A 111,292-nucleotide genomic window follows, 5' to 3' on the forward strand; every position below is an offset into this window, starting at 1 on the left:
CACCCCGATCGACCGGCTCTTCCTGGCGTCGGCGTCGGCGCATCCCGGTGGCGCGGTGCACGGCGCACCCGGATCGAACGCCGCCAGGGCGGCCCTCGCCCGGGACGGCTGGGCCGGTTCCGTCTACCGCGCGACAGTGCGTGCCGCGCACCGCGCCGTCTATCGATGAAGATCGTCGTCACCGGCGCGAGCGGGAACATCGGGACCGCCCTGCTCCGGGCGCTGGCCGGAGACGAGCCCGACGTGCTCGGAGTGGCACGCCGCCGCCCCGACACGACGGCCGCGCCCTACTCGTCGGCCCGCTGGGTCCAGCAGGACATCGGCGCGAACGACGCCTGGCCGCGGTTGACCGAGATCTTCGACGGCGCCGACGCCGTGGTGCACCTCGCCTGGGCGATCCATCCGCGCGCCGACGATCCGGCGATGCGCCGGACCAACATCGCGGGCAGCGCGAACGTCCTGCGCGCGGCCGCCGACGCCGGCGTGAACCACATCGTGTGCGCGTCGTCGGTCGCCGCCTACACACCGGCCGACCGGTGGGACGAGGTGGATGAGGAATGGCCCTGCGGCGGGCTCCCCGAAAGCGCCTACAGCGCCGGAAAAGCGGCCTTCGAGTCCAAATTGGACGAATTCTGCCGTGATCACCCGGGGATCGGGGTGGCGCGGATCCGTCCGTGCGGTGTCGTGCAGCCGGACGCCGCGGCCGAGTTCTCGGGGTGGCTGCTCGGCCCGCTGGCGCCACCGTTACCGCTGGGCGGCAAAGGGCTGCCGGTGCCGTTGTGGCCGGGGCTGCGGATGCAGGTGGTGCACTCCGACGATGTGGCACAAGCGATCCGGGCGATCCTCGACCGCCGTGCGACCGGTGCGTTCAACCTCGCCGGCGAGCCCGTCCTCGACAGCCGCGACCTCGCGGCGCTGGCAGGCGGGTTCCGGGTTCCCGTACCGTTGAGGCTGCTGACCGGACTGGCCTGGCCGAGCTGGCGGCTGGGCCTGCAACCACTGCATCCGTCCTGGCTGCGGCTCGCCGACCGAGCGTCCCTTGTGAACACTCGGCGCGCACGGGAGGAACTCGGCTGGCGGCCTCGGCACGACGCGGCGGCCACGATCAGCGAACTGCTCGCCGCCATCCGCGCCGGGCGACGGGGCGACAGCCACCCCCTCGACCCGCCGCGCGACCGGGTACGGCTCGGGCGGCCGAGCCATCAGGATCAGTCCGGCGGTTGAGCGGCTGAACGTCCGTCTCAATCGGCGGCTTCGCGCCCCTTGGCGAGATCCGCGAGACGTCGCAGGGATTCCCGGTTCCTCGGCACCAGGAAGAGCGCCTGCGCGGCCTCCGGCAGCACGCGGCCAGGCCCGCGGGTCGCCTGCTCGGACATCAGGATCTCCGTGGTCGCCGACGCGGTTTCCCGCAGTTCCAACCGGATCCGCGCGGTACCGAAAGGCCAGGCCCGCGCCTCGAGTTCGAGCAGCCTCGGCGGGTCGACGGCGTGCACCTTGGTGACGTCGTCGAGCAGGAGGGGCCAAGAGCCGACGCAGTGGTGGATCCGCGTTCCCCGCGCCGGCCAGCCCTTGTCGACGTCACGGATGTGGGAGGCCCCCACGACCCAGGCCGCGTAGGTCCAGCCGTCGGCGAGCACCTCGAACACGCGCTCGGGAGAAGTGTCTACCGTCATCTTCACGTCGACCATGAACCCATCCGCCCTGAATACCCGGCCGGCTCGTTCCGGCTCGCCTCACCCGAACCGGATACCCTGCGGCGACAAGGGCAAACCCGCACGCCGCTATCCCACCCACGCACTGGAGTGTTCCTCGACCGTCCACGACCGGGTCCGGGATCGATCGAGGAACCGGGCTTCGTCCTCGGCGACCCCGGAATCCTCGGCGAGCACGAGAGCCAGCCAGGCGCGACGGGTGGCCTCATCGGCGAACTTCATGTGTGTGATCACGTCGAAGTCGGCGGGAAACCCGCGTGCTCCGGCCTCCGGCAGGTAATTGCGGGCATAGAGGGCCGGCGCGGGTGCGAGGCCGAGGACGAGCGGGACGTGATGGTTCTCGTAGTACTCGACGAACTCGGACCGGCTGAGGCCATCACGGGCCTTGAGCAGGGCGATGGTGGTGATCACTGCAGGCACTCCCTTCATCGGTGCCGATCAGTTCACCACACCGCCCACCCGGTCCAGCACCGCACGCGTGTATCCGGCGGTGTCGGCCGCTCACCGAGATCGACGGTACTGGCCGTTCAGCGGCTCTCCGCTCGCTTCGGGGTGTCCCACGTGGTCGAGCATCATCGCAGCGGACCACGAGGTGCCGAGCGGGTTGACCTCGCCCCGCCCGGCGATGTCGGGCGCCCAGCCGCGCACCGGCTGGAACATCGACGGGAATTCCCTGTCCAGGTGGAGGTTCGCCGCCGGAGCGACACTGATGCTCGCGGCCGCGCTCACAGGACCAGTCGAAGGAGTCGTAGGGAATTATTGAGGGGTAAGTCAAATGTGGCGTGTCGCGAAAGCCACTTTCGCGACGTCAGCTGAAGTGATCGACCCAGGCGGCGGTGAAGGCCTCCTTGCCTACCCTGAAGGTAGGGAAGGGGCCCTTCGCTACGCCGTCGACGTGGCTTTCGCGGCACGATCGAAGGCGGCCATGAGCGGGCCGCCCACCGCACCCGACACGTTTGCCCTACCCCTCAAATAACCCGATGTCACGTAGCTTAAGTTGATCTTGGGCGAGGTTGACGGGTGGGGTGAAGGTCGTGAGTGGCGTTTCGGGTTCTAACCCGAAACGCCACTCACGACCCCCTCGTGAAATCGCCCACCCGGGCATCAATCAGAGACAGCGAAAAGTGTCCTTTGTGGACACCCAGGGGCGCGGTCGGCTCCTGTCGGCCAGGGCAACCGAGCGCGTGACCTGCGGCAATCCTCACCGCTTACGATCAAGGCCCCCATCCAAGATCAACTCAAGCTACGTGGCATTGGGTTCGAACCCTCATTGCCACTCACGACCCCTCGCCACACCACACAAATCGCTCAACTCGGACAATGACACCGGAAACGTCCCTTATGGACAATCAGAAAGGTATCTCTTCGGCGAGTCCGCTCCTGCCGCCAACTCCGGCACACCACGTTTGCCTTACCCCTCTACAGATCCGTTCCGTCTGCCGACGGCGGCGAGCACTGCCCAGGCGGGCGGCAGCACCTCGGCGCCGATGCCGTCGCCAAGGTGAGCGCGATGCGGTAGCCGGTCATGACTCCAGTGGACCCCGGGCCTGGCCGGTACGGCCACGACCCGGTCGCCACCGCGTTGAGAGGCTGCGCCTATCAGCCGGTTCTGTGGTCATCCCCGGGTCGGGTCTCGCCGAGCCGGTACGACCGTGGGGTGAGCGGCGTTTTGGGCCCACGGTCCGATTCGCCGGTCGTGCCGCCGGGCCAGCATTAGCGTCATGATCGAGCTCAGGAAATTGACCAAGCGCTACGGCCCGACGGTCGCCGTGGACGACCTGTCGTTCCGGGTCGAACCAGGGTACGTGACCGGTTTCCTCGGCCCCAACGGCGCGGGCAAGTCCACCACCATGCGGGCCGTTCTCGGCCTGGACACTCCTACGTCCGGCGAAGCGTTGATCAACGGCAGGAGATACGCCGCCATCGATCGCCCACTGCATCACGTCGGCGCGCTGCTCGACGCGGGCGCCGTCCACGGCGGGCGCGGCGCCTTCGACCACCTTCACTGTCTGGCCCGCAGCAACGGCATCCGCAGGACCCGAGTGCACACGGTGCTGGACCAGGTCGGTCTCACCGCCGTGGCGCGTAAACGGATCGGCGGGTTCTCGCTCGGCATGAAGCAGCGGCTCGGGATCGCCGCGGCCCTGCTCGGTGATCCCGGGATCCTCCTTTTCGACGAACCGGGCAACGGTCTCGACCCGGAAGGCATCCGGTGGATCCGCGATCTCATGCGCTCGCTGGCGGCCGAAGGCAGGACCGTTCTCGTCTCCAGTCACCTCATGAGCGAGATGGAGCTGACCGCGGACCGCATCGTGGTCATCGGGCGGGGCAGGCTGATCGCGGAGTGCTCGATCGTCGAGCTCGCCGAAAGGTTTCAGCGCGACGTGCTGGTGCGCACGCCGAACGAAACCGAACTGGCGGGCCTGCTGCGGTCCGCGGGCGCGACCGTCACTCGCCGACCCGACGGAAGCCTTACCGCACAAGGCATCGATGCCGTGACCATCGGCGACATCGCCGTGCGGCACCGCATCGCCGTGCACGAGCTCACGCCGCGCAGCGACTCCCTCGAAGACGCCTACCTCAAGCTCACCGACGACAGCACCGAATACCGCGCCGGAACGACGATCTCGTGATCGACGTCATCGCTTCGTCGGCGGCCTGATGGCCTTGATCTCCGCGGGCGCCTGGGATTCGGCCACCCCGGACCAACGCGCGCATTTTGGCGGTCTCGGTGACGGGACATCCGTCCTCACCGTCGTGCGACTGTGCCTGATGGCGTTCGGAATTCTCACCGCGACATCCGAGTACGCCACCGGGATGATCCGCACCAGTCTGGTCGCGGTGCCCGTGCGACGGAAACTTCTGCTGGCCAAGGGCGCGGTCGTCGCCGTGGCGACATTCTTCGTGAGCAGGATGGTGATCGGCGACCGGCCGATCGGCTCACTGACCACTGTGGACACCGGACTTCCGGTGGTGCTGGCCGATGGCCTGCTCATGATGGTGATCACCCTGATCGCGCTCGGCCTGGCCACGATGATCAGATCGACCGCCGGAACACTGGTCACCATGGCCGTCCTGCTCTTCGCTCTCCCGATGGCACCACGGATGCTGGTACCCGCGCCCTGGGACGAGAGGATCGCCGCGGTCATGCCTTCAGAACTCGCGGGCCAGCTCGCCGGCACGGAATCCCAGTTGTCCGCGGTGGGCGCGCTGTTCGTGATGGCCTTGTGGGTGACAGCGGCGATCTGGGCCGGGCTGGCCGTCATCGGACGGTGAGACGCCTGAATCAGCCGGATTCCCGCAGGCCGAGCGCTGCGGGGGCGCTCGGCCTGGTCGTCTGACGGGAAGTTCAGTCGCGCCAGCGGTTGTTGAGGAAGGCGTCGTCCTCGTCGTCCGCCGGTGCCGGGCGTGCGCGGGGAGCGCGCCGGGGCGTGTCCCGCCCCGTGCGGGCAGGCGGCTCCGAAGCGAACGGAGCCGCCATGTCCACAGGGTCGTCTTCGAACGGTGACGCCGCCCCCGGCTGCGCGTGCGACCGGTCGGTGCTCCAACCGGACTTCGTCTTGCGCTGCCCCAGCTCCCGCCGGTGCTCGACGTAACGCTGAGCGGTCTGGACCTGCTTGGTCATGAACTCCTGCGAGCTCGCCTTGATCTCGTCGGCGCGTTTGTCCCGCAGCGCCCGGCGCTCCGACTGCTCGCGGACCAGACCGTCCAGGGTCGCCTTCATGGTGGCGGTGTCATCGGCGCTCATCTGTTCTCCCCTGCCCCGGCTCACCGCTTGCGGGTGACCGACTGATCCTCATCGTCCAGCAACGAACCGGTGATCCGGCCGGTGGGTTCGTTGACCTGGTCGAACACCTCGCCCTCGATCCGGTACGCGCGGTTGGTCCGTTCCTGGTCTCCGCCCTGGCCGCCACCTCCGCCGGCGCCCATGCCCATCGGCGGCATCGCGCCGCCGCCGAACGACTGCCCCGACGGGCTGCCCATCGGAGCGGACGGGGCACCCGAAGCCACGGGCTGCGGCTGCTGTGTCCCACCGCCGCCGGTGTGCAGGCCTTCGCTGAGCGACTGGCCTGTCGCGGGGCTCGCGGTTTCGAAGGGCATCGACGGCGCCGAGGCACCACCACCGCCACCGAAACCACCACCGCCACCGCCGCTGATGTCACCGGCGGGGACGCCGATCCCGTCGGGGACGGTTCCGCCGCCACCGTGGTGCGGGGTGAACGCCGGCTTGGAGTCGGGCTGCGCCGTCCCGGTGACGGGCGTCGCGGGGTGCGCTGCCTTGTCCGTGGCGGGCTTGTCCTCGCCGAGGGTGTACGTGGTCGGCTTGCCGGTGCCGTCGTCGACGGTGACGACCGTCGGCCCGGACGGACCGTCGGGGCGTTCGGCGGTGATCTTCACATCGCCGTCCTGGATGTGGATCTTGCCGTCCGGCCCGGGACGATGGACGCCGTCCTTGTCCGGTTTCCCGTCGTCCGAATCCGGCGTGGACCCCAGCTTGGACTCGTCACCCTCGCCGGTCCAGTCGAGCTTGAAGTCCTTGGCGGGCCCGGAACCGTCCCCGACCTTGATCTCCATCTCGCCGTCTTTGTCCGGCTCGGTCATCTCGAAGGTCGTGTCGCCCTGCTTGACCTTGAGAGTCTCGCGTTCGCCGTCTTCGGCCTTGTCGCCGTCCTCACCGGGTTTGTCACCGGTCAGCTTGTCTTCGCCGGAAAGCTCGTCACCGAGCTTGTCCAAGGCGTCCGACGCCTTCTTCTTCGCCTCGTCGGCGGCCTTCTCGCCGTCCTTCGAGTCGCCGTCCTTCGCGTCGGTGTCGCCCATGCCGCCGGGGGCGTCGCCGAGCTTGTTCAGCGCGTCGGAAGCCTGCTTCTTCGCCTCTTCACCGGCCTTTTCGGCCGCCGCCTTGGCTTCGGCCGCGGCGTCCGTGTTGCCACTGCCACCGGGGCCGCCGCCCGGGCCCGAACCGCCCGGCCCAGAGCCCCCGGAACCGCCGAGGTCGGACCCGGCCGGACCGTCGCCCAGCTTGCCCAACGCTTCGGACGCCTGCTTCTTCGCGTTCTCCGCCGCCGCGGCGGCCTGTTTCTTCGCCTCTTCGGCCGCGGCCTTCTGCTCGTCGCCGTTCGACGGCGGCGGAGTCGAACCCGAGGGTGACGTCTGGTCCTTGTTCGCGTCCGGACCACCGCCGAGGCCGCCACCGGGGCCACCGCCGGAACCACCCTGCGATCCGGAACCGCTCTCGGGAATCTTCACGTCCGGGACCGGCGGGGGTTTGACATCGCCCGTCGGACCGGTACCACCGCCGCCCGGACCCGGACCACCCGCGCCGGGACCGCCACCGGGACCGCCGCCAGAGCCGCCCTCGGGACCGCCGCCCGGCCCACCGCCGGTGCCGCCGGTGAAGTCGGGGCCCTTGCCCGAACCACCCGGTCCATCGCCGGGGCCGCCACCGGGTCCGCCGGTTCCCGAGCCGCCAGGGCCGCCACCCGGACCGCCCTGGCCACCGGTGAAGTCCGGGCCCTGACCGCCGCCGGGCCCGCCGCCCGTACCGCCGGCTCCACCCGCGCCGCCCTTGTCACCGGCGCCCTCGAACTCGTTCTTGACCTTGCCCATGACCTTGTCGAGCTCGTCGTAGGCCTGGTTGACGAAATCCTTGGTTTCCTTGCAGGACTTGGCGAATCCCTCGTAGATGATGGTCCACATCTCGGGGATGAACTGGTTCTGGATCCACTGCTTGGCGAGGTCCTGGCCCGCCTTCTTGAACTCGTCGTCGTCGCAGCAGCCGTCGTTGTTCAGCTGCTGGACCAGGTTGGAGCCGAAGTTGACGTCCATCCAGCCCGCGATCGCGCCGAGGTCCTCCTTGCCGCTCTTCTCGCCGGCGGCGATGGCGATGACCTTCTGCGCCATCGCGAAGTCCGCTTTGCCGACGACCTCCTTGTAGAGGTCGACGACCGTGTCGGCCTTGCCCTTGCACAGTTTGAACACCGTGGCGGTGGTGTGCAGTGTCGCTTCGCTCGCGTTGTTCAGCGTCTCGGAGAGCTTTTTGGCCTTGGGGAGGATCTTCTCGTTGTAGTTCTCCGACGAGGCGTCCGCGGCCTTCCCGGTCCAGGTCCCGTAGAGGGTGTTCAGCTGGGAGCCGGTGTCGTCGATGGCCTTCTGCACGGTCTTCGAACCGGTCTTGAAGTGGGCGGCGTCGTCGACGAAGTTCTTGAAACTGATCCCGCGCTGCTCGTCGAACGGCTTCTTGATGTCCTTCTCGAAATCGAGCGCGCGAGAGGTTCCACGGCAGTCTTCCGGGACCTTCGCCAGCAGCGAGCCGAAGGTCTGGAAGACCTTGAGCGCGGGCGCGGCGGCGTCGAAGATCTCGTCCGACGTCTTGGTCCCGGCGCCCTCCGCGGTGGGTTCCTTTGCGCCGTCCAGCTTCTTGCCGCCCTCGTCGACGGCCTTCGTCTCTTCGTTCTGGGTGAAGCTGGCCTGATCTCCGGCCTTCTTCGCTTCGCCGTAGATCTTGTCGACGTCGTCCGAGGCCAGAAACGGGATGGCGTTGTAGGACTCCGCGTACTTCTCGGCTTCCTTGCGCTTCTGCTTGATCTCCTCCGGCTCCTGGTCCGCCGACCACGGCGGGGGCGCCGGATGCGTCCGCATCCACGAGCCGATGAGCTTGGTCTTCTGCTCGGAGGGAACGGCCGGGTCGTCGAGAACGGCTTTGACGTCGGTCCAGGTGGTTTTGTCGGCCACTAGCGCATCCCCGTCTTGGTGATCTTGTCCTTCTGCTCGTCCTCGTTGGTGCCGTAGGCGGTGGCGGCGGTACCGAGGTTCGTGCCGAACGAGCCGAGCGTGGTGCTGTACCCCTGGACCGACGCCCACAACGCCGCCACCCCGTCGGTGTACTTCTTCGCGTGGTCGCCGTGCGCCTGGCCGAAGCCTGCCGCGTTCACCGGTGTGCTCGACAGATCCGGGTTGTCTTCGAGCAACTGTTCCGTCAGCTTTCCGATGTTCTTCGATGCCGATGAAAGCGCATCGGTCGCCGCGGTGAAGCCCCCGCTCATTCTTTTCAGCGCCTTTCGTCGGAACCGTCGGCCTTACCGCCGAGTGCCTCTGCGAGCACTTCGGCCACCGACCCGATGTCGGTGAACCGGTCCAGCTGGTCCAGATCAATCCTCACGTCGTGGTAGACCTCCAGCGCCGACAGGAGTCTTATCCGTCCCCTGGAGTCGATACCCAGCTCTTCGAGCGGCGCGTCGGACTCGATTTCGGCGGGATCAAGCCGAAAAGTCTCACTGACGACCTTCACGACCTCCGCGCGGTGATCACCCACGGGGCCGACTATAACGCGCCCTCGCCGCGGCCCGCGCGACCTTGCCACTGGAAGTGCGCGGAAGGTCACCGGAAGGAACCAGACGTACCGATCGCAACGTCAGATCATGTTCGCGGGAAACCGCGCGCAATACCACTCTCGTCACTTCTTTGACATCCGCTTCGGCGTTCTTTGCCCATTCGGCCACCAACATCGCCCCTTCTCCCCTTTCGTCCGTGACACCGAACGCGGCGACGCGGTCGCGGCGGATCGCCGGATGCGCCTCGCCCGCCACCGCCTCGATGTCCTGCGGGTGGAAGTTGCGGCCGTCGATGACGATGAGATCCTTGAGCCTTCCGGTGATGTAGAGGTCTCCGCGATGGACCACGCCGAGGTCGCCGGTGCGCAGCCAGCCGCCGACGCCGTCGAGTTCGCCGCCGAACGCGGCGGCGTCGCCACGGCCCCAGTACCCCGCCGCGACGTTCGGCCCGTGGATCCAGATCTCCCCGGCCAGGCCGTCGGGCCGCACCACTCCGTCCCGGACGATCCGGACCCGTTGGCCGAGCGGACGGCCGACCGAGACGAGTTCCTGACCTTCCGGCACCTCGATCGCCTGGCCCTGCGCGAGGGCTTCGCGGTCGAACACCGCGCTACGCGGTCCTTCCGCGCCCGCGCTCGCGACGTACACGGTGGCCTCGGCAAGGCCATACGACGGACGGTGTGCCTCGGCACGGAATCCACGCGGGCCGAAGGTCGCCAGGAAGCGCGCGACCGTGTCCGGCCGCACCGGCTCGGCGCCGTTCAGCGCGACCCGGACATCGGAGAGGTCGAGGTCGTCTCCCACTTCTCCGGCCGCATCGACGGCCAGGTCGAACGCGAAGTTCGGCGCTGCGGTGAACACGGCCGGGTGATCGGCGAGCTGACGCAGCCATCTCACCGGACGGTGCACGAATTCGGCGGGCGACATGAACACCGATCGCGCCCCCGCGTGGACCGGCAGGCACAGCAGCTGGATCAGGCCCATGTCGTGGAAGAACGGGATCCAGCCGGCGCAGGTCGTGCCCTCGTCGACGGCGTAGGCCCGGCTCGCCTGCCAGCAGGCGGCGGCGACCGCCCGGTGCGGGATCACGGCGCCGGCGGGCTCCCGTGTCGACCCGGACGTGTACTGCAGATAGGCGGGGCTTTCCGGTGCGACCGGAACCGGATCGGCCGGAGGTCCGGAAAGTTCGTCGACCACGATCAGGTGGTCCGGCGTGCCCGCTTCGCGTACTTTCGCGGCGGCGGCCGACGAGGTCAGCCACACCCGTGCGCCACTGTCCTCCAGCACGCCGGTGAGCCTGGCTCGCTGGGAAGGACTGCCCGGTGCCATCAACGGCACGGCGACGAGCCCGGCGGCGAGCGCTCCGAAGAACGCCAAGGGGTAATTCAGGTCCTGGCCGGTGAGCACGGCGACGCGATCACCCGGCCGGGCGACCAGGCGCAGCGCGCCCGCGACCACTCGCACGCGTGAGACGAACTCCGTCCAGGTGACGGTGCTGTCCACACCGGCACTGTGGTCCTGGTGCGTGAACAGCGGGCGCGAGTCGGCTTCACGAGCGAACAACCGCTCCACGATCGAGGTGCGCAGCACCTGCTCCGGCACTTCCTCCGGCGACGCGGTCATATCCGGCAACGTACTGGAACGCATGCGAGGGCGCTCGGAGGGCCCGTGCCGCTGTTCGTCCTAAGTAGACGATTCCCGACCCGGTCCGCCGGAATTCGCTCTTGTGAATTCCGGACAGAAGACCGGACATTCCTCGCTCTTTCCCGGACCACGGCCGCACACTCGGCGGGCAGTGTGTTTCTTTCCCCCGGCCTTGGAGGACTAGACCATGCGTCGAAGAATCGCCCTGGCAGTCGGTGGCGCCGCCGTACTGACCGCGAGTCTCACATCCGCCGCCCTCGCCCCGGTCGCGCAGGCTTCCCCCGGATTGCTCGCCGCCATGCAGCGGGATCTGGGGCTCACCGCCGCGCAGGCCTCGACCAGGCTCACCCAGGAGATGACCGCGTCGCGGGTGATGCCCGTCGCCCAGCAGGCCGCCGGTGCGGCGTTCGGCGGCGCCTGGTTCGATCCGGCGCGCGGCAAACTCGTCGTCGGCGTGACCGACCCCGCCGCCGCTTCCGCCGTCCGGCAGGCAGGCGCCGAGCCCACCGCGGTCGCGATCAGCGCGGCCCGGCTCGACGCGGCCAAGGCCGAAATCGACATGTCGGCCAAGACCAAGCCCGCTCCCGCCGCCGTCAGCGGCTGGCGCGCCGACCCGCGCAGCGGCAGCGTCATGGTCGCGGTGCGGCCGGGCGGGCACGGTTCCGACGTCGACGACTTCCTCGCCAGGGCGAGGAAATCCGGTCCGGTCACGGTGGTCACCGCGCCCAAGGCCGAGCCGTTCGCGGCGGGCACCGTCGGCGGCGACCCGTACTACATCAACGGGAACACCCGCTGCTCCATCGGATTCTCCGTCCACGGCGGTTTCGTCAGCGCCGGCCACTGTGGCGGCACCGGCAGCTCCGTCGTCGGCTGGGACGGCTCGGCGATGGGCAACTTCGCCGGTTCTTCCTTCCCCGGCAACGACTACGCCTTCATCCGGATCGGCAACGGCTGGTGGACCGCGCCGGTCGTCCTCGGCTGGGGCACCGTCAGCGACGCGCTCGTCCGCGGCTCGTGGGTCGCGCCGGTCGGCACCTCGGTGTGCCGGTCCGGTTCGACGACGCACTGGCACTGCGGCACCGTGCTGGGGCACAACGAGACGGTCAACTACTCGCAGGGCGCGGTGCACCAGATGACCCGCACCAACGTCTGCGCGGAACCCGGCGACTCCGGCGGCTCCTTCATCACCGGTGACCAAGCGCAGGGAGTCACCTCCGGCGGCTGGGGCAACTGCGGCTCCGGCGGTGAGACCTGGTTCCAGCCGGTGAACGAGATCCTGCAGAACTACGGCTTGTCCCTCGTCACCGCCTGACACGATCGTGAGCGGCGATCCGGGGCCGCCCCGGATCGCCGCTCACCACCATCCGGGGCTAGCGCCAAGGCCTCGGCGGTAGTTCCACTTCGAGTCCCATGATCCTCGCGGTCGGCTTGCGTCGAAGCCACCGGCCCGCGGTCGTCACATCGATCAAATCGACGGCGAAAGCCTTGCGCTGCGCGGGTGTCACCGCGTGCCAGCGCATCTTGAACGCGGGACGGACGGGGGCGATGAACGGCCTGACCGGACCATGGGCTCGCGCGAACACGGCCTCGAAATCCCGGTCCGGCACATAGTCCAGCTCCAGGTCGATCAGTGGTTCCGGTCCGCCGGCCCGATGGCGGCACCGGGCGAGGATCCGCGCGATCTCGTCCATCGCGAGCCGCACGGATCCGGGAACCTGATGCTGCCAGCACCCGAGATACGGTGCGTTGAGTGACCCGGCCGTAAGCTCGTCCGGCAGCACGATCACCGCCCGCACCGCGAGTCCGGTGAGCTCCACGTGCAACCGCGTCCACCTGTTGGTGGTGTCGAGAAAGAACCGCGGTGGCGGTATGCCGGTGCCGGCACTGAGCCGGATCCGCTCCTTCACCGCGACGAACGGATGGTCCGACGGTGCGGAATCCGTGGCGTGGCGGTCGGTGCCGCCGCCCGGCAGGGCGAGCACCAATTCGAGCCGATCGCCGATGAGCTTCAACCCCGCCGGGAACAACGGACCGAGACCGCCCATGAGCGCCGAGCCGGCGACGAGCACGTGGTGACTGGACGCGACTCCGGTCATCGCCGGCTTCCTCCGTTCCTGTTCAGACCTGCAGTTCCGCCTCGATACGCTTGAGGTAGTGCCGAGCCAGCGCGAGATTCGCCTGATCCCGGTCCAGCACCAGGTACAGGAAAAGGGAGCTCCTGGCGTTCATGGAATCCAGCAGCCGGATCAGATGGTATTGGCGATGCAACGTGATGAGGATGTCCTCGATGCTGTCGTTGAGCGACAGCGCGGACATGACCCGCATCTTCGACCTGACGACATCGGTGTTGCCCGCGGCCGCGACCTCCAGGTTGAGCCAATCACCGCCCCCGCTCGTGCCGAGCGACATCCCGCTCTCGTAATCGACCAGCGCGACACCGACCGCTCCGGCGATCGACATGGATTCCTTCAGCGCGTTTTCGATGTTCATCGAACTCACTTTCTTCGTCTGGCTGCTATGCGGCCAATATCGAGCTGATCCGGTCGATGACAGGGCGGCATTCGAAAAGAAGCCGGCCGACATTCAGCTGCCGGTCTCCCATGATCACCATGAGCGCCATCCGGTCGATGGCGTAGACGGCCATGTAGCCGTCGCTGCTGAACACCACGGTCTGCCGGAGTGTCCCCTTCCCGGTCACCTCGGCCGCCTGGCGCGCGATCCCGAGATTCGCGGCGGCCAGCGCGGAGACCTCCGCGGGGTCGATGTTCTTCGCCGCGTCGGCGACTATCGGTATTCCGTCGACCGCGGCTATCACCGTGTCGGTCACCCCGGTGACGTTGTCCCGCAGGTTTCGCAATTCGGCGATCAGTGCGTCGAAATCCACTACTCATACTCTCTTTTTCCGAAGGCCCATCACTGAATGACACGAGGCAATGATCACTCGACGAGGTTCTCGACCGCGATGGACCGTACCACCGAAGTCCGCCGCGACCTACGCGTCCAAGAAACTGGGTATCGGCATCACGCGATCGGCTCAAGCACTTTCCGTGTACGCAGCAGGTCGCCGGAACATTCGCACCGGCGACACCTGATACCGGCACGGTCCGCGACTACCCGACGACTTCGAAATGGGCGATCAGCGACAACGGGCGGACTTCAGTCGACGGAGCTGCGGCGTTCCAGGAAAACGGTGTCGCACCAGACGCCGTCACGCTCGACGATGCGTTCGCGGATGCCGACCGTGCGATAGCCGGCGCTGCGATGCAACGCGATCCCGGCACGGTCGTCGGTGAGGACCGAGGTCTGCAAAGTCCGGATCCCGGCGGCATCGGCCTCCGTGACCTGTTTGTGGATCAGGGCCTTGCCCACCCCGCGACCGCGGTGACCTTCGACGACGTGGACAGAGGTTTCGGCGACGCCTCGATGACCATCGCGACCCGAGACCGGGGTCGCCGCGCTCCAGCCGACGACTTCGCCATCGACCTCGGCGACCCAGCAGTGCCCCGGCAGCCAGTCCGCGTCGAGCCTTTCGCCGCCGACCGCCGGCCGGACGACGACGTCATCGGGCACGTTGTCCGGACAGCAGGGCCGTGGGGCGAGCAGGCCCATGACGGCGTCGGCCGCGTGCGGGAGCCCGCTGCAGCAGGCCTGGTTGATCGTGACGACCGTGGCGGTGCCCTCTTTCCGCAGGTGCAGGAAACCGACTTCGGCGAGTTTCCGGACGTGGTGCGAGCACGTGGATTGACTCGTTCCGAGGATTTCGGTCAGGGCGCCGACGGTGAGGCCGCCGGACGACGTCGCGACCGCGTGCAGCAGTTTCACCCGCATCGGCTCAGCCAGGCAGGCGAACCAGCCGGCGTACGTCGCGGCTTCGCTTTCGGGCAGGACGCCAGTGGTCATGCACCCAGTATCGACCAACATCGATGGTTGCGTCAATCGATGTCTGTCGATACAGTCCTCCGCGTCGGTTCAATCGAGCCAGATCGATGAAAGGTGCGGGGATGAACGAGTTGCCTGTGGTGGTCGTCGGAGCTGGGCCGGTCGGGTTGGCGGCGGCCGCCGAACTCGCCGAACGGGGCCTCGAGCCGTTGGTGCTGGAACGCGGCACGCACGCGGGTGCCGCGGTGGCGGAGTGGAATCATGTCCGGCTTTTCTCGCCTTGGTCCGAGCTCGTCGCTCCGGCGGCCGGGCGGCTTCTGGCGGCGATCGGCTGGTCCGGCCCTGCCGCCGACACGTACCCGACAGGTTCGGAATGGGCGGAGTCCTACCTGCGCCCGCTGGCGTCCGCACTCGGCGACCGGGTCCGGTTCGGCGCCGAGGTGGTCGGCGTGGCGCGCCGCGGCCGGGACCGTGTCGTGGACAGCGGCCGCGACGACGAGCCGTTCACCGTGCACGTCCGTACCGCCGACGGCACGGAGGAACGGATCGCGGCACAGGCGGTGATCGACGCCTCCGGAACATGGCCGACCCCGAATCCTCTTGGCGGGGAAGGACTTCCCGCCATCGGCGAACGAGCGGCGGTAGACCGGATCGGCTACCGCGTCCCGGATCTGGGCGACCCGGCGGTGCGGGCACGGTACGCGGGCAAGCACGTGGTGGTCGCGGGAAGCGGACACTCCGCGCTGACCGCGCTGGTCGCGTTGTCCGGTCTGGCGAAGGAGTCCGCGGACACGCGGATCAGCTGGGTGCTGCGCCGCGGTTCGGTCGGCAACACCTTCGGCGGCGGCGACGCGGACCAGCTCCCCGCTCGGGGTGCTCTCGGCCTGCGTGCGCGGGCGGCGGTGGAATCCGGGCTGATCACCGTCCTGACCGGATTCCGCACCGAGACGGTCGAACGCGACGGAGACGGGCGATTGAGCCTGATCTCCTCCGCCGGGCAGCGCCTCGACCGGGTCGACGAAGTGGTGACGCTGTCGGGATTCCGCCCCGATCTGGGCCTGCTCTCGGAAATCCGCCTGGACCTGGACCCGACCCTGCAGGCGCCGGTCGCGCTCGCGCCGCTGATCGATCCGAACGTGCATTCCTGCGGGACCGTGTACCCGCATGGCGCGAAGGAACTCGCTCACCCGGAGAAGGACTTCTTCCTGGCGGGCATGAAGAGCTACGGCCGTGCGCCGACGTTCCTGGCCATGACCGGGTACGAACAGGTGCGCAGCATCGCCGCGGAGCTCGCCGGGGACCACGAGGCGGCCGCTCGCGTCGAACTCCGGATGGCCGAAACGGGTGTGTGCGGTGGCGCCGGTCTGTTCGACGAGCCCGAAGACACGGCATCGGCCGGCTGCTGCGCGGAAGTCCTGCCCCTGGCGGCGGCACCTCAACGGGGAAGGACCTCATGACCGCGCACGACGCGATCATCGTGGGCGGCGGCCAGGCCGGTCTCGCCGCCGCCCACGCCCTGCGCACCCGCGGCTCGAAACCGGTGATCCTCGAGGCCGGCACCGAACCGGTCGGCTCATGGCCCCGCTACTACGACTCGCTGACCCTCTTCTCCCCCGCCCGCTACAGCAGCCTCCCCGGCCTGCCCTTCCCCGGCGATCCCGAGCACTACCCGCACCGCGACGAAGTCGTCGGTTATCTCCGCCGCTACGCCGACCGCCTCGGCACCGACATCCGCACCGGACACCGCGTCTCCGCCGTCACCCACGAGGGCGGCGTGTTCACCGTGCACACGGCCGGAGGAGCCGCCCTGTCCGCGCCCGTGGTCATCGCCGCGTCCGGCGGCTTCTCGCGGCCCCGTCTTCCCGCTCTGCCGGGGCTGGACGGCTTCACCGGCCAAGTCCTGCACAGCAGCGACTACCGCGATCCCGCCCCGTTCGCCGGGCAGCGTGTCATCGTGGTCGGCGCGGGCAACTCCGCCGTCCAGATCGCCACCGAGCTCGCCGGCCACGCCAGGGTCACCCTCGCCACCCGGGCACCGATCAAGTTCGCGCCGCAGCGCCCCTTCGGGAAGGACGTGCACTTCTGGTCCGCCGCCGTCGGGTTCGACCGCCTGCCGATCGGCCATGTGCTGAAAGAACCACTCACCTCACCTGTCAACGACCCCGGCGGCTACAAAGCCGCGATTCTCGACGGAGAACCGGATCAGAGGCGCATGTTCACCACCATCGACGGCGACGGTGTGCGCTGGCCGGACGGAACCCGCGAAAACGTCGACACCATCCTGCTCGCCACCGGATTCCGACCCGGACTGTCCTATCTGGACGGATTCGGCGCGCTGGACTCCGATGGACGGCCGCTGCACGATCGCGGCCTGTCCACCACCCACCACGGGTTGGCCTTCGTCGGCCTGGAATGGCAGCGCAGCTTCGCCTCCGCCACCCTGCGCGGTGTCGGACGCGACGCGCGGTACGTGACCAAACGCCTTCTGGTCAGGCCTACGGGTCGCCGCCGGTCACCAACCTGGCTGTGAGGTCGGCGACCGCGGCCCGGGCGGTCATGCCGACGCCGATGAGCGTGGCCGAGGCGGGACCGGCCCAGTCGCCGTACCCGAGAAGGTGCAACCGTGGCTCGGCCACCACGCGGGTGCCTTCGGTGGGGATGCGACCGCGGGTGGTACGCAACCGCAACGACGCGAGATGGATTTCACGACGCCGGTCGAGGAGATCCTACGCGGGATGGACGATCTGGTCCGGCAGGGCAAGCTCCTGTACGTGGCGATCTCCAACGCGCCGGCCTGGGAGGTTTCGCGGATGCAGGCGATCGCCGACCTGCGCGGCTGGTCACCGCTGGTCGCGCTGCAGATCGAGTACAACCTGATCGAGCGCACCGGGGAACGCGACCTGATCCCCATGGCACGCGAGATGGGGCTGGGCGTGGTCCCCTGGTCACCGCTGGCGGGCGGCCTGCTCACCGGGAAGTACAACAGGGACGACGTGACCGCGGTGCCGTCCGAAGACGGCACCCGCAAGAACCTCAACTTCGCCTTGGGCACGCTCACCGAACGCAATCTCGCGATCGTGGACGTGGTGAAGGAGGTCGCCGCGGAGCTCGGCCGCAGCCCCGCCCAGATCAGGCTGGCCTGGACCCTGCTGAACCCGGGCGTGACGGCACCGATCATCGGCGCCCGCACACCCGCCCAGCTGGAGGACAACCTCGGCGCGCTGGAGGTCGAATTCACCGGCTCGCAACTGGCCCGCCTCGACGAGGCCAGCGCGATCGATCTCGGATTCCCGCACGAGATGCTGTCCCGCGAAACGACCCTCGCGCTGACCCGTGGCGACATGACGATCGAACCGCGCCGCTGACCCTCACCGTGGTCGTGAGTGACAAGTGACGTTCTAACGACACTTTCCACTCACGACCCCCTGTACCGATGCCCTGCCAGCCGGAAAGGTCCGAACCAGACCGCGGGTTCGAGCCGATTTGCGCCGGCCTTTCGGACGCGAACCCGGAGCGACGCCTTCAGTTGCGGATGATCCTCCGTTCCGTGGCGACGGCCACCGCACCGGCACGGCTGTCGACGCCGAGTTTGTCGTAGATGTGGACCAGGTGTGTCTTCACCGTGGCTTCGGAGATGAACAGCCGCGCGGCGATCTGCCGGTTGATCAACCCTTCCGCCACCAACTGCACGATCTCGGTCTCACGGGGGCTCAACGCGGGCGCCGGTGCCCGCATGTGCCCGAAGAGCCGGGCCGCGACCTGAGGTGCCAGCACGGTCTCACCGCGCGCGGCCGCGTGGATGCCCTTGAAGAGGTCCTCGGGCGGCCCCGCCTTGAGCAGGTAGCCGGTGGCGCCGGCGGCCACCGCCCTGGTGATGTCCAGCTCGGCGTCGTAGGTGGTGAGCACCAGTACCTTCGGCGGCTCCGGCAGCGCGGTCAGGCGTTCGGTGGCGTTCACGCCGTCCGGGCCGTCGCCGAGCTGCAGGTCCATCAGCACGACGTCCGGCTTCTCCGCGCTGGCGAACAGCACGGCCTCATCGGCCCCCGCGCATTCGCCGATCACCTCGAAGCCGGGCTCGCCGGCCAGCAGCGCGGCTATTCCCGCCCGCACCACCGGATGATCGTCGACGATCAGTACCCGGACGGTCATCGAACCTCCCTGGTGGGCACGGCGACGGCGAGCGCGGTGCCCTCTCCCGGCGCGCTCTCGACGACCATCTCACCACCGAGTTCGGCGAGCCGCTCGCTGATCATCCGCAGCCCGTTCCCCCGGTCGCCGGTCGCGCGAGTCGAAGCCGGATCGAAGCCGACACCGTCGTCACGGATGTCGAGGACGACCTTGTCCACCAAGTAAGTCAGCGTGACGGCGGCCTTCGTCGCCCTGGCGTGCTCGCTGACGTTCGCCAGCGCGCCCTGCGCGACCCGGAGCAGACCTGCCTCCACCTCGGGCGACAGCGGATAGGGGTCTCCGCTGGTCTCGAAGCGCACAGCGTGCATGGCGGCGAACATGACCTGCTCGGCGAGATCCTTCAACGTCTCGACGAGATCCCCGGCGTCGAGCCGCGGTGACCCGAGGCCTTTGACGAACCGGCGCGCCTCGGCGAGGTTGTCCCCCGCCGCCTCGACGGCGCGGGACACATGGCCTTTCGCCAGTTCCGGGTCCGTGTCCCACGACCGCTGTGCCGCCTGCAGCAGCATCCGCGTACTCGAGATCCCCTGGGCGAGGGCGTCATGGATCTCTCGCGCCAGCCGCTCCCTTTCCTGCATCATCCCGGCCAGTCGCTGGCTCTGCGCGAGATCGACCCTGGCACCCAGGAGTGCCTTGACGGCTTCCCCCAGCTTCCTCCGGTCCCCGTCGAGTTGCAGGAAGGTCATCGTGGCCATCAGCGCGACCGCGATGGGCGCGAGCACGAGGCTCGGATCGAACCCGCTCGCGATCCTCAACTGGGCCAGGATGGTCGCGGCGGTCAGCAGGACCACCACCGCGATCATCATCCGCGGGCGCAGCATCTGCAGGCAGACGAAGAACAACGGTACGGCGCACCAGGCGAAACTCGGCGCGGCCACCACCAGTGCGAGCCAGACCGCGATCACCGCCGTCAACCACACCGGCCGCCACCGGTCGAGCATTTCCCAGCTCAGCACACCCGCCACGTAGACCAGCGCGAGCGCGCCGGTGAGCACGAGGATCAACGGTGTGGCGCCGCTCAACCCGTGCCCCGCGACGAACCTGGCCACCGACGCGGCGAGCAGCAGGAAGAACCCGGCATGCATCGCGGCGGTCAGCCGGGTGGCCGCGCCGAGGTGCGATTTCATCCGGTCCTCCCTTCGTCGCCGCTGATCGTAAGCAGGGAGGCGGGGTGCCCCGCATCAATCGTTCGGTTGATGCCCCTACCGATCACTCGACGTCCGATCGATGTCCACTCTCCCGATTCGCCGGGCCCCGCCGGCAGGGAAAGTCGTAGGGGAAAGCAACACCCCCTCACCGCAAAGGAAATCCGATGAACGCCAAGCTCCCCCGCACTCGTCTCATCCTCGGCATGACGGCCGGTCTCGCGACCGTCGCGCTGGCCACCGGGGTGGGCGCGGCGCAGGCACAGGACCACAAGCCGCAGCCGCCCGCCCAGCAGTCCGTCGTGCAGACGAGCGTGCTCAGCGTCGACGCCGCCACCCGCGCCGCGCAGGCCACGCTGGACGCAGCCGAGAAGGAGGGCCAGCGGATCACCGTGGCCGTGGTTGACCGCTCGGGTGACGTGCGTGTGCTGCTCAAGGGCGACGGCGCCGGGCCGCAGACGGAAGAGTCCGCCAAGCGCAAGGCCTTCACCGCGGTCTCCTTCGGACAGCCCACGTCCGCGCTGGCCAAGAACGCCCAGGGCGACGGCCCGACCATCCGCGACATCCCCGGCACGCTCTTCCTCGGCGGCGGTGTGCCGGTCGCCGCGAACGGCGGCCCGATCGCCGGGATCGGTGTCGGCGGCGCGCCCAGCGGCGACCTCGACGAGCGCTTCGCCACGGCCGGGCTGCGCGCCATCGGGGACCTTCGCTGATGATCGGTGAGCGGGCGATCGTGGCGTTGCTCGCCGCCCTCGTGCTCGGTGCCTGCTCCCCGCAGGCACCGAGCGCACCACCCCAGACGGCGCCGAGCACCGCCCCGCCGCCCGCCTCGTCCCAGCCGCCCCGCCAAGGAGTCCCCGTGAGCCAACTCTTCGAAGCCGACGTGAACCGCGTCCGGCAGGCTGTCGACGCGGGCGCCGACCTGGAGACCCGTGACGATCACGGCCGGACCCCGTTGCTCGTCGCCGTCACCGAGAACCGCGTCGACGTCGCCGAAGTCCTCGTCAAAGCGGGCGCCGACCCGAACGCGCTCGACGGGCGGCACGACACGCCGTGGCTCGTCACCGGAGTCACCGGCAACGTCCCGATGGCGAAGCTGCTGCTCGAGGCCAAGCCGGACCTGACCATCACCAACCGGTACGGCGGTGTCTCGCTGATCCCCGCCTCCGAACGCGGGCACGCCGTGTACGTGCGGTTGGTGGCCGGCAGCGGGATCAACGTCGACCACGTGAACGACCTCGGCTGGACCGCCTTGCTGGAAGCGGTCATCCTCGGCGACGGCGGGCCGCGTCACCAGGAAGTGGTCCGGGCGCTCGCCGCCGCCGGGGCCGACGTGAACCTCGCCGACAAGCAGGGCGTCACTCCCCTCGCGCACGCTCGGGCCAAAGGCCAGACGGCCGTCGCCCGGATCCTCACCGAAGCGGGCGCACGCTGACCGCCACTCACGAAGTCCGTGAAGGCAAAGGGCTATCGGGCCAAGTGGTCGTGCCGATGTTGAATGTCCCTATTTCCACACACCCATAACGCCCGGTCACCGCGGACCGCCCACCGCCGCCGGAGGTGGCCTCACATCCGGCGGCCGTGTCTCGTCGTACCCGGGACAGCGCACGAGACCCAGGGGGCGAATTCCCATGAACGAACGCAAGCACGGCCCGCTCGACCCGGCGTTGAAGGCGATCGTGAGTGAACGGCGTCAGCTGATCGGGCTCGCGTATCGCCTGGTCGGCTCGCTTTCCGAGGCCGAGGACGTGGTGCAGGAGACCTATACCCGCTGGTACGCCTTGTCCCCGGCACAGCGGGAAGCGATCGACTCCCCCGGCGCCTGGCTGACAACCGTCGCCGGTCGCATCTGCCTGGACCTCCTCGGCTCGGCCCGCGCACGGCGGGAACGCTACGTCGGCGAGTGGCTCCCCGAACCCTTGCCGGGGCATGTCGAATGGACGACCCTGCGTCCGCCCACCGACGATCCGGCTGACCGGATCACCCTCGACGAGTCGATCAACATGGCCTTTCTCGTCGTGCTCGAGTCGCTGACACCGGCCGAGCGGGTCGCGTTCGTCCTGCACGACGTCTTCCGCTACCCCTTCGCCGAGGTCGCGGAGATCGTCGGCCGCACCCCGGCGGCCTGCCGTCAACTGGCCACCTCCGCCCGCCGCCGCATCCGCGCGACGCGGCTCATGCCCGCCCCGATCGCCCGGCAGGCGGACCTCGTCAAGGAGTTCAAGAAGGCGTGGGAAGCCAAGGACATCGAAGCCCTCATCGGTCTCCTCGATCCGGACGTCAAGGCGGCCAGTGACGGCGGAGGTGTCGTCAGGGCCGCGCTGCATCCGTTCGAAGGGCGCGAGGAGGTGGCGTCCTATCTCATTTCGGTGGCGCATCTGACGTCCGGTCTCGACCTGGTGGAGCGGGAGGTCAACGGCCGGCCCGGCCTCGTGCTCCAGCAGGCCGGGCGGACCGTCGCCGTCTTCGCGTTCCACGTCGCCGACGACCGCATCCAGCGCATCTGGGGGATGCGGAACCCGGAGAAACTCCGGCCGTGGGCCGACGCCTGACCGCTACGCCGCTAGGGCGCCGAGTTGCCGCAGCTGGGTGAGGACGTCGACGACACCCCAGATCTCGGCGACGCGCCCTCCGGCGAAGCGGAGGATGAAGATCTCGCTGTAGGAAACCGGCTTCCCGGTGGCGGGCATCCCCCTGAACTCGCCCCGGTGGGTACCGGTGACGGTGTTCCGGCAGACGATCTTGTCGCCGTCGGCGAGCACGTCCTCGGCCGTGACCCGCAGATCGGGGAACGCGCGCAGCAGCACCGTCCACACCTGTTTCAGTGCCTGCGCCCCTGTTGTCTCCAACGGCACCGGCGCGTGGAACACCACGTCCGGCGCGACGACCTCGTCGATCGTCTTCTCGATGACGTCGTAGCTGCCGCTGTTCGTCGCGTCGTGAAAGCGGCCGAACACCGCCCGGTTGCGTGCTGTCTCAGTGGCGGTCATGCGAACTGGCCGACCCGGTAGTCGCCGCCGGGGTTCTGGACGATGGCGTTCACCCGGTTGAAGGCGTTGATCAGCGAGATCACCCCGACCAGCGCGGCGAGCTGGTCCTCGTCGAAGTGCTTGGCGGCGTTCGCCCACGCCTCATCGGTGACGCCGCCCCCGTCGGCCATCCGGCAGGCCTGTTCGGTCACCTCCAGCGCGGCACGCTCGGCCTCGGTGAAGACGTTCGCCTCCCGCCACACGGCGACCAGGTTGATCCGCACATCCGTTTCGCCCGCGGCGGCGGCTTCCTTGGTGTGGATGTCCAGGCACACCGCGCATCCGTTGATCTGGCTCGCGCGCATCCGGACCAGTTCCTGGATCGTGAGCGACAGCGGTGTATCGGCGAGTCCCCTCCCCGCCGAGATGATGGTCCTCATGAACTTTCCGCCGACCTTGTTGCCGAAGTAGTCGAGCCTGGCGTTCATCGCGATCTCCTTTGCCTTGGTGGTGTTCTGCCCAACCGACGACACGGCACCGCGAAATGTGAGCCCAGCCCCGAAAACGCCGTGTGGAGGGCGGACCTCGAACGGTCTCGCCCTCCACGCGGTGGTACAGCCGGTCATCGCACGACCGCCGGGTCACCTCCGGCGACTTCGCTCGGCGCGCTCCGGGGGAAGCGCAGGGTGGCCATGGCCAGGAAGCCACCGGCGACCGCGATGCCCGCGGCCCCGAGGAACGCCGCCGAGTCTGCTCAGAAGAACTGGAGTTCGACCTGCTGCCCCAGCGAGTCCAGCCCGGCGTACCGATGATCGCGATCCAGCAGGACACGGATACGCCGATCGGCCAAGGGACTCAGATCCAGCTTCGGCAGGGCACCACGCAGGTCGATCCTCTCCAGTTTCGACAGACCGTCCAGCTCGGAGAGGTCGAGCTCCGCACGGCAGTCCTTGAGACCGAGCCGTCGCAATTCGGCGAGGCCGCCGACCACCGACAGGTCGGCATCCGGTTCGACACCGGAAAGCTCCAGCCTCGTCAAACCACCGAGCGCGATGCCGATGAAGGACAAGTCGCCCAGCCCCGAAGCCGGCGCCAGCGCGAGCTCCCGCAGGGACCGGAAATCGGTGAGCGTCTCCAGCTCCACGAAGGACCGGTCACAAGTGAGATTCAGGTACCGCAAGTGGTTCCGGTGCTCCCACAACGGTGTGACGGCACAGTCACCGGCAACATGCGCCAGCAGTCCACGCAGGGCCCGGACTCGGCGAAAAGGCCGCAGATCCTCGACCTTCTCCGGGTAGATCTTGATCTCGACACTTTCCAGCTTGCGCAGCTTGTAGAGATGTTCGACCCACTCCATGCTCCGGATTTCCATACCGTGGTCGAACAGCGGAGCATCCCTCAGTACGCGATCACAATAATCACCGAGGTCGAAGTAGCGGGCACAGGCGACGATCTCCTCCTGGACCTCCCAGCGCGGATCCCGCGCATACTCGCCGAGCACCCTCAGCACATCGATGTCGTTCGACAGTGCGACCGTGCGCACCAAGAACACCGCTTGCGAGTTCGAAAGGTCACTGAGATCGGAGGGCAGGACGCGGAACAGCGGCCGTCCCACGGTGGCCAGCGCGCTCACTTCGTCCGAGCTCGTCGGAGGCAGCAGCTCATGCAAGCAGGCCTCCACACGTTCGATGGTGTCGGCGGATAGCTCCACGGCGCTTTCCAGGCACGACGCGGCGAGAAGCATGAGCCGGTGCCGGGACTGCCCCTCCTCCTCGCGATAGAAATCGTAGGCCCTGTTGACGATCCCGTTCAGCAGCCGATCGCGCTGGACCGCGGTCGCATGGGAGCAGGCCATGAGAACCGTCTCACGCCACAGATCCGAGCTCGCGTTGTTGATCAGCAGATCGATGCTGTCGCGTTCGACGACCTCCTTGGCCGCGAGGAACTCCTGGAAGGTCCGGTGCACGAAATCGATCCGGCCGATGACCGGCTGCCGGATCAAGCCGCTGCGCTCCAGGAGATGCCGAAGGACTTCTTCGGGAGCCTGGGTGACACCGGGCATCGTGCCGATCTTGAGCCGCAGCTGGTGAATCGCCTCTTCGCGGGACATCTCCGCGCGCCCGTTCTCGTTCAGCCACCAGGCCAAAGCCCTGAGCATGGCCCGTTTCTCGACCGCGCTCAGCTGGGTGTCTCCGTCGACGCGCACCTTCTTGTCAGCGTCACGGCGCTCGAGCAGCATGTCGAGAGCCGCCTCGTAGAGCGTCATCCGATCACGCGGCAGATTGGCCCGGCGGTCCAGGTTCAGCGCGCAGATCATCGCGCACAGGAGCGGGTTCCGAGCCAGCGCGCGGAGGTGCGGCCTCGAATCCAGGTGCAGCAGAAGACTTCGCTGATGGACGGGGACGTCGTCCCTCGGGCACGGCAGCGCGATGTCCCGGCCGGCCGTCGAATCCAGCAGCGCGTTGTGCCAGCGTTCGATGAAGATGCGGACATCCTGCGGATTCATCGGCTCCAGCGTCACCGGGTGGAATTTGTCGGCCACGAGCCACCGCTCGGTTCGCTCCGAAGGCCGCGACGTGACGACGATCAGGCATTCCGGGAAGCGGGCGCAAAGCACCCGGAGCCATTCCCGCACCTTCGCCCGCTCCTGCTCCGGGAGTTCGTCCACGCCGTCTATCAGGAACAGCGCTCGCCCGCTCTCGGCGACACGGTCCACCCAGCCCTGCGGCACCGGCCCCCACTGCGGCGCGTTGGCGTGCAGCAGGAACTCGTCCCCGTTCGGCAGGCGGTTCTCCGAGAAGTCCCGGAGCCGCAGGAGGAAGGGGACCTTTCCGTTCCACTCCGAGAGCCTGCCCACGAACCTGCGCCGCACGGCCGTGATGGCGATCCATTGGAGAAGCGTGCTCTTGCCCGCGCCGGCGTCGCCCTGCAGAAGCACGAGGCGTTTACCGCCGAGGGCATCGCCCACCCGGACGACGTCCTGCTCCCGCTCCCCGGTACCGAATCCCACCGGAGCTTCCGTCTTGTCCCTCGCCGAGGGGAATTCGTGCCCCTTCGAAACCGTGGACGCGGTGAGGCTGAGATAGGCGACCGTCAAGGTCATGGTCGGCTCGTAGTAGTTCGTCGTGATGCCGAGAATCTCCAGCCGGTCGTACAGATTGCTGACCAGCTCGAAGTAGGCGTCCCGGAACTCCTCGTCCTGGTCTTCCTCGCTCGACGCGCTCAGCTCGGTCACCGGAAGCCGGTCGAGTATCTCACCGAGCTGGCCTGCGATACCGCTCAGCCTGGACAGCATCTCGACAGACGCTCTCGCGTCGAACTCGGGCAGGTCCCGGATCAGATGGGCCAGGTAATAGCAGACCTGATCCAGAAGGAGATCGAAAAGCTTGCCCGCGGGCTCCGACAGATCGCCGTTGCGCACCGTCTGCGGCGCGTGCTCCCTGATCTCGCGCGCCAGGCCGAGGGGGTTCAGATCCACCCGGAAGATCACCGCGTCGGTCAGTTCGGCCCGCTCGAGCGCATCGGCGACCGCCAGGGTCGCGGCCTCGCGTTCGTTGTCCGGCAACCCGGGGAACTCGTTCTCGCACAGGGGTTGCAGGCGATCCGCGACCTGCTCTTCGATTTCCTCCATCTTCCGCCGGAATTCACGCTGATGCCGTAGGACCGGGTACCGATACGCGACCAGTTCGGCGAGCTCCATCTCTCGACGGTCCGCGCTGGTCCGGCTCGTCAGCCACGCGCGCACCGCTCGGCTCGCCAGCGCACCGCCGACTTTCAGCAAGGCAGCCTCTAACCCGGCGATGTCGGCACACTCCCTCGTCGCAGCCCGAAAAGATGGCTGTACGGTACACCCGGCCGGTATCGGAGTCGCCCGAACGACGACCGCCGTTACGTGACCCGCTCGGCGACGCGCTCGACCTTGCCGACCAGGAAGACATAGGACAGGATCCCCGCGATCGTTATGACGGTCATGTAAGCGAAACCGGGGGCGAAGCTGTCGTCGGTAACGATCAGGCCGATGACGATCGGGGTGGCGATCGACGACAGGTTCCCGATGAAGTTGAACATCCCGCCGGTCAGCCCGAGCAGCCGTCGCGGGGCCAGCGCGGAGACCAGTGACCAGGTGATCGACGCGAGCCCGTTGCCGAAGAAGGCGATCGACAGGATGACGATGACCAGTGTGGTCGAGTCGGTGAAGCCCGCCGTGACCATCACGGTGCTCAGCAGCAGACCGGCGATGATCGGGCCTTTCCTCGCCACCCCGAGCGAAGCGCCACGGCGCACCAGGAAGTCCGACAGGACACCGGAAGCCAGCACACCGACCAGCGCCGCGATGAACGGCAGCGACGCCAGGAAGCCGGACTTGATGTAGTCCATTTCCCGGTATTCGACCAGATACGTGGGGAACCAGGTGAGGAAGAACCAGAGCGTCGAGGTCAGGCAGAACTGTCCGAAGTAGATTCCCCACAGCTTCCGGCTGCCGAGCACGGTCGCCAGATCCGCTCGCGTGACGCGTGTCCGCTCGGGGCGCTCACGCGGCAGGTCCACCAGGCCGCCGCCGGAGCGGATGTGCTCGACCTCGGCCTCATTGGCCCGCGAGTCGCGCGGCTCCCGGTACTTCGCGTACCAGAGCACCGCCCAGAGGATGCCGACCAGACCCGTGGCGATGAACACCCAGTGCCACGAAAGCACGGTCTGCAGCCAGGACAGCACGGGCGTCAGCAGCGCGAGGCCGATGAACTGGCCCGAGGTGTAGAAACCGATGGCCGTGGCGCGTTCGCGTTCCGGGAACCAGACGGTCGCGATCTTGCTGTTGATCGGATAGGCGGGCGCCTCGAAGACCCCGACCATCAGCCGCAACGCGATCAGCGCCACGAATCCGCCGATCACCCCCATGAAGAACGTCGCGAGCGACCACAGGATCAAACAGGCCGGATAGAGCAGCCGCGGCGGGATCTTGTCGACCAGCCAGCCGCCGGGCAGCTGCAACGCGGCGTAGGTCCAGCCGAAGGCCGACAGGAGCAGGCCTTGTTCCGCTTTGGACAGCTCGAGTTCGCCGGCGATCGCGGGCATCGCGATCGACAGGTTCGAGCGGTCCAGGTAGTTGATGACGACGGTGATGAACAACATCACCGCGATGAGCACCCGGAACCGGGTCGGGCGCACGGTGGCTTGGACGGAAGTCGTCATCGCGCTCACCATTCCGCGAACGAGCCGTCGGTGTGCCGCCACACCGGATTCCGCCAGCGATGTCCCTCGGCCGCGCGTTCGGCGACGTACTCCTCGTCGATCTCGATGCCCAGCCCCGGCCCGCGGGGGATGGCGACCTGTCCGTCGTCGTAGGCGAACACCGACGGATCGGCCAGGTAGTCGAGGAGATCGTTGCTCGTGTTGTAGTGGATGCCGAGGCTCTGTTCCTGGATCGTGGCGTTGTAGCAGCCCGCGTCGATCTGCAGGCAGGCCGCCAGCGCGATCGGGCCGAGCGGGCAGTGCAGGGCCAGTCCGACGTCGTAGGCCTCGGCCATGTGCGCGATCTTGCGCGCTTCGGTGATGCCGCCGCAGTGGGACGGATCCGGCTGGATGATGTCGACGGCGCCCGAGGCCAGGACCGCCTTGAAATCCCACCTCGAATACAGCCGTTCGCCGAGCGCGATGGGGATCGGCGAGGTGCGGAGGACGTCGGCGAAGCCGTCGACATGCTCGGACAGCACCGGTTCCTCGACGAACATCAGCCGGTACGGCTCCAGTTCACGGAGCAGGACCTTGGCCATAGGTTTGTGCACGCGGCCGTGGAAGTCCACCCCGATGCCGATGTTCGGACCGACCGCCTGCCGCACCGCGTCCACATTGGCCACACAGCGGTCGACCTTGTCCCAGGTGTCCAGATAGGACAGTTCCTCGGTGCCGTTCATCTTCACCGCGCTGAATCCGCGATCCACCACCTCACGCGCGGCGCGGGCGGTCTCGGCGGGCCGGTCGCCGCCGATCCACGAGTACACCTTGATCCGATCGCGCACCCGGCCGCCGAGCAGTTCGTGGACCGGGACGCCGAGTGCTTTGCCCTTGATGTCCCACAGGGCCTGGTCGATCCCGGCCAGCGCGCTCATGTGGATGCCACCGCCGCGATAGAACCCGCCGCGGTAGAGGACCGTCCACAGATCCTCGATCCGCGAGGGATCCTTGCCGATCAGGTAATCGGAAAGCTCTTCCACGGTGGCGGCCACCGAAGCGGCCCGGCCCTCCAGGACCGGTTCACCCCAGCCGGTGACGCCCTCGTCGGTCTCGATCTTCAGGAACGACCAGCGCGGCGGCACCTGGTATGTCGTCATTGACACGATCTTCATGGGTTTCTTCCTTAGTCCTGGTGCCAGATCTCAGAGAATTCGCGGGCACGGACGCCGACCGCGTCCGCGCCGTCGCCCGGCCGGTAGAGGCAGGAACCCAGCCCCGCCCCGGCCGCCCCGGCGGCGGCCCAGGCCGGCAGGTTCGTTTCGTCGACGCCGCCGACAGGCAGCAGCCCGACCTCGCGCGGCAGCACGGCGCGCCACGCCTTCATGCCCCCGATCCCGACCGCGCCGGCGGGGAACAACTTGAGATTCCGCGCTCCCGCGGCCACCGCGGCGAAGGCCTCGGTGGGCGTGGCCACACCGGGATACGGCGTCATCCCCTCGGCCACGGCGGCGGAGATCACCGCGGGGTCGGTGTTGGGCGCCACGATCATCCGCGCCCCGGCCGCCCGCGCCCGGCCGACGTCTTCGATGGTGAGCACGGTGCCCGCGCCGATCTCGCACCATTCGCCGAACGCGTCCGCGAGCAGGCGGACGCTCTCGAACGGCTCCGGCGAGTTCAGCGGTACCTCGATGGCGGGGAATCCCGCGTCGACGAGCGCCCGGCCGATGCCGACGACCTCGGCCGGGGTCACTCCGCGCAGGATCGCGATCAAACCGGTCACGGCTTCAGTGTCCTTTCGAGACGGTCTTCGAGCAGCCCGGCGGCCGTCGCGATACGCCACAGCCCCCGCGCGGTGATCTCCTCGGAAAGCACGGTGGCCTCCACCCCCCTTTCGGCGAGGGCGGCGGCATAACGACGGCAGAGTTCGACGGCTCCGCAGAGCACGACGGGGTCGTCCGAGTCCCGCAGCAGATGCGAGACCTCGTCGGCGATCAGGACGCCGGAGAGGTAGTCGGGCAGCGACTCCGGTCCCAGTACGCCGTCGAGCACGAGCGGGCGGGCGCCGAACGCCTCGGTGGCGAGCCCTCGCGATCGCCGTCCCGCGGCCAGGCCTCGCGAGAAGGCCGCGTCGTCGGCGACCGGATCGGCGGCCGTGCGGGCGAGGATGCCGTGTGCGATCAGCAATCCGTACAGTTCGCCGGTCATCGCGGTGGTGAAGCCGGTGACGATCCCGTTCTCGACGCGGACCCATTTGCTGTGCGTCCCGGGGAGCACCACGGTGAGCGGTCCATCAGGGTGCCCGAGCGTCTCGAGGGCGCCGACGAGTTGCGTTTCCTCGCCGCGGATCACGTCACCCGGATCGTCGCCGGACGGGATCCGCAGTCCCGGCACGAGGTGGAGCACGCCGTCGCGGTGGGAAACCGGGACGAGCGAAGGGAAGTCGAGCGCCGCCGGGACGGTGCGATAGCCGGAGTCGGTCCAGCCCTGCGCGCTGCCCACCATCCCGGACGCGAGCGCGGGAAGCCCGGGATACGCGGTCAGCCAGTCGCCGCAGGCCTGCCGGAAGGCCGACTCGTAGGCGGCCGCCCTGGCTCGCGGGTCCCGGAGGTCCACGGCCTCGGTGGTGGTGAGCAGTCCGCGCCCGGCGTCGCGGGCGGCCAGGATCTCGCCGTCCCCGCCGAGCAGCCAGGCGCGCTGACCGGAGGTCCCCCAGTCGAGCGCGATCAAGGCGGGTTCAGTGTCCGTCACGAGCGACATCGTGCGGTCGTGTTCCCGATAATGCGATCACCGTCCCTATATGTAGGATCCAGGGATGTCCGACACGGCACCGCCCGGCACCCAGACCCTCGCCCGCGGCCTCGCGGTGATCCGCGCGGTCGCGAACGGCGCGACCGACCTCCGCACGCTGGTCGACCACACCGGCCTGGGCCGCAGCACCGCGCACCGGCTGGTCCAGCTGCTGGTCAGCGAGGGTTACCTGCGCAGCGGACGGGACGGCTACACGCTCGGGCCCACCCTGATCGAACTGGGTTTCCAGGCCCTGCACGGGAGTCCGCTGCCGGTGGTCGCCCGGCCGGTGCTGGAGGAGCTGGCCGAGCAGTTGCGGGACACGGTTCACCTGGCCGTCCGCGACGGGGATTCCGTGCTGTATCTGGACAAGCTGCCGGGTTCGCGAGGCGCGGAGATGCGCTCCCGCATCGGTCACCGGATGCCGTTGACCCGCACCGGTGTCGGCATGGCACTGCTGCTGGACTCCGCCCCCGAGTGGCGGGAGCTGTACCTGGCCGAGTCCCCGGCGGAACCAGGCCGGGTGCACCCGGAGGACGTCGACGCGTTCCTGGCGCGAATGCGCGAGTACGCGGAGTCCGGGGTGGCGATGGACCTGGAGGACAACGAACCGGGTATCCGTTGTGTCGCGGCGCCGATCCGGGACGCCACCGGCGCGATCGCCGGCGCCATCAGCGTTTCGGCGACCCGGCCGTACATGCCCGCCGCCCGGATGCGCGGCCTGAACCGCGTCGTCGGCCGTGCGGCACGCCAGGTCTCCGCCGGGCTGGGCCACCGCGAACCGTAGGGACGGTTCGTCAGACTCCCAGTGCGCCCACGAGCAACGCGCTGACGGCGTCACGATTGGCGGGGACGTCTTCCCACCGCAGCTTCCGGCCCGCTTCGACCACCACCCCGAAACCCGCGTGCACGAGCACCCTCGCCTGACGCTGGTCGAGTTCCGGCCGCGCCGACCGTAATTCCCGTTCCCAGACGGCGATGTGCTCGCGCTGCGCGCTGACCAAGGGCCGCTGAAGAGCCGCGGGGAGGCCCGCCAGCTCGGCGTTGGCGACGCTCGTGAGCGCGGTGTGCTCGAAGCTGTACGCCACATACGTCCGCGCCAGCGCGAGCAGAGCATGGCCCGGGTCGTCGACACCGCGCAGGTTCTGTTCCACCGCCTGGGCGAGAATCCCCGCGGCCTGGAGGCATGCGGCGGCGAGAATGTCGGCCTTACCGGGGAAATACCGGTAGAGCGCGGACGGCACCAGCCCCACGGCTTCGGCGATCCGGCCGTTCGTGACGGTGGCGAACCCGTCCTGTTCGAACAACGGGATGGCGGCCGCGATGATCTCCGAACGCCTGGTGCGCGACGCCGGGCTGGACGGCAGCTCGACGGCGTGCGTGCCCGCGCCGCCTGTCGCCGGGTCGGTCGCGGCCACCCGCAGCGCCGACTCCACCAGCACCTCTTCGACCCGGCGTTGGGCGATCGACGTGCGGTGCATCGTGATGGACCCGATCACGCCGAGCGCGGCCACGGCCCGCAGGCCCGCGTCGGGGAGCGGGTACTCCCGCCGCACCGCTTCGGTCACCCGGTCCACGATCTGCCCGAACTTCACCGCGAGTGAGTGCCGGTCTTCGCGGTCGAGATATCGGGATTCCCAGCGGTACAAGCCGCTCGACGCGCGATGGGTGACGGTGCCCCGCGTGACGGCGGCGAGCACGTCCGCCAGCGGCGCGCCGGGTGCGGCCTCGTCAAGAGTGGCGACGAGCCGGTCGGCCATGACGTTCGCGCAAGCGGCGAACAACGCGTACTTGTTCGGGAAGTGCCGGTACAGGGCCGCCGCGGTGATGCCCACGTCGGCGGCGATCTCCTCCATCGACGCCGCGTGGTAGCCGTGTTCGCTGAAGATCCGCCCGGCCGCGTCGACGATCGTCTGCTTGCGGTTGCGGGGCCGGACGGCCGCGGTCGAGTCGGCGCTCATCGCGGATTCCGATCGGCTGCGGACGGGAACAGGACCATGCGGGGAAGTCAACCACGAACCGGATCAACGCCACGGGAGCTCTACGGGGAGAACGGCGTCCCGATGTGATTCCCGATTAACTTATGGGTTCTCAACCGGCGGCTTGGCATGCATACTGGCTTCGCGACCAGTCCGCTCCGATACCTGAGGATGGCCATGTCGACCGCTTCGGCTCCCGCCTCGTCCTTCCGGCATCACTGGATGGCGCACGCGGCGACGCACGCGATGATGCGACCGGACAAACCCGCCCTGCGGTACCTCGGGGAGACGACCACCTGGGCGGGGCTCTCCCGGCGGTCGTTGCAGTTGGCCGCCGGTCTCGCCGCACGAGGTGTCGCCGAAGGCCATCGGGTGGCCACGCTGACCCTGAATCACCCGTGGTTCGTGGAAACCGTATTCGCGGCGAACAGCCTGGGCGCCATGGCCGTCCCGCTCAGCTTCCGGCTCGCGCCGGCGGAACTCGACTACATCCTGGCCGACTGCGCACCCTCCGCCATCGTCGTCGACGAGCGGCTTCTGCCCCTGCTCGACGCCGCGCCGAACGCGGCGTCGATCGGGACGGTGCTCGTCCTCGGCGAGTCGTACGAGGAATTCCTGACCGCGCACGAACCGCTGGAACCGCCGGACGTCAGCGAGGAGTCGACGGCACTGATCATGTACACCTCGGGCACCACCGGCAGACCGAAAGGGGTGATGCTGTCCCATCGCAATCTGCAGATGCAGGCGATCACCTGCATCCGGGCGATGAAGATCTTCGACGACACCGACGTCGCCTTCCTGACCGCGCCCTTCTTCCACATCGCGGGCCTGGGGTCGATCGTGGCGAACTTCCTGGTCGGCGGCGTGGTCGTGATCCATCCACTGGGCGCCTTCGATCCGCGCGCGGTGCTCGACGCCTACGAACGCGAAGGCGCAACCGTGGTGTTCAACGTTCCCCAGCAATGGGATCTGATCTGCGCCCAGCCGGATATCGCCGAGCGTGACCTGAAACTACGGATCATCAGCTGGGGTGCGGCTCCCGCGACCAGGGCGACACTCCTCGCCATGGCCGAAAGGTTCCCCGGCGCCCTCAACGTGGCCGTGTTCGGCCAGACCGAGACATCCCCGATCACGTGCGTCCTCAGCGGCGAGGACTCGATCCGCAAACTCGGTTCCGTCGGCAAACCGATCCCGACTCTCCAGTACCGCGTCGTGGACGACGACATGAACGACGTCGCACCGGGCGAGGTGGGAGAGATCGTCTATCGCGGTCCGACGGTGACCGAGGGGTACTGGAAGAAACCGCGGGAGACCGCGGAAGCCTTTTCCGGTGGCTGGTTCCACTCCGGCGATTTGGTTTCCCAGGACGAAGACGGCTTCATCTGGGTGGTCGACCGCAAAAAGGACATGATCATCAGCGGCGGCGAGAACATCTATTGCGCCGAACTGGAGAACGCGATCTCCGCGCATCCATCGGTACGGGAGGTCGCCGTGATCGGCCGGGCCGACGAGCGCTGGGGCCAGGTGCCGGTCGTGTTCGTCACCACCCCGCCGGACGCCGCACCGTCCTTGGCGGAACTGAACGAATTCCTCGACGGCAGGCTCGCGTCCTTCAAAATGCCCAAGGACCTCGTGGTGGTCCCCGAACTCCCGCGCAACGCGGGCGGGAAAGTGGTCAAGGGTTCGCTCCGCGACCTGGACGGGAAACGCGCACATCACTAGCGAATCACTCATCGGATGCCTACCAAGGAAGTTAGGTCAGTAAATGAGCGATCTCAGCAGGAGGAATGTCCTGTCCCTCGGTGTCGCCTTGGGGCTGGTGGGCGCGGCGAGCGTCGCACCGGCCTGGAGTGCGACACCGGCCGGTTCGGCCGCCGACCCGTGGTGGGTCTGGGACGACGAAATCGACCGCATCATGGCGAGGATCCTCGAGGCGGGCCAGGTTCCGGCGGTCAACACCGCGATGGGATCCTGGGTGGACAACAACGATCCGCTGCCCGGCGGCCTGCCCGCCGATCTCGCCGGCCACCTCCAGCGCGTCCACAAGCTCCCGTCCTGGGCCGACCCCGCGAAGTTGCGCCGCGCGGCCGATTTCAACCGGCGCAAGGACACGTACCTGTTCATGCTGTACGGGCTCGGCAGCGGCATCATGAGCACCGTCATCCCGCGTGAGGCCAAATCGGTCTACTGGTCCGCGGGCGGGGCCGACATGCAGGACCGCGCGGCCAAGACGTTCACCTTCGGCTACGACCTGAGCGATCTGAACGCTTTCGAGCCCGACGGCCAGTTCGTGGTCACCGCCAACAAGACCCGGCTCGTGCACGCCGCGGTGCGGCATCTGCTGCCGCAGTCGGCGCACTGGAAGGCCGTCGCGGACGAGCGGATCCCGATCAGCAACGGCGACATCCTGGTCACCTTCCACAGCCTCGGCACCTACGTGCACCGGAAGCTGCGCGAGTGGAAAGTCCCGATGTCGGCCGCCGACGAAGACGCTTTCCTCCACATGTGGCAGGTCGCCATCCACCTGCTCGGCGTACGGGAGGAGTTCATCCCGAAGACGTGGGCCGCCGCGCACGCGCAGTCGGCGCAGGTGCTCACCCCGATCCTTTCCCCGTCGCACGAAGGAAAAGAGCTCGCCGAAGACCTGCTCGGGCTGACCGCGCAGATCGATCTGGGCGTCACTCGCGGATTCCTCAACGAATTCGTGCGCTACGTGCTGAGCGACGCGATCGGCGACTGGCTCGGACTGCGCCGCGACTACGCGTCCGCCGCCCTCATCCGCACCGCGTGGCCCGCCTACATCGCCTTCCGCGAGGGGCTGATCCCGGTCATGCCCGCAGGGTTTTACATGTTCGACCAGCTGGTGCGCGCGCTGGCGATGTTGTTCCTCAACAAGGGCACCTCGCCGACGACCACCTCCATCACGATCCCCACCGGGAACCGGCCAGGCGCCTGACCGCACCGCCGCCTCGTGAGTGGTAAGGACGGTTCTAGCGACCCGAAACACTCACGAGGGGACCTGGACCAGCCTGAACGTGCCGTTGCCGGCGTTCTGGTGTCCGTGAAGGCCTCCTTCCCTACCTTGAGCGTAGGGAAGGAGGCCTTCACGGACCCGCGATCGACCGGCAGTCACCTCCGGTAGGTACGCAAGACACCGTTGGCTCTAACCGTCCTTACCACTCACGAGCCCGAAATCCACCTTGGCGTGACAATTTTCCGCTTCTCAGTAAATTCCACGACGCGTGCCCCGACGGGGTCCCGCTATATCTGGGAATCCGTTCCGGCCTCGGAACGGTTCTCCCGAGAGGACATGCGCGATGAAGCGTGGATCACAGTGGGGCGCCGCGGTTCTCAGTGCGGTGACCGCACTTGTCGTGGCGGCGGTACCGGCCGCCGCCGAAGAGAGTCCCTATGCCCGCGGCCCGGCACCGACGAAAGCCAGTATCGAAGCGGATCGCGGCTCGTTCCAGACCGCCACCGAAAAAGTCCCCGCCGGGCAGGGTTTCGGAGGCGGGACGATCCACTACCCGACCGACACCGGCCAGGGCACGTTCGGCGCGATCGCGATCGCGCCCGGCTTCCTGGAGTCGGAGGCGGCGATCGCCTGGTACGGCCCGCGGCTGGCTTCCCAGGGTTTCGTCGTCATCACGTTCTCGACCAAGAGCACCTGGGACACCCCGGACAAGCGATCCGACCAGCTGCTCGCGGCGCTGCGTTACGTCACCGACTCGAGCCAGGCCAAGAGCCGCGTGGACCGGGACAGGCTGGCCGTCATGGGGCATTCGATGGGCGGCGGCGGAGCGTTGATCGCGTCGCAGAAGGCGCCCACGTTGAAAGCGGCCATCCCGCTGACGGGCTGGAATCCGAACACGACGTTCTCCGACCTGAAGGTCCCCACCTTCGTCGTCAGTGCCCAGAACGACTTCATCGCCCCGGACGGCTCCCACTCCCGGCCGTTCTACCAAAGCCTTCCCGCGTCGCTGGACAAGGCGTACATGCTGCTGGCCGGGGCAGGCCACATGGCGCCCACGAACCCGAACGTGACCATCGCGAAGTACAGCCTTTCGTGGCTGAAACGCTTCGTGGACCAGGACACCAGGTACGACCAGTTCCTGTGCCCGCTTCCGGCGAACGACCCGAAGATCGCCGTATACCAGGGAACCTGCCCGATCGGCTGACACTCCGTCCGCGGCCGCTGTGCTCCCCCGAGGTCACAGCGGCCCGCGGGCGGCGTCACGCTGCTCGACCCAGACGGCCAGCTGGGTCCGGTTGACGAAGTCGAGCTTGTGCGAGATGTGCTGCAGATGCGTCTCCACCGTGCGCCGGGCGATGACCAGCCTCGCCGCGATCTCCCGGTTGCTCAGCCCGGCCGCCACGAGCCGCGCGATCTCCGATTCGCGGGGCGTCAGCGGCGCGAGCACGGCCGGTTCGTCTACGGGCACGGACGGCGGACCGCTCAAGGCGTCATGTGGGTTCCGCCGCCGCCCCTCGGCGAACGCGGCGTCGAACCGCCCCTCCCCCAAGGCATCCCGGGTGGCCTGGTGGAACATCCGGTGGCTCATGGTGACGGCTACGTCGGGCTCGGCACCGCAGCGGTCCCAAAGCGTGGCGGCCGTCCCGAACAGTTCCGCCGCACGCACCCAATCCTCGCGCCGTGCGGCCACCCAGGCCAGGCCGTCCACCCGATATGCCGCGGACAGCACGTCGGAGGCGCGGAGGTCGATCTCCAGCGCGGCGCGGATGCAGCGGTCCCCTTCGTCGAGGTCTCCGCCGAAACAGACCTCGGCGACCCCCAGCCCGAACAAGGCCATGGAGCGATACCGGTACTCCCCCGCTTCCTCGCACAGACGGCGCATCGAGCCCAGCAGCGCCCGCGCTCCCGGAAGATCCCCTCGGTAGGCCAGAGCGACCCCCTGGATGAACATCGGGTGCATCTGACGTCGTACGTCGCCTCGCTCACCGAACAGCCGCACGGCCTCAGCCGCACGGAACATGCTGTTCGGTTCGGTCGACAGCATTCTCACGAAGGCACTCGCGTGTGCGATGCAGGGAGCCGCGTCTTCGTCCTCGATCGCCTCGGCGGCGCCCAGCCGCCGCCGGGCACGCGGCAGGTCCGCGTGCAGCGCGGCGCACAGGGCCGCGATCGCCAGCCCCCTGGCCCGGCCGGGGGTCTCCGGCGGCGCCACGTCGAGCGCGCGATCGATCCAGTCCCGCAGTTCCCAAGCCGCACCGCGGGCCACCCAGTATTCGATCGTGCCGGTGGCCATCTCCAGCGCCACTGGGCTTTCACCGGGAGTGCGAAGCGACCACGACAGCGCTTCGCGGATGTCGGCGTGGGCGGCTGTCAGGCGGTCGTACGTCTCGTCCTGCCCCGGCCCGAACCAGGTGTCGGCGGCCTGGGCGATAAGCCGGGCATAGTGGTCACGGTGCTTCCTCGCCACGGCGAGCTCGTCTCCGGAATCGGCGAGCTGTCGTCCGCCGTATTCACGGAGGAGCCGGAGCATCCGGTAGTGGACCTTGTCCGTGCCGTCGATCCGGCCCAGCACCGATTTGTCGACCAAACCGTCCACCGCGTCCAGTACGGCCAGGGAGCCCAGACCGCCGTCCTCGGCACAGACGGCCTCGACCGCGGACAGGTCGAACTGCCCCGCGAACACCGAACAGCGTGCCCAGACGAGCCGCTCGGTCTCGGTGCAGAGGGAGTGACTCCACTCGATCGTGGCGCGAAGCGTCCGATGCCGCTCGACGGGCATCCGGAGGCCGCTGGCCAGCACCCCCGAGTTCTTCTCGACCCGATCGGCGATCTGCGACGGCGACAAGGCACGGATCCGGGCCGCCGCCAGTTCGATCGCCAGCGGCAATCCGTCGAGGCCACGGCAGAGGCGCACGACATCCGCGACATTGCCTTCGGTGACCTCGAACGCGGGCAGGACATTGGCGGCACGCTCCGCGAACAGCCGTACCGCGCCGAACGTGAGCGCCGCTTCAGCTGTGGTGATCTCGTCGTCGGGGGGCACGGCCAAGGGCGGGAGCGTCAGAACCTGCTCACCGGCGAGCCCCAGGGAGCAGCGGCTGGTGGCCAGGACCACGAGGTCCCGGCAGTCGCGCAGCAACGCCGTCACCAGGTCCACGCTGCCGTCGCGGAGATGCTCGCAGTTGTCCAGCAACAGCAACGACCGCCGGGGACGCAGATACGCGACGACGGCGTCCAGGTCGGTGTGGCCCGCCGTGTCGTGCAGGCCGAGGCTGTCGGCGACCGCGCGCGGGACGAGCCGTTCGTCTCGCAACTCCCCCAGCCCGGCGACGGCGACGCCGCCGGGGAAGTCCCGGGTGAGCGAACTGGCCACCTGTGCGGCCAGCCGGGTCTTGCCCACCCCGCCGGCGCCGGTCAAGGTCACCAGACGTCCCGCGCCGAGCAGCCGCCGGACCTCGTTCTCGTCGACCGCACGGCTGACGTAACTCGTCAGGGGCCGCCGCCGGACCTCACTGTCGCTCGTCATGTCGTCATCACCCGCCGAACCGTTGATCCCCTATCGAAGCATGCCTGCCGGGGAGGCGTGGGCTGTTCACACCACAGCCCGGACCCTGCCGCATAATGCCGCGGTGACGACCTGACACTTGGGGGCAGTCCATGAAAGACCGGCTGGCCATCTCCAGGGAGCAGGCCGAACGCACGCTCGACCCGAAGGTCGCGAAACGACTCGACGCGTTCGACAACGGGACCCTCTACGTCTCGGCGGGCGGGTGGGCCGAGTTGCTGGCCTGGCTCGTGGACTTCGCCGTCTACCTGCTGGGCGCGGGAGCCGGTTTCGTGGTTTTCGCGGTCGCCACCCGGAACAGTGCGATCCCCGACAGCGCGGCCCTGCTGACCCTGCTCGGCCTGCTGATCGGTGTCCCGGTGCTTTACGGCCTGTTCTTCGGTAACGGCCGCGTTGTCGGCGCCGCGCTCACCGGGACCCGGCTCGTCCGGGTCAAGGACGGCGGGCGGATCGGCGCGGCGGCCTGCTGGGCCATGCTCGTGCGCACCCTGCTGTTCCCCCTCCTGCTCGTCGCGATGGTGCTGGCCGGATCGGGCGGTGTCGGTTCGGTCAGGAGGGTCAGCATCGACGAGGAGGCCACCCGGCGGCTCCGTATCGGCTAGCCGCGCTCGTCCCACTCCGGCGCGTCGACGAAGTGGACGTCGTACCGCTCGTGCAGGCGCTCGACCTCCTCCGGCGCGACGTTCCCGCGCAGGATCTCGGGCAGGACGCGGAAATAGCCGAACCGGTCGACCCCCGGCGCCAGCGTGATGAGGACGTCCGCGGCCCGCCCCGGCGGCGCGGCGAACGCGTGCCGCACCCCCGGCGGGATCACCACGTATCCACCGCGCTCGACCGTGACCGTTTCCGCGCCGACCAACATGCGCAGTGCTCCTTCCAGCACGTAGAAGGCTTCCGCGGATTTCTTGTGATAATGCGGTCTCGTGCCGGGTTCACCGGCTTGGAGCGACAACCGGTTCGCGCCGAGAAAACCGCCCGTGTGCTCGCCGTCGGCCAGCAACCACAACGCGGGCTTCTCGATGACCTCCGCGTCCTTCTCCTGCATCACCCAGGCTTCGTTCGCCATCGCGTTCCCCATCTAGTTGAAGTCTTCAACCAAAGCTAGACCGAAGTGGTTGAAGGCGTCAACTGTTACCGTGTTTGCCGTGACCGACTGGCTCGACACGGAACAGCAGCGCGACTGGCGGGCGTTCATCGAAGGCTCCGTGCGCTTCATCGACCTGCTCGACCGGCGGCTGCGCGAGGAGCACGGCCTTTCCCTGGCCGAGTACGAACTCCTGGTGCGGCTGTCCGAAGCCACCGGCCGGTCGATGCGCATGGCGGACCTCGCGAAATCGGCGTACTACTCGCGCAGCCGGCTGTCGCACCGCGTCAGCGGGCTGGAAACCCGCGGGCTGGTCCGGCGGGAATCGGCCGCCGACGACGGCCGTGGTGTGCGGGCGCGGCTCACCGACAAGGGACACGAGACACTGCTGCGCGCGGCGCCGGACAATCTCCGCACCGTTCGCGAACACTTCGTGGACGTGATCGCGCGGGAAGACCTCCAGGCCGTCGGCCGCGCCATGCGCGCCGTCGCCGCGCGACTCGATCAGTGACGCGTCGCCGAAGGAAGCTCACCGAACCGCGCGCGGTACTCGCCCGCGAACCGGCCGAGATGGGTCATGCCCCAGCGGTGGGCTATGTCGCCGATCAGGTCGCCGGTCGTCAGGATGTCGTGGCGGATCCGGTCCAGCCTCAGGTCGCGGACGTAGCCCATCGGTGTCGTCCCGAGTTTCTCCCGGAACGCGTCGCCGATCGTCCGCGCGCCGCACCCGGCCGCCTGCGCGATCCGGCCGAGGGACATCGGCTCCGGCAGGTTCGCTTCGATGTACGTCACGGCGGCGCGCAGCGCCCTGGGCTGCGGCGTCCGGGAAGCGCCTCGCAGCACGGCGGTGTGGTTATGCGGCTGGGCCAGCAGAAGCGCGGTCACGACGCACCGCATCTGACTCCGCCGCAATTCCTCCCGCTGGAAGAGCGGATCGGCCGAGTCGAGTTGTCCGATCAAGGAGCCGATCAGCAGTCTCACCGTCCTCCCCCGCGGCCCGGACAGGTCCAGGGGAAGGTCGAACCGCACGGCGGGACCGGTCGGGCGCCCGGCGAGCGCCGCGAGTTCCTGCTGGACCAGCCCGGCGTCGATGCGCAGGGCCAGGAATTTCGTCCCCGGCCCGTTCGGGCGTAGTTCCTGGACGTCGCCCGGGTTGACCACCCCGGCCTTCGTCCGGCCGAGGACGGCTTGACGGCCGCCGCGGCTCGCGGAGATCTCCCCGGCCAGCCCCAGATTGACGAAGTACGAGTCCCCGCCGGGCAGCGGGCCGACCCGCACCGCGAGCGAGGAGGCGAAGTACCCGACCGCGAAATCCTCCGCGACGACTCCCCGTACCTCGTGCTCGCTGCCGTCGAAGGGACCAAGTGGGCTGGTGGCGACCGCCCCGCCGAAGAGCCGAGCCGCAGAATGAAGCAGGTTCACCGGATTTCCGGACTTCGTGAGGACGAAGTCGCGGAGCGGGCTCGACAACGCCGATCACCTCCTTCGTCGACGAGTCGATCATGGCACCGATCGACCGCCGGATCCGGACAACGGCCGCCGGAAGCGGACAGGACGGCCCGGACAACCGGCCTAACTTGGCCGCATACAACGGCTTGGAGGGTCCATGGACGACAAGGACGGCACCCGTTCGGCACTGATCACCGGCGCGGGGATCGCGGGCTTGACGGCGGCGAGCGCGCTGGCTCGGCGAGGCTGGCGTGTCGAGGTCATCGAGGCGGGCGACGAGGCCGCCACCGCCGGCTGGGGGCTGAGCCTGACCGGCCCGTCGCTTCGGGCACTCGACGCGCTGGGGCTGGCCGAGCGGTGCCTCGCCCGCGGGTACGGCATGAGCGTGATCACCAACGTGGACCTGGACGGAGCGGAGACCACGATCGATCTCCCGCGCCTGATCGGCCGCGATCGTCCGGCCATGGCGGGGATCGCGCGCCCGGAACTGCATCGGATCCTGCGCGCGGAGGCACTGCGGCTCGGCGCGCGAATCCACTATGGACTCGGTGTTTCCCGCCTGCTCCCGGGAAACGGAGGGGCGCGAGCCGAACTGACCGACTCGACGACGCGAACCGTCGACCTGCTCGTCGGCGCCGATGGCATCCGGTCCGTCGTTCGCGATCTCCTCGGCCGCTCCGCCCCGATCCGGTACCACGGCCAGATGGCGTGGCGGGCGCTCGTGCCCCGCCCGGGCTGGGCCACCGGCATCCACACCTTCGCCGGTGGCCGCCATCAGACCGGCGTCGTGCCGATCTCGGCGAGCCGCGCCTACGTCTTCCTCACCGAGAACGGGGTGCGGCCGGACGTGCTCCCGGACGCCGTCCTCGCCTCGCGGATGGGGGAACTGCTGGCACCGTTCACCGGCCGGGTCGCCGAGATCCGGCCTCACGTGGCACGGTCCGATTCGCTCGTTCGCCGTCCCGTGCGGACCGCCTTCGTCGACGCGCCGTGGTCCGACGGGCCCAGCGTCCTCATCGGCGACGCCGCGCACGCTCCCTCACCGCAGATGGCCGGCGGGGCCGCGCTCGCCATCGAGGACGGCGTGGTCCTGGCCGAGGAGCTGGATCGCCGCCAGGACATCCGGAAGGCGCTGAAGGCCTTTGTGGACCGCCGCCGGGAACGCTGCGCGCTCCTGGTCGAGACCTCGGTCACGATCGCCGCCCTCGAGCAGGAGCAGCGGCATCGTGACGCGTATCCGCTCATCGAGGCATGTCACCGGCGGATGGCGCGACCGGCGTGATGCCCGTCTTGGCGGCAACCGGTAATGTCCGGATCATGAGCGACGCGCCGCCGACCCCTTCCGAGGCCTTCGACCTTCTGCTCTCCGGTAACCGACGCTTCGTCGCCGGCACCCCGGAACACCCGAACCAGGACGCGGTACGCCGCGCCGAAACCGCTCCTGAACAGAGCCCCTTCGCCGTCCTCTTCGGCTGTTCCGACTCGCGACTGGCCGCCGAGATCATCTTCGACCGCGGGCTGGGTGACCTGTTCGTCGTCCGCACCGCGGGCCACGTCGCCGGTTCGGAGGTGCTGGGCAGCATCGAGTACGCCGTCAGCATCCTCAAGGCTCCCCTGGTCGTCGTCCTCGGCCACGACTCCTGCGGCGCCGTCGCCGCGACCCGCGCGGCGCTGACCGACGGACTCGGCACGAACAGCTTCGTCCGCGACGTCATCGAGCGGGTCACCCCGAGTGTCCTCGCCGCCCAGGCCGCCGGGCTCACCGAGAACGACGACATCATCGACGAGCACATCCGCCACACCGTCGACCTCCTCGTCGACCGCTCCAGGCTGCTCGCCGACAAGATCGAGGCCGGCGAGACCGCCATCGCCGGGCTGTCGTACCACCTGGCCGACGGCAACGCGCGGGTCGTCACCACCCGGGGGTTGGAGTAGGCGCTGTCCTGTAAGTCTGTTCGATGGGCTTCGTGATCCAGGCGGTTCCTGGCGATGCGGGCGGTTCGGCCTCGTACCGGGTTGTACTCGGCTGAGCCCCCGTGCCGTCAGGGGCCGCTTGGGCGCGAAGACCGCGGACATGACTTGCAGGACAGTGCCTAACTCGGCAGGAGCGCTCCGGCCAGCGCGAGGACGGTTCCGGCGCCGGCCGCGATCAGGATCGTGGTCACCACTCCGCGCCGTAACACGAACAGCAGGACCCCGGCGCCGGCGAGTACGGCGTACTGCCATGCCTGGGTCAGGCTGAGCGCGAGCGGGATCGCCGAGCCGAGGATGGCGCCGACGGCGGCCGGTCCGGCGCCGTCGAGGAACGCCCGCACGTTCGGGTTGCCGCGCAGCCGGTCGAAATGCTTGGCACCGAAGAGAATGAAGAGGAACGACGGGGTGAAGGCGACCAGCGAGGCGAGGATGCCGCCGGCGAGCCCCGCCGCGGCGTAGCCGACGACGGCGACCGTCTGCACCACAGGGCCCGGGGTGACCTGGCCGAGCGCGACCGCGTTGAGGAACTCCCCCGCGGTCATCCAGTGGTAGGTGTTCACCGCGTCGTCCTGCATGAGCGGGATGATCACGAAACCGCCGCCGTAGGACAGCATCCCGACCTTGAGCGCCACCCACGCCACCGACGCGAAGACGCCGACGCCCGCTGCCGCGGCGGCCAAGGATTGGACGGGGACGGCGAACAGGGCGGCCGTGGACTCGCCGCGGCGTGAGCGGTTCACGGTCAGCTCGATCAGGCCGCAGCCCAGCAGGACGAGCACCAGCCACGGACCGAGCAAGGCGGCCGACGCGACACCCGCGACGACGTACAGAGCCCAGCGCACGCGCCCCGTCGTGGCCGCACGCCGCCATCCCGCCGGGATCAGGCCGACACCCGCGTGCACCGCGACGGCGGCGACCGCCGCACCCGCTCCCGCACCGGCGCCACGGACCCACGCCGGCGGCGATCCGGTGAGGAACAGCGCGGCCAGCGCCAAGATCACGATGAGACCGGGCACGATGAACGCAGCGCCGCCGATGAGCGCCCCCGCGCGGCCGCGCACCCGCCACGCCGTGAAGATCGCCAGCTGGGTCGAAGCCGGGCCGGGCAACAGGTTGCAGGCGGCGATCGCGTCCTCGAACTCCTGATCCGAGAGCCAGCCCCGGCGCTGCACGCACAGCTTGCGGAGCAGGGCGATATGGGTGGGCGGACCGCCGAAACCGATGCAGCCGATCCGGCCCCATTCCCGCAGGACGGTTCCCAGGCCAGGTGTGGCGACGGCGTCCTGAGTGGACTCGTCCGGCATCGCGGGCTCCTGCTCGCCGTGCGGGGTCAACGGGCCGTGGGCTGGAACAGTTCGACCGGATTGCCCGCCGGGTCGTCGAACACGATCTGGCGGCCGCCCGGACCGGTCACGACGTCACTGCGGAACCGGACGCCCGCCGCACGCAGCCTGGCGACTTCGGCGTCGATGTCGCCGACGACGAGATGGATGCGGTTCCAGCCGCCCGGCGCCGGTTTGGTCCCGTCCGGCATCGGACGGCCCGCCGAACTCTCCGGACCGCTGAGCAGCAGCCGGAGATTTCCGCGCACCACGTCCGCGAACGCGGGCAGCACACTCGAGCGCACGGTGAATTCCAGGTGCCCGGTGTAGAACTCGACGGCCGCCGCGACGTCGTCGACCAGGTAACGCACACTCACCAAATCCGAAGTCATGTCCACTTCACCTCATCGTTCAGGTTCTTCAGCTGGGCGGTCAGGAACCCGATCCGCCGGTCCAGTTCGGCGGCGAGGCGACGGAACGCCGGATAGGTCTCGCCCGCGTCGTCGATTTCCCGTGCCGGGTCCGGCAGGCTCCAATGGACGACGCGCGGATGCCCGGGGAACTCCGGGCAGACCTCGCGCACCCGGTCGCAAAGGCTGATCACCCAATGGAATCGCCTGTTCCGTAGACCGTCCACATGGGACGGCTCGTGGTCGAGGGCGATGCCGCGCTCGGCCATGGCGCGCACGGCGTCCGGATGCAGCGGTTTCGGATGGCTGCCCGCACTGGCCACCTCGACCGTCGAACCGGCCCGGTGCCGCAGCAGCGCCTCGGCCATCGGGGACCGTCCGCTGTTGCCGGTGCACACGAAGAGCACCTTGAGCCGGGAACCGGCGCTGTTCACGTCCGCCGGGTTCGGCACGAGCGCGGGATGCAGCGCACTCCCCGCCTCAGCAAGCGCGTCCGCGCACCGCCCGAGGTCCAGGTGGTAGTAGGTGTCACGACCGTCGAAGCTGCTTCTCCGCGCCCTGACCAGCTCCGCCGCTCGCAGCTTGCGCAGGTGATAGGACACCAGGTTCTGCGGCTGCCCGACCAGTTCCACCAGCTCACGCACCCGGCGGTCGCCGTGGGACAGCTCGCGCAGCAGCCGCCAGCGCAGCGGATCACTCGCCAGCCGCACGAACGGCGGCGGCTCGGACATCTCAACGGTCGCCACCTGCCCAAGTTACATCAATATAGGTTGATATACCTAGACCTCGGTGCCAGGGAACGTTATCGTCGCGTGGTGCCGTCTCCCGAGATCGTGGAGTTGTCATGACCGCAGACCCGCCACACCTGCCACCCAGCGACGAAAACCTCGAGAAACTGATCGACGCGCTGACCGAACGCTTTCCCGCCCGACGCGAGGAGGTCGAAGCGATCGTCCACCGGCACTTCACCGAACTCAGCTCCCACGCCCCGGTGGACGCCTATCTCCTCCAGCTGACCGAAGGCAAGACCGCGGACGAACTTCGCACCCGCTTCCCGGCGCATTGAGCTTCCGCATCACGATGGGTACTCGGCTGAAGGTGCTGCCGGTACGCGGGTGGCCGTTTCGCGTGCGCTGGGTCTCGTGAGTGGTAAGGACGGTTAGAACCGTCCTTACCACTCACGAGACCGCTCCCTCCCCGAAGAGTGTCCCTTGTGGACAGGCGAGACGGCGCCGGGCATCTTTCGGCGAGAACGACGTCAGACGGCGCGACGGGCACGTGACAGGGCAAGCCAGCCGAGGATCGCGGCGAGCGACCCGATCACCAGCGCGACGAAACCGCCGACGATTCCGTAGCCCGTGCCGGGCCCGCCCTCGGCGGCGGCCACGACGAAACCACCGCCCGCCATGCCGGAAAGCCCCGCCGTCAGTGCCACGATGGCCGCGCGCCGGGTGGTGCCGGAGCGGAGACGGGCGAGGGCGAACCCTCCGGCGATCACCCCGATCACCCCCGCCAGCGCGGCCACCAAGGACCAGAGACGCCCGGGAGTCAGGTAGGCGGCGGCGAGCGGCTCGGACAGCAGATGGACCGACATGGGGCATTCCTTCGTTCGATGGCCGGATGTCCCTCGATGGTGTCCGCCGGGGCCGCCGAGGGCGTCCGGTGAACGCAGGCAATCCGGGCTGCCGCCGATGCGGCAGGAACGCCGGGACTACCGCGTGCGCGGTAGACCGCGGATGGTCCGCGTGGAGGAGTCGCCAGGGCGGGCAGCTGGCTAGGGTGCACGCATGAGCAGGGTGTGGGACTGGGTGATCGCCGCCGGGGTGACGGCGGTCCTGCTCGTCACGGGACTGTCCGGTGTGGACTCCACGACGAGCCTCGACCCGCTGGGCCACGTGGTGCTGGTCGCCAGTGGTCTGGCGCTCGTCGCCCACCGCCGGGCGCCGGTCACGGTGCTGGCCGTGACCGGGGTGTGCGCCTTGGGATACCAGGCCCTCGGCTTCGAGGTTCCTGTCGTCGCTTACCTGGTCGCGGTCTACGCCGCCGTCCGGGCCGGTCACCGGGTCGTCGCCGTCGCGGGATCGCTGCTCATGGTCGCCGCGCTCCCGCTCGTCCTCCTGGCCTCCGCCAACGCCGTCACCGTGAGCGAGGCACTCGCACAGAGCCGGGACGCGCTTCAGCTGGCCTGGCTGATCGCCGCCGGAGCGGCGGGTGAGGCGATGCGCCAGGCAGAACGGCGGGCCGACGAGGCCGAACGCACCCGCGAAGAGACTGCGCGGCGCCGGGCCGACGAGGAACGCCTGCACATCGCGCGGGAGCTGCACGATTCGCTCACCCACCAGATCTCCGTCATCAAGGTGCAGGCCGAAGTCGCCGTCCACCTGGCGACCAAACGGGGTGAGCCGGTGCCGGAATCCTTGCTGGCGATCCGGGAAGCCGGTCGTGAGGCGTCCCGGGAACTGCGGGCGACCCTGGAAGCCCTGCGTGACGAGGGAACGAATGCGCCGCACGGGCTCGACCGGATCCCCGACCTGGTGGAACGCGCGAAGGCGACCGGCCTGGACGCGACGCTCGTCGTCGAAGGGCGGCGGCACGACCTGCCCGTGGCGGTGGACCGCACCGCGTACCGGATCGTCCAGGAATCGCTGACCAACATCGCCCGGCACGCCGCGGCCACGACGGCGTCCGTCCGGATCGACCACCGCCCCGGCGCTCTCGCCATCCGGGTCGACGACGACGGCGGCGCCACTCCGGACGCCACCCCGGTGCCCGGTGTCGGACTGCTGGGGATGCGTGAACGGGTCACCGCCCTGGGCGGCAGTCTCCACGCCGGACCGCGAAACTCGGGCGGTTTCTCCGTCCGGGCCGAACTGCCCGTTGAGCGAACCGCATGATCCGTGTCCTGCTGGTCGACGATCAGCCGCTTCTCCGCAGCGGCTTCCGCGCGCTGCTCGACGTCGAGGAAGACATCGAGGTCGTGGCCGAAGCCTCCGACGGGAGCGACGGCGTGGCGCTCGCCAGGAAGCACCTGCCCGACATCGCGCTCATCGACATCCAGATGCCCGTCGTCGACGGCATCGAGGCGACCCGGCGCATCGCCGCCGATCCGGCCCTATCCGGCGTGCACGTCGTCATCCTGACCAACTACGGCCTGGACGAGTACGTCTTCGACGCGCTGCGGGCGGGCGCGGCGGGATTCCTGGTCAAGGACATCGAACCCGAAGACTTCCTGCACGCCGTCCGCGTGGCCGCACGTGGCGACGCGCTGCTCGCGCCATCGATCACCCGCAAGCTGATCGACCGGTACGTCACCCTGCCGCCGGGCGCCGGCACGGGCACTGGGCTGAAGGAGCTGACCAACCGCGAACGCGAAGCCGTCACCCTGGTCGCTCGGGGCCTGTCCAACGACGAAATCGCCGACCGCATGGTGATCAGCCCGCTGACCGCGAAGACCCACGTCAACCGCGCCATGACCAAACTCCACGCCCGCGATCGCGCGCAGCTCGTCGTGCTCGCCTACGAATCCGGCCTGGTAGTGCCAGGCGACCCGGCTCCGGGCTAGCCCGATCAGGGCCAGCTGCCCGAGCCTCCCCGGGCGGACCGGACCGCTTTGCCGGTGCCGCGCGGAAAACCGTGTTTGCCGAGCCGGACCTCGGCCAGTTCGTCCGCGCTGGTCATCGTGAAGAACAGCGCGAGGAACAGGCTCAGCACGAGCGCGCCCAGCACCGGCGCCACCGGCAACGGCGTCAGCGTCACCAGGAGCACGAACGCGGCCACGAGCCACGGCAGCGCCTCGAAACAGATCCGGGCGGCGAAGCGCAGCAGCCACGTGCGCGCCGTCGCGTCGTGCAGGACCCAGTCCCGGTATCGCTCGGGCAGCCGCCGTCCGTAGACGTACTGCATCCAGCGGATCGGACCTGGTCGTTCCATACGAATCACCTCCTGGTGATTACCCCTTTTCGCCTCGATTCATGTACGCGGCCGTGATTGCCGGAGAACCGAGCCGGGTAGCCCATCGACATGGCTGACGCGCGCACTCCGGCCCGCTCGTTCGCCAGGACTACGCTGTCGGCCCCGGGCCGGCTCGAAGCCGTCCTCGCCGGTGGCCGGATCCCTTTGCTCGCCGAGAAATGAACACCGAACTGGAGGAGGAAGCCCCGATGGCCACCTGCGAAGTCTGCGGAAACGACTACGAGAAGACGTTCGAGATCCAGACCGTCGAAGGAGCGAGGCATACCTTCGACTCCTTCGAATGCGCGATCCACCAGCTGGCGCCGAGCTGCGAACACTGCGGATGCCGCGTCATCGGGCACGGAATCCAGGTGGAGGACCGGTTCTTCTGCTGCGCCCACTGCGCGCGGGAAAGCGCGGTCGCCGGCGGCGAGAAGGCACGCGACGCCGTCGCCACGTCCTGAGCATTACGTCGTTCGGGTGACAAGGGCTCCTCGGGGGCATGGCGAAACCGAGCCAGGGTATTCGGCAGGGCCACCGCCCGCCCTCCGAGGAGACAACGGTGGTGAGGTCGGGCACGTTCTGCCGTCCTCACCGCGCGGACCGGGCCAGCCGCGAGGAACGCGACGGCACCGGCGCGCGCTGAAATCAGACCGCGAACCTCAGGATCGCGCCGACGCCCTCGGCCAGGCCCTCACCGCTGACGGGGACGAGATCCGCGCCTTCGGCCAGCACGGCCGCCGGAAGCGCTTCGTCCGCGCGACACCGCGTGAGAGCTTCCGCGCCGGTCCCCGACAGTTCGAGATCCTCCTTCGTGGTCGCGACCTGCGTCGGGTCGCCCGCGACCCAGACGAGCCGGTCGGCCAGCGACTCGCCGTCGATCAGCAGCGTCTCGACGGCGGCCGACCGCAGGGCCGCCGTCGTTCGCGCGAGCCCGTCCACCGCCAGCCCGCCGTCGCGCCCCTGTTCGGCGCGGAACCGGTCGATCACGTCCTGGCGACGGCGTTCCGCGTGCTCCGCCAGCACCCGCCGCACCTCGGCTTCGAGCGCCTCGGGCGCGCTCCCGTCCGCCCGGCCGCCTTCTTCGAGCTCGACGACCTTCGCCGTCCCCCGCGGCGGGAGTTCGTCACGTACCAGCGCCCGCGCCTGCACTTCGCCCGCGAGCACCAGCACCTCGGCGCCGACTGTGTCCGCGAGCTTGACCGCCTCCCGCGCGACCTCCGCGGCGTTGCGTTCCGCGACGGCTTCCACGCGATGCTGGATGTTCCAGTAGGCCGAGCCACCGCCGCGCACCTTGTGCACCGGGTGGTCCTCGCCCTCGACGGTCCGCTCCTCGGCACCGTCCTCGCCGACCGCGTACAGATCGGCGCCCGTCTTGTCCACGACCACCACCACATGCGGCACGACCGCCGGGGAAAGCCGCAGAAGCGGGAGCAGATACGGCTGCGGCGCGACCCGGACGACCTCACGGAGCGGCGGCTCCACGAGCTCCTCGTCGAGCACGATCTCCCCGCCCTCGGCGACCAGGGCACGCCCGGCCCTGCCTTCGGATGGCGGCGCGGCAGTCACGGCCGCGTCGAGCGCGCTGAGTGTCCGTTCCTCGGCGCCTTCGTCGGCCAGCTGCTTGCGGATCGACCGCCAGCGCAGGTCCAGTCGCGCGGCGGCGTCCTCGGTATCGTGCGAGTTGTCGAAATAGACCGACGCGAACGGTCCTTCGCGCACGGTGACCTGCCGGAGCGTTGAAGTGTGCACGGTATCTCCTGTCTCGTCGGTTCCGCTTTCGATCTTCGGGTACCCGGGAGAAGGCCGGTGAATCATGGCTCCGGCGTCGGGCGGGAAGTCCGTGAAGGCCTCCTTGCCTACCCTGACGGTAGGGAAGGAGGCCTTCACGGACTTAAGAACGGCGAATTCTTCTTTCCGTCACAAGGGGGTCTGCCCGTAGAATGGGGCGATGTCGGGGGACGAGTCGAAGAAGACCGATGACGAGCCGGACTACAAGAAGTGGGGCGTCATCGTCGGCACGATCAGTGGGGTCTTCGCCATTCTGGCGGCCGTCAATACGCTGACCGGGTTCAATCCGTTGAAGGGCCTCGCACCCTCCCCCACCAGCCAGACGTCGGCTTCACGGCCGCTCGCCGCGGCCACGAGCGTGCCGCGGACCACCGTGTCGCGGCCGATCCGGGAACCGGCGCGGACCACGGCGGAGGCGCCCGCCACCCGGGCCGCCCGGACGACGCCACCGGCACGACCCGATTTCCAGGTCCGCTCCTCGCAGTGGAACGGACCGTGCAACGACAACGCCTGCTCGATGAGCGCCGTCTTCCGCAACAACGGCGGCACGGGTTCCGGAACCGCGACGTTCTTCGTGCTGTGGCCGGACAAGTTCAGCTATCTCGCGCAATGTTCCGTCGTACTTCCCAGAACGGGCGAGAACGATTTCACCAGCGCCGGATGCGTCGCGAGCAGCGCGCAGTTGCAGAACTATTTCCGCACCCATCGCGGCGGAACCGTGCGCCTGTACGTCAAGGCCGAAAGCTGACCTGTCCGTGAAGGCCTCCTTGCCTACCCTGAAGGTAGTGAAGGAGGCCTTCACGGGCATCACGGGCGGCTAGGACGTCTTCGGCGTCGCACGCACGCCGTAGTGCATGTACTGCTCCCCGGTCGGCAGCGTGTAGAAGGTGACCGGCATCCACGTCCGCGTCCCGGGCTCTCGGCAGAGGAAAAGCGAGTCGGTCACCGGGACCAGATCGAACTCCTGCGTCTTCTCCGCCAGGAGTTCGGCGAGCGGTCCGGTGGCGGTCTGCCGCAGCCGCAGCCCCTCCCCCGCCGCCAGCACGTCCATCCGCGCGCCTGCCCGTTCGTAGCCGCCCACATGCCTCGATCCGTCGACGGTGACCGGAGTCGCGGGCGGTTCGAGCGGCCGCGGCATCGCCACGTCGGCGAGTTCGGCGACGATCTCCCGGTACAGCTCGACGTACAGGTCCCGGGTGTTGCCCCCGTTGGTGAGCAACGTGATGGCGAGCCCCTGGTCGGGCAGGAGCCGGAGGAACGCCGACTGGCCGATCGTGTTGCCGTCGTGGCCGATGACGCGCTGCCCGCTCCAGGTGTCACGGATCCAGCCGAGCCCCCACGAGTCGCCGAGCGAATGCTTGTCGGGGATGTCGGTCTGCTTCTCGGCCATCGCGGTGGCCGAGTCCGTCGTCAGGATCCGTTCCCCCGCCGGGGTCAGCCCGCCGGTGAGGTGCAGCCGTGCGAAGCCGAGCACGTCCTTCGCGGTGGCGGTGATCAGCCCGGCGGGCCCCATGCTCCGGGGCAGTCCCCAGACGGGCGCCGGCGCCGGATCCTCGTCTCCGTTGGCGACGTGACCGACGGCCGCCCGGAAGAGCAAGGCCTCCTCGGGAAGGGTCACGGTGTGGGTGAGACCGAGTGGGGCGAACAGTTTCTCGCGCATCGCCGCGTCCCAGGTCAGCCCGGTGAGCTTCTCGATCACCCGGCCCATGACCACGAAACCCGAGTTGCAGTAGGAGAACGTCTCGCCGAGAGGATGGTTCTGCGCGGCCTGGTCGAGGATCTCGACGTAGCGTTCGAGACAGTCGTCGCCGCGGCCGGTGTCGGTGAAGACGTCGCCGTCGATACCGCTGGTGTGCGTCAGCAGGTGCCGCATGGTGACTTTCCCGGCCACACCGGGATCGGCCAGCCGCAGTTCCGGCAGGACGTCCGCGATCGGCGCGTCCAGTTCGAGGAGACCTTCGTCGACCAGCCGCATCACCACGGTCGCGGTCCATACCTTGGAGATCGAGCCGATCTGGAACACCGAGTCGTCGGTGACCTCGACCCCCGTCTTCGTGTTCAGCACGCCATAGGAGGCGAGCACCTCGGTGCCATCACCGATCCGGGCGATGCCGAGCGCCGCGCCGGGAACGCGGTGCTTGCGGGCCAGTTCGGCCAGCCGTCGCCGCCAGTGCGCCGCCTCGATCGGCACCCGTGAAGGCCCGTCGGCCGGCGCCGTGTACTGCTCGACCCAGCCGAGGACACGCCGGTTGAAGTCGAGCCGGTGCGACGGCGGCCCGTCGAGGATGAACAGGTGCGAGGCGTCCGGGTACAGCACCAGCCGGGACGGGACGCCCCGTGCGCGCAGGGCACCGAACCACTGCTCGGCCTGCCCGACCGGGCACCGGTCGTCCTTCGCGCCCTGGATGACGAGCGTGGGCGTTCGCACCCGCTCGACCTGGGCGAACGGCGAGAACCGCTCGTTGGCCTTGTCCCACGCCGGACCACCGAGTTCGCCGACGGCGAGGTAGTGCCCGGCGTCGGACGTGCCGCCCATGCTGGTCAGGTCGCTGACCACCCCACCGGCGACGGCGGCGGCGAAACGGCTGTCGCGGCTGGTCAGGTAACAGGTCATGAAGCCGCCGTAGCTGTAACCCGCCACGGCCAGCCGGTCGGCGTCGGCGATCCCTTCGGCGACAAGGTGATCCAACGGTTCGAGGAAGTCCGCCGCGTCGGCGACACCCCATCCGCCGACGGCGGCGGTGTAGAAGTCCTCGCCGTAGCCGTCGCTGCCCCGCGGGTTGATCAGCAGTACCGCCCAGCCCCGCGCGACGAGCGCCTGGTGATAGAGATGGATCGAGTCGGCGGCGCCGTTCCAGGCGTTGTGCGGTCCGCCGTGGATGTCGAGCAGCAGTGGCGCGGCGCCGGATCGCGCCGGGTCCCGCAGCAGCCAGCCGTGGACGACGGTGCCGTCGCCAATGGTGAATTCCCTCTCCTCGTGGCGGAAAAGCTCGACCTCGGCCACGGAGGCGCCGTGCTTCGTGCGCACGTCGACGGCGCCGGTGGCCCGGTCGACGACGGCGACTTCGCCGAACGAATCTCCGGTGGCCATGACGACCACGACCCGCCCGGCCGCGATGTCCATTCCGGACACCACGCGATCCGCGCCCGCCAGTACCGCACGCGAGCTCTCACCGTCCACTTCGTACAGATGGGTGCAGCCGCGGTCCCGGACGCCGAACAACACGGCGCCGTCCTCCGTCAGCTGCGGCAGGGCTCCCGGATAGCCGGGGCCACCGGGCATCACGTTGCGGTCCAGGGACGCGGTCAGCTCGACCGGGGCCCCGCCGTCGAGCGGGACACGCCACAACCCGAGATGACCGACCTGGGTGTCGGCCCGGCCCACCACCAGCAGCGCGGCACCATCGGCGGACCAGCCGACCGTGCCCGCCATGCCCTCACCGGAGCCGATCAGCCGCGGCTCGGCGGTCCTGGCGGTCACGTCGACCACATAGGCACCGGAACGGAAGGTCAAGTCTGCGTCGCCGTCCTGCCCGGACGAGAAGGCGAGGTGCGTGCCGTCGGGCGACCAGGCCGGATCACTGGCGTGCCAGTCGCCGAAGGTGACCTGCCGGACTTCGCGCGTGGCGACGTCGAGGACGTGCAGATGCTTGCGGACGGTCTTGATCAGCCCGGCGCCGTCGGCCTTGAAGTCCAGCCGATCGGCCGCCACCGGGGCGTTCGGCGCGGCTTCTCCGCCGGCCAGGTCGACCGCGGCCGAGAAGGCGATCTTGCCGCCGTCCGGACTCCAGACCGGGGCGCCCGCCCCGAGCGGGAGTTCGGTGACCTGCTCGGCCTCCCCGCCCGACGACGGCAGGAACCACACCTGCGGCGGCCCGTCCTGGGCGCGGAGGAACGCGATCCGCGTGCCGTCCGGCGCCCATTTCGGCGTCATGTCGGCGGTTCCGCGGGTGAGCCGCCGGGCTTCGCCGTCGGTCGCGCCGACCTCCCAGAGCGTGCTCACGTTCCGGTCTTCGTCACGGTCCGCGGTGCGCAGGACGTAGACGATCCGGTCACCGTCCGGGGACAGCGAAGGCTGGCTGGGGACGGCGATGTCGTACAGGTCGTCGAGACCGAGACGTCGGGTCATGATGCGCTTGCTCCTCTGGAGGTCGTGAGCTCGTTGTCGCTGAAGTGGCAGGCCGCCGAGTGACGCCGGTGTGCCGCGCCGTCGGCGGGATCCGCCTGGAGGCAAAGGTCGCGGTCGGCCCGCACGAGCGGGCCGACCGGGCAGCGTGGGTGGTACCGGCATCCGCCGGGCGGATGGTGCGGGTCGGCGGGCTCGGCGTCGGCGGTCGACTCGTCCGCGCCGGTGCCGAGCAGCGAAGCGGTCGCCGACGGCGCCGCGGCGAGCAGGTCACGCGTGTACGGATGCCGCGGATCCGTGAGCACCTGTTCGGCCGGGCCGACCTCGACGATCCGGCCGAGGTACATCACGGCGACGATGTCGCTGAGATAGCGGATCACCGCGAGGTTGTGCGAGATGAACAGCATCGACAGGCCGAGCCGCCGTTGCACGGACCGGACGAGGTTGAGCACCGCGCCCTGCACCGAGACGTCGAGCGCGGAGGTGATCTCGTCCGCGATCAGCACCTCGGGCCGCCCGGCCAGCGCGCGGGCGAGCGCCACCCGTTGCCGCTGGCCGCCGGAAAGCCGCCCCGGCAGGTGGACGGCGCGTTCGGGATCGAGGTTGACCAGCTCCAGCAGCCGGGCGACCTCGTCGCGGCGTGCCGCGCGCCCGGAGAGGACGCCGTGCGGGATCGCTTCGGTGATCGATTCCCCGATGCTCATCCGGGGGTCCAAAGAGGAATACGGATCCTGGAACACCATCTGCAACGGCGGGCGGCGGGGCAGTTCGCGGACGTCCACGCCACCCAGCAGAACCCGTCCGGCGCTGATCGGCGAGAGCCCGACGGCGGCGCGGGCCAGCGTCGACTTCCCCGATCCAGATTCGCCGACCAGTCCCACGACCTGTCCGGAAGGGACGGTCAGCCCGACCCGGTCGACGGCGGTGAGCCCGCGCCGTCCACCGTAGCGCACGCTCACCGCGTCGAAGACGAGATCGCTCACTCCGCACCTCCGGCGGTCACGGTTTCCTTGACAGGCTGGGAAAGCGGCGCCGGATACCAGCAAGCGACGCGATGCCCGGGTTCCACGCGCTCCAGCACCGGGTCCTCGAGACGGCACCGATCGGTCACCGCCGGGCACCGGTCGGCGAAAGCGCAGCCGTTCGGCACACGGTCCGGTTCCGGCGGGCGGCCGGGGATCACCGCGAGCGGCGCGTCACGATCGGTCTCGAGGTCGAGCGTCGCGGCCAGCAAGGCCCGTGTGTACGGATGCCGCGGTGTCCCGGCGGTCGGCAGGTCCTCCACCACCCGGCCCGCGTACATGACAAGCATCCGTTCGCAAGTCTGCGAAACGACCGCGATGTCGTGGCTGATCAGAACGATCGCCGTGTCCCGTTCGGACCTGGTCCGCGCCAGCAGGCGCAGCAGCTGCCGCTGCACGGTGACGTCCAGCGCCGTGGTCGGCTCGTCGGCGATGATGAGCTTCGGGTCGCCCATCAGGCCCATGCCGATCATGGCGCGCTGCCGCATCCCGCCGGAGAACTCGTGCGGATACTGCCGCGCCCGCCGTTCGGCGGCGGGGATCCGCACCGCGCGCAACCGGTCCACGGCCCGCTCGAAGGCCTTGGCCCGCGGCAGTCCCTGATGCTGTTCGGCGACTTCGGCCAATTGGCGGCCGATCCGCCTGGTCGGGTTGAACGAGGTCATCGGATCCTGGAAGACCATCGCCAGTGACGTGCCGAGCAGACCGCGCAGCTCCCGTTCCGGAGTCGTCAGCAGCGGTTTCCCGGCGAATTCGAGTCTGTCCGCGGTGACCACGGCCGGCGCTTCGACCAGACGCGACACCGCCAGCCCCGTCAGGCTCTTCCCCGAGCCAGACTCGCCGACGACACCGATCGCCTCACCGGCGCGGACGGTGAAACCCACCCCGCGCACCGGAACGGTCCAGCCCGCCGGGTTCGGGAACGCGACCTGGAGGTTCTCCACCACCAGCACGGCGTCGTCGCGACTCTCGGCGGCGTCTTCCCTGGCTGGAGCGACCGGCCGCGGTGCGAGCTTGCGCAGCCCGGTGCGCACACCGATCACCCCGGCGACGGTCTCCCCCACCAGGTTGAAGGCGAGCCCCGCGAGGACGACCGCGACACCGGGCGCCAGCGCCGCCGCCGGATTGACGTAGATGCCGTTGAGTCCTTCGCCGAGGATCCGCCCCCAGTCGTATTCGGGGGCCTGCACACCGATGCCGAGGAACGACAAACCGGCGAAGGCGAGCAGTGCCCCGCCCGCGCCGATGGTCGCGTTGACCACCAGCGGTTCGCCGATGTTGGGCAGGATGTGCCGGAACAGCAACCGGATCCGGCCGACACCGGAGATCCTGGCCGCCGCGACGAAATCCCGTCCCGCCACCGAAGCGGCCATCGTCTGCGCCAGCCGCGCGAACGACGGGGCCAGGGCGAAACCGACCGCCAGCACCGCGCCGTGCGTCCCGACACCGAAGATGACCGAGAAGAACAACACCAGCAGCAGCCCGGGAAAGGCGACCGCGATGTTGACCGCCGCGATCACCAGCCGGGCGAGCGGACGCGGCAGCACCGAGGGCAGTGTGCCGAGCACGAGCCCGGTCACCACCCCGATCACCGTGGCGAGCAACGCCAGCACGATCGACAGCCTGGTCGCCACCAGCACGCGGTAGAGGATGTCGCGGCCGAGGTCGTCGGTGCCCAGCCAATGCGCCGCCGACGGTCCTTGGCCGATCGCGTTCGTGTCGATCTCGAAAGCCTTGTCGTGCCACAGGATCGGGGCCAGCACCGCGAGCACGATCACCAGTGCCAGCAGTGCGGCCGAGCACGCGCCCAGCGGTGTGCGCAGCGCCCCGAGCCATTTCGCTCCGCGCGGATTCGCCATCTCAGTTCTCCCGGATCGTCGAACGCGGATCGAGGACGGCCAGCAGCACGTCCACCGTCAGGTTCACCAGCAGCACACCGATGCCGTAGACGAGCACGATTCCCTGCACCTGCGGGTAGTCCTTCTGCAGGATCGACTGCGCGATGGTGGAACCGAGCCCCGGCCAGGCGAACACGTTCTCGACCAGGACGGTTCCCGCCACCATCCCGGTCAGCATCAGCCCGCCCATGGTGAGGGTCGCGGTCACCGCGTTGGGCAACGCGTGCCGCAGGTACACCAGCCGCGCGGGCAACCGTTTCGCCCGCGCCGTGCGGATGAAGTCGTTGCCCAGTACGGAAAGTGTTTCCACACGGACGATGCGGGCGAGGACCGACGCCGGACCGAGCGCCAGCGCGATCACCGGGAGCACTAGCGCGCCCGGACCCTCGCTGCCCGCCACCGGGAACCAACCCAGCTGGACCGCGAAGAACGCCACCAGTGCCACCGCGACCAGGAACTCCGGGATCGCGGCCAGCAGGACCGTCGTCGAGGTGAACGCCAGTTCCCCGCCGCGACGGCGGCCGCCCCGGGTCAGCACGGCGAACAGCAGGCCCAGCGGGATCGCGATCGCGATGACCACCACGAAGGCGGGCAACGCCAGCTCCAGGGTCGCGGGGAGCCGGTCGCCGATGACGTCCGCGACCGGCACCCCGGTGGTCATCGACGTACCCCAGTCGCCCGAGAAGAGACCGGCGAGATAGTCGACATACTGCTTCCACAGCGGGTCGTCGAGGCCGAGCGCGGCCCGCCGGGCGTTCACCAGCTCGGCGGGCGCGGTCAGCCCGAGCGCCGCGCGGACCGGATCGCCGGGGATCAGCTGGATCATCAGGAACGCCGTGGTGACCAGCACCCACAGCGAGACCGCGAACCGGCCGAGGCGGCGGATCCCGAACGACAGCCAAGGACTGCTCCGCGGGCCTGCCGTCGCGACGGCGCTCGTCATCAGGAGTACATCCGGATCGACGACGGCAGGATCTGGCCTTGGTTCATCTCGAACCGCGCACCGTTCGCGAAGGTCGGGATGGTCGAATTCACGAACGGCACCACGTCGAGTCGTTCGAACAGCGCGGATTCGGCGGCCAGCCAGTCCCCGCAACCGGATTCGCCCGCCTGCGCCGACGCCTTGCCCACGAGCTCGGTGTACCGGGGATTCTCGATATGCGCGAAATTCGTGCCCTCCGGCGGTTTCGCGCCGGAGGCGAACGGAACGGCCTGGCTGGGCAGGACGAAGCCCAGCGGTGCCAGCGACACCTCCCAGTCACCGGTGCCGAACAGCACCTGGCTGGTACCGGGACCGTCGACGGCCTTGATCGTGGCCTCGACCCCGATGTTCTTCCAGGACTGCAGGACCAGCTCCGCGGCCGAGACCATCGTCGGCCCGACCTGGGTGCCGTAGACGACGGTGAGGGCGAGCCGCTTGCCGTTCTTGGTCCGCACTCCGTCCGGGCCGGGCGTCCAGCCCGCGGCGTCGAGCCCGGACTTCGCCGCGGCGACGTCGAAGGCGGGCAGCTTGCCGTTGATCGAATCACCCGGGCACGCCAAGGGTTCTCCGGTGACGAGTCCCTTGGCGGGCTGCCCGTTGCCGGTGGTGAGCACCTTGCCGATCTGGCCGAAATCGAGCGCCTGGGTCAGCGCCCGGCGCACCGCCTGGTCCTGACCGGGCCTGCCGGGTGCCTGGTTGAAGAAGATCTCCCCCATCGGCACGACGATGTCGGCGTGGAACAGCTTCTGCGACCGCAACCGCTGCTGGTCCTGTCCGGTCACTTGCGCGGCGCTGAGCTCCCCGGACAGCAGCAGGTTCGCCGTCGTCGTCATGTTCGGCACGACCCGGAAGACCACTTTTTCGGGCAGGCCCTGCTGTTCGCTCTTCCAGTCACCGGGGCCCCAGGTGTAGTCCTTGCGCCGGGTGAGGGTGTAGTGGTCGTTCGGCACGATCTCGGTCATGGTGAACATGCCGGTGCCGTGCTGTCCCTTCGCGACGGACGCCCGGTCCGCCATCCCCTTGGCGCAGACGATCGGCACGGCCGCCACGTTGCGCAACAGGAACGAATCCGGTGCCCCGCTGGTGACCGTGACGGTCCTGGCGGCGTCGTCGGCGACCGCCTTCGTCCCCGCTTTGACACTGACGCCGGTCAGCGGGGACTTGGTCGCCGGATCGCCGACGTGGTTGATGTTCGCGGCCACGTCCCGTGCGGTCAGCGGTGAACCGTCCGCGCATTTCACCCCGTCGCGCAGGGTGAAGTTCGCCGTGGTCGTCGTGGCCTCCCACTTCTCCGCCAGCCCCGCCACCGGCTTGCCCGCGGAATCGAGGTGGATCAGGCCGTCGTAGAGGAACCGGCCGATCTGCCGGGCGATCGACAGCACGGTGACGGCCGGGTCGAGCGTCCCCGGATCGGTCGGAAGGCCCATCGTGAAGGTCTTGCCGTCGGTCAGTTTCTGGTTCGCGGTCCGGTCCTCCCCGGATTGCGACGTCCCCCCGCACGCGCTCACGGTCAAGGCCACCACGCCCGCCATGGCGGCGGTGAGCCGAGCTGTCTTCATGCGGTTCTCCTACGGTTTGACGGAAAGGGCGCGAAGGTGGTCCACGGCAAGGCGCGCCGCCGTGCCGATCGAGGCGTCGACCGCGGGCAGGCGGTCGGCGAGGGATTCGGCGCGGGTGAACACCGCGACGGCGTACCGAAGACCGTCCACATCGGACACGACACCCGCTTCGTTGCGGACGGCGGGAAGCGTCCCGGTCTTGGCCGCGACCGCCACGCCGGCGGGGAATCCGGACGACATCCGGTGCGGCCAGATCTGCTGGGCCATGATCCTCCGCACGCGTTCACAGGCGGCCGGGTCACCCGCGCGGTCGGTCCAGAGCGCGTCCAGCAGCGCGGTGATCTCCCGCGGGGTCGACGACGTCGTACGTTCCGGGTCGAGTACCGAGAGCTTCCACAGCTGTTCGGGCGTGGCGGCGGCGAAGACGGCTTCCAGATCGTCGTCCGGTTTCGCGCCGAGATCGGCGATCACCGACGCGAAGAGGTCCTCGCAGCAGCCGATCAACCGTGTCCTGGCGAGCCCGAGATCGGCGAGCACTCGGTCGACGGCCTTCTGCCCGACCCGGTGGTAGACGAGGTCGGTCGCGGCGTTGTCGCTCATCGTCAGCATGAAATGGGCCAGGTCGCGCCAGCTCATCTCGACGTCGTCCGCACAGCCCGCGGTGCCGATCCCCCCGATCCGGTACCGGGCGGTGACCCGGGTCCGCTCGGTCTCGTCCAGCCGCCCGGCCACCACTTCCCTGGCGTAGGCGAGGGCGACCGGGATCTTGAACACCGACGCGAGCACGACCGGATCGTCCGCGCCCACGGCGACTTCGGGTCCGTCGGAGACGCCGACCTCCCGCGCGTGCACGAATCCCCGCGCCCCGGCGGCCGCGAAGACCGCCTCGATCTCGTCGGCGATCCGGCTCACCGGCTCACCCGCCGGTCGGCGCGCCCGGTGTGGAGGTACAGCGCCCGGCCGTTGCCGTCGTCGCCGACGAACGCGTGCGGCATGTGCAGGCCGGGCAGCGTCTTGTAGGCCGCGACGAGCGTGTCGTCCTTGTAGGCCAGCAACTCCGTCTTCTCGGCTTCCCCGCCCGTAGCGGCCATGACCCCCTTCGGAACACGCTCGATCCACAGCTTGCCCTCGTCGTCCTGGCTGACCACGGTGTCGGCCACCCGCGACGAGTACTCGCCGACGTACCGGGACGGATGGGCCGGGGCCGCCGCCGCGTTCGGCTCCGGCAGGGCGGGGACCTCGACGTCGGCGAGGTCGCCCAGCACCTTCCGGAAGATGTCCGCGTACAGGTGGAGCGGACGGCCGCCGTTGGTCAGCAGGGCGACCGCGACGTTGCGGCCCGGGACCACCCGCAGGAAGGCCGACTGGCCGATGGTGCCGCCGTCGTGGCCGATCACCGGGCCTCCCGGCCAGTCGAAGAGCATCCAGCCGAGACCCCATGCGCCGCCCAGCAGGCCGAGGTCGGGCAGCTCGACCTGGCGCTCCCACATCGATCGCACGGTTTCCGGCCGGAGCACCTGGGTGCCGTCGTCGGCCCTGCCTTCGGACAGGTGCATCCGCGTGAAGGTGAGCAGGTCGCGCGGGCGCATCGAGAGCATCGATCCGGCGGGGGCGTTCGACCGGGCCAGTGCCCAGACTCCGGCGGGCCGCGGTTCGTCGCCGGGCGACGGCGCGAGATGCCCGATCGCGGCGCGGTACCGGATCGCGTCGTACGGCCCGGCGGCCGCGTGCGTCAGTCCCAGCGGGGCGAAGAGATGGTCACGCAGGCAGTCGTCGTAGGACTTGCCCCGCAGCACCTCGACGACGCGGCCGAGCACGCAGTAGGCGGCGTTGTTGTAGGAGAACATCTCCCCCGGCGGGAACAACTGGGGCACGTCGGACAGCGTCGCGACCAGCTTCTCCACGCAGTCGTCGCCCACGCCGGTGTCGGTGAAGATGTCGCCTTCGAAACCGGACGTGTGGCAGGTCAGCTGCCGGACGGTGATCCGCGACGCCGCGTCGTCGTCGGCGAGGACGAACTCCGGCAGGTAGCTCCGGACCGGCTTGTCGAGGTCGAGGAGGCCTTCGTCGACGAGCTGCATCGCCAGCGTCGTCGTCCACACCTTCGTGATCGAGCCGATCTGGAACACCGAATCCACTGTGGACTCGACACCGGTGTCCTTGTTCAGCACGCCCGCCGCGTGGTCGATCACCTCGCCGCCGGCGAGGACCGCGACGGCCGCGCCGGGAACCCCGTGTTCGGCCAGCAGGGCGGAAAGGTTCTCTTCCAACCAGGCGTCGATTTCGGAAAGTTTCGCCATGTTCCACCTCGTGTCCGGGAAAGCGTCGGCCGCAGTTCCCGGGATGCTATGCCGGTGACCGGCGTCACCGATTCGTGCGGAACGACGAGAGCGGCGGAAAAGTTCATCCGGGCATACGAATCAATCCGGCCAGGTCCGATGACCGGAACCGCCCCAAGTCCTAAAAGGACGGTTCGCGACGGGCGGCCACTCACGTCCACCCAACCTGACCTATGCTGCGATTGATAACCGCTGTTTATCAATAGACCGGAACCAAGTCTTTGTCTTCGATGAGTCCGCTTCGTACCGTGAACGGATCGGCGGCAGAGGCAACGGAGGGAGGCATCTCATGGAACTTCGTCACCTGCGCTACTTCGTCACCGTCGCCGAGACCTGTCACTTCGGCCGGGCGGCCGAGCGGCTGCACGTCGCGCAGCCCGCGCTCTCGCACACCATCCGTCAGTTGGAGGAGGAACTCGGCGTCGTCCTCCTGGCTCGGACGACCCGGCAGGTCCGCGTGACAGCGGCGGGCGAGTTCTTCCTGGCCGAAGCCCGGCGCGTCCTCGCGGGGCTGGACGTGGGAGTGCGCGGTGTCCGCCGGATCGGCGAGGGCAAACGGGGCCTGCTCCGGGTCGGGTTCACCGGTACCGCGGCGTTCTCCCATCTGCCGCGGCTGGCCAGGGCGCTCGCCCAGCGGGTGCCGGACGTGGAGCTGGAGATCCGCGCCGATCTCCTGACCGCCGAGCAGTGCGAGCGCCTGCGCACGGGGACGCTGGGGATCGGGGTGCTCCGCCCGCCGGTCACCGGGGACGACATCGGCTTCCGGGTGATCGAGCGCGAGCCGCTGGTCCTCGCCGTCCCCGCCGACCACCGGCTGGCCGCCGAACCCGTCGTCGCGATGGCGGAGCTGCGGACCGAACCGCTCGTGACCTACGACCGGCGCAACTCCGTCGTGTACGACGCCGTCGCCCGCAGCTGCCGGGAGGCGGGGCTCACGCCCCCTCAGCTGCACGAGGCCTCCGGGACCGCGGTCCTGCTGGCGCTGGTCGCCGGCGGCCTGGGGGTCGGCGTGGTGCCCGCTTCGGCCCGAGCGCTCCCTTTGGCCGGTGTCGTGTTCCGAGACCTCGCCGGAGCGGCGACCGTGGAGCTGGCACTGGCCTGGCACCGCGAAACTCCGTCCCCGCTCGTCACGACCGTCCTCGACGCGCTCAACGACGTCTTTCCCACCACCGAGGGCACCTGATGAAGATCACGCGAGTCGAGGCGATCCCGTTCGCCATCCCGTACCGGAAGCCGTTGAAATTCGCGTCGGGCGAGGTGCACGTCGCCGAGCACGTCCTCGTGCGGGTGCACGCCGACAACGGCGTCGTCGGCGTGGCCGAAGCGCCCCCGCGGCCGTTCACCTACGGCGAGACCCAGGCGGGGATCGTCGCGGTGATCGACTCCCTGTTCGCCCCGCAGGTGGTCGGCCTCAGCCTGCTCGACCGCGAAACGGTGCACACCCGGCTCGCCCGCACGGTCGGCAATCCGACCGCGAAATCCGCGATCGACATGGCGATCTGGGACGCGCTCGGCCGCAGCCTCGACGTGTCGGTCACCGAACTGCTCGGCGGCTACACCGACCGCATGCGCGTGTCCCACATGCTCGGCTTCGACGAGCCTTCCGCGATGGTCGCCGAGGCCGAGCGGATGCGGGAGACCCACGGCATCACCACCTTCAAGGTCAAGGTCGGCCGTCGTCCGGCATCGCTCGACACCGCCGTCGTGCGCGCGCTGCGGGAGCACTTCGGCGACGCCGTCGACCTCTACGTCGACGGCAACCGCGGCTGGACCGCCGCCGAATCGGCTCGGGCGATGCGGGAGATGGCCGATCTCGGGCTGCTCTTCGCCGAGGAACTGTGCCCCGCCGACGACGTCCTCGGCAGGCGCTGGCTCGTGCGGCAGCTCGACGTGCCGTTCATCGCCGACGAATCCGCGGTGACCCCGGCCGACGTCACCCGCGAGATCCTCGGCGGCTCCGCCACCGCGATCAGCATCAAGACCGCCCGCACCGGCTTCACTCGCTCGCAGCGCACCCACCACCTCGCCGAAGGACTCGGCCTCGAAGTCGTGATGGGCAACCAGATCGACGGCCAGCTCGGTTCACTGTGCACGGTCGCGTTCGGCTCGGCCTACGAGCTGACGTCCCGCCGCCCCGGCGAACTCTCGAACTTCCTCGACATGAGCGACGACCTGCTCACCGAGCCGTTGCGTGTCGTCGATGGCGAACTCACCGTCCGCCCCGGCGCCGGCCTCGGTGCCGAAATCGATCCCGGGAAGCTCCGGAACTACCGCCAGGACCACTGACGCCCACTACGAATCAAGGAGGATTCATGACCGCCATCCCCGAGACGGCCACCGCGGCCGCGTCCGGTGCCAACGCGACCGAACGGTTCAAGAGCGACAAGTTCGCCGGCGTCGCCGGAACGCCGAAGGAGCGGGTCAGCCTGCTGGCCCGCGAGGTGCTGGAAGCCGTGCACGGCACGATCCGGAAGCACAAGGTCACCTACGACGAGTACAACGCGCTCAAGTCGTGGCTGATCAGCGTCGGCGAGGACGGCGAGTGGCCACTGTTCCTCGACGTCTGGGTGGAGCACGTCGTCGAAGAGGTCGCCACCGAGCACCGTGAGGGCAACAAGGGCACCATCGAGGGGCCGTACTACGTGCCCGGCGCGCCCGAGCAGGGTGCTCACGGTTCGGTCCCGATGCGGGACGACGAACCCGGTACGCCGCTCGTCTGGACCGGTCAGGTCACCTCCACCGACGGCACGGCGCTGGGCGGGGCGAAGGTCGAGCTGTGGCACGCCGACGCGGACGGCTTCTACTCCCAGTTCGCGCCGGGCATCCCGGAGTGGAACCTGCGCGCGAGCTTCACCGCCGACGCCGATGGCAGGTTCGAGATCCACACCGTGCGCCCGGCGCCGTACCAGATCCCGACCGACGGCTCCTGCGGCAAGCTCATCGCCGCGGCGGGCTGGCACGCGTGGCGTCCGGCGCATCTGCACGTCAAGGTCTCGGCCCCGGGGCACGAGCTGCTCACCGCCCAGCTGTACTTCCCCGGCGACGAGCACAACGACGACGACATCGCTTCGGCGGTCAAACCGGAACTGGTGCTCGACCCGCGCCCGTCAGGCCATGGCGAGACCGTCGAGTACGGCTTCGTCCTCGACCCCGAACGTTCCTGACCAGTGTCCCTTTTGGAGTGACCGATGCTCTACCACGTGCGCATGGACGTTCGCCTGCCGCCGGATCTCGATCCGGTGGAGCGGGCCGACCTCGTCACGCGCGAAAAGGCGTACAGCCAAAAGCTTCAGCGCGAAGGCAAGTGGCCGCAGCTGTGGCGGATCGCGGGCGAGTACGCGAACTTTTCGATCCTGGACGTCGCCGACCACGACGAGCTGCACACGCTGCTGTCCGGTCTGCCGTTGTTCCCGTACATGGACATCGCGGTCACGCCGCTGGCTACGCACCCGTCCAAGGTCGAGGCCGGTCTCTGAGGATCACTCGGCTCTCTTCGCGAAGAGGGGCCCCTTCGAAGCGATCATCCCGATGCCGAAGCCCAGCACCGAAATCCCGAACATGATAAGTATGAAGCCGCCGATCTTCGCCTCTGCGTCGGTGTCCGGGCTGCGCGCCGACTTCGAGGAACGGGCGACCACGGCGTCCGGATCGGCGATCGCGTCGACCCCGACGTAGAACAACGCGATCGAGGCGAGGATCAGGAAGATGCCGCCGGCGATGCGCTTGCCGGACCGGCGCGGTGGAGCGGCGCCTTGGCTGTCCTCAGTGGAGTTGGACTCTGACATGGGCTGCAAGGTATCAGCGGCCGCCGACGAACGTGAGGTGAGAACGGCGACGCAGGCGGAACCCCGACGCGAGGGCCACCGTGGCGAGCAGGAGCACGAAGGCCGCCACGCCGTGCGCGACACCTCGGGTCAGGTAGCCGATGTCCGTGTGGTCGATGGCGTAGGTGCCGATCTCACGGCTCGACCAGAACGGCAGCAAGCGCGCGATCAGGCTCGACGGATCGGCCATCATCTGGAGACCGACGACCGCCAGCAGCACGAGCGTGCCTTCGAGTTCCCTGGGCAGCACCGCACTGAGCAAAAGCCCGAACGGCGCCGACACGGCGACCGTCAGCACCATGACCAAGGCGACCGAGCCGTACCGGACGTCGTGCTGGTCGACGAGGATCAGCACGAAGTACGGCGCGGACAACAGGAACCCGACCGTCCACAGTGCACTCAAACGACCGAGGTACAGGTCGTGGGAACGGTAACCCGAAAGCCGCAGCCGAGGCTCCATGGCACGGCTCGCGCTGCCCGCGAACAGCGCGGCGGTGCTCAACGCCCAGCCGAGGCCGAGGCAGACGAAGCGGATCGACTGTCCGAGGTGGTCACCACGCCTGCTCAAGTAGAACACCAACGGCAGCAGCAGGAGGATCAGCAGGACCGACCGGCGGCGCAGCAGTTCGCGCAGCGACATCTCGGCGACCGTCAGGATCTTCTTCACGCGACAGCCTTCCTGGCCGGGGAAAGTTCGAGCACGGTGTCGACGCGGTCCAGCTGGTTCAGCAGGTGGGTCACCACCACGATCGCCTTGCCTGCCTCGCGCCACTGCCAGACCTGATGCCAGAAGTCGAGGTACGTGCCCTTGTCGAAACCCTGATAGGGCTCGTCGAGCAGCAGCACGTCCGGGTCGCCGAGCCCGGCGAGCACGAGGTTCAGTTTCTGCCTGGTCCCACCGGAAAGGTGCCGGGCCTGCGTGCCGCGTCCGGGCGTCCAGTCCAGCGCCGCGGCGCGGGCGGCGCCGATCCGTGCCGACTCTTCGCGGGCCATCCCGCGCCCGGCGCCGATCAGCACGAAATGCTCACCCGCGTCGAGGAAATCCGCCGTGCCACCGTCCTGCGGGCAGTAGCCGAGTGAACCGCGCACGCGGACCTCGCCCTTGTCCGGGCCGGTGATCCCGGCGCAGATACTCAGGAACGTGCTCTTGCCACAGCCGTTCGCCCCGATCACCGCGGCGATCTCGCCCGAGCGCACCACGAGGTCGACACCGTCCAGCACCGTCCGCCTGCCGTATTTCTTCGTGATACCCCTGGCTTCCAGCAGCACTTCGCCCGGCCGACGCCGGGGACGTCCCACACTGTCGGCCACGGCCGAGGCGTACGCGGCGGGCGGCCCGAAGACCCGGATCGGGTCTCCGCCGCTTTCCCGCAGATGCACGGCCGCCTCCGCGACCACTTGCCGCGCCGCGTCCCCGCCGACGCCCCGGCGACGCAGTTCGTGCGTCAGCGCGGAAAGCCATCCGTCGTGGTTCATCTTCCCTCCCGCAAGATCGAGGCCACCCCGGCGGAGAACTCCTGCCAGTCGGAGGTGGCGTGCCGCAGTGTTTCCCGGCCTTTCGCGGTGATCCGGTAGTACTTGCGCGCGGGCCCGGCCGTCCCGTCCCGCCAGCTCGCGGTGACCAGGCCGAACCGCTGCAACCGCAGCAGCACCGGATACAGCGTGCCGCCCTGGATGGGGCCCAGCCCGGCGGCGTCGAGCGACTGGGCCAGCTCGTAGCCGTAGGACTCGCGCTCGGCGACCAGCGCCAGCACGCACGGCGCCAGCACCCCCCGCAGCCACTGGCCTCGCCGGTCCTGATCCACGTCGAGCAATGTAGCAGTCCTACCTAGATAGGACTACAAGCTAGTCCTGTCTCTGTGCTTGGAGCCGGATCTCGCGTGTCTCGGGACGGATGACACGGAGGGTGCGAGTTCCGCTTCCAAGCACGCGAGATCCGTCTCCAGTCACGCGAGATCCGTCTCCGATCACGCGACTTCGGCCGCGAGGCGAGGCAGTGGTTTCGTTTGCGCGGCACCAAGCCCGGGTATGCGGCGCCATGCCGGAAACCAACGCCGTCGCCGCGGAGATCGACCTCGAAATCATGGGATCCATCCCCGAACCACGCCACCGTCTGCGAGGAAAACGGCCGGAACGAGCGTCGTCGTGAACCGGGCGGCAGTACTGCTGGGGCTGGGTCTCGGCGGCTTCGTCGACGGTATCTTCGCCCATCAGATCCTGGGCTGGCATCACCTGCTCTCGAGCTGGTATCCCCCGGTCACCCCCGCGAACCTGCATCTCAACATGGTGGGTGACGGGTTGTTCCACCTGCTGTGCTTGATCTTCGTGGTCCTCGGTGTGGTGCTGCTGAACCGGGGTGATCGCCTGGCTCCCCGGAGGCTCTGGGGTGGGCTGGCGGTCGGCTGGGGCGTGTTCAACCTCGTCGAGGGCACCGTCGACCATCTGATCCTCGGCGTGCACCACGTCCGCGCCGGTCCCGGCCAGCTGGCGTACGACCTCGGTTTCCTGCTGCTCGGCGTCTTCCTGGTGGTGATCGGTGTACTGCTTTCCCGATCGGCTCCCTCGCTCGCGCGCGACTGATCCGGGTTCGTGCCGTGGGCGCGGGGTACCCGGTGGCATGGACAGATTCCTGAGCATCTACCTCAACGACCAGCTCGCGATGGGCGTCGCCTGGCGGGAACTGGCTCGCCGGTCCCGGAAGGCGAATCAGGGCACCGAAGTCGGTGAGGCATTGACCCGCGTCGCGTCGGGCATCGCCGAAGACGTCGAGACCTTCCGGGACATCATGCGCGAACTGGGAATCCGGCGGAATCCCGTCAAGAGCACGCTGACCGCGCTGGCGGAGCGCGCAGGTCGACTCAAGCCCAACGGACGGCTGAGGAGCTATTCCCCGTTGAGCCGCTTCGAAGAACTCGAATTCCTGATCATGGGTATCGAGGGCAAGAAGCAGTTGTGGGAAACGCTGGACCGCCTCGCGGGACTGCGCTCGCGCCTGCCCGGCGTCGACTTCGCGCGGCTGATCGAGCGGGCCGGGGAACAGCGCGCCCTTCTCGAGCCGCACCGCGTCCGGGCGGGAACCGAGGTCCTCCAAGGCTGAGGTCGCACGCCGGCCACGTTTTCCGTGCGGAGTGGGAGTCCGAGCTCACCGGCGAGCGGCCCGGCGGACCAAGGCGGTGAATCTCCTCGAGGAAGCCGGGCGGTCGGTACCACCGCCGATGGACGGCTGGAGTACCTCGATTCCGGCCTCCCGCCCGAGCAGGCGGCTCAGCAGGGGTGTCGAGGTGGCCGAGCGGCATCAGCGCCTGGTCCGCTCGCGTATCGACATGGTCCGCGGCTATGCCGAGACCATGGGATGCCGTCGCCGGTACCTGCTCGGCTATTTCGGCGAACAGCTGCCCGAGCTCTGCGGGAACTGCGACACCTGGGATTTCGGTGTCGCCGAGAGGCAACCGACGACAGGCGGTGAATTCGCCGTCCCGCACCCCGAACGGGGGCGAGGCGTGGTGATGTCGGTGGACCGGGACCGGCTACAAGACCCTTGCCCGGTCCGCCGTCGACGAGCACGATCTGCTCTCCACCGACGAGACCTCTTGACACACTTCGCGAATAGGAAATGGACATCGTGGGTATCCAGTGCCATGACGCCGGCGGCCATGGGGCGCTGTCGACGAGGAAGGAGTAGATCGTGTATCGACATACTCCAGACCCGAGCATGGAGAGGAGCGACTCCGACGCCGACGTGGCTGATACGGAGTCCGGAGCCGTCCTGGGCGCACCGATCGACACCGCCGTGAGGTCGGCTTTCGAGGAGCTCGTTCCGGCACAGGCAGGCGAAGCCGCCCTGCTCCGCCGGAAACTGAGGGACTGGCTGGACGCGTTGCCCATCGACGCGAACAGCAAGTACGACATCACCATCGCCACGTACGAGGCGATGGCCAACACGGCGGTGCACGCCTACCCCGGCAGGCGAGGCTGGGTCCGCCTTTACGCCGACTGGGCGGGTGATGCGATCACGGTCACGGTGACCGATACGGGGGACGGCATTCCCGCGGCGCGGTCGCGTACGGACAAGCCCGTTTCCGGTGGCCGTGGCCTGAGCCTGATCGACGAGGTCACCGACCAGATGACCATCGACACCGGTGCGCACGGCACGCGGGTGGCCATGGTGTGGCGGCCTGCCGCGCTCCGCCAGAACACGGCGTCCTGACCGGACCGCCCTAGCGCGCCCCCACCGAGACGGCGGGACTCGGACCCGGGCCCGAAAGCGGAGTCGGCCCGAACCAGTCGAGGCACACCACCATCGCGTCGTCTTCGGCCTGCTCGCCGTGGCGGCGGGTGGTGAGTTCCCTCAGCACGGAGCCCGGGACGTGAGCGGCGGGCAGCTCGGCGGTCGCGACGACCGCCTCGGCGAGTTCGCGTTCCCCGTAGCGTTCACCGTGTGGCCCGGCCGCGTCGTAGACGCCGTCGCTGACGAACACGAACCGGTCTCCGTCGACGGCCTGGAATCGCTGGGCGGTGTAGAGCGTGTCCTCGAACGTGCCGAGCGGCAGCTGTTCGTCGAAGTGGACCTGCTCGGCTTTTCCGTCCCGCAGCCGCCACAAGCGCGGCGATCCCGCGTCGACGACGTCGGCCGTTCCGGTGGCGAGGTCGAACTCCAGCAGCAATGCCGAGACGTGCTGGGCGCCGCGATAGTGCGCGTAGAGCGCCTGGTCGGCGAGTTCGGCCTGGGCGTCGAGGGCGACTCCGGCGCGGCGGGCGTTGCGCAGCGCGTTGACGGCGAGATTGGTCAGCAGCGCGGCTTCGCTGCCCTCCCCCATGCCGTTGATGAGCGTGACGGCGAGTTTGTGGGCGGAGGCGGACCAGTCGAAGCAGTCGCCGTAGATGGCGTACGCGGGTTCGAGCTGGCCGCCCAGCGCGAATTCGGCGCGCGTGCAGGCCCGGCCGGGCAGGAGCTGCCATTGCATCTCCGCGGCCAGCGTCAGCCGGGAGGAACGCCGGGCCTGGATGTAGAGATCGGTGTCGCGGTCGGCGACGAACAGTTCGTGCGCCAGCGCTTCGGCGAACCGCTCGAGTTCGGCCCACACCGGTGGTTCCGGCTCCTCGGGTAGGGTCACCGCGAGGATCCCGAGCCGGTCACCGCGGACGCTGACCGGCAGGTACCCGGTCACGCTCGCGCCGTCGTGGCCGAACGTGGCGGCCTGCGTGACGAAGGCCGCCCCCGGCGTCGTGCCCTCGACCGGGATCGGGTCCGACGTGTAGGGCAGCGTGCTCACCCGGCACAGCTCGGTGAGGGCGTAATCGGCCATCAGCAGCTCGACCGCCCGCGCCCCGAAATGCTCGGAAAGCGCCGAGCGCAGGGCGGCGGGCAGGTCGTGAGGAGGGACGTCCCGCAAAAGACGCTCCACCGCCAGGGATCTGTCCAACGCCCCGCCTCCCGCTCACCGGATCGCGCACCGGGCAGGCACACGTTGAGTCTGTTGAGTCTGCGCCGCCCCGGCGTGCCGGTCTACGGCGATTCGCGCGAGCTGTGCTGCAGGAACGAGCATAAGGATGCCAGAGTGGACACCGTGGATCGGTCCCGCGAGCAGCCAACCCCGGACGGGACGGCTGCGGTGTTCGACCTGCCCGGCCTCGTCGAGCTCGTGGTCGAGCGGATGCAGGACGTCTCTCCGCGGCCGCTGTCCACCGCCCAGCTGCGCGCGGTGATCGCCCTGGACCACCACGACGGGCTGAACCTGCGCACCCTGGCCGAGTTGCTCGGCTCGACCCCGCCACTGGTGAGCCGTCTCTGCGACCGGCTCGAAGCGGTCGGTTTCCTCGAACGCCTGCCGAGCACCCGCAGCCGCCGCGAACTCATGTTGCGGTTGAGCGAGCGCGGGCGCGGGTACCTGCGGGAGATCCGCGCCCGGCGGCGGGAGAACGTCGAGGCGGTACTCGACAAGATGACCCCCGCCGGGAGGGCCGCGCTGGCCGCCGGACTGCGGGAATACCACGCCGCCGGCACCGGGGACGAGGTCGGCCGCGGGGCGCCGTGAGGCCCCGCTATTGCGGGGGTACTCTCTCAACTGTTGTCATATGACAATAGTTCACCGGCGTACAGCAGAGCGCGCCCCAAACCGCAGGAGGACAACGGTGCTGGGGACGGACGATGCCCCCGTTCGGGAGCTGCTGACGCGGGCCCTCGACGACGACCACGCCACGCTGGTGGGCGAATGGGTCCATCGGCAGCTCGAGCCGCCCGCCGTGGCGCACACCGAGCAGGATCTCCGCCGCGAGGCCGCCGAACTGCTGGAAGCGCTGCGTGCCGCACTGGGCACGACGATGCCCGCCGACCGGATCGTGGCGCGGGACGGCGCGGTCCGTGACGCGCTGACTTCGCTGTCGGAGCGCCGGGCTCGCGCGGGCGCCGAACCGTCGGCCACCGCCATGGCGATCCTGTCGCTCAAACGCATGATGCTGGCCGCCGTCGAGCGGCACACCGACGACGCGGAACTGCGCTACCGGGCGGCGCTGCTGGTCAGCGAACTGCTCGACAGCGCCGGCATGCTGACCTTCGCGGTCTACGCCACCGGGCGCGAACAGATCATTCGCCAGCAGCACCACCAGATGCTCGAACTGTCCACCCCGGTCGTGCGGCTGTGGCGGCACGTGCTGGCGGTGCCGCTGATCGGCACCCTCGACAGCGCGCGCACGCAGGTCGTGATGAACAACCTCCTCGAGGCGATCCAGACCCACGAAGCCCGGGTCGCGATCATCGACATCACCGGCGTGCCGACCGTCGACACCGCGGTGGCCCAGCACCTGTTGCAGACCGTCAGCGCGGTCCGGCTCATGGGCGCGGAATGCGTCGTCAGCGGCATCCGGCCGTCGATCGCGCAGACCATCACCCAGCTGGGCATCGACCTGTCGCATATCGTCACCCGCGGCTCCCTCGCCGACGCGCTGGCCACCGCGATGCGGCTCATCGGCGACAGCACCCACGCGGGCGCGGTGACGGAGTGAGCGCCGAGGCGGGACTGCCGATCCTGCGGCTCGGCGACATCCTGCTCACCGGCCTGCTCAGCGACCTGGACGACAAGACCGCCCTGCGGTTCACCGAAGAGCTCACCACCCGCATCTCCGACGAAGGCATCCGCGGCGTCATCATCGACATCTCACGGCTGGAGATCATCGACTCCTTCGTCGCGCGGGTCCTGATGCAGCTCGCCGACACCGGACGCCTGCTCGGCGCCACGATGATCGTCGCCGGGATGCGCCCCGCGGTCGCGATCACGCTGTCCGAACTAGGGCTCCAGCTCACCGGCGTCCGGACCGCGCTCAACGCGGAACAGGCGATGGAACTGCTGGGCTGGCGCCGCCCCGCCGAGGCGCCTCATGCTCCCTGACGAACTCACCGACCCCGGACGCGACGTTCCGCCCCTCGAACACGCCGTCCGCGCCGAAGAGGATCTGCTCACCGCCCGGCACGCCGTGCGGTCCAGCGCGGTCGCCGCGGGGTTCTCCATCGTCGACCAGACGAAGATCGTCACCGCGGCCAGCGAACTGGTCCGCAACGCCTACATCCACGGTGGCGGCGGAACCATGACGATCACCGTGCTCCGCGACGACCGCGGCCGGATCGGGTTGCGGCTGCGCGTCCGGGACGACGGGCCCGGCATCGCCGACGTCGACCAGGCGATGACCGACGGCTTCAGCACCGGCGCCGGGCTCGGGCACGGCCTCGGCGGCACACGCCGCCTCGTCGACGAATTCACCATCGACACCGCCCCCGGCCGCGGCACGACCATCACGATCACGCGCTGGAAGCCATGACCGGCATCGTGGTTCCCCCGCCCTCGCGCCACCTGCGCGTCGACCACGCCAGCGCCGTCTACGCCGCCGCACGGACCGCCCGTGAGACCGGGCGGGCAGGCGGGCTGCCCTCGGTGCTCACCGAACGCGCGGCCGTCGTGACCTCCGAGCTGGCGGGGAACCTCGACCGGCACGCGATCAACGGTTCGATCGTCGTGCAGCGGCCCGCGATCGGGCTCGGCATCGACGTCCTTGCCGCCGACGACGGCCCGGGGATGGCCGACGTCGGACATTGGCTGCTCGACGGCAACACCACCACCGGCACGCTCGGCACCGGCCTCGGCGCGGTCGGCAGGATGGCCACCGTCTTCCGGATCCGCTCGGCGCCCCGGTCCGGCACCCTCGCCGCGGCCCGGATCCTCCTCCCCGGGACACCGGCCGGACCCGCCGCCGCGGTCGGGCATTTCTGCCTCCCCCGCGACGGGGAAGACCACTGCGGCGACGCCATCGCCCTCGCCGAACTGACCGGCGGCTGGGCCGCGGTCGTCGTCGACGGCCTCGGGCACGGGCCCGACGCCGCCGAAGCCGCCGACACGGCGATCCGCGTGTTCCGTCAGAACCCCGACCGCCCGTTCCCCCATCAGCTGGCGACCATGCACCGCGCCCTGCGCACCACCCGCGGCGCCGCCGTCGCGCTCGCCCGGATCGCGGCGGGCAGGCTCGAATTCTGCGGAGTCGGCAACGTCAGCGGCACGACGATCAGCGGGGACGGCCGGTCGCGACTGCTGCTCAGCATCCCCGGTGTCGTCGGCTACGCCCTGCCCGCCGCTCAAGTCCGGCACACCGCGCTCACCGCCGGCAACCTCGTCGTGCTGCACACCGACGGCGTCGACCACACCTGGCGCACACCGGCGAGCGCGACGCAGCCGTCGAACGCGCTGCTTCTCGCCGCCGATCTCTCCCACCGTCACCGCAACCCCCGCGACGACGCCGCCATGATCGCCCTCCACCCGGACCAGCTCGGCTGATGCATCCACACCTCGCCCGGCTCCGCCGCCGCCTCCGCGCCGCCTGCGCCGTAGCCGGCGTCCCCGTCGAAGACCGCGCCCGTCTCGTCATGGCCGCGACGCTGCTCGCCGAACCGGCCTTCGGCACGGGCACGGAAGTCACGCTCGAAACCACCACCACCGACGGCCTCCTCGCGGTCACCGTCCGGCTCCCCCACCCGGTCGAACGACCGCGGCGCAACACCCTCCCGCTGCTGCCCGACGCCGAAGACGACACGAGCCTCACCTGGCACCTCCCCACGGGAACCGTCCGGCATCCCGTCCCGGCCGGCGACGACCAGGCCACCGATGAGGAAACCCTCGCGCTCATCGCCCGCGCCGACGCGCTCGCGCAGGAACAGCGGGAGCTCAAACACGAACTCGCCGAAACCAACAGCGGCGTGCTGGCCATGTACATCGAACTCGAACAGCGCGACGAGCAACTCCGCCGCGCGCATTCCGTCATCTTCCGCGAACTCGAAGACGCGCTACGGCCCGGCCCGCCCGCCGTACCGGGGCTCGAACTGGCCGTCCACTACTCGCCGACCGACCAGGACTCCCCCACCGGCGGCGACCTCTACGACTGGTTCGTCCTTCCCGGCGGTCAGCTGCACATCACCCTCGTCGACGCAGTCGGGCACGGTGTCACCTCTACCCGCCATGCCCTCACCGTCACCCACGCGATCCGCACCCTCGCGCTGGAAGGCCACCCCTTCCGCGACCTCATCGCCCGTACCGCGCGCACCCTCGCCACGATCGAGCCCGACCTCATGGCGACCGTGATCCTCGCCAGGATCGACCCCGCGACCGGCGAACTGACCCTCGCCAACGGCAGCCACCCCGCCCCCGTACTGGCCACTGTGGACGGTCGAGCGCGGCTGCTGCGCTCCCCGGTCGTCGGCCGCGGGATCGGCTTCCCCGATCCCGGCAGCCCCGAACTCCGCCACCACACCCTCGACCACGGGGACACTCTGCTCCTCTACACCGACGGCCTCGTCGAAAGCCGCAAGGACTATCTCGAAGGCCAAGACCGGCTCCTGGATCTCGCCCCCGCGTACGCCACCCTCCCCATCACCGAGCTTCCCCGGGAACTGGCCGGCCGGATGCACGACGTCGTCCTGCACGCCGACGACACCGTCGTCCTCGCCGTCCGACGGCCACTTCCCGGGGGGAGCCTCAGCAGGCAGGCGGAGTGAACGTCCCGTTCTGCGCGACGACGTCACCGATATCCGCGAAGCCCACGTGATTGTTCTGATGACTGAGGAGAAGAACCCAGTTCCCGCCCCGGGGACTCTTCCATCCCGGGAACTGGCAGATGGCCGCCACGTCGTCGGCGGGCAGGGGAAGCCATCGTTTACTTGAGGGGAAGGTCAAATGTGGCGTGCTGCGTGCTGGAGGCACGGCCTGCCGGGCCGATCGCGACCCCACTGTCCACAAGGGACACAAAGACACCCTTGCATGCCTGATTTGGGCGTTTTGCGTGGGGGTCGTGAGTGGCAATGATCGTTCTTACCGTCTTTGCCACTCACGACCCGGGCGAGAAGCGGACATCATGACATCAATCGGGCGCACAATCGTCGTGAAGCGTCCCAGGCGTTCTCCTGAACTGCCTTCTCTGCCGGAATCGCACGGCCCCGGGCGGACCGTCCCTGTGCCGCAAGGCACGTCGTGGAAGTCGTCGGCGCCGTTCAGTGACCACAGTGGACAGTGGGTGGCGACGCGGGACATCGTAGTAGCGGCCACGGTGCCGCTCCGCGGAGACGCCGAGGTGCTCGAAAAGACAGGGTAGGGCTCAGTCTGCCGCGAGGATTTCGGCCAGCCGGAGAGTGTCCCGGAGATAGCGCTCATAAGGAAAACCGGCCGCGATGAGCCCTTCACGCAACTCGTCATAAAGTGGCTTTCCCGCGGCATGAAAGGCTTTCCGGCCGAGGTCGGTGATCCGGACCAGCCGGCGCCGCGCGTGTTCGGGGTCGACGGTGATCCGCACCAGCCCGTCCGCTTCGAGTGGTCGCAGGGCCCGGCTGATCGCCGGGTCGGAGACCGACAGCGCCTGGGCGAGCCGGTGCTGCGTCGTCGGCTCGATGTCCTCGAGCGTGCCCAAAAGCCGTATCTGGCTGTAAGTCAAACCATCGGGGCCGTCAGCGCGCCGCCGGGCCGCTTCGCCCATCAGCATGACCACCCGGTGCAGCAAGTCCGCGAGTCCGTCGTCCACGATCTCACCATACCAGAGTGTTGACGAGTTAATATTAACTAGGTAAGACTGAAAGCCATGGACACCTTCGCTTACCTCGCCCAATCCGCCTTCCCGCTGGTCTGGATCATCGTGCCCGCCGTCGGAGCCTTCCTCCGTGCCCGCCACTCGACGTCACCTCAGGAACGACTCGAAATCTGGCAGCGCTGGTGGGCCATCGGCGCCTTCGGCTGCGGCAGCCTGTGGATGACGGTCGCTTTTCTCGCCTTCCCGGAGGTCATGGCCACGGCGATCGGCTTCGACCGGACGCCGTTCATGTTCGAGATCGCCTTCGCGAACCTCGCGCTGGCCGTGATGGGCTTCCGGGCCGCCTCGGCGTCCGCGCGCGAACGCGTCACCATCGGCATCGGCGGCGGGATGTTCCTCTGGGGAGCCGCGATCGGCCACGTTCACCAGTGGTTCGCCAACGGTGACCACTCCCCCGGCAACACCGGCGGAGTCCTCGTCAACGACATCCTGATCCCGGCGGTCATGATCATCCTTGCCGTGCGATCCCGGCGGCTCGCGACCGTCCCGCGGCCCGCCGCGGAACTCGCCGCCTGAGCCCGCGGGAGCTGTCCTCATGACGACGACACAGACCGACCAAGCGACCGGAAAGGCCGCCGCCGAGCGGCTCAGCGTCTTCGTCGACGCGGTGATCGCGATCGCGCTCACCTTGCTGGCGCTGGATCTCCCGATCCCCCACGGCGACACCACCGGCGCCATGCTGAGCTCGATCTCGGACCACGGCAAGGAATACTTCGCCTTCGCGCTCGGCTTCGCGGTGATCTCCGCCCACTGGCGCGCGCACCACGAGATCTTCCCCTACGTCCGCTCGCTGAGCGGCCGCCTGATCAGCCTCACCCTGGTCTGGCTGTTCATGCAGGTCCTGATGCCGTTCGCGACGCGGGTCATCACCGCCGAGGGAGCGTTCCCGCTCCGGTTCAGCCTGTACGCGATGGTGCAGGTCCTGGCCTCCGCGTCGTTCGCGCTGATCATCAGGGAGATCCGGCGCGAACACCTGTACGTGACCGACGGACCGCCCCGGGTGTTCGCCCAGAGCCTGACGCGCAGCGTCTGCTTGGCCGCGGTGTTCGGGATCTCCGTGCCCGTCTCGTTCCTGACGGACGACGCCGTCGCCTACCTGTGCTGGCTCGCGGCGCCTGTCACGCTCGCCGTCGCCCGCCGCGTCCAGGACCGCAGGTCGTCCGGCACCTGAGCGGCCTGACCGGACCGGGTCAGCGCAGCGCCGTCAGGACGTAGTCGTCGCCGGACTGCCACACCGGCGCCACTTCGGCGAAGCCCGCTTCCCGGAGCAGCCTGGTGTGCTCCTGCGGGCTCAGCCGGTTGCCGTAGCCGGTCGAGATGCCGCGCAACTCGTCGGCCGTGAACCGCTCCCGCAGCGCGGGATCGGCGGCGACCGCCGCCCACCAGGCCTTCCATTCCTCGTTGGCGCCGACCCCGGCACGGACCGCCCGCCGGTTCTTGACCACCTCGGCGAGGTCGCGGACACCGGGTTGTTCGTCGTAGAGGTGGTCGCCGTTGACGAGCGCTCCGCCCTCCCTCAGCGCTCCGGCGAGGTCACGGTAGACGTCGGCGAGCCGCTCGGGACGCAGCCAGTGCAACGCGGTCGTCGAGACGGCGGCGTCGACCGGCCCCCATTTCAGCCAGCCGCTCTCGGCGAGGTCGGCCTGGAGGTACTCGATGTCCGCCTGCCGCGGCCGGGTGGCCCGGGCGAGGGCGAGCAGGAACGGGTCGTTGTCGACGCCGATGACCCGTGCGCGCGGCAGCCGCCCGGCGAGCCTCGTGGCCAGCGATCCCGGGCCGCAGCCGAGGTCCAGCACCAGCGGCTCGGCGACGTCACGGCATACGTGCTCGACGACGTCGATCAGCACGGCGAAGCGTTCTTCGCGGTCCGCGACGTAGCGTTCCTGCTGGATGTCCCACCGGCGCACCCAGTCCGCCGCGAGCTTCTCGTCCACCGGCCTCCCCTTCGTGATCTTGATCCTGTGTAGCACACCCCTGGCATGGGTTACCGTGGGCGCCACAACGCAAGAAGGTGCCCGTCGGGGGAAGCCGGTGTGAATCCGGCGCTGACCCGCAACCGTGAACGGCCTGGGAAGACGTCTCAGCGCCGTGAGCCGGACTGCCCGCCGGGTACCGCCAGCCCCAACTGTCGTGGAGTACGGAGCGGGGTCCCGTTCACGTGCGGCCGCGCGCCCGGGACAGTGCTCGATGTCCCGGAGGTTCCTATGACGCGCCATCCGCTCACCCGCCGGCGGCTGCTCGCCCTGGCCGCTCTCACGCCGCTGGCCGCGTGCGGGACCGCGCCGGCGGATACCGGCCGGTTGAGGGTCGCGTTCGCCGCGGGCGGCTCGAAGGAGACCCTGGACCCGTCTCAGGTCTCCCTTTTCGTCGACCAAGCGCGGGCCAAGGCGCTCTTCGACACGCTGGTCGCCTACAACGCCGACACCTCGTTGCGGCCGCGGCTGGCCGAGTCCTGGGAAAGCGACGATTCCGGCACACGCTGGCGGATCCGGCTGCGGCGAGCGGCCTTCCACGACGGCCGTCCGGTCACGGCGGACGACGTGCTCTACACCTTCCGGCGGATCGCCGATCCCGCACTGGCGTCCTCATCACGGCAGTACTTCGCGAAGGTGGACTTCGGCCGCAGCAAAGCGGTGTCCCCTGCCGAAATCGAGCTGACACTGACGGCTCCCGACTTCGAGTTCCCGTCGGGCTGGGGCGCTCCCGGCGCGGAGATCGTGCCCGCCGGGACGACGGATTTCACGGCACCGGTCGGCTCCGGTCCGTTCCGTTTCGTCTCGTTCACCCCCGGCGGGCCGGCGGTGTTCCGCAAGAACGAGTCCCATTGGGACGGCGCGCCGGGCATCGACGAGCTGGAATTCGTACCGGTCAACGAGGAAGCCGCACGCGTCAACGCCTTGCTGTCCGGGCAGGTCGACTACGCCCACGATCTCGCGGCCGGTACCGCGGCCCGCTTGGCCGGTGACGGGCGCGTCTCGTTGCTCGAAGCCAAGGGAACGACGATGCAGGGCATGATGCTGCGCGTGACGCGGCCGCCGTTCGCCGATCCGAGGCTGGTGCGCGCCGTACTGTCCGGAGTGGACAGAGAAGCGCTGAACCGCGTCGCACTGGCCGGACGCGGCGAGATCGGCAACGACCTGTTCGGCAAAGGACTCCGCGGGTACGCCACCGGCATCCCCCAGCGCGGCCGCGATGTCGAGGCGGCCCGCTCACTCGTCCGGGAGGCGGGCGCGGAGGGGCTGGCCTTCGCCGTCGAAACCAGCGACGTCGATCCGGGCTTCGCCACCGCGGCCACCCTGATTTCCCAGCAGCTCGGGGAAATCGGGCTGAAGGTCACACCGAACACGCGCGCGTCGAGCACCTATTTCAGCGAGATCAAGACCAAGGGGGTCGCCGCGCTCACCCGTACGGCGACCCTGCCGGTGCCGACGTTCCTCAATCAGCGCTTCCGGACCGGCGGTTCGAACAACGTCAACGGTTTCGCCTCGCCGGGGTTCGACGCCCTCATGGACCGGGCCGCGGCCACCCCGGACGAGAGTGCCCGGCTGGCGCTGTTCGGTGACGCCCAGCGGATCGTGCACGAATCCGGAGGTCTGCTCGCCTGGGGGTTCAGCACCTGGACGATCGGCGTGTCGAAGCGGGTGTCCGGATTGGTGTCCGCGCCGCCGAACACCTTCGACTGGGCGAGGTTCGACCGCGCCCGGCTGTCCTGACGTGCCGGGTTACGCCGCCCGGCGGCTGGGCTTCGCCGTTCTGCAGGCGATGTTCGTGCTGATCGCGACGTTCGCCGTGACCGCGCTGCTCCCCGGCGACGCGGCGTCGGTCGTGCTCGGCGAGCAGGCCACCGACGAGCAGGTGGCGACCGTGCGCCACCGGCTCGGCCTCGACCAGCCGATCCTCGACCGGTTCGGGCACTGGTTTTCCGGGCTGCTCACCGGTGATCTCGGCCGGTCGCTCGTGACCGGCGCCCCGGTGACCGAGGAGATCGCCCGCCGCTTCGCCGCCACCGCCCTGCTCGCCGGGGTGACCCTGCTCGTGCTCGTACCGCTCGCGCTGGGCATCGGGGTGACCTGTGGGCTGCGCGAAGGGTCGATGATCGACCGAGTGCTCACCTCGGTCACGCTGTTCCTGCACGCGATTCCCGAGTTCGTCCTCGGTCTGCTGTTGGTCGCCGGATTCGCCGTCTACACCGGTTTGCTCCCGGCGACCGCGGCCGGAACCGAGCCGGCCGCGCGCCCCGAAGTGCTCGTACTGCCGGTGATCGTGCTGGTCGCCCGGCAGCTGTGCGATGTCGCCCGGCAGCTCCGGATCGGGATCGCCGAGCAGACCCGGGGCCAGGTGGCCGGGCATCTGCGCCTGCTCGGCCTGTCCGAACGCACAGTGGTGCTGCGGCATCTCCTGCCCGCCGCCGCGGCCCCCGCCGTGCAGCAACTCGCCCGCGCCGTCGAAGGGCTGCTGACCGGCACGGTGATCGTCGAATCCCTGTTCGCGTTCACCGGTCTCGGCACAGGTTTCGTCGAAGCCGTGCAGAACCGGGACATCCCGCAGGTGCAGGGATACGTGCTGACGTTCGCCGTCGTGGTCGTGCTCGGGAACCTGGTCGCCGACCTCGTGGCGCATCGGCTCACGCCGCAGCGGGAGCCCGCGACATGGTGAAGCGGACGTTCGGATGGTCCCTCCTCGCGGTGCCGCTGGTGCTCGCGATGGCCGGGCCGGTGATCGCGGGGCCCGTGGAGTCCGTCGGCGCGCCGTGGCAGGCACCGGACGCCGCTCATCCGCTCGGCACCGACGTCCTCGGCCGCGACGCGCTCACGGTGATCCTCGCGGGCGGGTTCCCCGTGATCGGCATGACGGCCGCCGCACTCGGGCTCGCCTACCTGATCGGGGTGCCGCTCGGTCTCGTCGCGGCCGGGCGGGGACGGCTGGCCGACGAGGCCGTGATGCGGTCCCTCGATCTCGTACTGGCCTTCCCGTCGCTGCTGGTGCTCATGGTGCTCGCCGCGACCGGGCACCGTGGGCCCGGCGTGCTCATTCCCGTCGTCGCCGTACTCCAGTTGCCCGCGATCACCCGCGTGGTGCGGGCCGCGGCCTTGGCGCCTGGCTGCCGCACAGCCGTGGAAGCCCTCACCTTGCAAGGACAACCGTGGTGGCGCGTCCAGCTCGGGTACGTCGCCCGGCACCTCGCCGGCCCCGTCGCGACCGACGCCGGCACACGGCTCGGCGTGGTGCTCTACCTGCTGGCGTCGGCGAACTTCCTCGGACTCGGCCTGCCCGCCGATTCCCCGGACTGGGCCGTGGTCATCGAACGCAACAGCGAAGCCCTCTACACCTCGCCCGCGGTCGTCCTCGTTCCCGCCGCGCTGCTGATGGCGTTGTGCGTCGGCACGAACCTCGTCACCGACCGGCTGCTCGCCGCCCGGCGGGTGATCCCGTGACCGTCCTGGAGATCGCCGGCCTGTCCGCCCGCGCCGGCGAGACCGTTCTGCTCGACGACGTCTCCCTGTCCCTCGAACCGGGCCGGGTACTCGTCGTGCTCGGCGCGTCCGGCACGGGAAAGACCACCCTGGGTCTCGCCGCGACCGGACAGGCCCGCCCGGGGATCACGCTGTCCGGGTCGGTGATGCTGGCGGGGTCCCCGCTGCTGGGCCGAACCGCTTCCGAGCTGCGACGGGCCCGGGCCGGCGTCGTCGGCCACCTGCCGCAGCAGCCGTCGGCGGTACTGGACCCGGTCCGCCGCTGCGGTCCGGTGCTGGCCGAACTCGCCGCCCTCCGCCACCGCGGCCGTGCCGCGCGCCTGGCGGCGGCCCGCACCGCGCTGGCGGAATCGGGACTCGAACAGACGTTGTGGCGCCGGTTCCCGCACCAGCTGTCCGGCGGGCAGCAGCAGCGCATGGCCCTCGCCACCACTCTCGTGAACCGGCCACGGGTGCTGGTCCTCGACGAGCCGACCAGTGGTCTCGACGCGGCGAACAGGGCCGTGCTCACCGCCCGGCTCGCGGAGCTTTCCCAGGCCGGGACGGCATTGCTGATCCTGACCCACGACCTCACGCTGGCCCGTGCCCTGGCAGGCGACGTCGCCGAACTCCGCGACCACCGCTTGGTGCCGTCCCCGACGGTCCCCGAACCCGTTCGCATCGATGGCCCGCCACCCCCGTCGCCGTCCTCGCCGGTGCTCGTCGTTCGCGGGCTCACCGTGCGCGCCGGGCGGACGACGCTCGTCGAGGACTTCGACCTGGACCTGGCGGCGGGCAGCCGGACCACGCTCGCCGGCACCTCGGGCGCTGGCAAGACGACCCTCGCCCGCGCACTCGCCGGCTTGACTCCACCGAGTGCGGGCACGATCGAAATCGACGGTGTCCGGCTCCCCCGCCTCGCCCGTCGTCGCACTCGCACGCACCTGCGCGCGGTCCAGTACGTCCACCAGGACAGCCGCGCGTCCTTCGACGAATTCCGCGACGTGCTCGACCAGGTGGCCGACACCGCCCGACTCCTTCGAGGCCTCAGCCGCGCGGACGCCCGGCTCGAAGCGACGGAGACCCTGCGCTCCCTCGGTATCGAAGCGGCCGACCGCCGCCCCGGCCTGCTCTCCGGCGGCCAGCTCCAGCGCTGCGCCGTGGCCCGTGCGCTTCTCGCCCAACCCAGGGTGCTGATCTGCGACGAAGTGACCTCGGCGCTCGACGCGGCCAACCGCACGCGGCTGCTGGACGTTCTCGCCGCCGCTGCGAGTCGGCACGGCATCGCGCTGCTCATGATCAGCCATGGCGACGCCTCGGCTCCGCTCACGATCACGATGAGGGCTATGCCGTGATTCACCGGCTGATCATGGTGCCTCTCGACTGTCCATAAGGGACAGTTTCGGGGCGGCGCACTTTCTCATGTCGCGAAAGCCACTTTCAGGACACCCAGCCCGCCGGCCACCCGCCCCCGACGTTGCCGCCCGATTGGCCCGGTTCGAGCGGTTTCACTGTTGTGAGCGATAAAGACGGTTATTGAGGGAAGGTCAAATGTGGCGTGCTGCGTACTGAAGGCCCGACCTGCCGGACTGATCGCGACCCAACTGTCTACAAAGGACATAAAGACACCCTCGCGTGCCCGATTTGGGCGCTTTGCGTGGGGGTCGTGAGTGGCAATGATCGTTCTAACCGTCTTTACCACTCACGACACTTCACGCCGGAGTCGGCCGGCAAGTCAGTCCGGAACCCTGTTGTCCAGGGCGGCGATCTCATCACGAAGTCGGCGAAGACGGCCCGCGTGACAAGGAGTCGATCACGCCACGCTTGCCCTTCCCCTCGATAGAACCACCCTTATCACTCACGACCCGACTTGAAAGCCGTACATATAAGCATCAAGCGGACATCCAGCCGACAAAAGAGTCCTTTGTGGACACTTGGGGAAGGCGGTCGGACGTTCCTGGGCCTTCGCGAGCGTCGCGGCTGTCCGTGAAGGCCTCCTTCCCTACCTTGAGGGTAGGGAAGGAGGCCTTCACGGATCCGCGGGCATAACGGATCGTCCGCAACGACAGCCCGGTGCGTTCGGCCACCTCGCCGATCTGCATCCGCTCGCCCACACCGGTTCCTTCCTCAGCGCACCCAACCACCCTCTCACGTAACAGTACTGTCGCCTCTCCCGCCGGATCAGCCGCTCAGGTCCCGGCGGTGATAGCCGAGGACCCCGAGTGCCACCAACGCTCCGGTGATGAGCAGGAGAAGAACGGTCGCGACCCAGTCGGGTGGCGCCTCGGGCACGGCGGCCAGGTGGGAGTACGGGGACAAGTACGTGAGCCACTCGGGAGCGTGAGTGCTCTGCAGGATCACGGTGAACAGGAATCCGCCGGCTACGGGAAGCGCCCCCACTGCCGCGACCGCGCGCGGTGCCCAGCCGAGCGCTAGAGCGGCGGCACCGAGCGAGAGCAAGGCGACCGGCGCGGCGTTCCCCGCTCCGGCGAGGGCCGCGGTGACGGACAGCGGTGCATCCACGATGGCCGCACCGCACCAGATCATCGATCCCGCGGCGGCCAGCAGGCCCAGCACACCCAGCCCGGTGACCAGGAGTTCGGTGAGCACGATGCGATGCCGGGAAAGGGGCAGAGCCAGCAGCGGGGTCAGCCGCCGATCGGTCTCCGCCGCGGCGAAGGCGGCGATCCGCGTCGCGGCGTAGAGACCGACGGGGATCGTGAGCAGGCTGAACATCGCCGCCGCGAATCCCTCGGCGGTGCCGAGGCCTCCGAACCCCGCGGCCGCCGCCAATTCGGCGAACCGCGGATTCTCCCCCAGGAAGCGCAGAATCGACGCGATGAGCACGCCGACGAGCAGGAAGTAGGCCCCGATCGCCAGCGACCAGGCCGCGGTGGGGCGCACCGCGCGCCGGACGGCGAAGCCGGTGACCGAACCCAGCAGCCGTATCCTCGGCCGCCGCCTGCCGCTCGAAGGGTTCAGCACTCCCCGGCCGACGTCCCGGCGCGAGCAGGCGAGCACCGCCGCCGTGGTGAGCAGCACCGGGAGCACGGCGAGGACGAGCAACGGAGTGATCCTGTCGTCCGCGTAGGGCGCGGCCAGAGCGGTCAAGCCGAAGGGCGTGCCCCACGAGGCCCAAGACAGCGCGCCGACCCCGTCAGCGAGCATGCGCAGGAACAAGCCGCCGCCGAGCGCCGCGACAGCGAGCCCGGTGGCGGTGGAGCGGGCGGGCATGAGCTGCGCGGCGAGGACGCCCGCCGCGGCGAAGGTCATGGTCACGCCGAAAAGTCCCGCGGCGTGGATGAGCGCTCCCACGGGCCGGGTACCGGTGACCAGAAGCGCCAAGGCCACCGCCGCGGCGATCGCGGCCGCCGCGGCACCCAGTACGACCAGAACCCGCCTGACCTGATCGACCGCGCGCAGACGGCCCGCGAGCAGCAGATCAGCGCGTCCGGCATCCTCCTCGCCGCGGGTGAGCCGGGTGGCGGTCAGCAACGCCCACACCCCGGTCAGGATCTGGACGGGTGTGCCCGTGCGCCAGACGGTGAATCCGCCCGGATCGTCCAGTGCGACCGGCGGCCCGAACAGAATCCGGATGGCGGGGTTCTCCGCCAGTGCCCGCAGCGCCGCACCGTTGAGCTCGCCGGCGAAGGTGGCTTGATACTGGCCTGCCACGACGGCCGACATCCCCGCGGCCGCGAAGCCGACGAACAGTGCCCCTCGCCGGGTCCGCCGAGCGAAGTGCCGCGTGACGGCTCCGCCCGCACTCCCCCGTGCCGCGATCTCCCGTTCCGACCGCGGCCTCATCGTTTCCGCCGGTGTCGTGGTCATCGCGCGGTCTCACCGTAGTAGTCGAGGAAGATCTCCTCGAGCGTCGGTTCACGCATCGTGAGCATGGTGACCTCTGCGGCGGCGAGCGCTCGCAAGGCCGGGCCCGGTGGCCCGGACAGGGTGAACCGCAGGCGCCCCTCGTCCGGTCGCTCGATGTCCATCACCCCTGGAACGTCCACAAGAGACGGTTCCGGGCCCCGATGGCCGATCTCCACCGAAGTACGGTGCAGACGGCGCAACTCGGCGATTCCCGAGATCTCCACCAGCCGTCCGGCCCGGAGTATCCCGACCCGGTCACAGATTGCCTCGACCTCGGCGAGCTGATGGGAAGAAAGGAACACCGTCTGCCCCCGCTCTCGCGCCTCGGCCACGCATCGCCGGAAAACCTGTTCCATCAACGGATCGAGTCCGCTGGTCGGCTCGTCCAGCACGAGCAACGGCGCCCGGCGGGCGAAGGCGGCGACCAGAGCAACTTTCCGGCGGTTGCCGGTCGAGTAGGTCTTGGCAGGCTTTCCGAGATCCAACTCGAAGCGGCGCACGAGTTCGGTGCGATAGCCCGGATCGACGCCCGGCCCGACCCTGGCCAGCAATTCGAGGATCTCGCCGCCGGTCAGGTCGGGCCATAACGCGACATCGCCTGGCACGTATCCCAGCAGGCGATGTGCCCGCCGGACATCGGCGGCGGGAACGCCGAACACCGTCGCCGTCCCCGCGGACGGGCGGATCTGGCCGAGCAGCAGCCGGATGGTGGTGGACTTGCCCGCGCCGTTCGGACCGAGGAAGCCGAACACCTCGCCGGGAGGCACGGTCAACGAGAGATCGTCGACGGCGAGCGTGCGGCCGAACCGTTTGGTCAAGCCATCGACGCGGACCGCTGGGGGACGTGACGGTGCGGCGGAAGACATGGGAAGCCTTTCGTGGTCGGCGAATTCCGTTGCCGACCAGACTTCCCGGCGCACCTGCGGGAAATGTACTCCCGCAGGTGCGCGGGCACCAGAGGAATCGTCAGGCAGTCGTCAGGTTCGGTCCCGCGCGAAACCGGAAGAACGACCGGAGGTCGAGTGCACGCGAGGCATGGATCAACGGCCGAGTCCTCGCAGAGCCGTTTCGATCTCCGCGCCGGTGAGGCGCCGGGGGCTGACGTAGTAGAGCACTGAGCCTGCCGGGAGATCGTCGTCCCACGAAGGGTTGACCACCAGGTCGTCGTCGTTCCGTGCGGCCAGAACCGTGGCACCGAAAGCGCGGCCCAGCGCCAGCCGGCATTTCTCGGTGCTCAGCCGCCCCAGCGACTCGGGCAAGACGACCGAGTACGTCCCCGCTCCGCCTGCCGTCATCAGCTCGGAGTAGACCTCGGCGATTCCCGGGGAGGTCAGTTCTTCCGTGACCATCCGCGGCGTGTGCCACTGCACGCACTTGATCCGGGGGTCCACGTAGCGGACCAGCTCGGACTTCTCCATGTCCCGCAACGTCACCACGACATGCGCCGACCGGTTCGCGTGGTCAACGGTCACCGCGACGGCCAAGGCCTCGTTGTCGTCGCCCATGTCGACCAGGATGGTGCCCGCCTGCGCGACGGCGGCCCGAGCGAGCACGTCGGCCGCCGTCGGCTCACCACGGACGAAGTCCACCGGCTGCGACGACATGGGGTGCACCTGCACTTCGTCGCTCGCGCACAAGACGAGTCCGGTCACGCCGTCGGCGATGAGTTGCGCGACGATGCGCTCGGTGCGGCCTGGTGTATAGCCGATCAGGAGCGTGTGCCCGCTCGCCCGTACGGCTTCCATCCCCTGCATCCGCCGTCCCTTCGCCTGTTCGAGCCTGGAAGCGAGCTTGGTGAACACCGTGGTGAGCGTCGCGATCCCGCCGATGATGACATAGGCCCCGACGAAATGCCCCGCGGTCGTCTCCGGCGAAAAGTCGCCGTAGCCGACCGTCGCGGCCGTGACCACGAAGTACCACCAGTAGTTCCCGGGCTGGACGAGCTCACTGCCCGCGGGTTCGGCCAGTACCATCAGCGGCCAGCTGGTCGCGAAGACGAAGATGACCACGACGACAGGAAGCATCCAGCCCTGCTGCAACACCCAGCGGGCCAGCAGCCGTGCCAAGACGAACGACACCCCGCCTCCTCACCGGCCGCGCTCCACCCGACCGCGGATTCCGATACCAGACCACACCGTTCCCATCGGCGCAACGGACGTTACCGGACCGCTACGGCGGATATCACCAGGTGGAAGTATGTGTCTGCAAAGGACTGTCCAAGGGCGACCGCCTGTCGTCGAGCGCGCCCGGCCACGGCCGAATGGTCACCGGCCGGAACGGAACCCCCTAGACATCGACCACGGTCGCCACAGATCGGCTGGTTGTCGACCGGAGGTCCGAGACGCGGTCAGGTCCATCCTTTGCCAGGTGGTCAGGACCGGGCGCGGTCATGCTCGGCCTCGGCCGGGTTGCCGCCGGCTCGACCGGCGCCGTGTCGATCCAGGCGGGCGGCAGCGGGTGGATAGACCACGCGGAGCAACGCCCCCGTCATCGCGGTGGTCACCAGGGCCATGACGACCATGAGGGAATAGAGGTTCGCGTCCAGCACGCCGATCTGCACCCCGACGTTCAGCAGGATCAGTTCGGTGAGACCGCGAGTGTTGAGCAGAATGGACATCACGGCCGAATGACGTCGCCGGACGCCGCAGATCCGCGCCCCGACATAGCCGCCGATTCCCTTGCCACCGACGGCGGCGAGCAGGATCAGCCCGAACTCACCAAGCCCGGCTAAGTCCATAGTGGACAGATTGACGCCGATCCCCGCGCTGGCGAAGAAAACCGGGATGAGCAAGGTCTCGGTGCCCCGTTCCACCTTGGGCAGGACGCGCTCGCGCAGGAATGCCGCGCCCCCCTCAGGCATGGCGACGCCGAACATGAACGCGCCGAAGATCAGGTGCAGTCCCATCCAGTCGGTGGCCAGCGAACACGCTGTCGCACCGGCCGCCAGGAACACGAACAGGAGGCATCCGGGCAGGATTCCGTCCATGGGGTGCCGTCGCAGCCATCGCTTCGTCAGCGGGCGCACCACCGTGAGAAGTACGACGACCAGTGGCACCACGAGCAGGACCCGCGTGGGATCGGTGCCCGCTCCGGCGATCGCCGCCACCACCGCCAGCAGCGACCAGATCAGGACGTCGTCGAGTGCCGCGCAGGCCAGGGCGAGCCCGCCGATGGGCGTGTCGAGCAGGTCACGGTCGCGGAGGATCCTGGCCAGCACCGGAAACGCGGTGCAGGCGAGCGCGGCCCCCATGAACAGGGTGAACACCAGGCCGCCACCGTCGGCGTGGCGGTCGGCGAGCACCGACGCCAGCAGTACACCGGCGAGGAACGGCACCACGACGGCGCTGATCGAGATGGTCGACATGATGCGGCCGTGCCCGCGCAACAGTCCGCGATCGACGTGCAGGCCGACGAAGACCATGAACACGCAGATGCCCACGTCGGCCAGTACCGTCATCGCCGGGCGCACTTCGAGCGGGAACAGGGCTCCGGTCACCGCTCCGTCGGCCAGAGTGGGACCGAGCAGGATCCCGCCCAAGATCTCCCCGATCACAGGTGGCTGGCCGAGCCGCCGGGCGAGGACGCCGAGCAGCCGCGCCGTCGTCAAGATCGTCACGAGCGCGACGGCCAGCGCCACGAAACCCGGGGCGGTCACCGTTCCCCGCGGGCACCACGAGTGCCGCGCCGTTCCTCACGCACGGGCGCTCCACTGACCGGTCAACCCGAGAATCCGGTCCACCAGCTCGGCGGGCGTCGACCGGTGCGGAAAAAGGGTGAGCTCCGGGTCGGCGGGTGTCTCGTAAGGAGCGTCGATCCCGGTGAATCCGATGATCTCGCGTGCCCGTGCACGGGCATAGAGTCCCTTCGGGTCACGCTGTTCGCACACCCACAGCGGGGTGTCCAGGAAGACTTCGGCGAAGGGCAGCCCGTCGGCCTCGTGCAGCCGCCGGGCGCGGTCCCGGTCGGCCTGGTAGGGGCTGATCAGGGAGACGATGGCGACCAGGCCGGCGTCGGCGAACAGCCGTGCGACCTCGGCGACCCTGCGCACGTTCTCGGCCCGGTCGGCGGCGCCGAACCCGAGATCCCCGGTGAGACCGTGGCGCAGGTTGTCTCCGTCGAGGCGATAGGCGGCCTGGCCCCGGGTGACGAGCCGTCGTTCCAGCTCGGCGGCGACGGTGGACTTCCCGGAGGCGGACAGGCCGGTCAGCCACACGGTTCCCCCGGTGCCCGCCCGGTCCTCCCGGCTCACCGTCGAGGGATGCCACCGGATGTCCGTCGTGCTGCCTACGCCCTCCTGGATCATCCCGGCGGCGACGGTGTTGCCGGTGCTCTCGTCGACGAGGATGAAGCTGCCCGTGTCGCGATTGCTCCGGTAGGCGTCGAAGTCCAACGGCTTCCGTGTCCGGATGGCGACCCGGCCGATGTCGTTGAGCACGAGGCCGGTCGCGGTGGTGTCGTGGTCCAGCGTGTCGATGTCCAGCCGGTAGTCCACCTCCCTCACCTCGGCACGGACCGAGCGGGTCGTATGCCGCAGCCGGTAGCGCGACCCCGGGGTCAGCTCGCCGTCGTCGGTCAGCCAGCAGACCAGTGCGTCGAGATCGTGTCCGGTCGCAGGCCGGTCGCGCGGCCCGCACAGCAGATCACCGCGGCCGACGTCCAGTTCGTCGGACAGGCGCACGGCGACGGCATGCGGCGGGAAGGCGGTGGCCAGCTCGGTCCCGCCCGGACCGTGAAGGCTCTCGACGGTGGTGCTCAAGCCGGAGGGCTGGACGACGATCTCGTCACCGGGACGCAGGACTCCCCCGGCCATGGTCCCGGTGTAGCTGCGGCGGCCGTCGGCGTCCCGGATCACGTACTGCACGGGAAGACGCACATCGGCCAGGTTGCGGTCGGAGGCGATGTGCACCTCCTCCAGGTGCTGGAGCAGCGGTACGCCCTCGTACCACGGCATCTCCGTACCGCGGTGGACGACGTTGTCCCCGCGCAGGGCGGAGACGGGGATGACGGTCAGGTCTGGGATTTCGAGCCGCTCGGCCATGCGCAGGAACTCGTCGCGGACCTCCTCGAAGCGTTTCCGGGACCAATCGACGAGGTCCATCTTGTTCACGCACAGCACCAGATGACCGACGCCGAGCAGACCGGCGATCAGCGCGTGCCGCCGGGATTGCGCGAGGACACCGTGTCGCGCGTCGACCAGGGTCAGCGCCAGGTCCGCCGTCGAGGTACCGGTCACCATGTTGCGGGTGTACTGCACGTGTCCCGGCGTATCCGCGATGATGAACTTGCGCTTGTCCGTGACGAAGTACCGGTAGGCGACGTCGATCGTGATCCCCTGTTCGCGTTCCGCGCGCAGGCCGTCGGTGAGCGCGGCGAGGTCCGGTCCGGTGTCCGTTCCGATCGCGGCGAGCTGGTCCTCCAAGACCGCCTTCGAGTCCAGGAGAAGCCTTCCGATCAAGGTGGACTTCCCGTCGTCGACGCTGCCCGCGGTGGCGATTCTCAACAAGGGAGCCATCAGAAATACCCCTCCCGTTTGCGGTCCTCCATGCCTGCCGCCGATATCCGGTCGTCCGCGCGGGTGGCACCGCGTTCGGTCACGGTGCTGGCCGCCACTTCGGCGACGACTTCCGCGGGGGTCGCGGCCACCGACTCGACGCATCCGGTGCAGGTCGCGTCGCCGATGGTGCGGAACCGGACGGACGCCTCGAACGGCTCCTCGCCCGGTAGGGGACGCACGAATTCGTTGTGTGCCATCAACATCCCGTCGCGTTCGAGCACGCTGCGCCGGTGTGCGTAGTACAGGCCGGGCAGTGCGATCCGCTGCTGGTCGATGTACTGCCAGATGTCGAGTTCGGTCCAGTTGGACAGCGGGAATATCCGAATGTGCTCCCCCGGACCGTGCTGCCCGTTGTACTGGCGCCACAGTTCCGGGCGCTGCGCACGCGGATCCCATTGTCCGTATCGGTCCCGGACGCTGAACACCCGTTCTTTCGCGCGGGACTTCTCCTCGTCCCTGCGCGCTCCACCGAACACCGCGTCGAAGCGGTGCTCGGTGATCGAGCGAAGCAGCGTGACCGTCTGCAAACGATTCCTGCTCGCTCGCGGCCCGGTTTCCTCCACGGCCCGGCCGGCGTCGATGTCGTCCTGCACTCGCGCGACCAGAAGGCGCACTCCGAACCGTTCGACCGTCCGGTCGCGGAAAGCGAGGACCTCGGCGAAGTTGTGGCCGGTGTCCACGTGCAGCACGGGGAACGGGACCGGCCCCGGCCAGAAGGCGCGTGCGGCGAGGTGCAGCAGTACCACCGAGTCTTTGCCGCCGGAGAACAACAGCACCGGCCGCTCGAGTGTCGCCACCACCTCCCGGAGGATGTGCACGGACTCGGATTCGAGGTACTGCAGGTAAGTCAGCTCATGGGTTTCGGACGTCACGGGATGACCCTCCGGTGCTCGCTCGATCGCGTCGGCGCGGTGACTTCACCGACGCCGTCAGGTACGGGGCAGCAGCGCACCACCGTTGACGTGCACGATCTGTCCGGTGATGAACCCCGCTTCGGGAGCGGCGAGGTGGCAGACCGTCGCGGCGACCTCGCCGGGGCTCGCCCCGCGGTTCATCGGTGACTGCCGCGCACGGCCGTCGTGGAATTCCTGGGACATGCGCTCGCCGTAGAATTCCGTGTCCGTCACGTACCCCGGGGCGACGACGTTGACGGTGACCTGGTCGCGGGCCAGCCGGACGGCGAGCTCGGTCGACCACGGGTACAGCGCGGCCTTCGCCCCGCCGTAAGTGGCCGGCCCCCGCTCCGCCGCGACCGACCCCACCGTGACGATCCTGCCGCCGGGCCTGCGCAGCAAAGGAAGAAGTGCCTGGGTGAGCAGGACGGCGGGAAGCACGTTGGCGCGCAGGTTCGAGTGCCAGGCTTCGGGCAGTGCGTCCAGTTCCTGCACCCGTTGTGGATCGACGTTGCCACCGGCGTTGTTCACCAGGACGTCGACGACGCGGCCGCCGACCGCGGCCAGCACCGCGCGCGCTCCCCCGGGCTCGCTCAGGTCGGCCGTCACCGGGACGACGTGCGGCCCCAGCTGCTCCGCGACGGCCGCGAGCCTGTCCGCGCGACGCCCGACGATGACGACCTCGCCGATGCCGCGGTGCTCGCCGATCCGCGCGGCGACGGCACGGCCGATCCCGGTCGCGGCGCCGGAGACGACCGCGACGCCGCCCTTCGCCGCGGCCGTCACGAGATGACGGCCCGCGCGCGTTCCACGACCCGCATCGTCAGCTCGGGTGACTCCCCGAGGTAACTCACCGGCTCGAACAGACGCTCCTGTTCGGCGTCGGTGAACCGCTCGGTGATCGCCGGATCCTCGGCCGCGAGTTTCCGGACAGGGATGCCGTCGGTCTGGGCCCGCTGGGTGAGCTTGTAGACGTATTCGTGCGCCTGCTGTTTGCCGATGTGCTCACCGAGGGCGAACATGAGCCGTTCCGACATCACCTGGCCGGTCACCGTCTCCACGTTGGCGCCGAGCCGGTCGGGGTGCACGATCAGCCCGGTGACGACCTCGGTCGCGATCTCCACCGCGGCGAGGCAGTAGTGCGACACGTCCGGGACGCACGCCCACTCCAGTCGCAGCGAGCGCGCGTCGCGCTCGTGGTCGCCCACCATCGCGGTCAGCGCGAGCCCCGACTGCGCCGCGGCGAGCCTGGCCAGGACCACGATCTGTTCACATCGCTCCGGATTGCGCTTGTGCGGCATGGTGCTGCTGCCCACCTTGCCGTCGCGCCATGCTTCCTCGACCTCACCGAACTCCGGACGGGACAACGTGCGGATCTCGTCGGCGATCCTGGCCAGCGTGCCGGTGATCATCGCCAGCGTGCTGACGAATTCGGTCACGCGGTCGCGGGCGACGTGCCACCCGAGTTCGGGGACGACGAGCCCCAGCCGCTCGGCGAACCGTTCCAGCGTCGCCCGGCCGTGTCCGCCGAAGCTCGCCATCGTCCCGGCGCCGCCGAACAGTTGCGCGGTCGGGGTGTGCGCACGGAGGTGGACGAGCCGGTCACGCTGACGGAGCAGTTCGTCGAGCCAGCCCGCCACCTTGAGCCCGAAGGACATCGGCAGGGCGGGCTGCGCGTGCGTGCGGGCGAGCCCGATCGTCCTGGCGTGCAGTTCGGCCGTGTGGGTCAGGCTGCGGATGATCCGGTCGAGCGCGGGCGCCAGGGTGTCGAGTACGTCGCGGACTTCCAACGACTGACCGGTGTCCTGGATGTCCTGGGTCGTAGCGCCGTAATGGATGAACTGTCCCGCGGTGTCCCCGCATGCGGTCTCCAGCGCACGGAGCAGGCCGATGAGCGAGTGCCCGGAGCGTGCGGTCTCGACCCGGACCTGGTCGAGGTCGATGTGATCGAGGTCGGCGACGGCGGCGATCCGCTCGGCGACGTCCGCCGGAATCACCCCGAGCTCTGCCTGGCTCAACGCCAGCGCCGCCTCGATGTCGAGCCAGCGTTGTTTGCGGCAGACATCGCAGAAGATCCCCCTGCTGGCCGCGGTGGCGTATCGGTCACCGTAGAACTGCGAGTCCGTGATGTGACCGCGTTCGTGACGACAGTCTTCTGACATGGCAAACCTCCGGTTCAGCGAGCGGTGGGCACGAAGTCCCGCAGATAAGGACAGCCGCCGTACGGCAGCGCGTCCGGGTCGGCGGTGCCTGTTGCGGCCAGCCGCAACGCGGCTTCGCGGGAACCGACCTTCCCGCGGCGCGATTCCTCGGTTATGTCGGCGAGGAGATCGCTCATCAGACGGGCGAGCGCGTCGAGTACCTGTCTCGGAGCCGGACACTCGCGCGGACCGAACAGTGCTTCCATCGACGCGGACCCGCCGATTCCGCCGATGAAGTCCGGGATGACCACCACGCCCCGCCGCTCCAGGTTCCGCTCGACGCGTTCGGTGAGCCCGCAGTTCGCGCCGACCGTCACCGCCGGGACGGCGACACGCGCGGCCTGCGCGTGGCTCATGGCGTCCGCCGGGCCGGCGAGGATGAGCAGGTCGGCGGGAACGGTGAACAACTCGGCAGGGCGGCCACCGGACGGCATCGCGGGAACGGGGGTTCCGGCGGGACGGCCGAGCATGGCGGGAACGTCGAGACCGGCGGGCGTGGCGACGGTGCCGTGTTCGTCGCCGATCGCCACCACGCGGGCGCCGTACTCGTACAGGGCACAGGCGGCGCCGCGGGCGAGATTCCCGAAGCCCTGCAACGCCACGGTGAGCGGCCCGGTGCACCGGGCCGCCTTGGCCGCGCCGATACCGGCGTAGGCCAGGGCGTGTCCCGCCCGGCGCGCGGAAACAGGGAGCCCGTCGACAGGCGCTTCGAGCACCGCCATCCGATGCGCGAACTGGTCGGCATCGAGCCGCTGGGCGGTCTTGATCGCGTACTTGATCGACGACAGGCCGACCGCCGCCGCGTGCCGGTTGAGCTCCACCCACCCGGTCCCCATATCCGGCCCCATGCTGTAGCGAGTGGCCAGCTCGTCACGGAGGAACGCGAAGAACCGCCTGAGTATCGCGTCCTTGTCCGGCGAGGACGGGTCGAGGTCGAGCCCGCATTTGGCTCCGGCGACGTTGAGGCCGAGCACTCGTTGCTTGACTGCCATCCGTTCGGCGAGCGTGCTCAGCGTCCGCGCGTCGATCCCGGCCCGCACCCGGCATCCGCCCGCCGCGAGTCTCCGCCGGGCCCCGCGGTATGCGAGGTAGCCCTTGGTGCCGTGGACGGGGTCCACGAACTCGATCACGTTCTTCGTCACAGTGCGCTCCCTGTCCGCGGGTGATCCGGCGCGAGCGCGCTCGCGACGTCGGCGGCGGTGAGGATCGCCGCCGGGACACCGTCCCTCAGCACCACGCACGCGCCGTGTTCGGCGATGAAGGCCGCCGTGGTGTCGAGTTCCTGCCCCCAGCCGACCCGGGGCAGGGAGGTGACGACGACGTGGTCGGCGACCGGGGCGTCCCATCGGGCGCGCCCGGACGCGATGCGCACCGCGATGTCGTGTTCGGCGACGAATCCCGCGATCTCCGGGAGCCGCACCGGCGCGGCGGCGGAACTGACCGCCAGATAACCGATGCGGGTGTCCCGCATGCGTTGCCAAGCGGACGCGAGGCTCTCCTCCGGGGCTATCACGGGCAGGCCGGGCCCGAGGACCGCGGCGGCCACCGGCACCCCCTCGGCGGGGGCGGTGAACCCGTGCACGGCCAGCCAGTCCTCGTCGAAGATCGTGTTCAGGTACCCACGGCCCGAATCGGGGATCAGGACGACGATGACCGCGTCGGGGCCCGAACGCTCGGCGACCCGTAACGCCGCGGCGACGGCCATTCCGCCCGAGCCGCCGGTGAGGATCCCCTCCTCCCGGGCGAGGCGCCGGGTCAGCGCGATGGCCTCCGCGTCGCCGATGGTGACGATCTCGTCCGGGACGTCCGGGTCGAAGGCCGCCGGGAGACTCGGCTGGCCGACGCCTTCCAGGTAGTACGGGCGCAACTCGTCGCCGTTGTACACCGAACCGTCCGGGTCGACGCCGACGACACGGACCGTGCCACCGGACACCTCGTGCAGATAGCGGCCGGTCCCGGTGACCGTGCCGCCGGTTCCGAGCCCGGCCACGAAATGCGTGACCCGCCCCGTCGTCTGCTCCCAGATCTCCGGTCCGGTCACGGTGTAGTGGGCCTCGGGGTTGGCGGGGTTGTTGTACTGATCGACGCAGTAGGCGCCGGGGGTCTCCGCTGCCAGCCGGGCGGCCACGTTCCGGTAGAACCGGGGGTCGGTCATGGACACGGTCGCCGGGCAGACCACCACCTCGGCCCCGTAAGCCCGCAGCGCGGCGATCTTGTTGTGCGAGACCTTGTCCGGGCAGGTGAACACGCACCGGTAGCCCCGCTGCGCGGCGACCATGGCCAGCCCGATCCCGGTGTTGCCGGACGTGGGCTCGACGATGGTCCCACCGGGACGCAGCAGGCCGTCTCGTTCGGCCGCCGTGATCATGCCGACCGCGATCCGGTCCTTGGCCGAGCCCCCGGGATTGAACTGCTCCAGTTTGGCCAGCACCAGCGCGCCGGAACGGGCGGCGACCGTTCTCAGCCGTACCAGGGGCGTCGATCCGATCAGGTCGAGCATCGAGTCGTGGAATCGCATGGCTGCCTTCTCCGAGGGTGCGGGTTGACGTCGGCTCGGGGAACGGGTCATCGCGGAACGGCCGCCGGGGTGAGGTACTCGCGACTGGTGCGCACCGCGACGAGCGACGGTCCGGGATGTTCGAGCGCCTTGGCCAGGCAGGTGCGTACCTCGGCGGGAGTGTCGGCGGAAAGCCCGAGCGCGCCGTGTGCCTGGGCGAGCAGCCGGAAGTCGGGATTGGCCAGGTCCGTGGCGATCTCCCGGTCCGGGTAACGCCGCCGCTGGTGCAGCCGGATGGTGCCGAGCGACGCGTTGTCCGACACGACGAACACCACCGGGAGACGACGTTCGCAGATGGTGGCGAGCTCTGCGCCGTTCATGCCGAACCCGCCGTCGCCGATGATCACGACGGTGGGCACCGCAGGGTCCCGCGCGGCCACCGCCAGTGCTGCGCCGGGTCCGAAACCCATGGCGCTGGAATCGATGCCCACCAGCCTGCCGTTGCCGGCGAACCGCAGGTATCGGTACGTCCAGCCGGTGAAGGTGCCGGAATCGACGACGACCGTGACGGCGCCCCCGGTCAGCTCGTCGAGCGCCGCGGCGATGTCCCCGGCCGTGACCACCTCCGGGTCCGACGGCGGATTCCAGCGGGCTCTCTCCTCCTCGATCCGGTGCAGCCGCAGGCACCATTCGTCGCGGCGCGGGCGCTGGACGTCGGTGTCGGCGAACTGCGCGAGGAAGTCCACCGGATCCATCGCGAACCCGGCGGTGACTTGGTGGTATCTGCCGATCCGGGCGGCGTCCGGATGGACGTGGACCAGTGGCTGGCCGGGCTCGGGGCCGCGGGGGAACCGCAGCTGCCTGGTCGTCGTCTGGCCGAGCCGGGTCCCGATCGCGAGGACGAGGTCGGCGCGGTCGAACTCGGCTAGTTGCCCGGGTCCGGTGGCGTTGTGCAGATGACCGGCGTAGCAGGCATGCCGGTTGTCCAGCAGATGCTGGTTCTTGTTGCTGGTGAGCACCGCGACCTCGTGCCGCTCGGCGAACTCGCGGAGCAGGGTACGCCCCCGCGGAGTGTCCAATGTGGATCCGGCCAGGAGCAGCGGACGCCGAGCCGAGCCGAGCATACCGCGTACCGTGTCGAGCTCACGACCGTCGGCCACCACACGGCCGAGCACGCCCCGTGTCGCGGGGCCGTCCGCACCGTCCCTGTCGAACACGTCCTCCGGTACGAATACCACGACCGGCCCCGGCGTCCCCGATTCCGCGACCCGGAACGCCCGCCGCACGGTCTCCCCGGTCGACGAGGGATCGTGCAGAGTCCACACAGCTTTCGCGCGGTCGCCGAGAGGACGACCGGACTGGAACGTCTCGCGATCGAGATCCGGCAGGGGAACGTCCCCGACGAAGAGCACGAGCGGGGTGGCGTCCTCGGCGGCGGCATGTACCGCGATCGCCGCGTTGGCGGCGCCCGGGGCGCGACTGACCAGGCACACCCCGGCGCGGCGGGTGAGCTTGGCGTCCGCCAGCGCCGCGAACCCGGCCGAGCCCTCGTGACGGCAGCCCACCACGTCGATCTCGGCACAGTCGTACAGCGCGTCCAGCAACGGGAGGTAGCTCTCCCCGGCCACGCAGAAGACACGGTCCACGTCGTGGGCGCGGAGGCTGCGCAGCATGGTGTCGGCGACGGTCGTGACAGCGGGCATCAGACGGTGTCCATGGCGGCAGGCGGCAGGTACTCCGCCGTCACCTTGTCCGGTGGATAGATGATCGCCGACTCGTCGAACCCCTGGTCGCGCTTCTGATACTGCAGCAACACCAGTTCCGGACAGCAGTGGTGCCAATGGGCGGGCCCGCGCTCGTAGCGGATCGGCCCTCGCCAAGTCGGGAACTCCATCGCCTCCAGCGCGTCGATGAGGTCTTCCCGCTCGGAGGACCGTGCCGCACGACTCGCGGCCGCGATGATGGTGACGTCGGTGAAATGGGTCAACGCGGTGTCGGGCGGGAAGTCCCCGTACCGCTCCCGGTACCGTTCGGTGAACCAACGTCCGATGTCGGTCATCCCCGGCCACGACGGGCGGTACTGCATCGCGGGCCACATCGTGCCGACCCCACTGTCCCCTGTGGAGCGCCAGAAGTCTTTGGACCGCAAGGGATAACTGAAAGGGACCATCAACGGCGTACCGGGCAGAAGGCCTGCTTCCGCCGCTGCGCCGAAGATCTGGTAGTTGGTCCGGATGACACCGCCATTGATCAGCAGGTCCGGTCCGTAGTCCCGGATTCTACCGAGCAGGGCGGGGAAGTCCGTCGTGCCGTCCTGTTCGAAGTCGAACCGGCAGAACTCCATGTCGTGCTCGGTGCTGCCATAGCTTTCCAGACTGTTACCCGTGTGCAGACCGAACGCGGTGTCCGCGCACACCATCCCCACTTTGCGGATGCCCAGCTCCGCCGCGAAGTCCAGCATCAGCGGCACCCGGTCCTCCACACTGAAGTAGGACCGGAAGACGTTGCGCCGCTTCTGCGCCGTGATCTCGCTGTATCCGTTCTCGACGAAGATCGGCACGTCGTACTTCGTGGCGATGTCGACCACCCAGGGCGTGGTCCGCAGGTGCCACTGCCCCATCGCGGCCACGACCTCGTCCACCAGTGCGAGCTTGGCCATCTGGCCTGCCGCGGAACGGAACATGCCTTCCGTCCGGGCGGTCGCCTGGTCGTCGTAGAGGACCAGTTCGATCTGCCGGTTGTCACGCGCGCCACCGTGCTCGCGCACGTACTCCACCCCGAGACAGGCGCCGCGAGTGACCAGTTCCCCGGCCGTCGCGTCTCCCGGCTCGCTCAGTGGTGTGATGATGCCGATCCGCAGCGGATCCGTACCCGCGTCCTTGTTCACATCACGCACGAGCGCTTGTGCACGTTCCAGGTGAGTAGGCTCCGGCACCCTGTTGCTCCCCTTCTGTCAGGCTTCCTTCGGGACGGCGAATTCCTCGATGTAGCCAGAGAATCGTCCGGCCAAGGCACCGGCCGACAGCCCGAACCGTTCCGCGCGGTAGGAGTGCCCGCCGGAAGTGCGGTTCGCGGCCAGATAGCGGTCCATGCGCGCACGCACGTCCTTGGTGAGCGGAAGATCCGCGGCCTCGCAGATACGGGTGACGACCTTCATGGGATCGCCGATCAGATCCGCGTAGCGCACATCCAGCAACGGCTGCCGGAACGGCCCGTCCTCCCGGCGAAGACCGTCCAGGACGGGCGCGACCCGGTTCAGCCAGTAGTCCCCGATCTCACGGTCGTCCACGTCCGCGGAGCTGGCCCCACGCACGGCGGACGTCAGGCTGCAGACACTCGCCACCGCCACCGCCGGGGACCGGTGCAGGCGGATGACCAGCGCGTCCGGGTACACCTTGGCGAGGTCGTCCAGATACCACAGGTGGGACGGCCCTTTCAGGAGAATCCGGTCGCCGGGCACGCGGTCCAGCAGGACCGACAGCTGGGTGCGGTGATACCGGTACACCGGGACCATCGACCGGCCGTCCAGCCATTCCGAGTACCGGGGAACGTGGTATCTCAGCGCGAAAATCGGGTCGTGGAAAGTGTTGGCCGTCAACCGATGACACTCTTCGGGCAGCCCGGCACGCAACGGATGGATGCGCTCGAACTCCGGCGCCAGCCGGTGGTACTCCGCGACGTAGGCCTCGCACTGCGCGATCAGGTCATCCGGCGGATCGCGCCGGGCGGGCGCCATCATTTCCCACAGTGCCGGCGCACGAAGCAGAGGGTGTTGCGCGAGCAAGTGCTGCAGGAAGGTGGTTCCCGTACGCAGGAGCCCGGTGATGACGACCGGCCGGATCCGTCTCCGTTCCAGCTCCGGTTTCTCCGCGACCCGGCGAGCCGTCTCGATACGTTCGACGAGCGAGCGCACAAGTGACTTCCTCGCTCTACTGTGTCCCGCGGGACTCAGTCGTCCTTCTTCATCGAGCGAACGCACGAGCTGTTCCAGCGCCGTCGAATGCGGGAGTTCGGCTTCGTCATCACCGGAGACACGCCGCGCGGAATTCGCCAGACCCACTGGATCCAATGATTCCCGCTTGACCGAGACGTCCTGGTTCGACTTCACGCGACCTCCCCGCTCACGGTACGAAGAAATGACGACAGCGTTCACCGGTGCGACTGTGGCAATTCAGCCGACTATGCTGTTTCGGCCGACTGAAGAGGGTTCATCGGCGCACGACAGGCACTCGCTCCACAGTGAAGGCATGAACGAATCACGCCTTCCATTCCCGTGTCATCCGGAACCCCCAGAAGATCCATTGCCTGCGAGTGTAGCAGACAACGGTGCTATTTCGTGAAATTCTGACGCCATCACACCTTGAGTCGAACGAACAAGATCAATATGATGATTTCGCAGCCACGACGTCCGATCACCATTGATTCTATTGCGCTCAACGCAGGCTTGCCATTCCGGAGGGCGCCATGATCGCAATGAGTCATAATCACACCCTCGACGCATTGGCAAAAAGGTGAACACGGCAAAGCGGGAGCCGGCGACGAACACACTCGGCGATCGGATTTATTTCAGCCGCTCGCACGCAATGTCGATGACGGGAGTCCACCATGACGAGCCACTCGCCACATTAAGAGCAAGCGACAGAAAGATGCCCGAGCCAAAGCCTTTGCCGTAACGGCGAGAACATCAGAGCGACAGCTCTGAACTCATCTTCCGCGCAACTCGAGCGCGACCGCGCCCAGCACCAAAGAGCCGCCGACGAAAGCGCCGATCCACAGCGGTTCATCAAGCACGGTCGCACCGATCGCGGCGCCGACAAGCGGCGTGATGTAGGCATAGGTACTCACCAGCGGCGCCGGTGCGCTCTCCAGCAGGCGCGTGTAAAGCATGAAGCCGACAAGCGAATCGAAAACGAGGAGGAAGACCGCCGCACCCGCCGACGTCCAGCTGATATCCGCCCAGCGACCCGGATCGAGCTGACCGAGTGCCAGCGCGACCAGCAACAACACCGTCCCACCGGCCAGCAATTGAACCGCACTCGCGACGACTCGATCGAGCGGACGCTCGACATTGGCCGTCAGAAGACTTCCCGCCGCCCACAGGATCGGTGCGACACAGAACGCCGCCACCGCCCAGGGAGCGCCGCCGATGGCACTGCCCGGTGCCGTCAGCACGACGATCACGATCCCACCGAAGCCTGCCACGAGGCGGATCCAGGACGCGATTGTCGACCGGACCCCGGTCAAACCGCTGAGAAGCACCACCCACAGCGGGATCGCCGCGGCGAGGATCGCACCGAGGCTGGCGGTCACCGCGGTCAGCGCCACGGTGGCGAGCCCCTGCCCGCCCACCAGCAACAGCACCCCGGCGATTGTCAGCGTCCGCACTTGCCGGCGCGTGGGCCGCGGACGCTTGCGTGCCACACCGGCGAGCACGATCCCGGCCAGCAGGAAGACCAGCGCCGCTCCGCCGACCGGCGGGATCGTGTCGACCATCAGCTTCATCGCCGGGATCGCCGAACCCCAGCACACGTAGAGCGCGAGCAGCAGAAGCACGGTGCGATCGGAAGGCACTGCCGCCCTCCGATCGCCGCCCGGACGCCGGGTCGTTCTGCCGGTGATCATCGTGGGATCCTCGTACTCTCTCGATCCGCATCGCCCGCTCGCGCGAGCGACGTCAGGTCATCTCCACCAGCAAGAGGGCGTATTTCACGGACGGTTCCTCGTAGGATTCCATGATACGCATTCCCACCGCATCCAGCAGTTCGTCGAGTTCGTCCTCCTTGAACTTGTGCGAAGTGTCGACGGTGACACGCTCGTCCGCCTTGATCACACCGCGCAGATTCAACTCGGAAAGAGTGAACGTGACGTCCACCTTCGGCCATATCTGCGCTTCCATACGGCAGGCGTCCGTGTTGTAGTTCAGCCTGCTCTGGAAGACGGACGGGTCGAAGTCGCCACCGAAAAGCCGGTTCAAGCAGGCCAGCCTGTTGGTCAGGAAGTGGTGCCACAGGTCGTGACCGGGAGGGTCGTTGTACGCGGTTTCGAGAGCCGGACGCGACTTGTCGAAATCGACGCCGACCATCAGGACGTCGCCGCGGCTGCCTGCCGACCTTATTCCGGTCAGCAGTTCGTGCCGCTTCTGTTCACTCATATTGCCCAGCGAACTGCCCATGAACATGAACAACCGAGATGCTTCAGGCCGCTGCTCCACGACCTTCAAGCCACTGTGGTAGTCGCCGGCCACCGGCCAGACCTGGAGGCCGTCGATGGAACCGGCGAGCCGGGCGGACGTCCTCATCAACATTTCTTCCGAAACGTCGATCGGCACGTACCTCAGCGACTCGGACGGCATGGAAGACATTCGGCGCAGCAGCAATTCGGATTTCGTGGCGGTACCACAACCCAGTTCGACTATCTCGTCTCGTTTCACGAGACCGCAGATCGAGTCGATGTTGCCCGCCAGCAACTCCCACTCGGTGCGATACGGGTAGTAGGTTTCCAGATCACAGATCCGCGCGTACAGGTCGGAGCCTCGCTCGTCATACCCGTACACGGTGGGGATCACGCGTGGAGCTTCCGAAAGGCCCGCTATCAGCTCCTGAATCTCGCTCGTGGCATCGTCGACGCGCACGTCGATCAGATCGTTCACCGCACCCATTCCGCCATCCAATACGTAGATTTTCAAGAACGGACAAGCTTTGTCGATCTCACCGGAGAGCAGCACGGGCCGGCGCCGTCGAACGCCGCATGCCCGCGTCAGCGGGCCGAAGCCAGGCCCGCGGCAGCTATATGCGCGTTTTCGATCGCTTGCCTTCCCGCCACCGAGGCGGCTCGCGCCTGCTCGACCCAAAGCTGCATCGTGGCCAGGGCTTGTGCGGGCTCTCCCGCAAAGGGACCGTCGGCCACTTCGAGCGCGTCCGCCCCGGCTCGTCGCTCCAGTTCCCGGACAAGGACTTCGAGCATTCCGTCGATGGCGCCGAGCGTGTGCCCCAGAAGCCCCAGTTCCTCGACGAGCATCGCCGTGGCGACCCCGTTCGCCGGCATAGCCGCAGCCCGGCGCGTCGCCGTGCGGGCCACCCTGAGCAAATCCCCGTGGTTGCATTGATCCAGAGACTCGGTGCGAAACGGCATAGTCACGGCTCGACCTGTCGCTTCACGGAGCAAGAGCTCTGAAATCGGCAGGTACCCGACCTGTTCACCTCCCCACGACAGTATACTGCCATCGGCGACAACATGCTGTCAACGCGAAGACAAGGTGATGTGACGGTGAGCGGAGCAGTGGAGGCGTACCGGCTGCTGATCGCCGACGTGTACGAACTGGCCGGGCTGAGCCGCAGGATCGGTGAGCGTGAGGCCGTCGGCGAAGGAACCACCGTCGCGCGCTGGCACGTCCTGAGCGTGGTGTCGGAGACACCGTCCGCCGTGCCGGAAATCGCGCGTCGGCTCGGACAGGTACGCCAGGGTGTGCAGCGCGTTGTCGACGACCTCGTCGAGTCGGGACACCTGACTCGGCATCCGAACCCGGGTAACCCCCGGTCGCCCAAGGTCGGCGTCACGCCGGCAGGTCACGCCCTGCTCGAGAAACTCTGGGAAGTCAGCGAACGCTCACGTCAGCGGGTCACCTCGACTGCCGACCTCGACGAGCACACGCTCCAGGAGACGCGCAGCGTCCTGCGCCGGTTGACGCTTTCCCTGAAGGAACTCGAAAGCCTCCAGAACGATGGCCGGACCACCGGACCGTCGTGAGTCATGCCCATACGTTCCGGATGACAGTGTGACCACGCGTCAGCGACGAACCACTGAAGGCGGGCCAGACATGCGCCGAGTCCGTTGATTTGCCTGCTTCGCCCCCGGCAGGGGTTGTGTCAGTCCTTCAGCGCGAGAGCGATCGAGTCGGCGATCGGCGTGGTGGGCCTGCCGATCAGGCGGCCGAGTTCGCCGTCCGTGCCCGCCAGTTCACCCTTTTCGATGGCCATCTCCACACCGGTCAAATTCGCGGCGAGCGGCGCGGGGAGCCCGGCGTGGCCGCTGAGGATCTCAGAGAAAGTCTCGGCCGAGACGGGCTTGTAGGCGATTTCGCGGCCAGTCTGTCCGCTCAGCTCGGCCGCGAACTCGGCAAAGCCCCATGCGGTGTCGCCACTGAGCTCGTAGGTCTTGTTCTCGTGGCCCTCACCGGTGAGCACGGCGACCGCGGCGGCCGCGTAGTCGGCCCGGGCAGCGGAGGCGACGCGTCCCTCTCCGGCAGCCTGGGTGACGGTGGAGGTCTGGAGCACCGGGGCGAGCCGCTCGGTGTAGTTCTCGTTGTACCAGCCGTTACGCAGGAACACGTACGGCAGACCGGCTTCGAGGATCGCGGTCTCGGTACCCCGGTGGTCGTCCGCGAGCGCGGCGGTCAGAGCGCCAGGGGCGCTGGTGTACGCGAACAGTGCGACGCCGGCCGCCCTCGCGGCGCCGAGAACGACCTTGTGCTGCCTGATGCGGCCCTTGTCGAACTCGTTGCCGGAAATGAGGAGCACCTTGTCCCCCGCCGCGAACAGGCCGTCGAAGGTCTCCGGCTCGTTGTAGTCGGCGATCGCGATCCGTACCCCGCGGGCCGCGAAACCGGCGGCCTTCTCCCGGCTACGGGCGACGGCGGTGATCTGCCCGGCCGGAACCTTCTCCAGCAAGCCCTCGATGACGAAACGGCCGAGGCTGCCGGTGGCGCCGGTGACGACGATGCTCATGCTCGTACTTCTCCTTCTGGGTCGATGCGCCCAACCTTGAAGCCACGCTCACAATTTGGGAAGTACCCACCTTGAAGTAAGGTACTGTCATGGACGTAAGTGCGATGACGCTGGTGGACCGCGTCCGGCTCGCCGGTGGCGACACGATGTGCCCACAGCGCCTGGTACTCGAACACGTCACCAGCCGCTGGGGCACACTCGTCCTGATCGCACTGCTTGATCGCCCGTACCGCTTCAACGAGTTGCGACGGCAGATCGGCGAGGTCAGCGAGAAGATGCTCGCCCAGACACTCCAAACGCTGGAACGCGACGGACTGGTTCACCGCGACGCCAAGCCGGTGATCCCGCCCAGGGTGGACTACTCCCTCACCGAACTCGGCAAGGAAGCAGCGGACCAGGTGAACGGCCTCGCTCACTGGACGGAGCGGCGGATGACGGCCGTACAGAAGGCGCGAGCGGATTACGACGCCGCGAAAGCGCGACTCGGCTGAACACGTCGCGGCGATTCGTCGAATCCGTCCGCGTTCGGGCCTGCCGCCGCTAGGGTGCGTGCATGGCGGAGTTACCGGTCGGCTCAGTCTTGGTCCGCACTTGGTTCGGTGACGACAGTGCCTGGGATTCTCTGGTCCACGAGGTACGGACGCCCAGCGATGAGGGGTTCCAGGCGAGTGTCGCCGTGGTGAACGATCCAGCGTTCTCGGGTTTGAGCGCCGAAGCGTTGAAGGCAAAGCAGACGGCTGGAGCGATCGTTTCGTTCCTCGCGGACAAGACGACCCTCACGAACGCCGAACATCCCATCCTTGCCGTCTGGGTTCTTCCGCTCCGGGACGTTGATCATCAGCCGTTCCGGGTGGTGTCCGCCGAGCTGCCGAGCGTGGAGAACAACATCAACCTGGGAAACATGGACTGGGAAGACTTCACGGGGTCGGTGAGCGCCGACGGTGTGTTCCGTGGATTCTGACACCGAGGTGGCGATCACCCGTGTCGACGACTCCGTGTTCGAGGGCACGGGAACCGGGTCGAGCGAGTGCTACACCTGGGTCGTCCAGTTCGTCCGTCTCGACTGGCGAGGACTGCTGGACCAGCTGGAATCCCTGCCCTGACCCGATCCGTACTCCGTCCAGGTCTTCGTCCCGGGCGATCATCGGAGCAGCACCCCAACGGCCGTCCGAGCGCGAGGCTCCGCCGGTCGAACGGGGTCGTCATGACCCGGTACCGGCGACCTCCGCCGTGCGGACGGTGAGCGGAGTACCTTGCATACACGTTGTCGGCGTTCCGGGCCGGAGCGAGCCCCGCACGACGGCCTCCACGCCCGGCTTCAGCTCGGGCACCGGACGCACCAGGAGATACTCGCGGTCAGGTGCGGCGAGTACCAGGCACCCGGGTTCCACGCCGTTTCGCACGGTGCCTCGTACGGTCACTTCCGTTCCCGAAGGCGCAGGCGCTGTGGGTGTTGCCGACACTCCGCCGGGCGGCACCGGAGAGGGCCGGTCCGAAGGCGCACATCCGGTGGCCACGGCCAAGACCACGGCCATCGCCACCACACCGATACGCATTTTTCCTCCTCTGGAAGAGATCGCGGACTCCGCGGGATCAGAGTCCGGTCGTCGCACACCGTCGAGGGGAAGTCGAGGTGTCGTTGCACCGCCCAGATGTCGTCGTGGCGCTCCGGAGGCAGGATCCCGTGCCGGATCGCCCACCGCCACCCATCCGATGGGCACGACCGTGTCGGCGGCGAGCACCGTGTTCGCGTGCACCACGGCGTTGTCGCGCACTTCGACGTGCCCGCCCAAGCGCGCCCCGGGGAAAACCGCGCAACCGGTGGCCGGGAAACAACCGTCGTCGCCGATCCGCGCCGGATACGCGGCCCGTCCCCGCACGAGGGCGTTCTCCCTCACCACCCAGCGCCTGCCGACGCGGACCTCACCGTCCTCCGCCGTGAGCACGGCCCCGAAGAGCACTCTCGCGTCCGCCCCGACCCGCACATTCCCGCACAGCACCGCGGTCGGTGCCACGTAGGCGCTCTGATGGGCCTCCGGGCGACGCCCTCGATGTTCGTACAGCGGCATCGTCGCCTCTTCCTGGTCGCACTTCGAACGTGACGCGTACCCGGCCAGGACGAGCGGGAAACACGGCCGTCACCCGGATCGGCGGTTTGTCCGCCGAGGTGCCGGGTAGCCGACAAGTTCGGAGAACCGACGCGGAGGTGAACGAGCATGACGATCCGGACCACCACACGCGAGACCGCGCAGGACCCCGCACGGACACAGGAAGGGGCCGTCGGATCCACCGGCTCCTCCGAGGTCTCGATCGGGCTTGTCCTGCTGGCGGGTGTGTACTTGATCTTGTCACCCTGGGTGATCGAGTTCACCGGCACCTTCGGCATGGCAGCGACCAACATGATCAGCGGTATCGTGCTGGCGCTCTTCGCCGCCGGATGCGCCCGCTCCGTCGGCCTGCGCACCGTGGCCTGGGTGATTCCGGTCCTCGGCGTCTGGATGATCGCCTCGCCATGGGTGATTTCCCGGGGCCGTGGCCTGGTGCCGCTCGACTATCCGGGTATGCCGGAACTGAACACGGCGACCTGGCTGAGCAACGTGATCGCCGGCGTGACCGTGCTGGTCGCCGGAATCGCGCTCGCGCTGTCGGCGCGGCGACGCCCGACCCACCGGTGACGACGGCAAGCACGCATATCCGAAAGCGGATCGGGTACCCCGGAGCCATGGTCCCCGCTGATTCGAATCGGAAAGGGACAGGAAGGAAGCCATCATGGGCCAGCTCGTCCGCGATCTCATGACCACCGACCCGGTCGCCCTGCCCGCCGACACACCGGTCCGCCGGGCGGCGCAAGCGATGCGCGACAAGGACATCGGCGACGTCCTCGTCCTCGACGGAGACCGGCTCGCCGGGATCGTCACCGACCGCGACATCGTCATCCGTGCCGTCGCCGGCCAGGACGACCTCGCCGATTGCCGCCTCCGGGACGTATGCAGCTCACAGGTCGTCACCGTCTCCCCCGACGAGGACGCCGACGCCGCCATCTCCCGGATGGCCGGCAACGCGGTGAGACGCATCCCCGTCGTCGACAACGGCCGCCCGGTCGGCGTGTTGTCCCTCGGCGACGCCGCAATGGAATACGACCCGAACTCCGTGCTCAGCGAAATCAGCGCCGCCGAAGGCAACCGGTGACACCCGGCTTCGCCGAGTCAGCCCGTTCACCGCCCCGGGCTTCCCGCGTCCGCGACGCGGTTCGTCCTGTCTCGCGAACCGCGGAGTACCTGGTGCCCGCTCACACCGCCTGCACGCCTGCGCACAGGCCGCCGTACACGCCTCGAGGGTGTAGCGGATGGTGTCGGTGGCGTACCCCGTGTGCCGGGACAACAGACGTCCGGTGGTGTCGCGGAGATCGGCGCTCCTTCCGGCGATTCGCAGGCACTGGTCTTCAGGTGCCCCTGGCCGCTGAGGGCGGTCTGACGTCTCAATGGCGGCCGCGGAGTCGATACGCCACCGCGAAACCCAAGGCGACCCCACCGAAAACGTCGGTCGGCCAATGAACATGCGTCCTGACCCGGCCGTAGCAGACCACGAACGCGAGCGGAGCGACGGCCACGCCTGCCTTCGGCGAGCGAAGGGCGACCGCGGTGGTGAACGCGGCAGCCGTCACCGCGTGCTTCGACGGGAACGAGGACGAAGTCGGCCGTTCCGGCAGGGATTCGCGGGCGGGCAGGCGACGCGTGGCGGGACGAGGACGGCGGATCAGCGCGCTGAGCAGATGCCCGCTCAACATGCCCGCACCGGCGGCCACCAGCCCGCATACCCCGGCCCGGCGGGAAGATCCCCGGCGCACCGCGAGCAATCCCGCGACGACGAACCACAGCAGGCCCCCTCGCGCCGCGGTCGTCGTCGCGAC

Annotated in this window: 115 protein-coding genes, 1 pseudogene and 1 riboswitch (2 of these 117 running past the window's edge); of the genes and pseudogenes, 51 read left to right on the plus strand and 65 right to left on the minus strand. The window is 69.1% G+C overall.

All coding sequences use genetic code 11. The features are described 5' to 3' along the window. On the plus strand, positions 1-169 hold the 3' end of the coding sequence (locus AC069H_RS17870; RefSeq protein WP_478233047.1) for a phytoene desaturase family protein. Its footprint begins 1,415 nt before the window's first position; the window shows 169 of its 1,584 coding nt (coding positions 1,416-1,584); its start codon lies beyond the left edge, outside the window; it ends in the stop codon at positions 167-169. Next, on the plus strand, positions 166-1,224 hold the full coding sequence (locus AC069H_RS17875) for an NAD-dependent epimerase/dehydratase family protein (protein WP_478233048.1): 1,059 nt from the start codon (positions 166-168) through the stop codon (positions 1,222-1,224). The genes AC069H_RS17870 and AC069H_RS17875 overlap by 4 nt, the downstream gene beginning before the upstream one ends. Before the next feature lie 17 nt (positions 1,225-1,241). Here AC069H_RS17875 and AC069H_RS17880 read toward each other — a convergent pair whose 3' ends face one another. The 3 genes from AC069H_RS17880 to AC069H_RS17890 form a co-directional block, all read right to left on the minus strand. After that, complete coding sequence (locus AC069H_RS17880) at positions 1,242-1,688, minus strand: SRPBCC family protein (protein ID WP_340688145.1); 447 nt, start codon at positions 1,686-1,688, stop codon at positions 1,242-1,244. A 93-nt stretch (positions 1,689-1,781) separates the two neighbouring features. Then, entirely contained in the window at positions 1,782-2,123 is a 342-nt protein-coding gene (locus AC069H_RS17885; protein WP_478233049.1) for an EthD domain-containing protein, read from the minus strand. Positions 2,124-2,213: 90 nt separating this feature from the next. Next, on the minus strand, positions 2,214-2,441 hold the full coding sequence (locus AC069H_RS17890; protein WP_478233050.1) for an isocitrate/isopropylmalate family dehydrogenase: 228 nt from the start codon (positions 2,439-2,441) through the stop codon (positions 2,214-2,216). 992 nt (positions 2,442-3,433) lie between these two features. Here AC069H_RS17890 and AC069H_RS17895 point away from each other — a divergent pair. Both AC069H_RS17895 and AC069H_RS17900 read left to right on the plus strand, forming a co-directional pair. Continuing rightward, the gene (locus tag AC069H_RS17895) at positions 3,434-4,345 is read left to right on the plus strand and encodes an ABC transporter ATP-binding protein (protein ID WP_478233051.1); all 912 of its coding nucleotides are present in this window, start codon (positions 3,434-3,436) and stop codon (positions 4,343-4,345) included. A 28-nt stretch (positions 4,346-4,373) separates the two neighbouring features. Next, the gene (locus AC069H_RS17900; protein ID WP_478233052.1) at positions 4,374-4,988 is read left to right on the plus strand and encodes an ABC transporter permease; all 615 of its coding nucleotides are present in this window, start codon (positions 4,374-4,376) and stop codon (positions 4,986-4,988) included. A 73-nt stretch (positions 4,989-5,061) separates the two neighbouring features. Here the strand turns inward: AC069H_RS17900 and AC069H_RS17905 are convergent, their stop codons facing one another. Genes AC069H_RS17905 through AC069H_RS17925 form a run of 5 tightly spaced genes read right to left on the minus strand, consistent with a single transcriptional unit; the run spans position 5,062 to position 10,666 of the window. Beyond that, positions 5,062-5,460: a hypothetical protein gene (locus AC069H_RS17905; RefSeq protein WP_478233053.1), complete on the minus strand. Its 399-nt coding sequence runs from the start codon at positions 5,458-5,460 to the stop codon at positions 5,062-5,064. Positions 5,461-5,480: 20 nt separating this feature from the next. Further along, positions 5,481-8,444, minus strand: coding sequence for a WXG100 family type VII secretion target (locus tag AC069H_RS17910; RefSeq protein WP_478233054.1), 2,964 nt, complete (start codon positions 8,442-8,444; stop codon positions 5,481-5,483). Beyond that, on the minus strand, positions 8,444-8,755 hold the full coding sequence (locus AC069H_RS17915) for a hypothetical protein (protein ID WP_340688142.1): 312 nt from the start codon (positions 8,753-8,755) through the stop codon (positions 8,444-8,446). Before AC069H_RS17915 ends, AC069H_RS17910 begins: the two co-directional genes overlap by 1 nt. 5 nt (positions 8,756-8,760) lie before the next feature. Continuing rightward, on the minus strand, positions 8,761-9,024 hold the full coding sequence (locus tag AC069H_RS17920) for an acyl carrier protein (protein ID WP_478233055.1): 264 nt from the start codon (positions 9,022-9,024) through the stop codon (positions 8,761-8,763). Next, complete coding sequence (locus AC069H_RS17925; RefSeq protein WP_478233056.1) at positions 9,017-10,666, minus strand: fatty acyl-AMP ligase; 1,650 nt, start codon at positions 10,664-10,666, stop codon at positions 9,017-9,019. Before AC069H_RS17925 ends, AC069H_RS17920 begins: the two co-directional genes overlap by 8 nt. 208 nt (positions 10,667-10,874) lie before the next feature. Between AC069H_RS17925 and AC069H_RS17930 the strand changes: the two genes are divergently transcribed. Next, complete coding sequence (locus tag AC069H_RS17930; protein ID WP_478233057.1) at positions 10,875-11,999, plus strand: S1 family peptidase; 1,125 nt, start codon at positions 10,875-10,877, stop codon at positions 11,997-11,999. A 58-nt stretch (positions 12,000-12,057) separates the two neighbouring features. On the opposite strand, the gene AC069H_RS17935 is transcribed toward AC069H_RS17930, so the two are convergent. The 4 genes from AC069H_RS17935 to AC069H_RS17950 form a co-directional block, all read right to left on the minus strand. Continuing rightward, entirely contained in the window at positions 12,058-12,783 is a 726-nt protein-coding gene (locus AC069H_RS17935; RefSeq protein ID WP_478233058.1) for a hypothetical protein, read from the minus strand. A 22-nt stretch (positions 12,784-12,805) separates the two neighbouring features. Further along, positions 12,806-13,177: a hypothetical protein gene (locus AC069H_RS17940; protein ID WP_125681949.1), complete on the minus strand. Its 372-nt coding sequence runs from the start codon at positions 13,175-13,177 to the stop codon at positions 12,806-12,808. A 25-nt stretch (positions 13,178-13,202) separates the two neighbouring features. Beyond that, positions 13,203-13,571 carry a roadblock/LC7 domain-containing protein gene (locus tag AC069H_RS17945; RefSeq protein ID WP_219150733.1) on the minus strand — a complete coding sequence of 123 codons (369 nt, stop codon included), beginning with the start codon at positions 13,569-13,571 and terminating at the stop codon, positions 13,203-13,205. Positions 13,572-13,843: 272 nt separating this feature from the next. After that, positions 13,844-14,587 (minus strand): helix-turn-helix domain-containing GNAT family N-acetyltransferase, encoded by a 744-nt coding sequence (locus tag AC069H_RS17950; protein WP_478233059.1) that lies wholly within the window; start codon positions 14,585-14,587, stop codon positions 13,844-13,846. A gap of 101 nt (positions 14,588-14,688) precedes the next feature. Here AC069H_RS17950 and AC069H_RS17955 point away from each other — a divergent pair, with 101 nt between their 5' ends. Both AC069H_RS17955 and AC069H_RS17960 read left to right on the plus strand, forming a co-directional pair. Beyond that, on the plus strand, positions 14,689-16,023 hold the full coding sequence (locus AC069H_RS17955; RefSeq protein WP_478233060.1) for an FAD-dependent oxidoreductase: 1,335 nt from the start codon (positions 14,689-14,691) through the stop codon (positions 16,021-16,023). Beyond that, positions 16,020-17,096 (plus strand): flavin-containing monooxygenase, encoded by a 1,077-nt coding sequence (locus AC069H_RS17960; protein WP_478233061.1) that lies wholly within the window; start codon positions 16,020-16,022, stop codon positions 17,094-17,096. The genes AC069H_RS17955 and AC069H_RS17960 overlap by 4 nt, the downstream gene beginning before the upstream one ends. Here AC069H_RS17960 and AC069H_RS17965 read toward each other — a convergent pair. Then, positions 17,062-17,247 (minus strand): hypothetical protein, encoded by a 186-nt coding sequence (locus tag AC069H_RS17965; RefSeq protein ID WP_478233062.1) that lies wholly within the window; start codon positions 17,245-17,247, stop codon positions 17,062-17,064. The two genes, AC069H_RS17960 and AC069H_RS17965, sit on opposite strands and share 35 nt — an antisense overlap. 18 nt (positions 17,248-17,265) lie before the next feature. Here AC069H_RS17965 and AC069H_RS17970 point away from each other — a divergent pair. Continuing rightward, positions 17,266-17,931 (plus strand): annotated as a pseudogene (locus AC069H_RS17970) (aldo/keto reductase); the annotation flags it as partial. Positions 17,932-18,088: 157 nt separating this feature from the next. Here the strand turns inward: AC069H_RS17970 and AC069H_RS17975 are convergent. Further along, positions 18,089-18,715 (minus strand): response regulator, encoded by a 627-nt coding sequence (locus tag AC069H_RS17975; protein WP_478227943.1) that lies wholly within the window; start codon positions 18,713-18,715, stop codon positions 18,089-18,091. Next, positions 18,712-19,881 (minus strand): sensor histidine kinase, encoded by a 1,170-nt coding sequence (locus AC069H_RS17980; protein ID WP_478227944.1) that lies wholly within the window; start codon positions 19,879-19,881, stop codon positions 18,712-18,714. Before AC069H_RS17980 ends, AC069H_RS17975 begins: the two co-directional genes overlap by 4 nt. A 185-nt stretch (positions 19,882-20,066) precedes the next feature. On the opposite strand from AC069H_RS17980, the gene AC069H_RS17985 reads away from it, so the two are divergent. From AC069H_RS17985 to sigJ, 3 genes are all read left to right on the plus strand, one after another. Then, on the plus strand, positions 20,067-20,612 hold the full coding sequence (locus tag AC069H_RS17985; protein WP_478233063.1) for a GlcG/HbpS family heme-binding protein: 546 nt from the start codon (positions 20,067-20,069) through the stop codon (positions 20,610-20,612). Positions 20,613-20,758: 146 nt separating this feature from the next. Beyond that, on the plus strand, positions 20,759-21,334 hold the full coding sequence (locus tag AC069H_RS17990; RefSeq protein WP_478233064.1) for an ankyrin repeat domain-containing protein: 576 nt from the start codon (positions 20,759-20,761) through the stop codon (positions 21,332-21,334). Positions 21,335-21,530: 196 nt separating this feature from the next. After that, a complete protein-coding gene (gene sigJ, locus AC069H_RS17995) occupies positions 21,531-22,451 on the plus strand; it encodes an RNA polymerase sigma factor SigJ (protein WP_478233065.1) in 921 nt (306 codons plus the stop codon). Between the two features lie 3 nt (positions 22,452-22,454). On the opposite strand, the gene AC069H_RS18000 is transcribed toward sigJ, so the two are convergent. From AC069H_RS18000 to AC069H_RS18030, 7 genes are all read right to left on the minus strand, one after another. Next, positions 22,455-22,889: an ester cyclase gene (locus AC069H_RS18000; protein ID WP_478233066.1), complete on the minus strand. Its 435-nt coding sequence runs from the start codon at positions 22,887-22,889 to the stop codon at positions 22,455-22,457. Continuing rightward, on the minus strand, positions 22,886-23,356 hold the full coding sequence (locus AC069H_RS18005) for a carboxymuconolactone decarboxylase family protein (RefSeq protein ID WP_478233067.1): 471 nt from the start codon (positions 23,354-23,356) through the stop codon (positions 22,886-22,888). Before AC069H_RS18005 ends, AC069H_RS18000 begins: the two co-directional genes overlap by 4 nt. 266 nt (positions 23,357-23,622) lie before the next feature. Continuing rightward, the gene (locus tag AC069H_RS18010) at positions 23,623-26,649 is read right to left on the minus strand and encodes an NACHT domain-containing protein (RefSeq protein ID WP_478233068.1); all 3,027 of its coding nucleotides are present in this window, start codon (positions 26,647-26,649) and stop codon (positions 23,623-23,625) included. Between the two features lie 107 nt (positions 26,650-26,756). Next, the gene (locus tag AC069H_RS18015) at positions 26,757-28,058 is read right to left on the minus strand and encodes an MFS transporter (protein ID WP_478227950.1); all 1,302 of its coding nucleotides are present in this window, start codon (positions 28,056-28,058) and stop codon (positions 26,757-26,759) included. Between the two features lie 5 nt (positions 28,059-28,063). Next, the gene (dgoD, locus tag AC069H_RS18020; RefSeq protein ID WP_478233069.1) at positions 28,064-29,212 is read right to left on the minus strand and encodes a galactonate dehydratase; all 1,149 of its coding nucleotides are present in this window, start codon (positions 29,210-29,212) and stop codon (positions 28,064-28,066) included. Positions 29,213-29,223: 11 nt separating this feature from the next. Next, positions 29,224-29,820 (minus strand): 2-dehydro-3-deoxy-6-phosphogalactonate aldolase, encoded by a 597-nt coding sequence (locus AC069H_RS18025; RefSeq protein WP_478233070.1) that lies wholly within the window; start codon positions 29,818-29,820, stop codon positions 29,224-29,226. Further along, positions 29,817-30,797: a 2-dehydro-3-deoxygalactonokinase gene (locus tag AC069H_RS18030; protein WP_478233071.1), complete on the minus strand. Its 981-nt coding sequence runs from the start codon at positions 30,795-30,797 to the stop codon at positions 29,817-29,819. The genes AC069H_RS18025 and AC069H_RS18030 overlap by 4 nt, the downstream gene beginning before the upstream one ends. Before the next feature lie 55 nt (positions 30,798-30,852). Between AC069H_RS18030 and AC069H_RS18035 the strand changes: the two genes are divergently transcribed. Further along, positions 30,853-31,614, plus strand: a complete 762-nt coding sequence (locus tag AC069H_RS18035; protein WP_478233072.1) for an IclR family transcriptional regulator — start codon at positions 30,853-30,855, stop codon at positions 31,612-31,614. 10 nt (positions 31,615-31,624) lie between these two features. Here AC069H_RS18035 and AC069H_RS18040 read toward each other — a convergent pair whose 3' ends face one another. Next, positions 31,625-32,788 carry a TetR/AcrR family transcriptional regulator gene (locus tag AC069H_RS18040; RefSeq protein ID WP_478233073.1) on the minus strand — a complete coding sequence of 388 codons (1,164 nt, stop codon included), beginning with the start codon at positions 32,786-32,788 and terminating at the stop codon, positions 31,625-31,627. A 195-nt stretch (positions 32,789-32,983) separates the two neighbouring features. Here AC069H_RS18040 and AC069H_RS18045 point away from each other — a divergent pair, with 195 nt between their 5' ends. From AC069H_RS18045 to AC069H_RS18055, 3 genes are all read left to right on the plus strand, one after another. Then, positions 32,984-34,528, plus strand: coding sequence for an AMP-binding protein (locus tag AC069H_RS18045; protein ID WP_478233074.1), 1,545 nt, complete (start codon positions 32,984-32,986; stop codon positions 34,526-34,528). 43 nt (positions 34,529-34,571) lie between these two features. Beyond that, on the plus strand, positions 34,572-35,762 hold the full coding sequence (locus AC069H_RS18050) for an oxygenase MpaB family protein (RefSeq protein ID WP_478233075.1): 1,191 nt from the start codon (positions 34,572-34,574) through the stop codon (positions 35,760-35,762). Positions 35,763-36,123: 361 nt separating this feature from the next. Beyond that, positions 36,124-36,984 (plus strand): dienelactone hydrolase family protein, encoded by an 861-nt coding sequence (locus tag AC069H_RS18055; RefSeq protein WP_478227958.1) that lies wholly within the window; start codon positions 36,124-36,126, stop codon positions 36,982-36,984. A gap of 33 nt (positions 36,985-37,017) precedes the next feature. On the opposite strand, the gene AC069H_RS18060 is transcribed toward AC069H_RS18055, so the two are convergent. Continuing rightward, positions 37,018-39,306, minus strand: coding sequence for an ATP-binding protein (locus AC069H_RS18060; protein WP_478233076.1), 2,289 nt, complete (start codon positions 39,304-39,306; stop codon positions 37,018-37,020). Positions 39,307-39,437: 131 nt separating this feature from the next. Between AC069H_RS18060 and AC069H_RS18065 the strand changes: the two genes are divergently transcribed. Continuing rightward, positions 39,438-39,947 (plus strand): hypothetical protein, encoded by a 510-nt coding sequence (locus AC069H_RS18065; protein WP_478233077.1) that lies wholly within the window; start codon positions 39,438-39,440, stop codon positions 39,945-39,947. Here the strand turns inward: AC069H_RS18065 and AC069H_RS18070 are convergent. Beyond that, positions 39,944-40,411, minus strand: coding sequence for a cupin domain-containing protein (locus AC069H_RS18070; protein ID WP_478233078.1), 468 nt, complete (start codon positions 40,409-40,411; stop codon positions 39,944-39,946). The two genes, AC069H_RS18065 and AC069H_RS18070, sit on opposite strands and share 4 nt — an antisense overlap. A 79-nt stretch (positions 40,412-40,490) precedes the next feature. On the opposite strand from AC069H_RS18070, the gene AC069H_RS18075 reads away from it, so the two are divergent. Beyond that, positions 40,491-40,940 carry a MarR family winged helix-turn-helix transcriptional regulator gene (locus tag AC069H_RS18075; protein WP_478233079.1) on the plus strand — a complete coding sequence of 150 codons (450 nt, stop codon included), beginning with the start codon at positions 40,491-40,493 and terminating at the stop codon, positions 40,938-40,940. On the opposite strand, the gene AC069H_RS18080 is transcribed toward AC069H_RS18075, so the two are convergent. Continuing rightward, complete coding sequence (locus AC069H_RS18080; protein ID WP_478233080.1) at positions 40,934-41,899, minus strand: AraC family transcriptional regulator; 966 nt, start codon at positions 41,897-41,899, stop codon at positions 40,934-40,936. The genes AC069H_RS18075 and AC069H_RS18080 overlap by 7 nt on opposite strands. A gap of 136 nt (positions 41,900-42,035) precedes the next feature. Between AC069H_RS18080 and AC069H_RS18085 the strand changes: the two genes are divergently transcribed. Continuing rightward, entirely contained in the window at positions 42,036-43,160 is a 1,125-nt protein-coding gene (locus AC069H_RS18085; protein WP_478233081.1) for an FAD-dependent monooxygenase, read from the plus strand. 35 nt (positions 43,161-43,195) lie between these two features. Beyond that, positions 43,196-43,813, plus strand: coding sequence for a carbonic anhydrase (locus AC069H_RS18090; protein WP_478227965.1), 618 nt, complete (start codon positions 43,196-43,198; stop codon positions 43,811-43,813). Positions 43,814-43,971: 158 nt separating this feature from the next. Here AC069H_RS18090 and chrA read toward each other — a convergent pair whose 3' ends face one another. Genes chrA through AC069H_RS18105 form a run of 3 tightly spaced genes read right to left on the minus strand, consistent with a single transcriptional unit; the run spans position 43,972 to position 46,315 of the window. Continuing rightward, positions 43,972-45,156: a chromate efflux transporter gene (gene chrA, locus AC069H_RS18095; RefSeq protein ID WP_478227966.1), complete on the minus strand. Its 1,185-nt coding sequence runs from the start codon at positions 45,154-45,156 to the stop codon at positions 43,972-43,974. Between the two features lie 26 nt (positions 45,157-45,182). Beyond that, positions 45,183-45,566: a VOC family protein gene (locus AC069H_RS18100; protein WP_478227967.1), complete on the minus strand. Its 384-nt coding sequence runs from the start codon at positions 45,564-45,566 to the stop codon at positions 45,183-45,185. After that, a complete protein-coding gene (locus AC069H_RS18105) occupies positions 45,563-46,315 on the minus strand; it encodes an arsenate reductase/protein-tyrosine-phosphatase family protein (protein WP_478233252.1) in 753 nt (250 codons plus the stop codon). The genes AC069H_RS18100 and AC069H_RS18105 overlap by 4 nt, the downstream gene beginning before the upstream one ends. A gap of 113 nt (positions 46,316-46,428) precedes the next feature. On the opposite strand from AC069H_RS18105, the gene AC069H_RS18110 reads away from it, so the two are divergent. Then, positions 46,429-46,650, plus strand: coding sequence for a three-helix bundle dimerization domain-containing protein (locus AC069H_RS18110; protein WP_478233082.1), 222 nt, complete (start codon positions 46,429-46,431; stop codon positions 46,648-46,650). A 192-nt stretch (positions 46,651-46,842) separates the two neighbouring features. Here AC069H_RS18110 and AC069H_RS18115 read toward each other — a convergent pair whose 3' ends face one another. Next, the gene (locus AC069H_RS18115; RefSeq protein ID WP_340688104.1) at positions 46,843-47,178 is read right to left on the minus strand and encodes a DUF6223 family protein; all 336 of its coding nucleotides are present in this window, start codon (positions 47,176-47,178) and stop codon (positions 46,843-46,845) included. Between the two features lie 193 nt (positions 47,179-47,371). Between AC069H_RS18115 and AC069H_RS18120 the strand changes: the two genes are divergently transcribed. Both AC069H_RS18120 and AC069H_RS18125 read left to right on the plus strand, forming a co-directional pair. Further along, positions 47,372-48,478: a sensor histidine kinase gene (locus AC069H_RS18120; protein ID WP_478233083.1), complete on the plus strand. Its 1,107-nt coding sequence runs from the start codon at positions 47,372-47,374 to the stop codon at positions 48,476-48,478. Continuing rightward, positions 48,475-49,146 carry a response regulator gene (locus AC069H_RS18125; RefSeq protein WP_478233084.1) on the plus strand — a complete coding sequence of 224 codons (672 nt, stop codon included), beginning with the start codon at positions 48,475-48,477 and terminating at the stop codon, positions 49,144-49,146. Before AC069H_RS18120 ends, AC069H_RS18125 begins: the two co-directional genes overlap by 4 nt. A gap of 5 nt (positions 49,147-49,151) precedes the next feature. On the opposite strand, the gene AC069H_RS18130 is transcribed toward AC069H_RS18125, so the two are convergent. Continuing rightward, a complete protein-coding gene (locus tag AC069H_RS18130) occupies positions 49,152-49,514 on the minus strand; it encodes a DUF5313 family protein (RefSeq protein ID WP_478233085.1) in 363 nt (120 codons plus the stop codon). Between the two features lie 230 nt (positions 49,515-49,744). On the opposite strand from AC069H_RS18130, the gene AC069H_RS18135 reads away from it, so the two are divergent. Next, complete coding sequence (locus tag AC069H_RS18135; RefSeq protein ID WP_478227973.1) at positions 49,745-49,999, plus strand: Prokaryotic metallothionein; 255 nt, start codon at positions 49,745-49,747, stop codon at positions 49,997-49,999. A gap of 184 nt (positions 50,000-50,183) precedes the next feature. Here AC069H_RS18135 and AC069H_RS18140 read toward each other — a convergent pair whose 3' ends face one another. After that, positions 50,184-51,287, minus strand: coding sequence for an Rv2629 family ribosome hibernation factor (locus AC069H_RS18140; RefSeq protein WP_478233086.1), 1,104 nt, complete (start codon positions 51,285-51,287; stop codon positions 50,184-50,186). Between the two features lie 199 nt (positions 51,288-51,486). Here AC069H_RS18140 and AC069H_RS18145 point away from each other — a divergent pair, with 199 nt between their 5' ends. Further along, positions 51,487-52,074: a hypothetical protein gene (locus tag AC069H_RS18145; protein WP_478227975.1), complete on the plus strand. Its 588-nt coding sequence runs from the start codon at positions 51,487-51,489 to the stop codon at positions 52,072-52,074. Positions 52,075-52,143: 69 nt separating this feature from the next. Here the strand turns inward: AC069H_RS18145 and AC069H_RS18150 are convergent, their stop codons facing one another. Genes AC069H_RS18150 through AC069H_RS18180 form a run of 7 tightly spaced genes read right to left on the minus strand, consistent with a single transcriptional unit; the run spans position 52,144 to position 63,213 of the window. Beyond that, the gene (locus AC069H_RS18150) at positions 52,144-55,455 is read right to left on the minus strand and encodes a serine hydrolase (protein ID WP_478233087.1); all 3,312 of its coding nucleotides are present in this window, start codon (positions 55,453-55,455) and stop codon (positions 52,144-52,146) included. Next, positions 55,452-56,435, minus strand: a complete 984-nt coding sequence (locus AC069H_RS18155; RefSeq protein ID WP_478233088.1) for an ABC transporter ATP-binding protein — start codon at positions 56,433-56,435, stop codon at positions 55,452-55,454. Before AC069H_RS18155 ends, AC069H_RS18150 begins: the two co-directional genes overlap by 4 nt. Further along, positions 56,432-58,333, minus strand: coding sequence for a dipeptide/oligopeptide/nickel ABC transporter permease/ATP-binding protein (locus AC069H_RS18160; RefSeq protein WP_478233089.1), 1,902 nt, complete (start codon positions 58,331-58,333; stop codon positions 56,432-56,434). The genes AC069H_RS18155 and AC069H_RS18160 overlap by 4 nt, the downstream gene beginning before the upstream one ends. Position 58,334: 1 nt before the next feature. After that, on the minus strand, positions 58,335-59,315 hold the full coding sequence (locus tag AC069H_RS18165; RefSeq protein ID WP_478227979.1) for an ABC transporter permease: 981 nt from the start codon (positions 59,313-59,315) through the stop codon (positions 58,335-58,337). Beyond that, on the minus strand, positions 59,315-60,913 hold the full coding sequence (locus tag AC069H_RS18170; protein WP_478233090.1) for an ABC transporter substrate-binding protein: 1,599 nt from the start codon (positions 60,911-60,913) through the stop codon (positions 59,315-59,317). The genes AC069H_RS18165 and AC069H_RS18170 overlap by 1 nt, the downstream gene beginning before the upstream one ends. 9 nt (positions 60,914-60,922) lie before the next feature. Beyond that, positions 60,923-61,825, minus strand: coding sequence for a serine hydrolase (locus tag AC069H_RS18175; protein WP_478233091.1), 903 nt, complete (start codon positions 61,823-61,825; stop codon positions 60,923-60,925). Further along, complete coding sequence (locus AC069H_RS18180; RefSeq protein WP_478233092.1) at positions 61,822-63,213, minus strand: serine hydrolase domain-containing protein; 1,392 nt, start codon at positions 63,211-63,213, stop codon at positions 61,822-61,824. The genes AC069H_RS18175 and AC069H_RS18180 overlap by 4 nt, the downstream gene beginning before the upstream one ends. Before the next feature lie 328 nt (positions 63,214-63,541). Here AC069H_RS18180 and AC069H_RS18185 point away from each other — a divergent pair, with 328 nt between their 5' ends. The 4 genes from AC069H_RS18185 to catC are packed head-to-tail and all read left to right on the plus strand — an operon-like array spanning position 63,542 to position 66,728. Further along, on the plus strand, positions 63,542-64,435 hold the full coding sequence (locus tag AC069H_RS18185; RefSeq protein ID WP_478233093.1) for a LysR substrate-binding domain-containing protein: 894 nt from the start codon (positions 63,542-63,544) through the stop codon (positions 64,433-64,435). Then, positions 64,435-65,538 (plus strand): mandelate racemase/muconate lactonizing enzyme family protein, encoded by a 1,104-nt coding sequence (locus tag AC069H_RS18190; protein WP_478227984.1) that lies wholly within the window; start codon positions 64,435-64,437, stop codon positions 65,536-65,538. The genes AC069H_RS18185 and AC069H_RS18190 overlap by 1 nt, the downstream gene beginning before the upstream one ends. 26 nt (positions 65,539-65,564) lie before the next feature. Further along, the gene (gene catA, locus AC069H_RS18195; RefSeq protein ID WP_478233094.1) at positions 65,565-66,416 is read left to right on the plus strand and encodes a catechol 1,2-dioxygenase; all 852 of its coding nucleotides are present in this window, start codon (positions 65,565-65,567) and stop codon (positions 66,414-66,416) included. Positions 66,417-66,440: 24 nt separating this feature from the next. Beyond that, positions 66,441-66,728, plus strand: coding sequence for a muconolactone Delta-isomerase (gene catC / locus AC069H_RS18200; RefSeq protein WP_478233095.1), 288 nt, complete (start codon positions 66,441-66,443; stop codon positions 66,726-66,728). A 3-nt stretch (positions 66,729-66,731) separates the two neighbouring features. On the opposite strand, the gene AC069H_RS18205 is transcribed toward catC, so the two are convergent. The 4 genes from AC069H_RS18205 to AC069H_RS18220 are packed head-to-tail and all read right to left on the minus strand — an operon-like array spanning position 66,732 to position 68,881. Next, positions 66,732-67,037: a hypothetical protein gene (locus tag AC069H_RS18205; protein ID WP_478227987.1), complete on the minus strand. Its 306-nt coding sequence runs from the start codon at positions 67,035-67,037 to the stop codon at positions 66,732-66,734. A gap of 13 nt (positions 67,038-67,050) precedes the next feature. After that, entirely contained in the window at positions 67,051-67,743 is a 693-nt protein-coding gene (locus AC069H_RS18210) for an ABC transporter permease (protein WP_478233096.1), read from the minus strand. Further along, the gene (locus AC069H_RS18215; protein ID WP_478227989.1) at positions 67,740-68,552 is read right to left on the minus strand and encodes an ATP-binding cassette domain-containing protein; all 813 of its coding nucleotides are present in this window, start codon (positions 68,550-68,552) and stop codon (positions 67,740-67,742) included. The genes AC069H_RS18210 and AC069H_RS18215 overlap by 4 nt, the downstream gene beginning before the upstream one ends. Beyond that, entirely contained in the window at positions 68,549-68,881 is a 333-nt protein-coding gene (locus AC069H_RS18220) for a PadR family transcriptional regulator (RefSeq protein WP_478227990.1), read from the minus strand. Before AC069H_RS18220 ends, AC069H_RS18215 begins: the two co-directional genes overlap by 4 nt. Positions 68,882-69,221: 340 nt before the next feature. Here AC069H_RS18220 and AC069H_RS18225 point away from each other — a divergent pair, with 340 nt between their 5' ends. From AC069H_RS18225 to AC069H_RS18240, 4 genes are all read left to right on the plus strand, one after another. Then, positions 69,222-69,656: a DUF2243 domain-containing protein gene (locus tag AC069H_RS18225; RefSeq protein WP_478233097.1), complete on the plus strand. Its 435-nt coding sequence runs from the start codon at positions 69,222-69,224 to the stop codon at positions 69,654-69,656. 37 nt (positions 69,657-69,693) lie between these two features. Beyond that, the gene (locus tag AC069H_RS18230) at positions 69,694-70,173 is read left to right on the plus strand and encodes a hypothetical protein (protein WP_340688082.1); all 480 of its coding nucleotides are present in this window, start codon (positions 69,694-69,696) and stop codon (positions 70,171-70,173) included. Between the two features lie 118 nt (positions 70,174-70,291). Beyond that, entirely contained in the window at positions 70,292-70,870 is a 579-nt protein-coding gene (locus tag AC069H_RS18235) for a RecQ family zinc-binding domain-containing protein (RefSeq protein WP_478233253.1), read from the plus strand. Next, positions 70,789-71,283, plus strand: a complete 495-nt coding sequence (locus AC069H_RS18240; RefSeq protein ID WP_478233098.1) for an ATP-binding protein — start codon at positions 70,789-70,791, stop codon at positions 71,281-71,283. The genes AC069H_RS18235 and AC069H_RS18240 overlap by 82 nt, the downstream gene beginning before the upstream one ends. 10 nt (positions 71,284-71,293) lie before the next feature. Here the strand turns inward: AC069H_RS18240 and AC069H_RS18245 are convergent, their stop codons facing one another. Then, entirely contained in the window at positions 71,294-72,499 is a 1,206-nt protein-coding gene (locus tag AC069H_RS18245) for a PP2C family protein-serine/threonine phosphatase (protein ID WP_478233099.1), read from the minus strand. 135 nt (positions 72,500-72,634) lie between these two features. Here AC069H_RS18245 and AC069H_RS18250 point away from each other — a divergent pair, with 135 nt between their 5' ends. The 6 genes from AC069H_RS18250 to AC069H_RS18275 all read left to right on the plus strand — a co-directional run bounded on the left by AC069H_RS18250 (position 72,635) and on the right by AC069H_RS18275 (position 77,109). Next, positions 72,635-73,111, plus strand: a complete 477-nt coding sequence (locus AC069H_RS18250) for a MarR family transcriptional regulator (RefSeq protein WP_478227994.1) — start codon at positions 72,635-72,637, stop codon at positions 73,109-73,111. Positions 73,112-73,208: 97 nt separating this feature from the next. After that, entirely contained in the window at positions 73,209-74,078 is an 870-nt protein-coding gene (locus AC069H_RS18255) for an STAS domain-containing protein (RefSeq protein ID WP_478227995.1), read from the plus strand. Next, the gene (locus AC069H_RS18260) at positions 74,075-74,461 is read left to right on the plus strand and encodes an STAS domain-containing protein (RefSeq protein WP_340688076.1); all 387 of its coding nucleotides are present in this window, start codon (positions 74,075-74,077) and stop codon (positions 74,459-74,461) included. The genes AC069H_RS18255 and AC069H_RS18260 overlap by 4 nt, the downstream gene beginning before the upstream one ends. Next, positions 74,451-74,888, plus strand: a complete 438-nt coding sequence (locus AC069H_RS18265) for an anti-sigma regulatory factor (RefSeq protein ID WP_340688075.1) — start codon at positions 74,451-74,453, stop codon at positions 74,886-74,888. Before AC069H_RS18260 ends, AC069H_RS18265 begins: the two co-directional genes overlap by 11 nt. Beyond that, complete coding sequence (locus AC069H_RS18270) at positions 74,885-75,895, plus strand: SpoIIE family protein phosphatase (RefSeq protein WP_478233100.1); 1,011 nt, start codon at positions 74,885-74,887, stop codon at positions 75,893-75,895. The genes AC069H_RS18265 and AC069H_RS18270 overlap by 4 nt, the downstream gene beginning before the upstream one ends. Further along, complete coding sequence (locus AC069H_RS18275) at positions 75,895-77,109, plus strand: PP2C family protein-serine/threonine phosphatase (RefSeq protein ID WP_478227997.1); 1,215 nt, start codon at positions 75,895-75,897, stop codon at positions 77,107-77,109. The genes AC069H_RS18270 and AC069H_RS18275 overlap by 1 nt, the downstream gene beginning before the upstream one ends. A gap of 596 nt (positions 77,110-77,705) precedes the next feature. Here AC069H_RS18275 and AC069H_RS18280 read toward each other — a convergent pair. Then, entirely contained in the window at positions 77,706-78,125 is a 420-nt protein-coding gene (locus AC069H_RS18280) for a MarR family winged helix-turn-helix transcriptional regulator (RefSeq protein WP_478227998.1), read from the minus strand. 57 nt (positions 78,126-78,182) lie between these two features. On the opposite strand from AC069H_RS18280, the gene AC069H_RS18285 reads away from it, so the two are divergent. After that, complete coding sequence (locus AC069H_RS18285) at positions 78,183-78,707, plus strand: DUF6790 family protein (protein ID WP_478233101.1); 525 nt, start codon at positions 78,183-78,185, stop codon at positions 78,705-78,707. A gap of 19 nt (positions 78,708-78,726) precedes the next feature. Then, positions 78,727-79,362, plus strand: a complete 636-nt coding sequence (locus AC069H_RS18290) for a TMEM175 family protein (RefSeq protein ID WP_478233102.1) — start codon at positions 78,727-78,729, stop codon at positions 79,360-79,362. A 19-nt stretch (positions 79,363-79,381) separates the two neighbouring features. Here the strand turns inward: AC069H_RS18290 and AC069H_RS18295 are convergent, their stop codons facing one another. Next, on the minus strand, positions 79,382-80,125 hold the full coding sequence (locus AC069H_RS18295; RefSeq protein WP_478228001.1) for a class I SAM-dependent methyltransferase: 744 nt from the start codon (positions 80,123-80,125) through the stop codon (positions 79,382-79,384). A gap of 38 nt (positions 80,126-80,163) precedes the next feature. After that, positions 80,164-80,315: riboswitch (cobalamin riboswitch) on the plus strand. Between the two features lie 80 nt (positions 80,316-80,395). On the opposite strand from AC069H_RS18295, the gene AC069H_RS18300 reads away from it, so the two are divergent. Genes AC069H_RS18300 through AC069H_RS18315 form a run of 4 tightly spaced genes read left to right on the plus strand, consistent with a single transcriptional unit; the run spans position 80,396 to position 84,999 of the window. Then, entirely contained in the window at positions 80,396-81,904 is a 1,509-nt protein-coding gene (locus AC069H_RS18300; RefSeq protein WP_478233103.1) for an ABC transporter substrate-binding protein, read from the plus strand. A 1-nt stretch (position 81,905) separates the two neighbouring features. Beyond that, positions 81,906-82,847, plus strand: coding sequence for an ABC transporter permease (locus AC069H_RS18305; protein WP_478233104.1), 942 nt, complete (start codon positions 81,906-81,908; stop codon positions 82,845-82,847). After that, positions 82,841-83,626 carry an ABC transporter permease gene (locus AC069H_RS18310; RefSeq protein WP_478228004.1) on the plus strand — a complete coding sequence of 262 codons (786 nt, stop codon included), beginning with the start codon at positions 82,841-82,843 and terminating at the stop codon, positions 83,624-83,626. The genes AC069H_RS18305 and AC069H_RS18310 overlap by 7 nt, the downstream gene beginning before the upstream one ends. Continuing rightward, positions 83,623-84,999 (plus strand): ABC transporter ATP-binding protein, encoded by a 1,377-nt coding sequence (locus tag AC069H_RS18315; RefSeq protein ID WP_478233105.1) that lies wholly within the window; start codon positions 83,623-83,625, stop codon positions 84,997-84,999. Before AC069H_RS18310 ends, AC069H_RS18315 begins: the two co-directional genes overlap by 4 nt. Before the next feature lie 537 nt (positions 85,000-85,536). On the opposite strand, the gene AC069H_RS18320 is transcribed toward AC069H_RS18315, so the two are convergent. The 17 genes from AC069H_RS18320 to AC069H_RS18400 all read right to left on the minus strand — a co-directional run bounded on the left by AC069H_RS18320 (position 85,537) and on the right by AC069H_RS18400 (position 105,703). Further along, complete coding sequence (locus AC069H_RS18320) at positions 85,537-85,758, minus strand: hypothetical protein (RefSeq protein WP_478233106.1); 222 nt, start codon at positions 85,756-85,758, stop codon at positions 85,537-85,539. 67 nt (positions 85,759-85,825) lie between these two features. Beyond that, complete coding sequence (locus AC069H_RS18325) at positions 85,826-87,475, minus strand: polyketide antibiotic transporter (RefSeq protein WP_478233107.1); 1,650 nt, start codon at positions 87,473-87,475, stop codon at positions 85,826-85,828. Beyond that, positions 87,472-88,380, minus strand: coding sequence for an ABC transporter ATP-binding protein (locus AC069H_RS18330; RefSeq protein WP_478233108.1), 909 nt, complete (start codon positions 88,378-88,380; stop codon positions 87,472-87,474). The genes AC069H_RS18325 and AC069H_RS18330 overlap by 4 nt, the downstream gene beginning before the upstream one ends. A gap of 174 nt (positions 88,381-88,554) precedes the next feature. Continuing rightward, positions 88,555-89,592, minus strand: a complete 1,038-nt coding sequence (locus AC069H_RS18335; protein ID WP_478233109.1) for an ion channel — start codon at positions 89,590-89,592, stop codon at positions 88,555-88,557. Between the two features lie 293 nt (positions 89,593-89,885). After that, entirely contained in the window at positions 89,886-91,169 is a 1,284-nt protein-coding gene (locus tag AC069H_RS18340) for a cation:proton antiporter (protein WP_478233110.1), read from the minus strand. Between the two features lie 36 nt (positions 91,170-91,205). Beyond that, a complete protein-coding gene (gene cysC, locus AC069H_RS18345; protein WP_478233111.1) occupies positions 91,206-93,026 on the minus strand; it encodes an adenylyl-sulfate kinase in 1,821 nt (606 codons plus the stop codon). Then, entirely contained in the window at positions 93,026-93,940 is a 915-nt protein-coding gene (gene cysD, locus AC069H_RS18350) for a sulfate adenylyltransferase subunit CysD (protein ID WP_478228011.1), read from the minus strand. Before cysD ends, cysC begins: the two co-directional genes overlap by 1 nt. Positions 93,941-93,997: 57 nt before the next feature. Beyond that, a complete protein-coding gene (locus tag AC069H_RS18355; protein WP_478228012.1) occupies positions 93,998-94,747 on the minus strand; it encodes an SDR family NAD(P)-dependent oxidoreductase in 750 nt (249 codons plus the stop codon). Continuing rightward, entirely contained in the window at positions 94,744-96,123 is a 1,380-nt protein-coding gene (locus AC069H_RS18360; RefSeq protein WP_478228013.1) for a class-II fumarase/aspartase family protein, read from the minus strand. The genes AC069H_RS18355 and AC069H_RS18360 overlap by 4 nt, the downstream gene beginning before the upstream one ends. 14 nt (positions 96,124-96,137) lie before the next feature. Continuing rightward, the gene (locus AC069H_RS18365; RefSeq protein ID WP_478228014.1) at positions 96,138-97,304 is read right to left on the minus strand and encodes a Glu/Leu/Phe/Val dehydrogenase dimerization domain-containing protein; all 1,167 of its coding nucleotides are present in this window, start codon (positions 97,302-97,304) and stop codon (positions 96,138-96,140) included. Beyond that, positions 97,301-98,680 carry a pyridoxal-phosphate dependent enzyme gene (locus AC069H_RS18370; RefSeq protein WP_478233112.1) on the minus strand — a complete coding sequence of 460 codons (1,380 nt, stop codon included), beginning with the start codon at positions 98,678-98,680 and terminating at the stop codon, positions 97,301-97,303. Before AC069H_RS18370 ends, AC069H_RS18365 begins: the two co-directional genes overlap by 4 nt. Before the next feature lie 47 nt (positions 98,681-98,727). Beyond that, entirely contained in the window at positions 98,728-100,362 is a 1,635-nt protein-coding gene (locus AC069H_RS18375; protein WP_478228016.1) for a thiamine pyrophosphate-binding protein, read from the minus strand. Then, a complete protein-coding gene (locus AC069H_RS18380) occupies positions 100,362-101,555 on the minus strand; it encodes an ABC transporter substrate-binding protein (protein WP_478233113.1) in 1,194 nt (397 codons plus the stop codon). Before AC069H_RS18380 ends, AC069H_RS18375 begins: the two co-directional genes overlap by 1 nt. A gap of 57 nt (positions 101,556-101,612) precedes the next feature. Next, positions 101,613-102,767, minus strand: a complete 1,155-nt coding sequence (locus AC069H_RS18385; protein WP_478228018.1) for a sulfotransferase family protein — start codon at positions 102,765-102,767, stop codon at positions 101,613-101,615. A 596-nt stretch (positions 102,768-103,363) separates the two neighbouring features. Then, positions 103,364-104,281 carry an EamA family transporter gene (locus tag AC069H_RS18390; RefSeq protein ID WP_478228019.1) on the minus strand — a complete coding sequence of 306 codons (918 nt, stop codon included), beginning with the start codon at positions 104,279-104,281 and terminating at the stop codon, positions 103,364-103,366. Positions 104,282-104,333: 52 nt separating this feature from the next. After that, a complete protein-coding gene (locus tag AC069H_RS18395; RefSeq protein ID WP_478233114.1) occupies positions 104,334-105,383 on the minus strand; it encodes an L-histidine N(alpha)-methyltransferase in 1,050 nt (349 codons plus the stop codon). Positions 105,384-105,415: 32 nt separating this feature from the next. Next, a complete protein-coding gene (locus AC069H_RS18400; protein WP_478228021.1) occupies positions 105,416-105,703 on the minus strand; it encodes a hypothetical protein in 288 nt (95 codons plus the stop codon). 222 nt (positions 105,704-105,925) lie between these two features. Here AC069H_RS18400 and AC069H_RS18405 point away from each other — a divergent pair, with 222 nt between their 5' ends. Then, entirely contained in the window at positions 105,926-106,405 is a 480-nt protein-coding gene (locus AC069H_RS18405) for a MarR family winged helix-turn-helix transcriptional regulator (protein WP_478228022.1), read from the plus strand. A gap of 119 nt (positions 106,406-106,524) precedes the next feature. On the opposite strand, the gene AC069H_RS18410 is transcribed toward AC069H_RS18405, so the two are convergent. Next, positions 106,525-107,382 (minus strand): SDR family oxidoreductase, encoded by an 858-nt coding sequence (locus AC069H_RS18410; protein WP_478233115.1) that lies wholly within the window; start codon positions 107,380-107,382, stop codon positions 106,525-106,527. Between the two features lie 89 nt (positions 107,383-107,471). On the opposite strand from AC069H_RS18410, the gene AC069H_RS18415 reads away from it, so the two are divergent. The 6 genes from AC069H_RS18415 (at position 107,472) to AC069H_RS18440 (ending at position 110,571) form a co-directional block, all read left to right on the plus strand. Next, positions 107,472-107,873, plus strand: a complete 402-nt coding sequence (locus AC069H_RS18415; RefSeq protein WP_478233116.1) for a winged helix-turn-helix transcriptional regulator — start codon at positions 107,472-107,474, stop codon at positions 107,871-107,873. A gap of 62 nt (positions 107,874-107,935) precedes the next feature. Continuing rightward, complete coding sequence (locus tag AC069H_RS18420; protein ID WP_478233117.1) at positions 107,936-108,343, plus strand: DUF6924 domain-containing protein; 408 nt, start codon at positions 107,936-107,938, stop codon at positions 108,341-108,343. After that, on the plus strand, positions 108,333-108,485 hold the full coding sequence (locus tag AC069H_RS18425; protein WP_478233118.1) for a hypothetical protein: 153 nt from the start codon (positions 108,333-108,335) through the stop codon (positions 108,483-108,485). Before AC069H_RS18420 ends, AC069H_RS18425 begins: the two co-directional genes overlap by 11 nt. 610 nt (positions 108,486-109,095) lie before the next feature. Next, positions 109,096-109,401 (plus strand): hypothetical protein, encoded by a 306-nt coding sequence (locus tag AC069H_RS18430; protein WP_478228026.1) that lies wholly within the window; start codon positions 109,096-109,098, stop codon positions 109,399-109,401. Positions 109,402-109,598: 197 nt separating this feature from the next. Then, on the plus strand, positions 109,599-110,057 hold the full coding sequence (locus tag AC069H_RS18435) for an SPW repeat protein (RefSeq protein WP_478233119.1): 459 nt from the start codon (positions 109,599-109,601) through the stop codon (positions 110,055-110,057). A gap of 94 nt (positions 110,058-110,151) precedes the next feature. Next, positions 110,152-110,571, plus strand: coding sequence for a CBS domain-containing protein (locus tag AC069H_RS18440; protein ID WP_478233120.1), 420 nt, complete (start codon positions 110,152-110,154; stop codon positions 110,569-110,571). A 289-nt stretch (positions 110,572-110,860) separates the two neighbouring features. Here AC069H_RS18440 and AC069H_RS18445 read toward each other — a convergent pair whose 3' ends face one another. Then, positions 110,861-111,292, minus strand: the 3' portion of a protein-coding gene (locus AC069H_RS18445) for a phosphatase PAP2 family protein (RefSeq protein WP_478228029.1). The gene runs 78 nt beyond the window's last position; the window shows 432 of its 510 coding nt (coding positions 79-510); its start codon lies off the right edge, out of view — the gene reads right to left on this strand; it ends in the stop codon at positions 110,861-110,863.

The sequence above is a fragment of the Amycolatopsis sp. NPDC043887 genome (genome assembly GCF_056435665.1).

Bases quoted from the DNA above. Each gene is read 5' to 3' on its own strand.
- AC069H_RS17900 (WP_478233052.1), top strand. From the start codon at position 4,374: ATGGCCTTGATCTCCGCGGGCGCCTGGGATTCGGCCACCCCGGACCAA.
- AC069H_RS18190 (WP_478227984.1), top strand. From the start codon at position 64,435: ATGAAGATCACGCGAGTCGAGGCGATCCCGTTCGCCATCCCGTACCGG.
- AC069H_RS17905 (WP_478233053.1), bottom strand. From the start codon at position 5,460: ATGAGCGCCGATGACACCGCCACCATGAAGGCGACCCTGGACGGTCTG.
- AC069H_RS18410 (WP_478233115.1), bottom strand. From the start codon at position 107,382: ATGAGCATCGTCGTCACCGGCGCCACCGGCAGCCTCGGCCGTTTCGTC.
- AC069H_RS18360 (WP_478228013.1), bottom strand. From the start codon at position 96,123: ATGTCAGAAGACTGTCGTCACGAACGCGGTCACATCACGGACTCGCAG.
- AC069H_RS18430 (WP_478228026.1), top strand. From the start codon at position 109,096: ATGGGCACGACCGTGTCGGCGGCGAGCACCGTGTTCGCGTGCACCACG.
- AC069H_RS18160 (WP_478233089.1), bottom strand. From the start codon at position 58,333: ATGGCGAATCCGCGCGGAGCGAAATGGCTCGGGGCGCTGCGCACACCG.
- AC069H_RS17880 (WP_340688145.1), bottom strand. From the start codon at position 1,688: ATGGTCGACGTGAAGATGACGGTAGACACTTCTCCCGAGCGCGTGTTC.
- AC069H_RS18415 (WP_478233116.1), top strand. From the start codon at position 107,472: ATGGACGTAAGTGCGATGACGCTGGTGGACCGCGTCCGGCTCGCCGGT.
- AC069H_RS18370 (WP_478233112.1), bottom strand. From the start codon at position 98,680: ATGCGATTCCACGACTCGATGCTCGACCTGATCGGATCGACGCCCCTG.
- AC069H_RS18100 (WP_478227967.1), bottom strand. From the start codon at position 45,566: ATGACTTCGGATTTGGTGAGTGTGCGTTACCTGGTCGACGACGTCGCG.
- AC069H_RS18125 (WP_478233084.1), top strand. From the start codon at position 48,475: ATGATCCGTGTCCTGCTGGTCGACGATCAGCCGCTTCTCCGCAGCGGC.
- AC069H_RS18105 (WP_478233252.1), bottom strand. From the start codon at position 46,315: ATGTCCGAGCCGCCGCCGTTCGTGCGGCTGGCGAGTGATCCGCTGCGC.
- AC069H_RS18185 (WP_478233093.1), top strand. From the start codon at position 63,542: ATGGAACTTCGTCACCTGCGCTACTTCGTCACCGTCGCCGAGACCTGT.
- AC069H_RS18030 (WP_478233071.1), bottom strand. From the start codon at position 30,797: ATGTCGCTCGTGACGGACACTGAACCCGCCTTGATCGCGCTCGACTGG.
- AC069H_RS18060 (WP_478233076.1), bottom strand. From the start codon at position 39,306: ATGACGAGCGACAGTGAGGTCCGGCGGCGGCCCCTGACGAGTTACGTC.
- AC069H_RS18435 (WP_478233119.1), top strand. From the start codon at position 109,599: ATGACGATCCGGACCACCACACGCGAGACCGCGCAGGACCCCGCACGG.
- AC069H_RS18235 (WP_478233253.1), top strand. From the start codon at position 70,292: ATGGACGGCTGGAGTACCTCGATTCCGGCCTCCCGCCCGAGCAGGCGG.
- AC069H_RS17980 (WP_478227944.1), bottom strand. From the start codon at position 19,881: ATGAAATCGCACCTCGGCGCGGCCACCCGGCTGACCGCCGCGATGCAT.
- AC069H_RS18180 (WP_478233092.1), bottom strand. From the start codon at position 63,213: ATGGCGAAACTTTCCGAAATCGACGCCTGGTTGGAAGAGAACCTTTCC.
- AC069H_RS17985 (WP_478233063.1), top strand. From the start codon at position 20,067: ATGAACGCCAAGCTCCCCCGCACTCGTCTCATCCTCGGCATGACGGCC.
- AC069H_RS18265 (WP_340688075.1), top strand. From the start codon at position 74,451: ATGCTCCCTGACGAACTCACCGACCCCGGACGCGACGTTCCGCCCCTC.
- AC069H_RS18275 (WP_478227997.1), top strand. From the start codon at position 75,895: ATGCATCCACACCTCGCCCGGCTCCGCCGCCGCCTCCGCGCCGCCTGC.
- AC069H_RS17895 (WP_478233051.1), top strand. From the start codon at position 3,434: ATGATCGAGCTCAGGAAATTGACCAAGCGCTACGGCCCGACGGTCGCC.
- cysC (WP_478233111.1), bottom strand. From the start codon at position 93,026: ATGGCTCCCTTGTTGAGAATCGCCACCGCGGGCAGCGTCGACGACGGG.
- AC069H_RS18310 (WP_478228004.1), top strand. From the start codon at position 82,841: ATGGTGAAGCGGACGTTCGGATGGTCCCTCCTCGCGGTGCCGCTGGTG.
- AC069H_RS18215 (WP_478227989.1), bottom strand. From the start codon at position 68,552: ATGAACCACGACGGATGGCTTTCCGCGCTGACGCACGAACTGCGTCGC.
- dgoD (WP_478233069.1), bottom strand. From the start codon at position 29,212: ATGAAGATCGTGTCAATGACGACATACCAGGTGCCGCCGCGCTGGTCG.
- AC069H_RS18045 (WP_478233074.1), top strand. From the start codon at position 32,984: ATGTCGACCGCTTCGGCTCCCGCCTCGTCCTTCCGGCATCACTGGATG.
- chrA (WP_478227966.1), bottom strand. From the start codon at position 45,156: ATGCCGGACGAGTCCACTCAGGACGCCGTCGCCACACCTGGCCTGGGA.
- AC069H_RS18270 (WP_478233100.1), top strand. From the start codon at position 74,885: ATGACCGGCATCGTGGTTCCCCCGCCCTCGCGCCACCTGCGCGTCGAC.
- AC069H_RS17955 (WP_478233060.1), top strand. From the start codon at position 14,689: ATGAACGAGTTGCCTGTGGTGGTCGTCGGAGCTGGGCCGGTCGGGTTG.
- AC069H_RS18290 (WP_478233102.1), top strand. From the start codon at position 78,727: ATGACGACGACACAGACCGACCAAGCGACCGGAAAGGCCGCCGCCGAG.
- AC069H_RS18440 (WP_478233120.1), top strand. From the start codon at position 110,152: ATGGGCCAGCTCGTCCGCGATCTCATGACCACCGACCCGGTCGCCCTG.
- AC069H_RS17960 (WP_478233061.1), top strand. From the start codon at position 16,020: ATGACCGCGCACGACGCGATCATCGTGGGCGGCGGCCAGGCCGGTCTC.
- AC069H_RS18115 (WP_340688104.1), bottom strand. From the start codon at position 47,178: ATGTCGGTCCATCTGCTGTCCGAGCCGCTCGCCGCCGCCTACCTGACT.
- AC069H_RS18000 (WP_478233066.1), bottom strand. From the start codon at position 22,889: ATGACCGCCACTGAGACAGCACGCAACCGGGCGGTGTTCGGCCGCTTT.
- AC069H_RS17915 (WP_340688142.1), bottom strand. From the start codon at position 8,755: ATGAGCGGGGGCTTCACCGCGGCGACCGATGCGCTTTCATCGGCATCG.
- catA (WP_478233094.1), top strand. From the start codon at position 65,565: ATGACCGCCATCCCCGAGACGGCCACCGCGGCCGCGTCCGGTGCCAAC.
- AC069H_RS17875 (WP_478233048.1), top strand. From the start codon at position 166: ATGAAGATCGTCGTCACCGGCGCGAGCGGGAACATCGGGACCGCCCTG.
- AC069H_RS18015 (WP_478227950.1), bottom strand. From the start codon at position 28,058: ATGACGACTTCCGTCCAAGCCACCGTGCGCCCGACCCGGTTCCGGGTG.
- AC069H_RS17975 (WP_478227943.1), bottom strand. From the start codon at position 18,715: ATGACCGTCCGGGTACTGATCGTCGACGATCATCCGGTGGTGCGGGCG.
- AC069H_RS18135 (WP_478227973.1), top strand. From the start codon at position 49,745: ATGGCCACCTGCGAAGTCTGCGGAAACGACTACGAGAAGACGTTCGAG.
- AC069H_RS18390 (WP_478228019.1), bottom strand. From the start codon at position 104,281: ATGATCACCGGCAGAACGACCCGGCGTCCGGGCGGCGATCGGAGGGCG.
- AC069H_RS18205 (WP_478227987.1), bottom strand. From the start codon at position 67,037: ATGTCAGAGTCCAACTCCACTGAGGACAGCCAAGGCGCCGCTCCACCG.
- AC069H_RS18130 (WP_478233085.1), bottom strand. From the start codon at position 49,514: ATGGAACGACCAGGTCCGATCCGCTGGATGCAGTACGTCTACGGACGG.
- AC069H_RS18165 (WP_478227979.1), bottom strand. From the start codon at position 59,315: ATGACGAGCGCCGTCGCGACGGCAGGCCCGCGGAGCAGTCCTTGGCTG.
- AC069H_RS18035 (WP_478233072.1), top strand. From the start codon at position 30,853: ATGTCCGACACGGCACCGCCCGGCACCCAGACCCTCGCCCGCGGCCTC.
- sigJ (WP_478233065.1), top strand. From the start codon at position 21,531: ATGAACGAACGCAAGCACGGCCCGCTCGACCCGGCGTTGAAGGCGATC.
- AC069H_RS18170 (WP_478233090.1), bottom strand. From the start codon at position 60,913: ATGAAGACAGCTCGGCTCACCGCCGCCATGGCGGGCGTGGTGGCCTTG.
- AC069H_RS18005 (WP_478233067.1), bottom strand. From the start codon at position 23,356: ATGAACGCCAGGCTCGACTACTTCGGCAACAAGGTCGGCGGAAAGTTC.
- AC069H_RS17940 (WP_125681949.1), bottom strand. From the start codon at position 13,177: ATGAACATCGAAAACGCGCTGAAGGAATCCATGTCGATCGCCGGAGCG.
- AC069H_RS17930 (WP_478233057.1), top strand. From the start codon at position 10,875: ATGCGTCGAAGAATCGCCCTGGCAGTCGGTGGCGCCGCCGTACTGACC.
- AC069H_RS18110 (WP_478233082.1), top strand. From the start codon at position 46,429: ATGACCGCAGACCCGCCACACCTGCCACCCAGCGACGAAAACCTCGAG.
- AC069H_RS18055 (WP_478227958.1), top strand. From the start codon at position 36,124: ATGAAGCGTGGATCACAGTGGGGCGCCGCGGTTCTCAGTGCGGTGACC.
- AC069H_RS18400 (WP_478228021.1), bottom strand. From the start codon at position 105,703: ATGCCGGCGAACGGGGTCGCCACGGCGATGCTCGTCGAGGAACTGGGG.
- AC069H_RS18070 (WP_478233078.1), bottom strand. From the start codon at position 40,411: ATGGCGAACGAAGCCTGGGTGATGCAGGAGAAGGACGCGGAGGTCATC.
- AC069H_RS17950 (WP_478233059.1), bottom strand. From the start codon at position 14,587: ATGACCACTGGCGTCCTGCCCGAAAGCGAAGCCGCGACGTACGCCGGC.
- AC069H_RS18230 (WP_340688082.1), top strand. From the start codon at position 69,694: ATGGACAGATTCCTGAGCATCTACCTCAACGACCAGCTCGCGATGGGC.
- AC069H_RS18120 (WP_478233083.1), top strand. From the start codon at position 47,372: ATGAGCAGGGTGTGGGACTGGGTGATCGCCGCCGGGGTGACGGCGGTC.
- AC069H_RS18065 (WP_478233077.1), top strand. From the start codon at position 39,438: ATGAAAGACCGGCTGGCCATCTCCAGGGAGCAGGCCGAACGCACGCTC.
- AC069H_RS18325 (WP_478233107.1), bottom strand. From the start codon at position 87,475: ATGACCACGACACCGGCGGAAACGATGAGGCCGCGGTCGGAACGGGAG.
- AC069H_RS18150 (WP_478233087.1), bottom strand. From the start codon at position 55,455: ATGACCCGACGTCTCGGTCTCGACGACCTGTACGACATCGCCGTCCCC.
- AC069H_RS18145 (WP_478227975.1), top strand. From the start codon at position 51,487: ATGTCGGGGGACGAGTCGAAGAAGACCGATGACGAGCCGGACTACAAG.
- AC069H_RS18085 (WP_478233081.1), top strand. From the start codon at position 42,036: ATGGACGACAAGGACGGCACCCGTTCGGCACTGATCACCGGCGCGGGG.
- AC069H_RS18375 (WP_478228016.1), bottom strand. From the start codon at position 100,362: ATGCCCGCTGTCACGACCGTCGCCGACACCATGCTGCGCAGCCTCCGC.
- catC (WP_478233095.1), top strand. From the start codon at position 66,441: ATGCTCTACCACGTGCGCATGGACGTTCGCCTGCCGCCGGATCTCGAT.
- AC069H_RS18240 (WP_478233098.1), top strand. From the start codon at position 70,789: ATGGAGAGGAGCGACTCCGACGCCGACGTGGCTGATACGGAGTCCGGA.
- AC069H_RS18040 (WP_478233073.1), bottom strand. From the start codon at position 32,788: ATGAGCGCCGACTCGACCGCGGCCGTCCGGCCCCGCAACCGCAAGCAG.
- AC069H_RS18420 (WP_478233117.1), top strand. From the start codon at position 107,936: ATGGCGGAGTTACCGGTCGGCTCAGTCTTGGTCCGCACTTGGTTCGGT.
- AC069H_RS18050 (WP_478233075.1), top strand. From the start codon at position 34,572: ATGAGCGATCTCAGCAGGAGGAATGTCCTGTCCCTCGGTGTCGCCTTG.
- AC069H_RS18285 (WP_478233101.1), top strand. From the start codon at position 78,183: ATGGACACCTTCGCTTACCTCGCCCAATCCGCCTTCCCGCTGGTCTGG.
- AC069H_RS18300 (WP_478233103.1), top strand. From the start codon at position 80,396: ATGACGCGCCATCCGCTCACCCGCCGGCGGCTGCTCGCCCTGGCCGCT.
- AC069H_RS18330 (WP_478233108.1), bottom strand. From the start codon at position 88,380: ATGTCTTCCGCCGCACCGTCACGTCCCCCAGCGGTCCGCGTCGATGGC.
- AC069H_RS17925 (WP_478233056.1), bottom strand. From the start codon at position 10,666: ATGACCGCGTCGCCGGAGGAAGTGCCGGAGCAGGTGCTGCGCACCTCG.
- AC069H_RS17935 (WP_478233058.1), bottom strand. From the start codon at position 12,783: ATGACCGGAGTCGCGTCCAGTCACCACGTGCTCGTCGCCGGCTCGGCG.
- AC069H_RS18090 (WP_478227965.1), top strand. From the start codon at position 43,196: ATGAGCGACGCGCCGCCGACCCCTTCCGAGGCCTTCGACCTTCTGCTC.